Annotated in this window: 90 protein-coding genes and 3 tRNA genes (2 of these 93 cut by a window edge); 49 read left to right on the top strand and 44 right to left on the bottom strand. The window is 73.3% G+C overall.

What is annotated here, in order from left to right; all coding sequences use genetic code 11:
* Window positions 1–676, bottom strand: the 5' portion of a protein-coding gene (locus IE108_RS12860) for a FadR/GntR family transcriptional regulator (protein ID WP_064727747.1). The gene continues 32 nt to the left of window position 1, outside the view; the window shows 676 of its 708 coding nt (coding positions 1–676); its start codon is at window positions 674–676; its stop codon lies off the left edge, out of view.
* A gap of 200 nt (window positions 677–876) precedes the next feature.
* Here IE108_RS12860 and IE108_RS12855 point away from each other — a divergent pair, with 200 nt between their 5' ends.
* Genes IE108_RS12855 through IE108_RS12845 form a run of 3 tightly spaced genes read left to right on the top strand, consistent with a single transcriptional unit; the run spans window position 877 to window position 5,171 of the window.
* Window positions 877–2,313: an SLC13 family permease gene (locus IE108_RS12855; RefSeq protein WP_064727748.1), complete on the top strand. Its 1,437-nt coding sequence runs from the start codon at window positions 877–879 to the stop codon at window positions 2,311–2,313.
* A 49-nt stretch (window positions 2,314–2,362) separates the two neighbouring features.
* Window positions 2,363–3,808: an acyl-CoA synthetase gene (locus IE108_RS12850; RefSeq protein ID WP_064727749.1), complete on the top strand. Its 1,446-nt coding sequence runs from the start codon at window positions 2,363–2,365 to the stop codon at window positions 3,806–3,808.
* Window positions 3,801–5,171: a carboxyl transferase domain-containing protein gene (locus IE108_RS12845; RefSeq protein ID WP_064727750.1), complete on the top strand. Its 1,371-nt coding sequence runs from the start codon at window positions 3,801–3,803 to the stop codon at window positions 5,169–5,171. The genes IE108_RS12850 and IE108_RS12845 overlap by 8 nt, the downstream gene beginning before the upstream one ends.
* 229 nt (window positions 5,172–5,400) lie before the next feature.
* Here IE108_RS12845 and IE108_RS12840 read toward each other — a convergent pair whose 3' ends face one another.
* Window positions 5,401–9,036, bottom strand: coding sequence for a S8 family serine peptidase (locus IE108_RS12840; RefSeq protein ID WP_064727751.1), 3,636 nt, complete (start codon window positions 9,034–9,036; stop codon window positions 5,401–5,403).
* Between the two features lie 589 nt (window positions 9,037–9,625).
* Between IE108_RS12840 and IE108_RS12835 the strand changes: the two genes are divergently transcribed.
* The 3 genes from IE108_RS12835 (at window position 9,626) to IE108_RS12825 (ending at window position 12,998) form a co-directional block, all read left to right on the top strand.
* Window positions 9,626–10,675, top strand: a complete 1,050-nt coding sequence (locus IE108_RS12835) for a rod shape-determining protein (RefSeq protein WP_064727752.1) — start codon at window positions 9,626–9,628, stop codon at window positions 10,673–10,675.
* Between the two features lie 43 nt (window positions 10,676–10,718).
* Window positions 10,719–12,164: a GAF domain-containing sensor histidine kinase gene (locus IE108_RS12830; protein ID WP_064727753.1), complete on the top strand. Its 1,446-nt coding sequence runs from the start codon at window positions 10,719–10,721 to the stop codon at window positions 12,162–12,164.
* A gap of 186 nt (window positions 12,165–12,350) precedes the next feature.
* Window positions 12,351–12,998: an ANTAR domain-containing protein gene (locus IE108_RS12825; protein WP_064727754.1), complete on the top strand. Its 648-nt coding sequence runs from the start codon at window positions 12,351–12,353 to the stop codon at window positions 12,996–12,998.
* A 123-nt stretch (window positions 12,999–13,121) separates the two neighbouring features.
* On the opposite strand, the gene IE108_RS12820 is transcribed toward IE108_RS12825, so the two are convergent.
* Window positions 13,122–15,542 (bottom strand): ricin-type beta-trefoil lectin domain protein, encoded by a 2,421-nt coding sequence (locus IE108_RS12820; RefSeq protein ID WP_107420138.1) that lies wholly within the window; start codon window positions 15,540–15,542, stop codon window positions 13,122–13,124.
* Between the two features lie 382 nt (window positions 15,543–15,924).
* Here IE108_RS12820 and IE108_RS12815 point away from each other — a divergent pair, with 382 nt between their 5' ends.
* Window positions 15,925–18,771: a lectin gene (locus IE108_RS12815; protein ID WP_064727755.1), complete on the top strand. Its 2,847-nt coding sequence runs from the start codon at window positions 15,925–15,927 to the stop codon at window positions 18,769–18,771.
* Between the two features lie 23 nt (window positions 18,772–18,794).
* On the top strand, window positions 18,795–20,576 hold the full coding sequence (locus IE108_RS12810) for a ThuA domain-containing protein (protein ID WP_064727756.1): 1,782 nt from the start codon (window positions 18,795–18,797) through the stop codon (window positions 20,574–20,576).
* A gap of 105 nt (window positions 20,577–20,681) precedes the next feature.
* Here IE108_RS12810 and IE108_RS12805 read toward each other — a convergent pair.
* The 3 genes from IE108_RS12805 to IE108_RS12795 all read right to left on the bottom strand — a co-directional run bounded on the left by IE108_RS12805 (window position 20,682) and on the right by IE108_RS12795 (window position 21,094).
* A tRNA-Ile gene (locus IE108_RS12805) sits at window positions 20,682–20,755 on the bottom strand.
* A gap of 188 nt (window positions 20,756–20,943) precedes the next feature.
* A tRNA-Asn gene (locus IE108_RS12800) sits at window positions 20,944–21,016 on the bottom strand.
* A gap of 5 nt (window positions 21,017–21,021) precedes the next feature.
* Window positions 21,022–21,094 (bottom strand) — tRNA-Asn (locus IE108_RS12795).
* Between the two features lie 141 nt (window positions 21,095–21,235).
* On the opposite strand from IE108_RS12795, the gene IE108_RS12790 reads away from it, so the two are divergent.
* From IE108_RS12790 to IE108_RS12765, 6 genes are all read left to right on the top strand, one after another.
* Entirely contained in the window at window positions 21,236–21,550 is a 315-nt protein-coding gene (locus IE108_RS12790; RefSeq protein WP_079163499.1) for a YtxH domain-containing protein, read from the top strand.
* 56 nt (window positions 21,551–21,606) lie between these two features.
* Entirely contained in the window at window positions 21,607–23,061 is a 1,455-nt protein-coding gene (locus IE108_RS12785; protein ID WP_064727757.1) for a xylulokinase, read from the top strand.
* 137 nt (window positions 23,062–23,198) lie between these two features.
* A complete protein-coding gene (locus IE108_RS12780) occupies window positions 23,199–24,932 on the top strand; it encodes an ABC transporter ATP-binding protein (protein ID WP_064727758.1) in 1,734 nt (577 codons plus the stop codon).
* Window positions 24,932–26,860 carry an ABC transporter ATP-binding protein gene (locus IE108_RS12775; protein ID WP_064727759.1) on the top strand — a complete coding sequence of 643 codons (1,929 nt, stop codon included), beginning with the start codon at window positions 24,932–24,934 and terminating at the stop codon, window positions 26,858–26,860. The genes IE108_RS12780 and IE108_RS12775 overlap by 1 nt, the downstream gene beginning before the upstream one ends.
* A gap of 126 nt (window positions 26,861–26,986) precedes the next feature.
* Window positions 26,987–28,492, top strand: a complete 1,506-nt coding sequence (locus tag IE108_RS12770; RefSeq protein WP_064727760.1) for an APC family permease — start codon at window positions 26,987–26,989, stop codon at window positions 28,490–28,492.
* 1 nt (window position 28,493) lies between these two features.
* Complete coding sequence (locus tag IE108_RS12765; protein ID WP_064727761.1) at window positions 28,494–28,910, top strand: universal stress protein; 417 nt, start codon at window positions 28,494–28,496, stop codon at window positions 28,908–28,910.
* Window positions 28,911–28,929: 19 nt separating this feature from the next.
* On the opposite strand, the gene IE108_RS12760 is transcribed toward IE108_RS12765, so the two are convergent.
* The 5 genes from IE108_RS12760 to IE108_RS12740 form a co-directional block, all read right to left on the bottom strand.
* On the bottom strand, window positions 28,930–30,189 hold the full coding sequence (locus IE108_RS12760) for an RNA polymerase sigma factor (protein ID WP_064731738.1): 1,260 nt from the start codon (window positions 30,187–30,189) through the stop codon (window positions 28,930–28,932).
* A gap of 122 nt (window positions 30,190–30,311) precedes the next feature.
* The gene (dnaG, locus tag IE108_RS12755) at window positions 30,312–32,240 is read right to left on the bottom strand and encodes a DNA primase (RefSeq protein WP_064727762.1); all 1,929 of its coding nucleotides are present in this window, start codon (window positions 32,238–32,240) and stop codon (window positions 30,312–30,314) included.
* A gap of 29 nt (window positions 32,241–32,269) precedes the next feature.
* The gene (locus IE108_RS12750) at window positions 32,270–33,535 is read right to left on the bottom strand and encodes an NAD(P)/FAD-dependent oxidoreductase (RefSeq protein WP_064727763.1); all 1,266 of its coding nucleotides are present in this window, start codon (window positions 33,533–33,535) and stop codon (window positions 32,270–32,272) included.
* A 145-nt stretch (window positions 33,536–33,680) separates the two neighbouring features.
* Window positions 33,681–34,955, bottom strand: coding sequence for a deoxyguanosinetriphosphate triphosphohydrolase (locus IE108_RS12745; RefSeq protein WP_064727764.1), 1,275 nt, complete (start codon window positions 34,953–34,955; stop codon window positions 33,681–33,683).
* Between the two features lie 98 nt (window positions 34,956–35,053).
* Complete coding sequence (locus IE108_RS12740) at window positions 35,054–35,836, bottom strand: sirohydrochlorin chelatase (protein ID WP_064727765.1); 783 nt, start codon at window positions 35,834–35,836, stop codon at window positions 35,054–35,056.
* 164 nt (window positions 35,837–36,000) lie between these two features.
* Between IE108_RS12740 and IE108_RS12735 the strand changes: the two genes are divergently transcribed.
* Complete coding sequence (locus tag IE108_RS12735) at window positions 36,001–36,687, top strand: SanA/YdcF family protein (protein ID WP_064727766.1); 687 nt, start codon at window positions 36,001–36,003, stop codon at window positions 36,685–36,687.
* A 127-nt stretch (window positions 36,688–36,814) separates the two neighbouring features.
* Window positions 36,815–38,902, top strand: coding sequence for a molybdopterin oxidoreductase family protein (locus tag IE108_RS12730; protein ID WP_064727767.1), 2,088 nt, complete (start codon window positions 36,815–36,817; stop codon window positions 38,900–38,902).
* A gap of 22 nt (window positions 38,903–38,924) precedes the next feature.
* Here the strand turns inward: IE108_RS12730 and IE108_RS12725 are convergent, their stop codons facing one another.
* Window positions 38,925–39,344: a gamma-glutamylcyclotransferase family protein gene (locus tag IE108_RS12725; protein WP_064727768.1), complete on the bottom strand. Its 420-nt coding sequence runs from the start codon at window positions 39,342–39,344 to the stop codon at window positions 38,925–38,927.
* A 154-nt stretch (window positions 39,345–39,498) separates the two neighbouring features.
* Here IE108_RS12725 and IE108_RS12720 point away from each other — a divergent pair, with 154 nt between their 5' ends.
* The gene (locus IE108_RS12720) at window positions 39,499–41,142 is read left to right on the top strand and encodes a M4 family metallopeptidase (RefSeq protein WP_064727769.1); all 1,644 of its coding nucleotides are present in this window, start codon (window positions 39,499–39,501) and stop codon (window positions 41,140–41,142) included.
* 68 nt (window positions 41,143–41,210) lie between these two features.
* On the opposite strand, the gene IE108_RS12715 is transcribed toward IE108_RS12720, so the two are convergent.
* The gene (locus IE108_RS12715) at window positions 41,211–41,798 is read right to left on the bottom strand and encodes an NADPH-dependent FMN reductase (RefSeq protein WP_064727770.1); all 588 of its coding nucleotides are present in this window, start codon (window positions 41,796–41,798) and stop codon (window positions 41,211–41,213) included.
* Between the two features lie 293 nt (window positions 41,799–42,091).
* Here IE108_RS12715 and IE108_RS12710 point away from each other — a divergent pair, with 293 nt between their 5' ends.
* Both IE108_RS12710 and IE108_RS12705 read left to right on the top strand, forming a co-directional pair.
* Window positions 42,092–42,625, top strand: a complete 534-nt coding sequence (locus IE108_RS12710) for a GVDTG sorting domain-containing protein (protein WP_064727771.1) — start codon at window positions 42,092–42,094, stop codon at window positions 42,623–42,625.
* A gap of 121 nt (window positions 42,626–42,746) precedes the next feature.
* Window positions 42,747–43,376, top strand: coding sequence for a class F sortase (locus IE108_RS12705; protein WP_064727772.1), 630 nt, complete (start codon window positions 42,747–42,749; stop codon window positions 43,374–43,376).
* Here the strand turns inward: IE108_RS12705 and IE108_RS12700 are convergent.
* Entirely contained in the window at window positions 43,314–43,706 is a 393-nt protein-coding gene (locus tag IE108_RS12700; RefSeq protein WP_064727773.1) for a winged helix-turn-helix transcriptional regulator, read from the bottom strand. The two genes, IE108_RS12705 and IE108_RS12700, sit on opposite strands and share 63 nt — an antisense overlap.
* 163 nt (window positions 43,707–43,869) lie before the next feature.
* Window positions 43,870–44,652, bottom strand: a complete 783-nt coding sequence (locus IE108_RS12695; protein ID WP_064727774.1) for a sulfite exporter TauE/SafE family protein — start codon at window positions 44,650–44,652, stop codon at window positions 43,870–43,872.
* Between the two features lie 197 nt (window positions 44,653–44,849).
* Here IE108_RS12695 and IE108_RS12690 point away from each other — a divergent pair, with 197 nt between their 5' ends.
* The 6 genes from IE108_RS12690 (at window position 44,850) to IE108_RS12665 (ending at window position 51,846) form a co-directional block, all read left to right on the top strand.
* Window positions 44,850–46,082 carry an NAD(P)/FAD-dependent oxidoreductase gene (locus IE108_RS12690; RefSeq protein WP_064727775.1) on the top strand — a complete coding sequence of 411 codons (1,233 nt, stop codon included), beginning with the start codon at window positions 44,850–44,852 and terminating at the stop codon, window positions 46,080–46,082.
* The gene (gene nirB, locus IE108_RS12685) at window positions 46,082–48,694 is read left to right on the top strand and encodes a nitrite reductase large subunit NirB (protein WP_064727776.1); all 2,613 of its coding nucleotides are present in this window, start codon (window positions 46,082–46,084) and stop codon (window positions 48,692–48,694) included. Before IE108_RS12690 ends, nirB begins: the two co-directional genes overlap by 1 nt.
* Window positions 48,691–49,041 carry a nitrite reductase small subunit NirD gene (nirD, locus tag IE108_RS12680; protein ID WP_064727777.1) on the top strand — a complete coding sequence of 117 codons (351 nt, stop codon included), beginning with the start codon at window positions 48,691–48,693 and terminating at the stop codon, window positions 49,039–49,041. The genes nirB and nirD overlap by 4 nt, the downstream gene beginning before the upstream one ends.
* A gap of 72 nt (window positions 49,042–49,113) precedes the next feature.
* Window positions 49,114–49,698, top strand: coding sequence for a TetR/AcrR family transcriptional regulator (locus IE108_RS12675; protein WP_064727778.1), 585 nt, complete (start codon window positions 49,114–49,116; stop codon window positions 49,696–49,698).
* A 98-nt stretch (window positions 49,699–49,796) separates the two neighbouring features.
* Window positions 49,797–50,564, top strand: a complete 768-nt coding sequence (locus IE108_RS12670) for an SDR family NAD(P)-dependent oxidoreductase (RefSeq protein WP_064727779.1) — start codon at window positions 49,797–49,799, stop codon at window positions 50,562–50,564.
* A 127-nt stretch (window positions 50,565–50,691) separates the two neighbouring features.
* Window positions 50,692–51,846 (top strand): alkaline phosphatase PhoX, encoded by a 1,155-nt coding sequence (locus tag IE108_RS12665; RefSeq protein WP_064727780.1) that lies wholly within the window; start codon window positions 50,692–50,694, stop codon window positions 51,844–51,846.
* Window positions 51,847–51,868: 22 nt separating this feature from the next.
* Here IE108_RS12665 and IE108_RS12660 read toward each other — a convergent pair whose 3' ends face one another.
* Complete coding sequence (locus tag IE108_RS12660; protein WP_064727781.1) at window positions 51,869–52,801, bottom strand: oxidoreductase; 933 nt, start codon at window positions 52,799–52,801, stop codon at window positions 51,869–51,871.
* 182 nt (window positions 52,802–52,983) lie between these two features.
* Between IE108_RS12660 and IE108_RS12655 the strand changes: the two genes are divergently transcribed.
* Window positions 52,984–53,433, top strand: a complete 450-nt coding sequence (locus IE108_RS12655) for an excalibur calcium-binding domain-containing protein (RefSeq protein ID WP_064727782.1) — start codon at window positions 52,984–52,986, stop codon at window positions 53,431–53,433.
* Window positions 53,434–53,461: 28 nt separating this feature from the next.
* Here IE108_RS12655 and IE108_RS12650 read toward each other — a convergent pair whose 3' ends face one another.
* Entirely contained in the window at window positions 53,462–54,664 is a 1,203-nt protein-coding gene (locus IE108_RS12650) for an acyltransferase family protein (RefSeq protein WP_064727783.1), read from the bottom strand.
* 240 nt (window positions 54,665–54,904) lie between these two features.
* Window positions 54,905–57,634 carry a pyruvate, phosphate dikinase gene (gene ppdK, locus IE108_RS12645; RefSeq protein ID WP_064727784.1) on the bottom strand — a complete coding sequence of 910 codons (2,730 nt, stop codon included), beginning with the start codon at window positions 57,632–57,634 and terminating at the stop codon, window positions 54,905–54,907.
* A gap of 480 nt (window positions 57,635–58,114) precedes the next feature.
* Between ppdK and IE108_RS12640 the strand changes: the two genes are divergently transcribed.
* On the top strand, window positions 58,115–60,001 hold the full coding sequence (locus IE108_RS12640) for an alkaline phosphatase family protein (RefSeq protein ID WP_373296964.1): 1,887 nt from the start codon (window positions 58,115–58,117) through the stop codon (window positions 59,999–60,001).
* Here IE108_RS12640 and dusB read toward each other — a convergent pair whose 3' ends face one another.
* Window positions 60,002–61,168 (bottom strand): tRNA dihydrouridine synthase DusB, encoded by a 1,167-nt coding sequence (gene dusB / locus IE108_RS12635; protein ID WP_064727785.1) that lies wholly within the window; start codon window positions 61,166–61,168, stop codon window positions 60,002–60,004.
* A 107-nt stretch (window positions 61,169–61,275) separates the two neighbouring features.
* On the opposite strand from dusB, the gene IE108_RS12630 reads away from it, so the two are divergent.
* Complete coding sequence (locus IE108_RS12630) at window positions 61,276–62,721, top strand: MFS transporter (protein WP_064731739.1); 1,446 nt, start codon at window positions 61,276–61,278, stop codon at window positions 62,719–62,721.
* Window positions 62,722–62,890: 169 nt separating this feature from the next.
* On the opposite strand, the gene IE108_RS12625 is transcribed toward IE108_RS12630, so the two are convergent.
* Both IE108_RS12625 and IE108_RS12620 read right to left on the bottom strand, forming a co-directional pair.
* Window positions 62,891–67,225, bottom strand: coding sequence for a cation-translocating P-type ATPase (locus IE108_RS12625; protein WP_064727786.1), 4,335 nt, complete (start codon window positions 67,223–67,225; stop codon window positions 62,891–62,893).
* A gap of 9 nt (window positions 67,226–67,234) precedes the next feature.
* Window positions 67,235–68,245 (bottom strand): histone H1-like repetitive region-containing protein, encoded by a 1,011-nt coding sequence (locus tag IE108_RS12620; RefSeq protein WP_079163500.1) that lies wholly within the window; start codon window positions 68,243–68,245, stop codon window positions 67,235–67,237.
* A gap of 208 nt (window positions 68,246–68,453) precedes the next feature.
* On the opposite strand from IE108_RS12620, the gene IE108_RS12615 reads away from it, so the two are divergent.
* Complete coding sequence (locus tag IE108_RS12615; protein WP_064727787.1) at window positions 68,454–69,533, top strand: chitinase; 1,080 nt, start codon at window positions 68,454–68,456, stop codon at window positions 69,531–69,533.
* A gap of 151 nt (window positions 69,534–69,684) precedes the next feature.
* Here the strand turns inward: IE108_RS12615 and IE108_RS12610 are convergent, their stop codons facing one another.
* Window positions 69,685–71,067 carry a glycine--tRNA ligase gene (locus tag IE108_RS12610; RefSeq protein ID WP_064727788.1) on the bottom strand — a complete coding sequence of 461 codons (1,383 nt, stop codon included), beginning with the start codon at window positions 71,065–71,067 and terminating at the stop codon, window positions 69,685–69,687.
* A 226-nt stretch (window positions 71,068–71,293) separates the two neighbouring features.
* Here IE108_RS12610 and IE108_RS12605 point away from each other — a divergent pair, with 226 nt between their 5' ends.
* The 4 genes from IE108_RS12605 to IE108_RS12590 are packed head-to-tail and all read left to right on the top strand — an operon-like array spanning window position 71,294 to window position 74,453.
* Window positions 71,294–72,274, top strand: a complete 981-nt coding sequence (locus IE108_RS12605) for a zinc ABC transporter substrate-binding protein (protein WP_064727789.1) — start codon at window positions 71,294–71,296, stop codon at window positions 72,272–72,274.
* A 26-nt stretch (window positions 72,275–72,300) separates the two neighbouring features.
* Window positions 72,301–73,071 (top strand): metal ABC transporter ATP-binding protein, encoded by a 771-nt coding sequence (locus tag IE108_RS12600; protein ID WP_064727790.1) that lies wholly within the window; start codon window positions 72,301–72,303, stop codon window positions 73,069–73,071.
* Entirely contained in the window at window positions 73,071–73,973 is a 903-nt protein-coding gene (locus IE108_RS12595; RefSeq protein ID WP_064727791.1) for a metal ABC transporter permease, read from the top strand. Before IE108_RS12600 ends, IE108_RS12595 begins: the two co-directional genes overlap by 1 nt.
* A 60-nt stretch (window positions 73,974–74,033) precedes the next feature.
* A complete protein-coding gene (locus tag IE108_RS12590) occupies window positions 74,034–74,453 on the top strand; it encodes a Fur family transcriptional regulator (protein WP_064727792.1) in 420 nt (139 codons plus the stop codon).
* 74 nt (window positions 74,454–74,527) lie between these two features.
* Here the strand turns inward: IE108_RS12590 and IE108_RS12585 are convergent, their stop codons facing one another.
* Complete coding sequence (locus IE108_RS12585) at window positions 74,528–75,364, bottom strand: isoprenyl transferase (protein ID WP_064727793.1); 837 nt, start codon at window positions 75,362–75,364, stop codon at window positions 74,528–74,530.
* A 63-nt stretch (window positions 75,365–75,427) separates the two neighbouring features.
* Complete coding sequence (recO, locus tag IE108_RS12580) at window positions 75,428–76,177, bottom strand: DNA repair protein RecO (protein WP_064731742.1); 750 nt, start codon at window positions 76,175–76,177, stop codon at window positions 75,428–75,430.
* 238 nt (window positions 76,178–76,415) lie between these two features.
* Here recO and IE108_RS12575 point away from each other — a divergent pair, with 238 nt between their 5' ends.
* Both IE108_RS12575 and IE108_RS12570 read left to right on the top strand, forming a co-directional pair.
* A complete protein-coding gene (locus tag IE108_RS12575; RefSeq protein WP_064727794.1) occupies window positions 76,416–77,138 on the top strand; it encodes an alpha/beta hydrolase family protein in 723 nt (240 codons plus the stop codon).
* Between the two features lie 118 nt (window positions 77,139–77,256).
* Window positions 77,257–78,750, top strand: a complete 1,494-nt coding sequence (locus tag IE108_RS12570; RefSeq protein WP_064731743.1) for an alpha/beta hydrolase — start codon at window positions 77,257–77,259, stop codon at window positions 78,748–78,750.
* Between the two features lie 27 nt (window positions 78,751–78,777).
* On the opposite strand, the gene IE108_RS12565 is transcribed toward IE108_RS12570, so the two are convergent.
* The 6 genes from IE108_RS12565 to IE108_RS12540 form a co-directional block, all read right to left on the bottom strand.
* Window positions 78,778–79,893, bottom strand: a complete 1,116-nt coding sequence (locus IE108_RS12565; RefSeq protein WP_064727795.1) for a hypothetical protein — start codon at window positions 79,891–79,893, stop codon at window positions 78,778–78,780.
* Window positions 79,894–79,967: 74 nt separating this feature from the next.
* On the bottom strand, window positions 79,968–80,948 hold the full coding sequence (locus IE108_RS12560) for an SCO2521 family protein (protein WP_064727796.1): 981 nt from the start codon (window positions 80,946–80,948) through the stop codon (window positions 79,968–79,970).
* Window position 80,949: 1 nt separating this feature from the next.
* Window positions 80,950–81,915 carry an SCO2522 family protein gene (locus IE108_RS12555; RefSeq protein ID WP_064727797.1) on the bottom strand — a complete coding sequence of 322 codons (966 nt, stop codon included), beginning with the start codon at window positions 81,913–81,915 and terminating at the stop codon, window positions 80,950–80,952.
* Window positions 81,912–82,829: an SCO2523 family variant P-loop protein gene (locus IE108_RS12550; protein WP_064727798.1), complete on the bottom strand. Its 918-nt coding sequence runs from the start codon at window positions 82,827–82,829 to the stop codon at window positions 81,912–81,914. Before IE108_RS12550 ends, IE108_RS12555 begins: the two co-directional genes overlap by 4 nt.
* Window positions 82,830–82,831: 2 nt before the next feature.
* Window positions 82,832–84,676 (bottom strand): SCO2524 family protein, encoded by a 1,845-nt coding sequence (locus IE108_RS12545; RefSeq protein ID WP_064727799.1) that lies wholly within the window; start codon window positions 84,674–84,676, stop codon window positions 82,832–82,834.
* Between the two features lie 54 nt (window positions 84,677–84,730).
* Window positions 84,731–85,486 (bottom strand): SCO2525 family SAM-dependent methyltransferase, encoded by a 756-nt coding sequence (locus IE108_RS12540; protein WP_226483718.1) that lies wholly within the window; start codon window positions 85,484–85,486, stop codon window positions 84,731–84,733.
* Between the two features lie 270 nt (window positions 85,487–85,756).
* On the opposite strand from IE108_RS12540, the gene IE108_RS12535 reads away from it, so the two are divergent.
* Window positions 85,757–86,299, top strand: coding sequence for a GNAT family N-acetyltransferase (locus IE108_RS12535; RefSeq protein WP_064727801.1), 543 nt, complete (start codon window positions 85,757–85,759; stop codon window positions 86,297–86,299).
* Between the two features lie 15 nt (window positions 86,300–86,314).
* On the opposite strand, the gene IE108_RS12530 is transcribed toward IE108_RS12535, so the two are convergent.
* Together IE108_RS12530 and leuA are read right to left on the bottom strand one after the other, a co-directional pair.
* The gene (locus tag IE108_RS12530; RefSeq protein WP_064727802.1) at window positions 86,315–87,010 is read right to left on the bottom strand and encodes a TerB family tellurite resistance protein; all 696 of its coding nucleotides are present in this window, start codon (window positions 87,008–87,010) and stop codon (window positions 86,315–86,317) included.
* Between the two features lie 184 nt (window positions 87,011–87,194).
* A complete protein-coding gene (gene leuA, locus IE108_RS12525; protein ID WP_064727803.1) occupies window positions 87,195–88,916 on the bottom strand; it encodes a 2-isopropylmalate synthase in 1,722 nt (573 codons plus the stop codon).
* Between the two features lie 334 nt (window positions 88,917–89,250).
* Here leuA and IE108_RS12520 point away from each other — a divergent pair, with 334 nt between their 5' ends.
* From IE108_RS12520 to IE108_RS12490, 7 genes are all read left to right on the top strand, one after another.
* A complete protein-coding gene (locus tag IE108_RS12520) occupies window positions 89,251–90,321 on the top strand; it encodes a M4 family metallopeptidase (protein WP_064727804.1) in 1,071 nt (356 codons plus the stop codon).
* A gap of 21 nt (window positions 90,322–90,342) precedes the next feature.
* The gene (locus tag IE108_RS12515) at window positions 90,343–90,609 is read left to right on the top strand and encodes a protealysin inhibitor emfourin (RefSeq protein ID WP_064727805.1); all 267 of its coding nucleotides are present in this window, start codon (window positions 90,343–90,345) and stop codon (window positions 90,607–90,609) included.
* Between the two features lie 63 nt (window positions 90,610–90,672).
* Window positions 90,673–91,992 (top strand): GH1 family beta-glucosidase, encoded by a 1,320-nt coding sequence (locus IE108_RS12510; protein WP_064727806.1) that lies wholly within the window; start codon window positions 90,673–90,675, stop codon window positions 91,990–91,992.
* A 105-nt stretch (window positions 91,993–92,097) separates the two neighbouring features.
* Window positions 92,098–93,177, top strand: coding sequence for a PhoH family protein (locus IE108_RS12505; RefSeq protein ID WP_079163501.1), 1,080 nt, complete (start codon window positions 92,098–92,100; stop codon window positions 93,175–93,177).
* A gap of 12 nt (window positions 93,178–93,189) precedes the next feature.
* Window positions 93,190–93,687 carry an rRNA maturation RNase YbeY gene (gene ybeY, locus IE108_RS12500; RefSeq protein WP_064727808.1) on the top strand — a complete coding sequence of 166 codons (498 nt, stop codon included), beginning with the start codon at window positions 93,190–93,192 and terminating at the stop codon, window positions 93,685–93,687.
* Window positions 93,684–94,988 carry a hemolysin family protein gene (locus IE108_RS12495; RefSeq protein WP_064727809.1) on the top strand — a complete coding sequence of 435 codons (1,305 nt, stop codon included), beginning with the start codon at window positions 93,684–93,686 and terminating at the stop codon, window positions 94,986–94,988. Before ybeY ends, IE108_RS12495 begins: the two co-directional genes overlap by 4 nt.
* Window positions 94,985–95,344: an MmcQ/YjbR family DNA-binding protein gene (locus IE108_RS12490; protein WP_064727810.1), complete on the top strand. Its 360-nt coding sequence runs from the start codon at window positions 94,985–94,987 to the stop codon at window positions 95,342–95,344. Before IE108_RS12495 ends, IE108_RS12490 begins: the two co-directional genes overlap by 4 nt.
* Here the strand turns inward: IE108_RS12490 and IE108_RS12485 are convergent.
* The gene (locus IE108_RS12485; protein ID WP_064727811.1) at window positions 95,306–96,757 is read right to left on the bottom strand and encodes an MFS transporter; all 1,452 of its coding nucleotides are present in this window, start codon (window positions 96,755–96,757) and stop codon (window positions 95,306–95,308) included. The two genes, IE108_RS12490 and IE108_RS12485, sit on opposite strands and share 39 nt — an antisense overlap.
* A gap of 94 nt (window positions 96,758–96,851) precedes the next feature.
* On the opposite strand from IE108_RS12485, the gene IE108_RS12480 reads away from it, so the two are divergent.
* From IE108_RS12480 to era, 3 genes are all read left to right on the top strand, one after another.
* Window positions 96,852–97,784 carry a helix-turn-helix transcriptional regulator gene (locus IE108_RS12480; RefSeq protein ID WP_064727812.1) on the top strand — a complete coding sequence of 311 codons (933 nt, stop codon included), beginning with the start codon at window positions 96,852–96,854 and terminating at the stop codon, window positions 97,782–97,784.
* Between the two features lie 22 nt (window positions 97,785–97,806).
* Window positions 97,807–98,160 carry a cytidine deaminase-like protein gene (locus IE108_RS12475; RefSeq protein WP_064727813.1) on the top strand — a complete coding sequence of 118 codons (354 nt, stop codon included), beginning with the start codon at window positions 97,807–97,809 and terminating at the stop codon, window positions 98,158–98,160.
* Between the two features lie 61 nt (window positions 98,161–98,221).
* On the top strand, window positions 98,222–99,175 hold the full coding sequence (era, locus tag IE108_RS12470; protein ID WP_064727814.1) for a GTPase Era: 954 nt from the start codon (window positions 98,222–98,224) through the stop codon (window positions 99,173–99,175).
* 16 nt (window positions 99,176–99,191) lie between these two features.
* On the opposite strand, the gene IE108_RS12465 is transcribed toward era, so the two are convergent.
* Together IE108_RS12465 and IE108_RS12460 are read right to left on the bottom strand one after the other, a co-directional pair.
* A complete protein-coding gene (locus tag IE108_RS12465; RefSeq protein WP_064731744.1) occupies window positions 99,192–100,325 on the bottom strand; it encodes a carbohydrate kinase family protein in 1,134 nt (377 codons plus the stop codon).
* 146 nt (window positions 100,326–100,471) lie between these two features.
* Entirely contained in the window at window positions 100,472–101,767 is a 1,296-nt protein-coding gene (locus IE108_RS12460) for a glucarate dehydratase family protein (protein WP_189397645.1), read from the bottom strand.
* A gap of 317 nt (window positions 101,768–102,084) precedes the next feature.
* On the opposite strand from IE108_RS12460, the gene IE108_RS12455 reads away from it, so the two are divergent.
* On the top strand, window positions 102,085–103,431 hold the full coding sequence (locus IE108_RS12455) for an MFS transporter (protein WP_064727816.1): 1,347 nt from the start codon (window positions 102,085–102,087) through the stop codon (window positions 103,429–103,431).
* Window position 103,432: 1 nt separating this feature from the next.
* On the opposite strand, the gene IE108_RS12450 is transcribed toward IE108_RS12455, so the two are convergent.
* The 9 genes from IE108_RS12450 to hrcA all read right to left on the bottom strand — a co-directional run bounded on the left by IE108_RS12450 (window position 103,433) and on the right by hrcA (window position 113,917).
* Window positions 103,433–104,431 (bottom strand): adenosine deaminase, encoded by a 999-nt coding sequence (locus tag IE108_RS12450; protein WP_064727817.1) that lies wholly within the window; start codon window positions 104,429–104,431, stop codon window positions 103,433–103,435.
* Window positions 104,432–104,451: 20 nt separating this feature from the next.
* Window positions 104,452–105,357, bottom strand: coding sequence for a ribonuclease Z (locus IE108_RS12445; protein ID WP_064727818.1), 906 nt, complete (start codon window positions 105,355–105,357; stop codon window positions 104,452–104,454).
* A 5-nt stretch (window positions 105,358–105,362) separates the two neighbouring features.
* On the bottom strand, window positions 105,363–105,716 hold the full coding sequence (locus IE108_RS12440; protein WP_064727819.1) for a histidine triad nucleotide-binding protein: 354 nt from the start codon (window positions 105,714–105,716) through the stop codon (window positions 105,363–105,365).
* A 74-nt stretch (window positions 105,717–105,790) separates the two neighbouring features.
* A complete protein-coding gene (locus tag IE108_RS12435) occupies window positions 105,791–109,006 on the bottom strand; it encodes a S41 family peptidase (RefSeq protein WP_064727820.1) in 3,216 nt (1,071 codons plus the stop codon).
* 72 nt (window positions 109,007–109,078) lie between these two features.
* Window positions 109,079–109,591 carry a hypothetical protein gene (locus IE108_RS12430; RefSeq protein WP_107420142.1) on the bottom strand — a complete coding sequence of 171 codons (513 nt, stop codon included), beginning with the start codon at window positions 109,589–109,591 and terminating at the stop codon, window positions 109,079–109,081.
* Between the two features lie 80 nt (window positions 109,592–109,671).
* Window positions 109,672–110,421: a 16S rRNA (uracil(1498)-N(3))-methyltransferase gene (locus tag IE108_RS12425; RefSeq protein WP_064727822.1), complete on the bottom strand. Its 750-nt coding sequence runs from the start codon at window positions 110,419–110,421 to the stop codon at window positions 109,672–109,674.
* Window positions 110,418–111,503 (bottom strand): nitronate monooxygenase, encoded by a 1,086-nt coding sequence (locus IE108_RS12420; RefSeq protein WP_064727823.1) that lies wholly within the window; start codon window positions 111,501–111,503, stop codon window positions 110,418–110,420. The genes IE108_RS12425 and IE108_RS12420 overlap by 4 nt, the downstream gene beginning before the upstream one ends.
* Before the next feature lie 260 nt (window positions 111,504–111,763).
* Window positions 111,764–112,900, bottom strand: coding sequence for a molecular chaperone DnaJ (dnaJ, locus tag IE108_RS12415; RefSeq protein WP_064727824.1), 1,137 nt, complete (start codon window positions 112,898–112,900; stop codon window positions 111,764–111,766).
* Window positions 112,901–113,917: a heat-inducible transcriptional repressor HrcA gene (gene hrcA, locus IE108_RS12410; RefSeq protein ID WP_064727825.1), complete on the bottom strand. Its 1,017-nt coding sequence runs from the start codon at window positions 113,915–113,917 to the stop codon at window positions 112,901–112,903.
* A 170-nt stretch (window positions 113,918–114,087) separates the two neighbouring features.
* Here hrcA and IE108_RS12405 point away from each other — a divergent pair, with 170 nt between their 5' ends.
* A complete protein-coding gene (locus IE108_RS12405; RefSeq protein ID WP_064731745.1) occupies window positions 114,088–114,822 on the top strand; it encodes an MBL fold metallo-hydrolase in 735 nt (244 codons plus the stop codon).
* Between the two features lie 34 nt (window positions 114,823–114,856).
* Window positions 114,857–115,343, top strand: the 5' portion of a protein-coding gene (locus IE108_RS12400; protein WP_064727826.1) for a DUF3097 domain-containing protein. It continues 314 nt past the right edge of the window; only the first 487 of its 801 coding nucleotides appear in the window; its start codon is at window positions 114,857–114,859; its stop codon lies beyond the right edge, outside the window.

Below are 115,343 nucleotides of genomic sequence, written 5' to 3'. Positions count from 1 at the left end.
GGCGGACCTTGGCCACGGTGCGCACGTGGCGACGCATCGCGGTGGCCGCCTGCCGGGGTTCACCGGCGGTGATCGCGTCGAGGATGGCGCGGTGCTGGGCCAGGGAACGGCCGGGCCGGCCGGGCTGGCGCAGGGACTCGGTGCGGCTCTCGGCGATCTGGTCGGCGATGGAGCGCATGAACTCCGCGAGCAGACTGCTGTGGGCCGCCGCCGTCACCGCCCCGTGGAACAGCCGGTCCCCCTCGATGCCGTGACCGTCCCGCTCGATCTCCTCGGCCATCACGTCCAGCGCGGCCCGCATCGCCGAGAGGTCGTCCTCCGTGCGCCGTTCCGCGGCGAGTTCGGCGAGCTTCGTCTCCAGCGCCTCGCGGGCCTCCAGTACGTCCGGCAGGCGCCGCCGGCGCTCGACCATCCGCTCGACGGGCTCGACGTCGAGGCTGTCGCGGACCAGATACGTCCCGCCGCCGTGCCGCGCCTCCACCAGGCCCTGGACCTCCAGAACCACGATGGCCTGCTTCACGGAGGCCCGGCTCACGCCGAGGCGCTGGGCGAGGTCGCGTTCGGGCGGGAGGCGGTCGCCGGCCCGCAGGCCGCCCTCGGTGACGTACTGGCGCAGCCGCTCCAGCACCTGCTCGTAGAGGCGCTGTCTGGTCATGGGGCGCAGGGCGTCGGTCACGGATCCCCCTCTCGACGGGAGCCTAGCACCGGGGCTCCGGTGGCCGAGTGGCTGAGCCAATTCCTGCGCGACCCCTTGACGACGGTCCGGGCGGGGCCCACGCTGACCTGCCAACCGCACCCTTCCAAGCCCAGTGGTTCAGCCACTCGACCAGTCAGCCCCATCAGGTCTCCAGCAGGACAGCACCCGGGAGCCCCCGCATGTCCCCCGAACTCGTCTCGATCCTCGTCCTGGTCGTGGTGTTCGTCATCGCCACCACCCGCTCCGTCAACATGGGCGCGCTCGCCTTCGCCGCCGCCTTCGGGGTGGGCACGCTCGTCGCCGACCTCGACGCGGACGGCATCTTCGCCGGCTTCCCCGGCGACCTGTTCGTCGTTCTCGTCGGCGTCACCTACCTGTTCGCCATCGCCCGCGCCAACGGCACCACGGACTGGCTGGTGCACGCGGCCGTCCGGCTGGTCCGGGGGCGGGTCGCGCTGATCCCCTGGGTGATGTTCGCGCTCACCGGGGCGCTCACGGCGATCGGGGCGGTGAGTCCGGCCGCGGTGGCCATCGTCGCGCCGATCGCGCTGAGTTTCGCCACCCGCTACTCGATCAGCCCGCTGCTCATGGGCACGATGGTGGTGCACGGCGCGCAGGCCGGCGGCTTCTCGCCGATCAGCATCTACGGCTCGATCGTCAACGGCATCGTCGAGCGCGAGCACCTGCCGGGCAGCGAGGTCGGCCTCTTCCTCGCCTCGCTGATCGCCAACCTCCTCATCGCAGCCGTGCTGTTCACGGTCCTCGGCGGGCGGAAGCTGTGGGCGCGGGGCTCGGTACCGGTGCACGGCGAGGACTCCGCGGGCCGCGACGGTGACGCGGAGGGGGACGGGACCCCGAGCAACGGGACCGCGAACGCCGGGACCGGCCCGGCCGGCACGGACACCGAGGGCGCCGGCACCACCGGCACCACCCCCGCCGCCGGGGCCGCCGGCACCGCCCCCACCGCCGTCGCCACGCGCCCCGACCGCGACGCCGGCTCCGTCGGCGGCGCCACCCGCCTCACCCCGGCCCGGACCGCCACGCTCGTCGCCCTGGTCGCCCTCGTCGTGGCCGTCCTCGGCTTCGACCTGGACGCCGGTCTGACCGCGGTCAGCCTCGCGGTGGTACTGAGCACCGCCTGGCCGGACGACAGCCGCCGCGCGGTCGGCGAGATCGCCTGGTCCACGGTCCTGCTGATCTGCGGCGTCCTCACCTACGTCGGCGTGCTGGAGGAGATGGGCACCATCACCTGGGCCGGTGAGGGCGTCGGCGGCATCGGCGTACCGCTGCTGGCCGCGCTGCTGCTCTGCTACATCGGCGCGGTCGTGTCGGCCTTCGCCTCCTCCGTGGGCATCATGGGCGCCCTCATCCCGCTGGCGGTGCCCTTCCTGGCGCAGGGCGAGATCGGCGCGGCCGGCATGGTGGCGGCCCTCGCGGTGTCCGCGACGGTCGTGGACGTCAGCCCCTTCTCGACCAACGGCGCGCTGGTGCTGGCCGCGGCGCCGGACGTCGACCGGGAGCGCTTCTTCCGGCAGTTGATGGTGTACGGCGGGATCGTGGTGGCCGCGGTGCCCGCGCTGGCGTGGCTCGTACTGGTCGTGCCCGGCTTCGGGTAGGCCCCTTCGAAGACCGGCAATCGTGAGCAACAGCTAAGGAGTACGACGCGTGTCCTCTCTCTTCCCGGCCCTCTCCCCCGCCCCGGCCGACCGGCCCGCCCTGCGGTTCGGCGAGCGCTCACTGACGTACGCGGAACTCGCCGCCGCCGCGGGCGCCGCGGCCGGACGGATCGGCACCGCCCGCCGGGTGGCCGTGTGGGCGACACCGGCGATGGAGACCGCGGTCGCCGTGGTGGCGGCGCTGCTGGCCGGGGTCCCCGCCGTACCGCTCAACCCGAGGTCGGGCGACGGGGAACTGGCGCACATCCTCTCCGACAGCGGGCCGACGCTCGTCCTCGCGCCCCCGGACGCCGAACTCCCCCCGGCCCTGGCCGCCCTGGAGCGCGTCGACGTCGACGTGCGCGCGGCCGGCCCCGTGCCCGAGGACCGCGCCGCGGAGGGCGACCCCGCGCTCGTCGTCTACACCTCCGGGACCACCGGCCCGCCCAAGGGCGCCGTCATCCCCCGGCGCGCGCTCGCGTCGACCCTGGACGCGCTGGCCGACGCGTGGCGGTGGACCGGCGACGACGTGCTGGTGCACGGGCTGCCGCTGTTCCACGTGCACGGACTCGTGCTCGGCGTCCTCGGCCCGCTGCGGCGCGGCGGGAGCGTCCGGCACCTGGGCAGGTTCTCCCCCGAGGGCGTGGCCCGGGAGCTGAACGACGGCGCGACCATGCTCTTCGGGGTGCCGACGATGTACCACCGCATCGCCGAGGCGCTGCCCGGCGACCCGGAGCTGGCGAAGGCCCTCGCCGGGGCCCGGCTGCTGGTCTCGGGGTCGGCCGCGCTGCCCGTGCACGACCACGAGCGCATCGCCGCCGCGACCGGCCGGCGGGTGATCGAGCGGTACGGCATGACGGAGACGCTGATGAACACGAGCGTGCGGGCGGACGGCGAGCCGCGCGCCGGCACGGTGGGCGTGCCGCTGCCCGGCGTGGAGCTGCGGCTGGTGGAGGAGGACGGCACGCCGGTCGGGGAGCGGGACGGGGAGAGCGTGGGCGAGATCCAGGTGCGCGGCCCGAACCTGTTCACCGAGTACCTGAACCGCCCCGACGCCACCGCCGCCGCCTTCACCCCCGACGGCTTCTTCCGCACCGGCGACATGGCGGTGCGCGACCCCGACGGCTACGTCCGCATCGTCGGCCGCAAGGCCACCGACCTGATCAAGAGCGGCGGCTACAAGATCGGGGCCGGTGAGATCGAGAACGCGCTCCTCGAACACCCGCAGGTGCGGGAGGCGGCGGTGACCGGCGAGCCCGACCCGGACCTCGGGGAGCGGATCGTGGCGTGGATCGTGCCCGCGGACCCCGGGGCGCCGCCCACCCTGGAGGCGCTGGCCGGTCACGTGGCCGCCCGGCTGGCCCCGCACAAGCGGCCCCGCGCGGTCCGGTACCTCGACGCGCTGCCCCGCAACGACATGGGGAAGATCATGAAGCGGGCGCTGAACCGTGACTGACCGCCCGTCCGCACGGGAGTTCCTGGCCCTCGTCACCGACGACTTCACCGAACTCCCCCGTCCCGCGGGCCAGTCGCCGCCGGACGGCCCCCTGGGCTGGCCCGGCTACGACGCCGCCCGCGCCCGCGCCGCCGAGCGCACCGGGGAGGAGGAGTCGGTGGTCTGCGGCACCGGGCGGGTGGCCGGCGTGCGGGCCGTGCTCCTCGCGTTCGAGTTCGGGTTCCTCGGCGGATCGCTGGGCCGGCGCACCGGTGACCGGCTGGAGGCCGCGTACGCCCACGCCCGTGAGCACCGGCTGCCGGTGGTGCCGCTGGTCGCCACCGGCGGCAGCCGGATGCAGGAGGGGATGCTCGCGCTGACCCAGCTCCAGCGGGTGGCACGGGAGTCGGCGCTCACCCGGGAGGCGGGGCTGGCGCAGGTCGCCGTGGTGCGGGACCCGGCGACCGGCGGCGGCTGGGCGACCCTCGGGGCGGGCGCCGACGTGGTCCTCGCGCTGCCCGGCGCCCAGGTCGGCTTCGCCGGTTCGCGGGTCCGGCCGCCGGACGCCGATCCGGCGGCGTACACGGCCGAGGCGCAGGTGGCGGCGGGCAGCGCGGACGCGGTCGTGCCGGCCGGCGAGCTGCGCTCCACGCTGGGCCGGTGGCTGCGGCTGCTGACGGCCGGCTGGGACGGACCGGCGCCGGTGCCCGGGCCGCTGGGCGCACGGGACCTTCCGGTGAGCGGCTGGGACGCGGTCCGGCGGGCCCGCGCCCCCGGACGCCCGCGCGCCGGGGCCTACCTGGACGCCTACTTCACCCACCGCGCCGCCCTCTCGGGCGACCGGTGCGGCGGCACCGACCCGGACGGCATGCTGTGCGGCTTCGGCGAACACGCGGGGCGCACCGTCGCGTACGCCGCCCAGACGGGGGCGGCCACCAGGCCCGCCGGGTACCGCACCGCCACCCGGCTGATCCGGCTCGCCGGGCGGCTCGGCATCCCGGTGCTGACCCTGGTGGACACGCCGGGCGCGGCCAACGACGCGGAGGCCGAACGGGAGGGGGCGGGACCGGCGATCGCCGAGCTGTTCGGGGCGGTGGCCGCGGCGCGCACGCCGGTGACCACGCTGGTGATCGGGGAGGGCGGTTCGGGCGGGGCGCTGGCACTCGCGGCGCCCGGCCGCACCTGGGCCACGCCGGACAGCTACTTCTCGGTCATCGCGCCGGAACTCGCGGCGGCGATCCTGAAGCGCGGCCCCGGGGAGGTGGAGGCCACGGCGGACCAACTGCGCCTGCGTCCGCAGGACTTGGCCGAGCTGGGACTGACCCGAACAGGCGATCAGTTGTTCCCTGGAACAGGTGATCGTCGCTCTGAAGAGCGCATGTGACTGCAGGGACCAACGATACTTACGGTGTGCAAGCGACGGGCTGCAGACCGTAGTTGACGCACATGTCCCAAGTAGGTCCCACACTGCACAGCGCAAGGAGCCACACGATCATGAACCTTCTCACCGACATCCTCGCCGGTCTCGTCCACTTCGTCGGCTGGCTGGTCTGACGGTCCGAGAAACCGACGGCGCCGCCTCCCCGTCCCAGGGAGGCGGCGCCGTCCGCGTGTCAGCGCACGGTCACGGCCCGCACGATCTCCTGCGTGACCGAGCCGCCCCGGTCGTCGCGCGCCGAGGCCCGCAGGGAGAGGTGGCCGGCACCGCGCGGCACGTCCAGCGTGCCGTGCCAGGAGGCACCGCCGCCGCCCTGCAGCCGCACCTGCCGCCAGGACTTTCCGCCGTCGTACGAGGCCTCCAGACGCCCGCCGCCGATGCGGCCGGTGTCCGCGGCACCCGCCACGTACCGCGCGCCGAGCCCGATCCTCAGCTTCCTGCCGCCGCGCACCTCGCCCGCGAGGTCGGTGCCGACGTCGAAGGAGAGGTTGATCAGGGGGAGGCGGGTCCACCGGTCGTCCGGCGTGGCGGCCGAGCGGAAGGTCCACTCCGCGTGCCCCTCGGTGGCGAGCGGCCAGCGCCCGGCGTCGAGCGCGGTGTCGGTGACGAGCCGGTAGGTGCGCTCGTCGGCCGGCGCCTCCTCCACGTAGGCAGCCGAACTCGGGCTCTGGTCGACCAGTTCGCCGTCCAGGTACACCGACGTGGTCTGCGTCATCCCGCTCTCCTCGTTCCACACGTCGCCGAAGCCGGTGTGGTCGGGACCGGAGTCGCCCCAGCCGGGCGCGTTGAACTGGAGCCGGTCGCCCGCGCGTTCCTGCCCCCAGCCGAGCCCGGTGCCGAGGTAGGGGTGCCAGACCGGCTTGAACCAGTTCAGCCCGGTGCGGTCGCCGCCCCGGTACCGCACCAGCCCGCCGCGCTCTTCCAGCGCCTCCCCGGCGCTGGTCACGGACTCGTGCCACAGCTGGCCCGGCCCGGTGGACACGTACTCGGTGCGCTCGGCCGGGTAGGCGATCCGCTCCCGGAAGCCGAGCCCGACCGGGAAGGTGCCGGTGATCGAGTACCGGAACTCGCCGCCGCTCGCGGCCTCGGCGCCGTGGTACCGGGTCCGCAGCTCGGCGAGGTCGTGCCGGCCGGGCCGGTAGGTGAGGTCCCGGTCGGGCACGGCGCCGGGGTGCCCCTCGGACAGGTCGTAGACGTAGGGCGTGTCGGGGGTGCCGGTCATGTCGACCCGTCCGGCCTTCCGCAGCCGCCGGGCGTCGTCCGCGTCGACCGTGGCGATCTGGAGCGGCCGGTCGGCGTTGTCGTCCGTGCCCCACCAGGCCGTCAGCCGGCCGGGCGCGTCGTCGGTGACGAACAGCGCCTTCACGCCCGCGTCCTCGGCCGCCTGCGCGAGCGCGGCCGGTTCGGTGCCTTCGGTGAGCCGCGCGAGGACCGCCTTGCCCCGTACGCCCGCCGGGAACGGCCCCTCCCCCACGTCCACCAGCGGCAGCCGGCCGCGCCCGTCGGTCAGGGTGCCGCCGGCCTGCACGACGGCCTCGCCGATCCCCTCGACCGCCAATTGCGGCTTGCCGAGCCGCCACACGGTCCGGTACTCGAAGCCGCCCTCGGCGACCTTCCGGGTCGGCGCCGCGAAGACGCTGTCGTACTTCAGCGGCACCTGGACCGCGCCGAACAGGTCGGCGCCGCCCGCGCTGCGGTCGTACTCCATGAGCAACTGCCGTGTCTCGGTCGCCTTGGACACGTCCGCGCGCAGCTCCCGCAGCTTCGTCCCGTCCAGGGTGACCTCGCGGTCCCGGTCCAGGACGACCTCCGGCGCGGCGAGGAAGCCGAGCCCGAGCGAGTCGGCGCCGCCGCTGCCGCGGACGTCGAGGAACGAGGTCAGGCTGTACGTCCCCGGCGCGAGGCGCAGCTCGAGGGTGCCCGAGTCGCCGACGTGCGCGGGAACGGGGTCGACGCCCCCGGCGAGGCGCTGGACGACCAGGTCGGCCGGGGCCGCGGCACCGGAACGGTCCTTGACGCGGACGGTCAGCGTGTACCGCTCGTCCTCCTTGACCAGCCCGAACGCCGTGTGCGCGACGGGCTCCCCGTTCGCGCCCGACGCCACGATCCGCCCGCTCGTCGTCCCGGGCGGGGCCTTGGACACGTCGCCGGTGACGGTGGTGGCGGCGGTGCCGTGCGCGGGCACGGTGAGGGCGGTGTCGGCGAGCGTGACGACACCGGCGGGGGCGCCCCGCGCCGCCAGCCGCAACTCGACCGCCGTGGCGGAGGAGTTGGTGTAGGTGACGGTACGGGTGACGGGCTGGTCGCCGTCGTGGGGCCAGGCGTGGAAGCCGAGGTCGGTGCTGCCAGTTGCGGTCACCTCCGCCGCGATCGCGTCCGGCACGCTCACCCGGCCCGCGCCCAGCTGGTACGCGGAGGCGTCGAGCCCCTTCGACGTGGACATCAGCGCGTCCTTGAGCCGCGCGCCGCTCCAGTCGGGGTGCCGCTCGGCGAGCAGGGCGGCCACGCCGGAGACGTGCGGTGTCGCCATCGACGTACCGTCCATGGCGGTGTAGTCGCCGCTGCCCTCGGTGAGCCGGGACCGGGCGGCGAGGATGCCCACGCCCGGCGCGGACAGGTCGGGCTTGAGCGCCTGGTCGCCGTATCGGGGCCCGGCGCTGGTGAACCAGGCCGCCTGGTCGGCGGAGTCGACGGCACCGACGGTCAGCGCGGCGTCGGCGGCGCCGGGCGAGCCGATGGAGGACGGGGCGCCGGTGTTGCCGGCCGCGACGACGAACAGGGCGCCCGTCTCGCGGGAGAGGGTGTTGACGGCCTCGGCCATCGGGTCGGTGCCGTCGCTGGGCTCGGTGGAGCCGAGGCTCATGGAGACGACGTCGGCGTCCACGTCCCGGGCGGCCCACTCCATCCCGGCGATGATCTCCGACTCGCTGCCCGACCCGGAGTCGTTCAGGACCTTGCCGACCGCGAGCGACGCGCCCGGCGCCACCCCCTTCTCCCGGCCGTCGGAGGCCGCGCCGCTGCCGCCGACGGTGGAGGCGACGTGGGTGCCGTGCCCGTTGCGGTCGGCGACCTCCTCGCCCGCGATGAAGCTGCGGCTCTCGGCTATGCGGCCGGCCAGGTCGGGATGGCCCGCGTCCACGCCGCTGTCCAGCACGGCGACGGTGACGCCCTTTCCGGTCAGCCCGGCCTGCCACGCCTCGGGGGTGCCGATCTGCGCGTTGGACTCGGCCATGGCCGCGGTGACCCGCCCGTCGAGCCACACCTTCCCAATGCCGGCGCCACGGGTGAACTCCCGCCAGAAATCACGGCCCTTGACGGCCTCGACCGCCGCCCCGCGCACGCTGGGCAGCTTCCGGGTCCGCTCGGTCCCCCGCGGGGTGGCCGACCGCGCGCCCTTGGCGTGGGTCACGATCAGCGGCAGCGCGCCGGTCTCCGTGTCGGCGAGGCCCTGCTCCAGCAACTCCTCCACGTCGAAGAGCCGCTCGTCGAGGCGCCCGGCGCGCAGGTACGGCAGTGCCTCGTCGGGCACGACGGTGGTCCGGCCGTTCGACCGGCGGGTGTGCACGGCGCCGGCGGCGCCCTCGGGCCGCTCGACCGTGACGGTCCGCCGCCCGCCGCCCAGCTCGGTGACGGTCACCCGGTCCCCGGTGACGAGGGTGACGGTGCGGGCCGCCGCGGCTCGGGCGGCCGCCGGGGGGTGCGCCGGCTCCGGGGGCGGGTCCTGTGCCGCCGCGGTGCCGGCCGGCAGCAGTGCGATCACGAGCGCCGCCGCCGTCAGGGCCGTCCCGCGTCCGGCTGGTCCTCTGCTCATCCACGCCTCACTTCGCGTCGTCGTAGAGTGCTGTGAAGAGTGCTCCGAGCAGTCTCAGGGTGCTTGTGTTGCGGGGGAGTTGACCGACCGTGGCGGGTTGGCGCCCTGGCGGCTTTCCGCCAGGCGGGCCACCGCCCGCGGGGGCGGTCCGCCGCCGCGTCGAGACCGGCCCGGCTGGGCCCTCCGCCGGTACGAGCACCCCGTAACACGGGTGTGGCCACCGCCGGTCGACCGGCGGGCCGAGGAAGAGATCGGGCCGTGCGGAGCCGGGCGACCCATCCGCGCGAGATGGTCGCCCGAGCCGGCCGGCCGGTTCCCCGCCGCGCTCCGGGAGGGCCGCGGGACCGGGCCCGACGGATGTCGACACGGTCGGCCGCCGGCTCGGCGGGCCGTCGCGGCCGTCCGGCTGCATCTCCGGCCCCGCTCGGCGGGGCCGGACAGCCGAACGGGGCGGGACCGCCGAAGACCCCCCGTTCGGCGGCCCCCCGCCCGGCCCCCTTCAACAGGCGCACTCCCCCGCTCCCGCGCACGATGCCAGCAAGGCCGCCCACCGGGCGGCCGTACGGTCGCGCTCTCGGGAGGATCCGCCATGACCGCCAGTACCGCCAGTCTGGAGCAGCTGCGCCGCTGCCATTTCGCCGTCGACCTGGGCGCGGCACGGACCCGCGTGTACGTGAAGGGTGCCGGACTCGTCGTCGACCAGCCGTCCGCGGCCGCGGTCAACACCCGCACCGGCGCGCTCATCGCGGTCGGGGAGTTCGCGGAGAAGATGACCGGCCGCACGCCCGGCTACATCCGGGTCGTACGGCCCGTCTCGGGCGGCACGGTCGTCGACATCGAGATGGCCCAGCGCATGCTCCGGCACCTGCTCGGCGACAAGATCCGCCGCGCCCTGCGCCGCAAGCCCCGGCTGCGCGCGGCGGCCTGCACCCCGCACGACGCGGATCCGCTGGCGCAGCGGGCGGCGATCGAGACGCTGGTCGGCCTGGGCGCGCGCCGCGTGGAGCTGGTCGACACGCTGATCGCCGCGGCGGTCGGCTGCGGACTGCCCGTGGAGCAGCCCGAGGCGACCATGATCATGGTCTGCGGGGCGCACGCCACCCAGGTCGCGGTCCTCTCCCTGGGCTCGATCGTGACCGCCGCCCGCATCCCGGTCGGCGGCGAGGCCGTGGACCACGCGATCGTGCAGCTCCTGCGCCACCAGCACGAGCTGGTGCTGCCCAGCCAGTCGGTACGGCCGCTGCAGCTGACCCTGTCCGGCAACGGGCTGACCCCGCAGGGACCCGCGTCCACCGAGATCCACGGGCGGGACGTGGCGACCGGCCTCGCGCGCTCGGTACGGGTCGACACCGCGTCGGTGCGCAACGCCATCCAGACGCCGCTGACCGCCGTGCTCGACGGGATCGGCCGGGTGCTGCGGGACTGCCCGCCCGATCTTGTGGCCGACCTCGCCGACCGCGGGATCATGATGGTCGGCGGCAGCGCGCTGCTGCCCGGCTTCGACCAGATGCTCCGTCAGGCCACCGGCATGCCGGTGCACATCGCGGAACGGCCCGACGTCTGCGCGGTCCAGGGCCTCGGCAGCATGCTGGAGGGCCGGGTGGAGCCGATCTCGCTCCAGCCGACCGCGTCCGACTGACCCGCCGCCGAGGCGGCCTGGCACCCCGAGGAAGCCGGACGGAATGACCGCCCAGCCCGCGCCCCGCCTCACCCGCCTCCTCGAAGCCGTCCTGGAGGTCGGCACCGGTCTCGACCTGCGCGGTACCCTCCAGCACCTCGTGGACGGCGCCGCCGAACTGACCGGCGCCGACCGCGCCTCCCTCGTGGTCCTCGACCCCGGCCGGGACGGCCTGGCCGAGATCCGCACCCCGGGCCCGGACCCCGCCGACGCGACGGCGCCCCGGCTGCGGGTGCCGATCGACGTGCGCGACGAGGCGTTCGGCGAGCTGCGGCTGGCGGGACGGCCCGGGGACGAACCGTTCACGGCGGAGGACGAGCAACTGCTGCGGGTGCTGGCGACGCAGGCCGGCATCTCGATCGGCAACGCCCGCCTGTACGAGACGGCGCGGCAGCGCGAGCGCTGGATCGAGGGCGCGGCGGCCGTCACCACCGCGCTGCTCACCGAGGAGGGCGCCGGCGACGCGCTGACGACGGTCGCCGAACGGGCCCGGCTGCTCGCGGACGCCTCCGCGGGCGTCATCCTCCACCCCACCGCCGAGGGCGGCATGGAGATCGTGACCGCCTCCACGCCGGACGACCCGGGCGGCATCGTCGGCGCCACCATCGCGCCGGGCAGCCCGGTCCTGGAGCAGCTGCTCGGCGGGGAGCCGGTCTTCCTCACCGACTCGGCGACCGATCCGCGGATGACGACGCGCGTGCGGCACCGGTTCGGGCCGAGCATGATGCTGCCGCTCCAGGCGAACGGCCGCCTGATCGGCACCCTCGCCCTGCCGCGCAGGCGGGGGGAACGCCAGTACACGGACCTGGAGCGGCTGCTCGCCACCCAGTTCGCCTCGCAGGCCGCGCTCGCCCTCGTCCTGGCCGACGCCCGGCGCGGGCGGGAGCGGCTCGCGGTGTACGAGGACCGCGACCGCATCGCGCGGGACCTGCACGACCTGGTGGTGCAGCGGCTGTTCGCGACCGGGATGATGCTGGAGTCGACGCAGCGCCGCGAGGGCGCGCGGGACGTGCGCGGCATCCTGGCGCGGGCGGCGGACGAACTGCGGTCCACGGTGCAGGAGGTCCGCACGGCGATCTTCGCGCTCCAGCAGCCGCCGGCCGATCCGCCGACGGGGCTGCGCGGCCTGGTCCTGCGCGAGACCGCGTCCGCCGCCGCCCGGCTGGGCTTCGCTCCGTCGACCCGGTTCCGGGGCGCGGTCGACACCCGCGTCCCGGACCGGGTGGCCGGACCACTGCTCACCGTCCTGCGCCGCGCCCTGGCCGAGGCGACGGCCCGCGCCTCCGTCTCCCGCGTCGAGGTCACCGTCGACGCCGGCGCCGGGGCCGCGGACGGGGGCCGGGACGGCGTACGGCTGACGGTCTTCGACGACGGGGAGGGCGGGCAGGACACCCAGGACGCGAACACCGGGGCGGACGGCACGACGGTGACCTGGTGGTCGGCGCTGTGACCGCGCGCGAGGCGTGCGCCGGGGCACGGACCGGCACTGCCTTTACCCGCCCGTGGGCCGCCCACTCCCCGGGGCCGGGTGTAGTCCGGCGTACGGCGGGCAGGCGCCACGACGAAGGGGACGGAGCGACGTTGAGTACGTCCGCGGGGGCCGGTGGGGACCGGCAGGGACGGACAGGGCGGTGACATGACCCGGGCGGTACCTCCACGTCTGGCGGGGCACCCCGCCTTCCTGGCGATCGACGGCACGGTGGCCGGGGGACGGGCGCTGCTCGTCGCGCGCGGGCAACTGGTCCACGGGTGCACGGAGATCCTGGCCGAGGCGCTGGCCGCGCTGGCCGGCGTCGAGCGCGTCGATCTGGACATGGGCGACGTGGAGTTCATGGACCCGGGGGGCCTGCGCTTCCTCGACCTGCTGGGCGGATACAGCCACCGGGAGACCGTGCCGGTGACGACGGCGAACTGGCGGGGCCAGCCGGTGCGGGTCCTGGAGCTGGCCGGTCTGGACACGGCCGATCCCCTGCGCACCACCGCCCCGCGGCTGTCCGAGCCCGGCGCCGAGCGGTTGCACGTCCTGGAGGAGGAGGTGGAGCAGCTGCGCCGGGCGATCGCCTCCCGGCCGGTCATCGACCAGGCGCGGGGCGTGCTGATGGCGCTGCACTCCTGCACCTCGGACGAGGCGTGGGAGATCCTGCGCGAGGCGTCCCAGCTGTCCAACACCAAGCTCCGCGACGTCGCGGCCGCCGTCACCGCGGGCACGGAGACCGACGGCCCGCCGCCACCGCGGGAGGTCCGGTCGGCGCTGCGCGCGGCACTGGCCCGGCTCGGGCACTGACCGGGGCCCGCCACCGGTCGGGGCACGCGCCGCGCGGCCGGAGTCGGGAGGACGACGACGCGCGCGGCCACGGAGGGACGTGGCCGCGCGCGCCGGCTCACGGCGTGGAACGCCGCCCGGCCCCTACGGGAGGAACCACTTCTGGTTGGTGCCGGTGTGGCAGGTCCACAGGTGGACCGGGGTGCCGTCGTTCCAGGTGCCGCCCGAGGCGTCCAGGCACTTGGCGGACTGCGGGTTGCGGACCGTGCCGTCCGACTGCGGCGCCCACTTCTGCGAGCCGGTGCCGTTGCACGTCCACAGCTGGATCCTGGTGCCGTCGGCGGTGCCGCCGTTGGACACGTCCAGGCACTTGCCCAGCGCCCGCAGCGTGCCGTCGTCCGCGCGCGTCCACTGCTGCGCGCCGGTGCCGTTGCAGGTCCAGAGCTGGACCTTCGTGCCGTCCGCCGTCATGGAGTTGTCGACGTCCAGGCACTTGCCGCCCACGCCCTTCACCTCGCCCGGCCCGGGGGTTCCCCCGCCGGGCAGCCGGTTGAGCGTGTACCACGCCTCGGTGCTCCACAGGGTCTCGCCGCCGGCCGAGCTGAAGGGGCGGGGCGAACGGACGTGGACCACCCGGTCCGCCTTGAGGCCGGGGATCGCGAGGGTGACCGTCCTGCCGTCGCCGGAGAGGGTGGCGGACTGCGCGGTCAGGGTCTCCTCGTCGATCTTCGGGCCGCCGTAGTCGGCGGTCGGCGCGTACCGCCACTGCTTGATCCTGTAGTGCTGGGCGAGGTCCCGGGCCGTGTCGGCCGAGAGCGGCTGCGTGTACTCAAGCGCGAAGCCGCCGGGTACCGCGCGCATGGCGCGGATGTCGAAGGCGTCGGTGCCGTTCGGCGCCAGCTTCTGCAGGCCGTGGCTGAGCTTGCCCTCCTGGCCCCAGTTGCCGCCGGCCCCGAGCCCGCCGGCGTACAGCGCGCCGTCCGGCCCGATGCTGATCCGGGTCACGCCGGCCTCCAGCCCCTGGGTGAGCCGGAAGACGGCGCCCTGGTACTCGCCGCCGACCTTCTCCAGGAAGCCGCGCTGCACGCCGCCGTAGGTCACGTCCCCGAAGAGCATCTGCCCGGCGAACGGTCCCTCGGTCAACTGCAGCGGTGTGCTCGGCGAGTTGGCGATCTCGTTCTGCGGCAGCCAGAGCACCGGCCGGGTCACGGGCTGCGCGTCGAAGGGCCCGTCGGGGTTGGTGTAGTGGTTGAAGAACCGGCCCTGCTTGATGTGCACCAGCTTCGAGGAGGGGAGCCAGCCGCCCTGGTTGTCGGTGACGAAGATGCCGCCCTCGGGTCCCCACCCGATGCCGTTCGGCGTGCGCAGTCCGCCGGCGACGTAGGAGACCTCGCCGGTCTGCCTGTTCACCTTGATGGTGGTGCCGCGGTTCTGCGCCGGCTGCGGATCCGTGGTCGCGCCGCCGTAGTTGATGGAGACCGACAGGTTCAGGTAGAAGAACCCGTCCTTGTACAGCAGCCCGAAGGCGAACTCGTGGAAGTTGCCGCCGAAGGGCCAGGTCGCGACCCGCCGGTACTGGTCGGTGACCTCGTCGCCGTCGGTGTCGTTCAGCTCCGTCAGTTCGTGCTTCTGGGAGACGTAGAGCTTGCCGTCGACGTGCTTGATGCCCATGGGCTCCTTGAGCCCCGAGGCGATCTTCTTGACCGTCACCTCGTCCGGGCCGGTGTCCCCGGTGACGTTGTCCAGCAGGTAGACCTCGCCGGTGGTGTTGTTGCTGCCGCCCCAGGTGGTGACGGCCAGGCGCCCGTCGGGCAGCCAGTCCATGGCCGAGACCTGCGGTTCGAAGCCCGGCGGCCGGAGGTCGGTGAGCGTGTAGTCGGGGTGCACCCCGGTCAGCGGCAGGCCGTCGCCGGGCGAGTCGGCACCGGTCTCGCATTCCTTGCGGCCCGGGGCCGTCACCCGTACGACGTCGGCGTCCGTGCTGAGGGCGGTGTTCGGTACGACGGCGAAGGCGGCGGCGCCGGGCGGTCTCCAGGCCAGTGTCAGCTGCTCGCCGCCGCCCCGCTCGAAGTGCTCGACGCGCAGCGCGTGGGGCCCCGCCGTCAGCTCGACGGTGGCGTCCTTGGACTCCGGCCCGTGCAGTCCGCCGTGGTCGATGACGAGTCTGTCGTCGATCCAGAGACGTGAGCCGTCGTCGCTGGTGAGGCGGAGGGTGTAGCTGCCGGCGCCGGGGGCGTGCAGATTGCCGAGGACGTGGGTGACGAAGTTGCTCTCCAGCCCGAAGTCGGCGGGCGCCGACCAGTCGATCACCGGCATGAGCTTGTCGACGTTGGGGGTCTGGCCCGGCTTCAGCGTGCAGATGTCGTTGAGCGGCACCTGCGTGTCGAAGGTCCGCAGCGTGACCCCCGGTTCCTGCGGGGGGAGGGCCTCGGCCGCGGCGGCCTCGGCGGGGGCGGGTGGGTCCGCGGGGGCCGGCGTCGCCGTCAGGCCGATGGCCAATAAGGAGCCGATGAGCGTTCCGGCCAGGCGTCTGCCCGGTCGGCGGGGATACAGCCGTGGATACACGTGACCTCCTGACGACCCCTCAAGGCAGGGGCTCGCTCGGGCAAGTGAGGGATCCACCGCTGGCGGGGCGCGCCGTCACCCCGGTCACGGAGGGCGCTGACGGGCGGAGAGTGCACCAGGTCCGTACCGCAGCGTCGGACACAGTAGAGACTTCACCCGCACCCGTCCACGCTTTGTCCCGGCCAAAGAAAAAGTAGCGAGAACTTCCGCCGACCGGCTTCCGGGCCCCACAGAAGACCGCTAGCTTCCTTGAAATGAACCGGTCATGTCTCACGGACCGGCTCGGCTCCCCCACGGCGTGACGGCGCACGCCTGTCGGCACGACCGGCAGCCCGACGAGGCTGCCGCCTACTCCTCTCACCCCGGGAGAACTTCCGTGCGCATGAGAACGCTCAGACACAAGCGCGTCCGATTGCTCCTGACCGCGCTGGCGTGCACCGTCGGCTGCCTTCTCCCGGTGTCGTCGGCCACCGCCGCGCCCGCCCCCCGCGACGAGCCCGCCCCGGCGGCCGCCGATCCCGTGTTCCAGCAGGTCACGCTGGCCAAGGGCGTGGCCGAAACGGGCGAACCGATGACGCTGGCCGTGCTGCCCGACCGCTCCGTGCTGCACACGTCCCGCGACGGGACGCTGCGGCTGACGAACGCGGCGGGCACCACGTCCGTCGCCGGAAAGCTCGACGTCTACAGCCACGACGAGGAGGGCCTCCAGGGCGTCGCCGTGGACCCCGGCTTCACCGCCAACCGGCACGTCTTCCTCTACTACGCGCCGAAGCTCGGCACCCCGGCCGGAGACGCCCCGGGCGACGGCACGGCGGCCGACTTCGCCCCGTTCGACGGGGTCAACCGCCTGTCCAGGTTCGTCCTCAAGACGGATGGCACCTTGGACCTCGGCAGCGAGAAGAAGATCCTCGACGTGCCGGCCTCGCGCGGCACCTGCTGCCACGTGGGCGGCGACATCGACTTCGACGCGGCCGGCAACCTCTACCTCTCGACGGGCGACGACACCAACCCGTTCGCCTCGGACAGCTACACCCCCATCGACGAGCGCGCCTCCCGCAACCCCGCGTACGACGCCCAGCGCTCCGCGGGCAACACCAACGACCTGCGCGGCAAGGTCCTCAGGATCAAGGTCGGCGCCGACGGCTCCTACACGGTCCCGTCCGGCAACCTCTTCCCCGCCGGCACCGCGAAGACCCGCCCCGAGATCTACGCGATGGGCTTCCGCAACCCGTTCCGGATGAGCGTCGACAAGGCCACGGGCATCGTCTACCTCGGCGACTACGGCCCCGACGCCGGCAGCGCCAGCCCCACCCGCGGCCCCGCCGGCCAGGTGGAGTTCAACCGGATCACCAAGGCGGGCAACTACGGCTGGCCGTATTGCACCGGTAAGAACGACGCCTACGTGGACTACGACTTCGCCACCGGCTCCTCCGGCGCCCGGTTCGACTGCGCCGCTCCCCGGAACACCTCACCGCGCAACACCGGCCTCACCGAGCTGCCCCCCGCCCAGCCCGCCTGGATCCCCTACGACGGCGGCTCGGTACCCGAGTTCGGGGGCGGCTCGGAATCCCCGATGGGCGGCCCGGTCTACCGCTACGACGCCGCCTCCACCTCGCAGGTGAAGTTCCCGCAGGAGTACGACGGCCACTACTTCGCCGGCGAGTTCGGCCGCCGCTGGATCAAGCGCGTCGCGGCCGACGGCTCCGGCACCGTGCAGTCCATCAACGCCTTCCCCTGGAGCGGCACCCAGGTGATGGACATGGCGTTCGGCCCGGACGGCGCCCTGTACGTCCTCGACTACGGCACCGGCTACTTCAGCGGCGACCAGAACTCGGCCCTCTACCGCATCGAGCACGTCACCGACGGCCTGGCACCGACCGCGCAGGCGAAGGCGAACGTCACCTCCGGCGGCGCGCCGCTGACCGTCTCCTTCGACTCGGGCGGCAGCGCGGACCCGGAGGGCGGAGCGCTCACCCACGCCTGGACCTTCGGCGACGGCACCGGCTCCACCGCCGCCAACCCCTCGCACACCTACACGGCGAACGGCCAGTACACGGCCACGCTGAAGGTGACCGACCCCACCGGCAAGTCCGCCACCGCCTCGGTGCAGGTCACGGTCGGCAACACGGCCCCCACCGTGCGGCTCGAACTGCCCCTCGACGGCCGCGTCCACGACTTCGGGGACGCGATCCCCTTCAGGGTGTCGGTCTCCGACCCCGAGGACGGCACCGTCGACTGCTCCAAGGTCAAGGTCACCTTCGTGATCGGGCACGACAGCCACGGCCACCCGCAGACCTCGACCACCGGATGCACCGGCACCCTGCAGACCCTCGCCGACGGAGAGCACGACCCCAACGCGAACATCTTCGGCGTCGTCGACGCCGAGTACACCGACAAGGGCGCGAACGGCCAGCCCGCGCTGACCACCCACGACCAGCACATCACCCAGCCCTCGCACCGGCAGGGCGAGCACTACGGCGCCTCGTCCGGCGTCCAGGTGGTCACCCACGCCCAGGCGCACGGCGGCAGGACCGTCGGCTACATCGAGAACGGCGACTGGATCTCCTTCACGCCCTACGCGCTCGACAACGTGACCCGGTTCACCGCCCGGGTCTCCTCGGCGGGAGCGGGCGGCACGATCGAGGTGCGGGCCGGCTCCGCCACCGGCACCCTGCTCGGCACGGCGACCGTCCCCGTCACCGGCGACTGGGAGACCTTCCAGGACGTCACCGCCCCGGTCAGCGGCGGGCCGGCCGCGTCCACCGCGCTGTACCTCGTCTTCAAGGGCGGCGCCGGTTCCCTCTTCGACGTCGACGAGTTCTCCTTCACCACGTCCGGCCCCGCGTCGGGAGCGGGACCGGTGAAGGGCGTGGGCGGCAAGTGCCTCGACGTGGACGGCGGCGGCACCGCGGACGGCACGAAGATCCAGCTGTGGACCTGCAACGGCACCGCCGCGCAGCAGTGGACGCGCTCCGCGGACGGCGCTCTGCGGGCCCTGGGCAAGTGCCTGGACGTCTCGGCCGGCGGCACCGCCGACGGCACCAGGATCCAGCTGTGGACCTGCAACGGCACCGGCTCGCAGAAGTGGGCGCCGCAGTCGGACGGCACGGTCCGCAACCCGCAGTCCGCCAAGTGCCTGGACGCCTCGGGCGGCACCTGGAACGACGGCACCCCCGTCCACCTCTGGACCTGCCACACCGGAACCAACCAGAAGTGGACCCTTCCGTAACCGTGGAAAGGAGGCGACCCCCCATGCGTACCCCTCTCAAAGCGCTCCTCGGCCTCGTCGCCGGCGCCACGCTCGCGCTGGCCCCGCAGGCCGCGGCACAGCCCGCCCCGGGACAGTCCGCACCCGACCGGCCCGCACCGGTGACCACGTCCGTCACCGCCCCGCCCCGCACGGCGGCCGACCCCGCCTACAAGATCCTCGTCTTCTCCAAGACCGCCGGCTTCCGGCACTCCTCGATCGACGACGGCCTCGCCGCCCTGCGCGACCTGGGCACGGCCCACAACTTCACCGTCGACGCGACCGAGGACGCCGGCGCCTTCACCTCCGGCAACCTCGGCCAGTACCGCGCCGTCGTCTTCCTGTCGACGACCGGCGACGTCCTCGACGGCACCCAGCAGACCGCCTTCGAGCAGTACATCCAGGGCGGCGGCGGCTACGTCGGCATCCACGCCGCCGCCGACACCGAGTACGACTGGCCCTTCTACGACGGTCTGGCCGGGGCCCTCTTCCACTCCCACCCCGCCGTCCAGTCCGCCACCGTCAGGGTGGAGGACCGCGCGCACGACGCCACCGCCCACCTCGGCCGCACCTGGCAGCGCACCGACGAGTGGTACAACTACCGCACCAACCCCCGCACCACCGCCCACGTCCTCGCCTCGCTCGACGAGTCCAGCTACTCGGGCGGCAACATGGCGGGCGACCACCCGATCTCCTGGTGCAAGGACTACCGGGGCGGCCGCGCCTTCTACACCGGCGGCGGCCACACCGACGAGTCGTTCGCCGACCCCGCCTTCAACCGCCACCTCCTCGGCGGAATCCGCTGGGCGGCCGGCCTGACCGACGCCGACTGCAGGCCCGAGACCGGCTACACACCGCTCTTCGACGGCTCGTCCACCACCGGCTGGCGGCAGGCCGGTCCCGGCGGGTTCACCCTGGCCGACTCCACCCTCACCTCGGAGGGCGGCATGGGCATGCTCTGGTACTCCGCCCAGGAGTTCACGGGCGACTACTCCCTCAAGCTCGACTGGAGGGCGGCCGGGGACGACAACTCGGGCGTCTTCCTCGGCTTCCCCGCCTCCGACGACCCGTGGACCGCGGTGAACAACGGCTACGAGATCCAGATCGACGCGACGGACTCCCCCGACCGCACCACCGGGTCCGTCTACGGCTTCCGGTCCGCCGACATCGCCGCCCGGGACGCGGCGCTCAACCCTCCGGGAGAGTGGAACACCTACGAACTGCGCGTCACCGGGGAACGGCTGGAGATCTTCCTCAACGGCCGGAAGATCAACGACTTCACCAACACCGACCCGGCCCGCAGCCTGCGCCAGGGCCACATCGGCCTCCAGAACCACGGGGCCGGCGACGAGGTGTCCTTCCGCAACATCCGTATCAAGCGCGACGGCGGACAACAGCCCGGCCCCCGCACCGGGGAGGTGAAGGGCGTGGGCGGCAAATGCCTGGACGTCGACAACTCCATGACGGCGGACGGCACGAAGATCCAGCTCTGGACCTGCAACGGCACCGGCGCGCAGCGATGGACGCGCGCGGACGACGGCACGGTGACCGCGCTGGGCAAGTGCCTGGACGTCTCGGGCGGCGGCACCGCGGACGGCACGAAGATCCAGCTGTGGACGTGCAACGGCTCCGGAGCCCAGAAGTGGGCGCCGCAGTCGGACGGCACGGTCCGCAACCCGCAGTCCGGCAAGTGCCTGGACGCCTCGGGCGGCACCTGGAACGACGGCACCCCGGTCCACCTGTGGACCTGCCACACCGGGGCCAACCAGAAATGGGTCCTTCTCTGACCTGAGTGACCCGGACCCGGAAGGACTGAAGCGGTGGTAGGTGAGGGCCGGGACTTCCCGGCCCTCACGCGCAGGTGAGAACGTTCCTGCGCCCAGGCGCTCGAGTGGGGCGGGTGGGACTCGAACCCACGGCCGACGGATTATGAGTCCGCTGCTCTAACCGGCTGAGCTACCGCCCCAAAGCGGCGTGTCGCGTACACGTGTGCGCGCCGTCTGCCGCAGCATAGCCGCTCATACGATCTCCTGCCTCGGACGGTCGGCTGCCGCGACGCCTTCTCGACCTTGAGGACTCCGCAGCGTGCCGCCCGGTTCCCGGGCTTGGCGGGAGACATGAAAAAGGACCCCGGAGGGGTCCTCGTTCACGGTGCTCCCCCGACTGGACTCGAACCAGTAACCTGCCGGTTAACAGCCGGCTGCTCTGCCAATTGAGCTACGGAGGACCGAGCTCCTCGGACTGGACTCGAACCAGTAACCTGCCGGTTAACAGCCGGCTGCTCTGCCAATTGAGCTACCGAGGAAAGTCTCGAACCGCATCGAACGCGTCGGCCTGGGTATTCGCCAGGGGGCGCGCGCTCGCTGCGACACATACATTAGCGCAAGCAGGGGGGTGCTCCGCCAATCGGTACTCTCCGGCACCTCGGAGCCAGCGAAGAAGAAGGGTGGCCACCATGCGTTACCGGCTCACGTTCGTCGTCGGACTAGCGGCGGGATACGTGCTCGGCACGAAGGCCGGGCGGGAACGGTACGAGCAGTTGCGGAAGTCCGCACGGCAGGTCGCGCAGAACCCGGCGGTGCGCAACACCGCCGAGTCGGCGGCCCAGCAGGGCAGGCACTTCGCGGACAAGGCGTACCACGTGGTCAGCGACAAGGTGGGTGACCGGATGCCCGACTCGGTGGCCCAGCGGGTCCGCTCGCTGCGGGAACGCGGCACGAACGGCACCGGCCCGGACGACTGGGGCACGAGCAACACCTGAGCCGCGAAGCCCCCACCGGGTACGGCCACGTCTCCCGGTGCGGCAGAATTTCGGGCATGGGGATAGTCGCCGGGTTGGACAGTTCGCCCGATTTCACTCGTATCGTCGTCTGCGATTCGGACACGGGTGCCGTGCTGCGCCAGGGCTACGCGCCGCACCCGCTGGACAGCCCCGAGGGCGGCGGCCGGCCCGCAGACGTCGATCCGCAGGCCTGGCTGTTGTCCCTCGGGGAGGCGGCCGGCGGCGGCCTGCTGGAAGGCGTGCAGGCCATCGGCGTGTCGGCGCAGGCCAACTCCGTGGTGCCGCTGGACGCCCAGGGCAACACCGTGCGCCCGGCCATGGTGGGCGGCGACAAGCGCGCCCAGGTGGCGGCGGCCGACCTCATCGACGGGCTCGGCGGCCGTGAGGCCTGGGCGCAGGCCGTGGGCGCCGTCCCGCAGGCCGCGCACCCGGTGACGAAGCTGCGCTGGCTGGCGCGGAGCGAGCCCGACGCCGCCGCCCGCACCGCGGTCCTGTTGCAGGCCCACGACTGGCTGGTGTGGCAGCTGCTCGGGAGGCCGGTCCGGCGGACCACCGACCGGGGCGGCGCCTCGGGCACCGGCTACTGGTCGGCGGCGACCGGCGCCTACCGTCCCGACCTGGTCGAGCTGGCCCTCGGCCACCAGGTGATGCTGCCGGAGGTGATCGGCCCCGCCGAGGCCGCCGGTACGACACCCGAGGGGCTGCTGATCTCCGCCGGTACCGGCGAGACCCAGGCCGCCGCCTTCGGGCTCGGCATCGGCCTGGGCGACGCGGTGGTGTCGCTGGGCGCGTCCGGCTCCGTGATGGCCGTGCACACCGAGCCGCTCGTCGACCAGTCCGGCATGATCACCGCCCTCGCGGACGCGACCGGCATGCACCTTCCGGTCGTCACCACGCTGAACGCCGTACGCACCCTGCGCGGCGCCGCCGAGCTGCTCGGCGTACCGGACCTGGAGAGCCTGTCCGAGCTGGCGATGAAGTCGACGCCCGGCGCGCACGGGCTGGTGCTGCTCCCCTATCTGGAGGGTGAGCGGACGCCGAACCTGCCGCACACCGCCGGCACCCTCGCCGGCCTCAGGCGCGAGTCGATGCGGCCGGAGCACCTGGCGCGGGCCGCGTTCGAGGGGATGCTGTGCGGGCTCGGGGACGCCCTGGACGTGCTGCGCGGCCGGGGCGTGGACGTGCGCCGGGTCTTCCTGCTGGGCGCGGCGGCCGAGCTGCCGGCCGTGCAGGCGGCGGCGCCCGCGCTGTTCGGCACGCAGGTCGTCGTGCCGCAGCCGGCGGACTACGCGGCGATCGGCTCGGCCCGGCAGGCGGCCTGGGCGCTGGGCGTGTCGCAGGGCACGCTGGACCCGCGGACCCCGCCCGTCTGGCAGGGCGCGGTGGCCCAGGTGCTGGAGCCGGGCGAAGAGCTGGCGGTGGGGCAGGCCGTGCGGCAGCAGTTCGTCTCCGTGCGCGAGCAGACCCACCCGGGCGCGCTGCGGACCTGACGCGGGCCGCGGTCGCGCCCTTGGGCCGGAATTTGCCGCGCTCTTGGGTTAATCGGTTGAGGTAACGAGGGTGGAGTGCCCGACGATAGGGGCCAGGGGCAACCACTCGCCCCGTCGCCGACTCCGAGAGACCCAGCGTGCTCATACGACTCCTGCGGACCTATCTCAGGCCCTACAAGAAACCCATCGCCCTGCTGGTGGCGCTGCAGTTCCTGCAGACCTGCGCGTCGCTGTACCTGCCGACCCTGAACGCGGACATCATCGACAACGGTGTCGTGAAGGGTGACTCCGGTTACATCCTGGGCTACGGCGCCGTGATGATCGGCATCTCCCTGGCCCAGGTGGTGTGCAACATCGGCGCCGTCTACTACGGCGCGCGCACGGCCTCCGCCCTCGGACGGGACGTGCGCGGTGCCGTCTTCGACCGGGTGCAGTCCTTCTCGGCGCGCGAGCTGGGCGGCTTCGGCGCGCCCTCGCTGATCACCCGGACCACCAACGACGTGCAGCAGGTCCAGATGCTGGCCCTGATGACGTTCACGCTGATGGTCTCGGCGCCCATCATGTGCGTGGGCGGCATCGTGATGGCGCTCGGTCTGGACGTGCCGCTGTCCGGGGTGCTGGTCGGCGTCGTGCCGGTGCTCGCGGTCTCGGTCACGCTGATCGTGCGGAAGCTGCGCCCGCTGTTCCGGGCGATGCAGGTGCGGCTGGACACGGTGAACCGGGTACTGCGGGAGCAGATCACCGGGAACCGCGTCATCCGCGCCTTCGTACGGGACGACTACGAGCAGGAGCGCTTCCGCAAGGCCAACACCGAGCTCACCGAGGTGGCGCTGGGCACCGGCAACCTGCTCGCGCTGATGTTCCCCGTGGTGATGACGGTGGTGAACCTGTCGTCGATCGCCGTGGTGTGGTTCGGCGCCCACCGCATCGACAGCGGCGGGATGCAGATCGGCGACCTGACCGCGTTCCTCGCCTATCTGATGCAGATCGTCATGTCCGTGATGATGGCCACCTTCATGTTCATGATGGTGCCGCGCGCGGAGGTGTGCGCCGAGCGCATCCAGGAGGTCCTGGACACCGAGAGCAGCGTGGTGCCGCCCCTCGCGCCGGTCACCGAGCTGCGCCGGCACGGGCACCTGGAGATCCGCGGGGCGGGCTTCCGCTATCCGGGGGCCGAGGAGCCGGTGCTCAGGCACATCGAACTGACCGCGCGGCCGGGCGAGACGACCGCCGTCATCGGCTCGACCGGCAGCGGCAAGTCGACCCTGCTCGGGCTGGTCCCGCGGCTGTTCGACGCCACCGACGGGGCGGTGCTGGTCGACGGGGTGGACGTGCGGGACGTCGACCCGAAGGTGCTGGCCCGGATCGTGGGGCTGGTGCCGCAGAAGCCCTACCTCTTCGCGGGCACCGTGGCGACCAACCTGCGCTACGGCAATCCGGACGCCACCGACGAGGAGCTGTGGCACGCCCTGGAGGTGGCGCAGGCGAAGGACTTCGTCGCCGCGCTGGAGGGCGGTCTCGACGCGCCGGTCGCGCAGGGCGGCACCAACGTGTCGGGCGGCCAGCGGCAGCGGCTCGCCATCGCCCGGACGCTGGTCCAGCGCCCGGAGATCTACCTCTTCGACGACTCCTTCTCCGCGCTCGACTACGCGACCGACGCGGCGCTGCGGGCCGAGCTGGGGCGGGAGACGGCCGAGGCGACCGTGGTGATCGTCGCCCAGCGGGTGGCGACCATCCGGGACGCCGACCGGATCGTGGTGCTGGACGAGGGCCGGGTGGTCGGCGTGGGCCGGCACCACGAGCTGATGGCGGACAACGAGACCTACCGGGAGATCGTGCTCTCCCAGCTGACGGAAGCGGAGGCTGCCTGATGGCCGGGCCTGCGGGTCGCATGATGGCCGGGGGCGGCCCCGACCAGCGTTCGATGGACTTCAAGGGGTCGGGCAAACGGCTCGTCGCCCGGTTCCGGCAGGAGCGGACGACCCTGTTCACCCTGGTGGGCTGCATCGTCGTCAGCGTCGGCCTGAGCGTGGTCGGGCCGAAGATCCTCGGCCGGGCCACCGACCTGGTCTTCGCGGGGATCGTCGGGCGGGACATGCCGTCCGGGGCCACGAAGGAGCAGGTCCTGGAGGGGATGCGGGAGCGCGGTGACGGCCGGACGGCGGACATGCTCCGCGGCACCGACTTCACCCCGGGCCAGGGCATCGACTTCGACGCGGTGGGCCGGGTGCTGCTGCTGGCGCTGGCCGTGTTCGCGGTGGCCGGGCTGCTGATGGCGGTCGCCACCCGGCTGGTGAACCGGGCGGTCAACCGCACCATGTTCCGGCTGCGCGAGGACGTGCAGACGAAGCTGTCGCGGCTGCCGCTGTCGTACTTCGACAAGCGGCAGCGCGGTGAGGTGCTCAGCCGCGCCACCAACGACATCGACAACATCGGGCAGACGCTCCAGCAGTCGATGGGCCAGCTGATCAACTCGCTGCTCACGATCATCGGCGTGCTGGCGATGATGTTCTACGTCTCCTGGATCCTCGCGCTGGTCGCGCTGGTGACCGTGCCGCTGTCGTTCGTGGTGGCCACCCGGGTGGGCAAGCGGTCGCAGCCGCAGTTCGTACGGCAGTGGCGCACGACGGGGCAGCTGAACGCGCACATCGAGGAGATGTACACCGGGCACGCGCTCGTCAAGGTGTTCGGGCGGCAGGAGGAGTCGGCGAAGCAGTTCGCCGAGCAGAACGACGAGCTGTACGAGGCCGGGTTCAGGGCGCAGTTCAACAGCGGCATCATGCAGCCGCTGATGATGTTCGTCTCCAACCTCAACTACGTGCTGGTCGCGGTGGTGGGCGGTCTGCGGGTGGCCTCGGGTTCGCTGTCCATCGGCGACGTGCAGGCCTTCATCCAGTACTCCCGGCAGTTCTCCATGCCGCTGACGCAGGTCGCCTCGATGGCGAACCTGGTGCAGTCCGGCGTGGCGTCGGCGGAGCGGGTCTTCGAACTGCTGGACGCCGAGGAGCAGTCGGCCGACCCGCTCCCGGGCTCCCGGCCCGAGGACCTGCGCGGGCGGGTGGCGCTGGAGCAGGTGTCCTTCCGGTACGACCCGGAGAAGCCGCTGATCGAGGACCTGTCGCTGACGGTGGAGCCGGGGCACACGGTCGCCATCGTCGGACCGACGGGGGCCGGCAAGACGACCCTGGTCAACCTGCTGATGCGGTTCTACGAGGTGTCCGGCGGGCGGATCACGCTGGACGGCGCGGACATCGCGAGGATGTCCCGGGACGAGCTGCGGGCCGCGATCGGCATGGTGCTCCAGGACACCTGGCTGTTCGGCGGCACCATCGCCGAGAACATCGCGTACGGGGCGTCGCGGAAGGTCACGCGCGGGGAGATCGAGGAGGCGGCGCGGGCCGCGCACGCCGACCGGTTCGTGCGGACCCTGCCCGACGGCTACGACACGGTGATCGACGACGAGGGCACGGGGGTGAGCGCCGGAGAGAAGCAGCTCATCACGATCGCGCGGGCGTTCCTGTCCGACCCGGTGATCCTGGTCCTCGACGAGGCGACGTCGTCCGTGGACACCCGTACCGAGGTGCTGATCCAGAAGGGGATGGCCAAGCTGGCGCACGGGCGGACCTCGTTCGTGATCGCGCACCGGCTGTCGACGATCCGGGACGCGGACACGATCCTGGTGATGGAGAACGGCGCGATCGTGGAGCAGGGCGCGCACACGGAGCTGCTGGCGGCGGACGGTGCGTACGCCCGGCTGTACCGGGCGCAGTTCGCGCAGGCGGTGGCCGAGGTGGAGTAGCGCGCCCGCCCCGCCGGTGCTCCGACGGCGTCGTCCGGATGAGATCTGCCCGCAACCACCTCATATTGGTAGAGGGCAGGACAATCCCCTTGTCCGGCCGACGCCCGCACACCGGAGCGAGGGGCCATGGCCACCACCACCGAGGGAACCGAGGGAGAGGCCGGAGGACCGCCCGGCCTGAAGGCCAACGCGATCGGCTTCGTCGACGCGCTGGTCATCGGACTCAACGCGACGTCGCCGGCGTATTCGCTGGCGGCGGTCATCGGTCCGGTCGTGGCGCTGGTCGGGATCTACGCGCCGGGCGTGATGTTCGCGTCCTTCGTGCCGATGCTGCTGATCGCCTCCGCGTTCTACTACCTCAACAAGGTCGACCAGGACTGCGGGACGACGTTCTCCTGGGTCACCCGGGCCATGGGACCGTGGTCCGGGTGGCTCGGCGGGTGGGCCATCGCCATGACCGGCGTACTGGTCGTCGGCTCGCTCGCGGACGTCGCCGTCACCTTCGGCCTGCTCACCGTGGGGCTCGACAGCTGGGCCGAGAACGAGGTCGTGCGGCAGCTGCTCACCGTGCTGCTGATCCTGGTGATGACCGGGGTCTGCGTGATCGGCACGGAACTGTCGGCCCGGGTGCAGAACGTGCTGATCCTGGCGCAGGTGGCCTGTCTGCTGGCCTTCGCGGTGGTCGCGCTGTACCGGGTCTACGCCGGCACGGGCACCCTCGACTCGGTCAGACCCGCGGCCGACTGGATGAACCCCTTCGGCTCCGGAGGCGCGTCCCTGACCGCCGCGCTGCTCCTCGGGGTGTTCATCTACTGGGGCTGGGAGTCGGCGGTCAACCTCACCGAGGAGATCCGGGACTCCGCGTCCGCACCCGGCCGGGCGGCCGTCTGGTCGACGATCGTGCTCCTGGTGACGTACGTGGCGGTCGGCTTCGCGGTGGTGGCGTACGCCGGGCCGCTGTTCCTGTCCGAGAACGCGGGCGAGGAGGAGTTCGTCTTCGCCCTGCTGGCCGGCGAGGCCATGGGGGGCTGGGACTGGGTGGTGCTGCTCGCGGTGTCCACGTCCGCGCTGGCCTCCACCCAGACGACGATCATCCCGGCCTCGCGCACGGCGCTGTCGATGGCCCGCCGCCGGGCGCTGCCCGCCTCCTTCGGCCGCATCCACCCCCGCTACCGCACGCCCGACGTGTCCACCTGGTGGGTGGCCGGCATCGCCATCGTCTGGTATCTCGTGGTCCGGCAGATCAGCGAGAACGCGCTGTTCGACTCGCTGACCGCGCTGTCGCTGCTGATCGCGTTCTACTACGCCCTGACGGGCATCGCGTGCGCGGTGTACTACCGGCGCCGCCTCACCGAGAGCCTGCGCAACCTGCTGCTGATCGGGGTGGGTCCGCTGGTCGGGGCGGGGCTGCTGATCTGGCTGCTGGTGGAGTCCGTGATCGACATGGCGGACCCGGCCAACTCCTACAGCGGGGTGTCCTGGCTGGGGCTCGGTCCCCCGCTGGTCATCGGCATCGGCATCGCCCTGGTCGGGGTGGTCGTGATGCTCGTGTGGCGGTTCGTGTCACCGGCGTTCTGGTCGGAGCGGCCCGGTGTGGCGGGGCCGGAGCCCCTGAAGAACGAGGAGAGCTGAGATGTCGGTGGTCCTCGGGTACGACGAGTCCGCGGGCGCCGTCCGCGCGCTGCGGGTCGCGGTGGAGGTGTCGGCCGCGTTCGGCGAGCCCCTGGTGCTCGTCTACGGCGCCGCGGCGCCCGGGTCGATGGGCGAGGAGTACGGCTCCCACCACGAGGCGCTGGTGGAGACGGGGCGGACGGCGCTGCGGCACGCGGTGGAGGCGGCCGACGAGGCGGGGGTGCCCAGCACGGTCGAGATCATCGACGAGAAACCCGCGCAGGCCCTGATCACCGCGGCCGCCCGGCACGGGGCGCGGGTGATCGTGGTGGGCAGCTGGGGCGAGAGCCCGATGCGCGGGGCGCTGCTGGGCTCCACCCCGCACAAGCTGCTGCACCTCTCGCCGTTCCCGGTGCTGTGCGTGCCGACCGAGGAGTGACGTCCGCCCGGCGGCCGGGTCAGTCCAGGTAGCCGCGCAGCTGGTCGGCGTAGGCGTGGTCGCGGAGCTTGTTGAGGGTCTTGGACTCGATCTGGCGTATCCGCTCCCGGGTGACGCCGAAGATGCGGCCTATCTCCTCCAGGGTGCGGGGGCGGCCGTCGTCCAGGCCGTAGCGGAGCTGGACGACCTTGCGCTCGCGCTCGCCGAGGGTGGAGAGCACGGCCTCCAGGTGCTGGCGCAGCAGCAGGAAGGCGGCGGACTCGACGGGGCTGGCGGCGTCGCCGTCCTCGATCAGGTCGCCGAGGGCCACGTCGTCCTCCTCGCCGACGGGGGCGTGCAGCGAGACCGGCTCCTGGGCGAGGCGCAGCACCTCGCCGACCCGCTCGGGGGCGAGGTCGAGGTGGTCGGCGACCTCCTGCGGGGTGGGCTCGTAGCCGCGTTCCTGGAGCATCCGGCGCTGGACGCGGACGACCCGGTTGATCAGTTCGACGACGTGGACGGGGACGCGGATGGTGCGGGCCTGGTCGGCCAGGGCGCGGGACATGGCCTGGCGGATCCACCAGGTGGCGTAGGTGGAGAACTTGTAGCCGCGGGCGTAGTCGAACTTCTCCACCGCGCGGATCAGCCCGAGGTTGCCCTCCTGGACCAGGTCGAGCATGGTCAGTCCGCGTCCGACGTAGCGCTTCGCCACCGACACCACGAGCCGCAGGTTCGCCTCGATCAGACGGCGCTTGGCGACCCGGCCGAGGACGACGAGCCGGTCCAGGTCGAGGGCGAGGCCGCTGTCCAGGTCGGGGGTGAGCCGCAGCTTCTCCTCGGCGAACAGCCCGGCCTCCACGCGCCGCGCCAGGTCGACCTCCTCGGCCGCGCTGAGCAGCGGGATCCGCCCGATCTCGCGCAGGTACTGCCGGAAGAGGTCGGAGGAGGGCCCGCCGGACTCCGTACGGGTGGGCGGCGGCGGCTCGGCGGACTCGGCGGGCTCCACGGCGTCGCCGCCCCCGCCCGGCTCCTCCGGCTCGGCCACGTCCGCGGGTTCCGCCGGGTCGTCCGGCCGGTCCGCGGCGCGGTGCCGCACGTCCGCCGCGACGATCCCGCCGCGCGCGTCCCGCTCCGCGCCGTCGGTACCGGTGTGGGTCTGGGTGAGGGTCTGGGTCTGCACGGGGGCGACCTCCAGGATGGACGCGGCCGGCGGGGGCCGGCGGCGGTACTTCGGGGCGCGGAGCCGGCCCCGTACGCCCTGCGACGGAACCGCGGGAACCGGCGACCCGCCGCAACGGATCAGCCGCACTCCGAGGACTCGGGCACCGCCCCCAGTGTGGGGTACGACACATCACCGCCACGAGGGGCGTGCGGTGACTTTTTGCGTCCGGGGCGTGACCGGGCGATTACCCGGGGTCGGCTCTAGAGGGCCGCGGCGCCGTGGACGCGGAGGTTCTGGTCGTACTGCTGGAGGATCCACAGCTCGTTCTGGACCGCGGCCAGTTCGGCCGGGTCGCCGTGGCCGGAGAGGCGGGTGAGGCGGCCGGTGATGTCGCGGATGCGGCGTTCTACGGCGCGGCGGCGGACCGTGACCAGCTGGGCGCCGGCGTAGACGTCGTCGACGCCCTTCACGCCGCGGTGCAGCATGATCGCCTCGACCGCGAGTTCGGTGACCATGGCGCGGACGGTGTCGTCGGGGGCCGCCTCGCGCACCCGGACCAGGTAGTCCTGCGGGTCCTGGACGCCGAACTCGGCGCCGCCCGCCGCCAGGATCGCCTCGCGTACGGCGGCGTAGGGCGGGGCGGTGAACTCGTCGACGCCGTACGCGTCGAAGGCCGGGGAGACCAGTTCCGGGCGTTGGAGGGCGAGTTTGAGGAGTTCGCGTTCGGTGGCGAAGACGGGGTTGCGGAGGTTGAGGGCCGGGCCGCGGGGGCCGGGGCGGGTGGCGGCGCCCTGGTGCTGGGAGACGCCGCCGTGCTGGTGCCGGTCGGGGGCGGGGGCGCCGCGGCCGCCCCGGTCGCGGGCCCAGCGGGCCAGCTGGGCGATGCGCTTGACGACGAACTGGGTGTCGAGGATGCCGAGCATGCCGGCGAGCTGCACGGCGACCTCGTGCTGGGCGCCGCTGTTCTTGATGCGGGCGACCACGGGGGCGGCCTCGTCCAGTGCGGCGGCGCGGCCGGCCGGGGTGTCCAGGTCGTAGCGGGAGACGATCTGGCGCAGCGCGAACTCGAAGAGCGGGGTGCGCGGCTCGACGAGGTCCGCCACCGCGTCGTCGCCCTTGGCGAGGCGCAGGTCGCAGGGGTCCATGCCGTCGGGGGCGATGGCGATGTAGGTCTCGGCGGCGAACTTCTGGTCGTCCTCGAAGGCGCGCAGGGCCGCCTTCTGGCCGGCCGCGTCGCCGTCGAAGGTGAAGATGACGCGGGCCGAGCCGTTGTCCATGAGGAGGCGGCGGAGGATCTTGATGTGGTCGCCGCCGAAGGCCGTGCCGCAGGTCGCGATGGCGGTGGTCACGCCGGCCAGGTGGCAGGCCATGACGTCGGTGTAACCCTCGACGACGACCGCGCGGGAGGCCTTCGCGATGTCCTTCTTCGCCAGGTCGATGCCGTAGAGGACCTGGGACTTCTTGTAGATCGCGGTCTCGGGGGTGTTCAGGTACTTCGGCCCGTTGTCCGCCTCGTAGAGCTTGCGGGCGCCGAAGCCGACGACGTCGCCGCCGATGTCGCGGATGGGCCACATCAGCCGGCCGCGGAACCGGTCGATGGGTCCGCGCCGGCCCTCCTGGGCGATGCCGGAGAGGACCAGCTCCTTGTCGCTGAAGCCCTTGCCCCGCAGGTAGCGGGTGAGGTGGTCCCAGCCCTGGGGGCTGTAGCCGACGCCGAAGTGCTGGGCGGCCGCCTGGTCGAAGCCGCGGTCGGCGAGGAAGGCGCGGCCGGTGTCCGCCTCGGGGCTGGTGGCCAGCTGCTCCGCGTACCACTGCGCGGCGATCTTGTGGGCCTCGACCAGGCGGATGCGCTCGCCGCGCTGGTGGCTGGGGTTGTACCCGCCCTCCTCGTAGCGCAGGGTGATCCCGGCCTGGCCCGCCAGGCGCTCGACCGCCTCGGAGAAGGTGAGGTGGTCGATCTTCATCACGAACGTGATGGTGTCGCCGCCCTCCTGGCAGCCGAAGCAGTGGAAGAACCCCTTGCTCGGACTGACCTGGAAGGACGGGGACTTCTCGTCGTGGAAGGGGCACAGGCCCTTCAGATTGCCGCCGCCCGCGTTGCGCAGCTGGAGGTACTCCGAGACGACGGCGTCGATCGGGACCGCGTCCCGTACCGCCTTCACGTCCTCGTCGTTGATCCGTCCTGCCACGCGTGAAGTCTACGGGGACGGTACGACAGCTATGCGATGAGGCTTTCCAGGGATACGTGCGGGTTCGCCAGGGCCTCCGTATCCACCGGGGTCTTCGAGCGGATCAGCCGCTGGATCGGCTCCGTGACGTCCCACACGTTCACGTTCATGCCGGCCAGGACGCGGCCCTCCTTCACCCAGAACGCGAGGAACTCGCGCTTGGCCGCGTCCCCGCGGATCACCACCTCGTCGTACGACCCCGCGGGCGCCCAGCCGGAGTACTCCATCCCCAGGTCGTACTGGTCGGTGAAGAAGTAGGGGACGCGGTCGTGGGCCGTGCCCCTGCCGAGCATCGCGCGGGCCGCGGCGGGGCCGCCGTTCAGCGCGTTGGCCCAGTGCTCGACGCGCAGCCGGGTGTCGAAGAGCGCGTGGTGGAAGGAGGCCACGTCGCCGGCCGCGTGGATGTCGGGGTCGGAGGTGCGCAGGTGCTCGTCGACCACGATGCCGCCGCCGTGCGCGCGGTCGGCGATCTCCAGTCCGGCCGCCTGCGCGAGCGCGGTGCGCGGGGCGGCGCCGATCGCGGCGAGCACGTCGTGCGCCGGGTGTTCCTCGCCGTCGTCGGTGCGGGCCGCCAGGACCATGCCGTCCTGGCCGACGATCTCCGTCAGCTCCACGCCGAAGCGGAAGCGCACGCCGTGCGACTCGTGCAGCTCGGCGAAGACGGCGCCCAGCTCGGGGCCGAGGACGCCGTGCAGCGGGGTCGGGCCGGGCTCGACCACCGTCACCTCCGCCCCGTACTCGCGGGCCGCGGCCGCGACCTCCAGGCCGATCCAGCCCGCCCCGGCGATCACGAGGTGGCCGTTGTCCCGGCCGAGGGAGGCGAGGACGCCCTTGAGGCGCTCGGCGTGGGCGAGGCGGCGCAGGTGGTGGACGCCCGCGAGGCCGGTGCCGGGGACGTCGAGGCGGCGGGGCTCGGCGCCGGTGGCGATGAGCAGCTTGTCGTACCTGACGTGGGTGCCGTCGTCGCCGTAGTGGACGGTCTTGGCCTCGCGGTCGATCGCGACGACCGTCTGGCCGAGGTGCAGCTCGACGTCGTGCGCCGCGTACCAGCCGGGCTCGTGGACGAAGACGCTGTCGCGCTCCTCCTTGCCTAGGAGGTAGCCCTTGGACAGCGGGGGGCGCTCGTAGGGGTGGTCGCGCTCGTCGCAGATGAGGATGACCCGGCCGGTGAAGCCCTCCGTGCGGAGCGTCTCGGCCGCCTTCGCGCCCGCCAGGCCGCCTCCGACGATGACGAATGTCTGATCCGCGTCGACCACTTGTTTGCCTCCTCGTCAGGGTGCCGCCACATGCGAGCGTCCCGCACGCGGCGTGGTGCGGGAAGGGGGAGCGGCCCGATCAGGCCACGCGGGGTCCGGTTGCCGGAGCCGCGCGGCCTGTCGGGTCACACCCGTCCCACCAGTCTCATGGATGCCCCGTCAGCCGGGCGTGAAGCGAGCGGGCCGAGGCGTCGGTGAGGGAGGCGATCTGGTCGACGATCACCCGTTTGCGGGCCCGGTCGTCGGCGGCGGCGTCGAACAGGGCCCGGAACTGCGGGTCGAGGCCGTCGGGGGCGCGGGCGGTCAGCGCCTCGGCCAGTTCCGCGACGACGATCCGCTGGTCGGCGCGGAGCCGCTCCTGCTCGCTGCGCTGCATCACGTACCGCACGGCGACCGCCTTGAGGACGGCGCACTCCAGCTGGGTCTCCCTCGGGACGACCAGCTCGGCGGTGTACCGGGTGAGCCGGCCGCCGCCGTACGCGGCCCGGGTCGCGGTCTCCGCGGCCAGGCAGAACCGGCCGATGAGCTGGCTGGTGGCGTCCTTGAGCCGGGCCTGGGCGCCGGCCGTGCCGTCGTAGCCGTGCGGCCACCAGTCCTGGGCGAGCAGCCGGTCGAGGGCGGCGGCGAGTTCGGCGTGGTCGGTGCCGGCGGGGACGTAGCGGCCGACGGCGGCGTCGAAGACGGCCTCGCGCTCGGGGTCGGCGAGCAGGCAGTTCGGGTCGATGTGGCCGGCGTGCAGGCCGTCCTCGACGTCGTGCACGGAGTACGCCACGTCGTCGGCCCAGTCCATGACCTGGGCCTCGAAGCAGATGCGGGCGCCGGGGGCGTCCTTGCGCAGCCATTCGAAGACGGGCCGGTCGTCGTCGTAGACGCCGAACTTCCGCGAGGCCGGGTCGGTGGGGTGGGAGCCCCGGGGCCAGGGGTACTTGGTGGCGGCGTCGAGGGTGGCGCGGGTCAGGTTGAGGCCGACGGGGCCGTCGTCGGTGAAGCGCTTGGGCTCGATGCGGGTGAGGAGCCGGAGGGACTGGGCGTTGCCCTCGAAGCCGCCGCAGTCCTCGGCGAAGGTGTTGAGCGCGAGTTCGCCGTTGTGCCCGAAGGGCGGGTGGCCGAGGTCGTGGGAGAGGCAGGCGGCCTCCACGAGGTCGGGGTCGCAGCCGAGGGCGGCGCCGAGTTCGCGGCCGACCTGGGCGCACTCCAGGGAGTGGGTGAGGCGGGTGCGGGGGCTGGCGTCCCACATGGGGGTGCCCTCGCCCGGGGTGACGACCTGGGTCTTGCCGGCGAGGCGGCGCAGCGCGGCGGAGTGGAGGATGCGGGCGCGGTCGCGTTGGAAGGCGGTGCGGCCGGGGCGTTTGTCCGGCTCGGGGGCCCAGCGGGCGACTGACGTCGGGTCGTAGGGGGGTGCGGTGACTGTGCCTTCCATGTGATGAACAGTAAGCGGTGGGGGCGGGTGCGTCTGCCGGGTTCCGTGGTCGGGCGGCTGCAGGGAGGCTGTGGCTGGTCGCGCAGTTCCCCGCGCCCCTAGGGGGTGGTGGTTTCCCGGCGAGTAGAGGCGCCGCCTGTGATCGGAATCACCGCCTCGTCGTAGCGGTGGAGCAGCAGGCGGGCCATCGCCGGGTGGGTGCCCAGGGGGGCCGACGCGATCCACGGGGCCGCCGCCGCGGTCTGGGTCGCGAAGCGGCCCGGGGCCGTGAAGCAGGCGGCGACGGCCACCCGGCGGTGGCCGCGGGCCGTCAGGGTGCGGACGGCCTCCGGGACCGTGGGGGACGCCGCCGAGGCGTAGGCGGGGAGGACCGGGACGCCCAGGCGGGCGGCGAGGAGGGACGCCGTGCGGGTCGTGTCCGTGCGGGAGTCGGGGTCGCGCGAGCCCGCGCAGGCGAGGACGGCGGCGGCGTCCCGCGGGGGGCGCGAGGGCCAGCCGGCCTCCAGCAGGCGGGCGTGCAGGGCGTCCACGAGCAGGGGGTGCGGGCCGAGCGGGGCGGCGACGCGGGCGCGGGCCGGGGACGCCGCGGCCGTGCCGGGGATGTCGTGCTTGACGTGGTGTCCGTTGCCGATCAGGAGCGGCACCAGGACCGCCGGGCCGTCGCCGAGCGCGGCCAGGGTGTCGGACAGCAGGGGCGCGTTCAGCTCGATGTGGCCGAGGTGCACCGGCAGACCGGGGCGCAGCGCGCGGACGCGGTCCAGGAGGGCGGTCACGGTGCTCAGGGCGCGCGGGTCGCGGCTGCCGTGGGCGACGGCCACCAGGGCGGGTGGGCCGCCGGTGGTCCGCGTGCTCGAGCTGCCCGTCACTGTCATCACCGTCATGCGCCGATCGTGGCCGGGTGACGTTGCCTTCCCGTTGCGTGGGCGTCACGGCCATTTTCCGTCGGTTCACAGGACACCGCCCACCGGGTGTGAGCCGCCGGCGAACCGGGCGGCCCCTCCGGACGTCCCAGAGGGCAGGAACCGACCGGGGAGGGGACCGTCCGATGCGCCGCCCGAGACTTCGCAGACCACGCCTGCCGCGCACCCGCACGGGACGGCGGCGGCTGATCCAGGCGGTGGCGGCGGCGTGCGTGCTGGCGCTGCTGCCGGCGACGTGGATGCACCTGGTCACCGGCGACCGGCTGCGCGCGACGGCCGACGTGCCCCGCACCGGGGTCGCCGTCGTCTTCGGCGCCGGGCTGTGGGAGGGCGAGCCGTCGCCGTACCTGGCGCACCGGCTGGACGCGGCGGCCGGGCTGTACCGCGAGGGGCGGATCGAGGTGGTGCTCGTCACCGGGGACAACAGCCGCGAGGAGTACGACGAACCGGACGCGATGCGCGCGTACCTGGTGCGGCACGGGGTGCCCGACGGGCGCATCGTCAGCGACTACGCGGGCTTCGACACCTGGGACTCCTGCGTCCGCGCGAAGAGGATCTTCGGCGTGGACCGGGCCGTGCTGATCAGCCAGGGCTTCCACATCCGGCGCGCGGTCGCCCTGTGCGAGGAGGCGGGGGTGGTGTCGTACGGCGTCGGGGTGGACGAGCGGCACGACGCGACCTGGTACTACGGGGGCGCCCGGGAGGTGCTGGCGGCGGGCAAGGCGGCGCTGGACGCGTTCTTCGAACCGGACCCCCGCTTCCTCGGGCCCGAGGAGCCGGGGGTGGCGCGGGCCCTGGCCGACGCTGGATGAGCCTCCCGGCCCCGGCGCGGGCCGCCTCCCCCTCACCGCGGCCCGGGGGCGGCGGGGAGGTCGCCGTCCCGGCGGTGTAACAGCCGGCCGCCCGGCCGCGTAACACGGAAGCCGCAGGCTGGACGGCATGCAGAACACCGTCACGCCCACACACTGCCCGTACTGCGCCCTGCAGTGCGGGATGAATCTGACGCCCGCCGCCGACGGGACGGTCGAGGTGGGCGAGCGCGCGGACTTCCCGGTGAACCGGGGCGCGCTGTGCGGCAAGGGGCGTACGGCGCCGCAGGTGCTCGCGTCGGGGGCGCGGCTGACCTCGCCGCTGGTGCGTTCCGACGGCGGTGAGCTGGTGCCGGCCGGCTGGGACGAGGCGCTGGACCGGATCGCCGGAGGCCTGGCCCGCACGCGGGCGGAGCGCGGCGCGGACGCGGTGGGGGTGTTCGGCGGGGGCGGGCTGACCAACGAGAAGGCGTACGCGCTGGGCAAGTTCGCGCGGGTGGTGCTGGGCACCTCGCAGATCGACTACAACGGCCGGTTCTGCATGTCGTCGGCCGCGGCGGCGGGAACGAAGGCGTTCGGGCTCGACCGCGGGCTGCCGTTCCCGCTGGAGGACATCCCGAGGACCGGGTGCGTGATCCTCGTGGGGTCGAACCCGGCCGAGACGATGCCGCCGTCCCTGCGGTACTTCACCGAGCTGCGGGAGAACGGCGGCACCCTGATCGTCGTCGACCCGCGCCGCACGAGGACCGCCGAGCAGGCCGACCTGCACCTGGCGCCCAGGCCCGGCACCGACCTGGCGCTGGCGCTGGGCATGCTGCACCTGGTCGTCGCCGAGGGGCGGGTGGACGAGCGGTACGTCGAGGAGCGCACGGCCGGCTGGGAGGAGGCGCGGGCGGCGGCGATGGCGCACTGGCCGGAGTACGTGGAGCGGATCACGGGGGTGTCGGTCCCGGAACTGCGGGAGGCGGTGCGGCTGTTCTGCGCGCCGGAGGCGGCGATGGTGCTGACCGCGCGGGGGCCGGAGCAGCAGGCCAAGGGCACCGACACGGTGGGCGCGTGGATCAACCTGTGCCTGGCGACGGGGCGGGCCGGGCGGCCGCTGTCGGGGTACGGCTGCCTGACCGGGCAGGGCAACGGGCAGGGCGGGCGCGAACACGGCCAGAAGGCGGACCAGTTGCCGGGCTACCGCAGGCTGACGGACCCGGCGGCACGGCTCCACGTGGCCGGGGTGTGGGGCGTGGACCCGGACTCGCTGCCGGGGCCTGGGCGCAGCGCGTACGAGCTGCTGGACGCGCTGGGGACGGACGTCCGGGCGCTGCTGCTGATGGGCTCCAACCCCGTGGTGTCGGCGCCCCGCGCGGCCCACGTCGAGGAGCGGATCCGGTCGCTGGACTTCCTGGCGGTGTGCGACGTCGTGCTCTCCGAGACGGCGGCGCTGGCGGACGTGGTGCTGCCGGTGACGCAGTGGGCGGAGGAGACGGGGACGACGACGAACCTGGAGGGGCGGGTGCTCCTGCGGCGGCGGGCGGTCACCCCGCCGGACGGGGTCCGCGGCGACCTGGAGGTGCTGCACGGCCTGGCGGACCGGCTGGGGGTGGAGAAGGGGTTCCCGACCGAGCCGGAGGAGGTCTTCGAGGAGCTGCGCCGGGCCAGCGCGGGCGGTCCGGCGGACTACTCGGGGATCGACTACCGCCGCCTCGGGGAGGGGAACGGCGTGTTCTGGCCGTGCCCGGCGCCCGGGTCGGAAGGGCCGCCGCATCCGGGCACCCCGCGCCTGTTCCTGGACCGCTTCGCCACCGGCGACGGCCGGGCCCGGTTCGCGGCCGTCGCGCACCGGCCGAGCGCCGAGGAGCCCGACGAGGCGTATCCGGTGCTGCTGACCACGGGGCGGGTCCTGGCGCAGTACCAGTCCGGGGCGCAGACCCGGCGGGTGGCCGAGCTGAACGCCGCCGCGCCCGGCCCGTTCGTGGAGCTGCACCCCCGGCTGGCGGCGCGGCTCGGAGCGGCCGAGGGGGATCCGCTGGCGGTGGTGTCCCGGCGGGGGCGGGCGGTGGCGCCGGCCCGGATCACGACCGGCATCCGTCCGGACACCGTGTTCATGCCCTTCCACTGGCCGGGCGAGGGCCGCGCCAACACGCTGACCAACCCGGCGCTCGACCCGACGTCGCGGATGCCCGAGTTCAAGGTGTGCGCGGTGCGGGTGGAGGTGGCGCGGTAGGCGACGGCGGGGGCCGCCGCCGTCATCGCACGGGCCAGTTCCCGTCCGCGACCGGTCTGCCGGTGGACCGCAGCCGGGCCGCGACCGCGGGGGCGGCGACGTACACCCAGGCCCGCAGGGTCGTCCCGTCGGCGTCCCGTACGACGGTTCTGGCCACGCGGTCGTAGAGGTTGCGCGGGTCGCCCGGCACGTACTCCTCCAGCCGGTCCAGTTCGGCGAGCAGCGCCTCGTACTCCTCGGGCAGCGCGGTGACCACCTCCCCGCGCACGGTGCCCCCGGGCGCCTCCACGGCGTAGGGGTAGCCGGGCCCCGGGTAGAGCAACGCTCCGCGCAGGAGTGCGGGTTCCTCGGCGCGGGTGCGGCCGCGCAGGAAGAGGCCGTGATTCACGCCGCCCGGGCGCAGGGTGCCGTAGACGAAGAACGGCAGTCGCGTGGTGTCCACGACAGGTCATCCTCTCGCCCCATGCCCCTCATGATCTTCACCGGTGGGCTATGGACATGACATGTCGGGGGTCCATTAAATCTGAGTCAACACCCCCGCCTCCCCACGCCCCGCACCCCCACGCGCCCCGAAGCGCTCCTCCCCAAGGAGTCCGATGAGCCGAATACGGCACGTCCGAGGTTCCCGCCCCGCCACGGCCGGCATCGCCGCCGCCACCGCCGTCCTGCTCGGCACCTTCCTCGCGCCCGCCTCCCACGCGGCCGGCGCCCCCACCCGCGACGACGCCGTCGGGCACGCGGCGGCCGTCCTCGCCGACCGGGCCGGCGCCCTCGGCCTGACCGCGGCGCAGGACACCGAGGTCCGCGACGTCGTCGTCGACGCCGACGGCACCCAGCACGTCCGCTACGACCGCACCTACCGCGAACTGCCCGTCCTGGGCGGCGACTTCGTGCTCCACCTCGCCCCCGACGGCGCGTTCCGCGGCGCGGACCGCGCGACCGGGGCCCAGGTCTCCCTGCCGACCGTCACCCCGAAGCTGTCGGCCCCCGAGGCCGCCGACCTGGCCGCGAACGCGCTGCGGGCCGTCCGTCCGGGCGAGCTGCTGAAGAGGCTCACCGCCAAACCGGAGCTGGTGGTCGACGCCCTGCACGGGGCCCCGAAGCTGGCCTGGCGGACGAACGCGGCGGCGCTGGACCCCGGTGGCAACCCGGTCGCCCGCACCGTGCTGACCGACGCCGGCACCGGCGCCCGCATCGACGCCTGGGACACCGTCGAGACGGCCGCGGGCGACGGCGAGTCGCTGTACGGCGGCAGGGTGCCGCTGGAGACGACGTCCTCGGGGTCGTCGTACCAGCTCAAGGACCCGACGCGCGGCTCCACCTACACCGGTGACGCGGAGAACCGGACCGACCTGTGCCTCCTCGGCATCTGCCTGGTCCGGGCCCCCTCGACGCCGTTCACCGACGCCGACAACCACTGGGGCACGGGGAGCGGCGGCGACCGCGCCTCGGCCGCCGTGGACGCGCAGTACGGCACCGACGCCACGTGGGACTACTACGAGGACGAGCACGGGCGCAGCGGCATCGCGGGCGACGGCAAGGGGTCGTACAACCGGGTGCACTACGGCAACGAGTACAACAACGCCTTCTGGGACGACAGCTGCTTCTGCATGACGTACGGCGACGGTGACGGGAGCACCTTCGGGCCGCTGGTCTCGCTGGACGTCGCCGGGCACGAGATGTCCCACGGCGTGACCTCGTCGACGGCTGCGCTGGCCTACTCGGGCGAGTCCGGCGGCCTCAACGAGGCGACCTCCGACATCTTCGGCACCCTGGTGGAGTGGCACGCGGGCAACTCCACCGACCCCGGGGACTACCTGATCGGCGAGAAGGTGGTCCGGGGCGGGTTCGGCCGGGACGCCCTGCGCTACATGGACGAGCCCAGCAGGGACGGCAGTTCGGCCGACTGCTGGAGCACGGCGGTGGGCGACCTGGACGTCCACTACTCCTCCGGCGTCGCCAACCACTTCGCCTACCTGCTGGCCGAGGGCAGCGGCGCGCGGACCGTGGGCGGGGTGCGCTACTCCTCCCCCACCTGCGACGGCTCCTCCGTCTCCGGGATCGGCCGGGACAAGCTCGGGGACGTCTGGTACCGGGCGCTGACGGTGTACATGACCTCGTCCACGGACTACGCGGGCGCCCGCACCGCCACCCTGCGCGCGGCCGGTGACCTGTACGGCACCGACAGCGCCGAGTACGCCGCGGTCGGCGCGGCGTGGAGCGCGGTGGGCGTGGGCTGAGCACGGCGCGCACACGGTGTGGGCCGCCCCGGGTTCCGTCGCGGGACCCGGGGCGGCGCCGCGCGTTCTCAGATGTCGTCGTAGGGCCGCTTCTCCTTCGCCTCGCGCAGGGCGCGTCCCCACCACACGAGCTGGTCGAGCATCGTCTTGGCGGCGGCGTCCGGCCCCGCCGGGTCCCGGAGCCTGCCCTCGTCGTCGAAGGACGCGCCCGCGTTGTGGAAGGAGACGGTGTCGCGGACGGTGACGGCGTGCAGTTCGGCGAAGACCTGGCGCAGGTGCTCCGCGGCGCGCAGGCCGCCGGACAGGCCGCCGTACGAGACGAGGCCGACCGGCTTGGCCCGCCACTCGGTGAAGTGCCAGTCGACGACGTTCTTCAGGCCCGCCGGGAAGGAGTGGTTGTACTCGGGCGTGAGGACCACGAAGGCGTCGGCGCCCGCGAGCTTCGGAGTGATGCCGGCCAGCGCGGCCTTCGCCTCCGGGGTGGGGGCGAACGTGGTGGGCAGGTCGGCCGCGGCCACGTCGACGACCTCCGGCACCAGGTCGTCGTGGGCCCGGAGGTGGCCCAGGAGCCAGTCGGCGACCACGGGGCCGAAGCGGCCGTGGCGGTTGCTGCCGACGAGGAGGGTCACCCGCAGCGGGGCGGTCGTCGTGTTCATACGGGCCAGCCTGGTACCTCGACCAAACTTGAGGTCAAGCACCGCTGTCGGCGGGCCCGTTCGGCGGCACCCCTCACCCGTTCACACGCGGCTCCCGCGCCCTTCCGGATCTTTTCCCCCGCTCGCCCGGCACTCCCCCGTGACCTGCTGAAACGGAGTCACGCGCGGTGCCGACCGGCGGGCCGGTGACACCCGTTCATCCCAATCCCGGCCGCACGCTCGGGGAGCGGGGCGCCGCCGCTGGCACTTTCCTCGGTAGGGCAGGGGCCACCGAAGAGCTCAAAGGAGCACCGATGCGACGTACCGCCCGCCTGCTGACCGGTACCGCGCTCGCCGTCGCGGCCGTCGGCCTCGCCTGCCCGGCGACCGCGTACGACGGGGAGGCCGCGGCGACCGGCGGGCTGGAGGTGTACCCGACCTCGGTCGTGCCGGGCGAGCGGGCCATGGTGACCACGGCGTCGTGCGGCGAGGGCGGTTCGGCGGCCGGTGACGCCGGCGCGGTCGGCGCCGGCACGTTCCCGCTGGCGCCGGGGACGGGCGACGGGGAGGCGGCCGGCCACTTCGAGGTGCCGCCGAGCGCGCAGCCCGGCACCTACGAGATCGTCGCGACCTGCGGGGACGACGAGCGGCGGGTGACGGGTGACCTGGTGGTCACGCTGACCCCGGCCGACGAGCAGGTGTACCCCAGAGGAAGCGTCAAGACGGGGGTCGGCGGCGCTCTTGGCCCCGACCCCGTGCAGACCGCGGCCGGCGTGGCGGCTCTCGCCGTCGCCGCCGCGGGCGGTACCTGGCTCCTGCATCGCCGGGCGAGAGGCGACGGGATCTGACGGGCACCCTCCGCTGCCCGTCCGCCGGTACCGCACTTCCCCGCCCCCTCCGGGTCCGACGCCCCTCGCGGCCCGGAGGGGGCCGGGGCCACCCCGAGGGCCCGTCTGGAGAGGGGATGTCATGCGCAGGGTCGGCAATACCGCGATAGCCGCGGTCACCGCGGTCGCGCTCTGCTCCGGGGCATGGCTGCTGGCCGGCGGCACCGGGAGCGAGGCCCCGCCGCAGCCGTCGGCCGCGCAGGCCGCCTCCGGCACCGGGCACGGCGCCCAGGAGCCGCCCGCCGCGCCGGCGCTGCCGCCCTCCCCGCCGGACCGGATCCGCATCCCGGCGATCGAGGTGGACGCGCCCATGACGGGGCTGGGGCTGACGCCCTCGGGCAGCCTGGACGTGCCGCCCGCCGAGAAGAAGAACCTCGCCGGCTGGTACGAGGCCGGCACCACCCCGGGCGAGACCGGCACCGCGATCGTCGCCGGGCACGTCGACAACGCCGAGGGTCCCGCCGTCTTCTACCGGCTCGGCGCCCTGAAGAAGGGCGCCGCCATCGAGGTCGACCGGCGGGACGGGGGCGTCGCGCTCTTCACGGTGGACGCGGTGGAGGTCTACGCCGCCGACGACTTCCCCGACGCGAAGGTGTACGGCGCCGCGCACCGGCCCGAGCTGCGGGTCATCACCTGCGGCGGCGGCTACTCACGCAGTACCGGCTACCAGGGGAACGTCGTCGTCTTCGCGCACCTGACCGGCGGCCGGTGAGCCGTCGTCCAGGACGTGGTCCCTGCCCCACCTGCCGAGCGGCGCCAGCGCCTCGTTGAGGGCGACGCCCCGCGCGGTGAGCGAGTACTCGACCCGCGGCGGCACCTCCGGGTACTCCTCGCGGTGCACGATGCCGTCGGCCTCCAGCTCCCGCAGCTGGGCGGCGAGGACCTTCTCCGTGACGCCGGGCAGCTCCCGGCGCAGGGCGCCGAAGCGGCGGACGCGCTCGCCGAGCGCCCAGAGGATCAGCACCTTCCACTTCCCGCCGACCACGTCCATCGCCGCGTCGACGCCGCACACGTACGCCCCCGGCCGCCGTGCCGTGCCCATCCCCGTCACCCCGTTCGTCCACCGACCCGCGTGCTTCCCCCGGGGGCAACCCACGTACTTGAGCGGGCCCGTCTCCCGGAAGAGGCTTGTCCCCATGACCGACAACCCGACCGCTGACGCTATTCCCCCCACCGATCAGCCGGCCTGATCCAAACGACAGGCCTCAGGCCACCCACTGCTCGTACGCCAGATTCGCCACCAGCGCGAACACCACCGTCAGCAGCACGACCCGCACGAAGCCGCTGCCCTTCTTCAGCGCCGTGTGGGCGCCGAACATGCCGCCCGCCAGGTTGAAGACAGCCATCAGCGCGGCCAGCTGCCACAGGACCGCCCCCTGCCAGGCGAACGTGGCGAGGGCGCCCGCGTTGGTGCAGCAGTTGACGATCTTGGCGGTGGCCGAGGCGGTGACCAGGTCCAGGTGGAGCAGGGCGGTGAGGGCCAGGACCAGGAACGTGCCGGTGCCGGGGCCGACCAGGCCGTCGTAGAAGCCGATGCCGACGCCCGCGAGGCCGATCGCGGCGAGGATCTGGCGGCGGGTGGCCGGGCCGGTCGCGGGTGCCGTACCGAAGGCCGGGCGGAAGATCACGAAGGCGGCGACGGCGAGCAGCACCACCATGATGACCGGCTTCAGCACCTCGGTGCTCATCCCGGCCGCGAAGAAGGCCCCGCCGGACGAGCCCGCGAGCGCCGCCAGGCCGATCCGGACGGCGGTGCGGACGTCCACCGGGGCCTTGCGGGCGTACGTCACCGCCGCGCCCGTGGTGCCGACGATGGCGACCGCCTTGTTGGTGCCCAGCGCGTGCGCGGCGGGGGTGCCGGCGGGCAGGCCGAGCAGCAGGGCCGGCAGGAGCAGGAGGCCGCCGCCGCCGACCACCGCGTCGATCCAGCCGGCCGCGAGGGCGGCGAGGCAGAGCAGGACGAGCGTGGTCAGCGATATGTCGGGCATGATCGCGACCCTAGGGACGAGATGGATGTGCCGTCCATCAAGATGAGGGTCTTCTGAGGTTACCGGCCGGTCGCCGTGGGCCCCGCCCGTACCGTCCGCGCCCTCACACCCACCCCCCGCACCCGCTGAGGGCAGCGTTCCCCCCGGGAAACAGACGTGATGCCACCGGGTAACACCGGCACCGCACGCTCGGTGCCATGACCTCGAATACGCGTGTGGTGGTGATCGGCGCCGGACTCGCGGGCGTTGCGCTCGCCCGGCGGCTCGGTGAGCTGGGTACGCCCGCGCTGCTGGTCGGCGACGAGGAGCACCGGCCGTACAACCGGGTGCTGCTCGCCGAGGTCCTGGCCGGACGGTACGGCCCCGAGACGGTCACCCTGCCCGCGCCCGCGGACCTGCTGCGCGGCCGGGTCACCGGCATCGACCGGGCCGGGCGGACCGTGCGGTGCGCCGACGGGTCGGTGATCGCGTACGACACGCTGGTCCTGGCCACCGGTTCCAACGCCGTGCTGCCGCCGCTGCGCGGCCTGTTCACCCCGGACCGCGCGCTGCCCGAGGGCGTGCACGCGTTCCGGACGATGGACGACTGCCTGGGCCTGTCGAAGGCGGTCCGGGCGGGGGTGCGGGCGGTCGTCGTCGGGGGCGGGCTGCTCGGGGTCTCCGCCGCCCGCGCGCTGGCCGTGCGCGGCGCCCAGGTCGTCCTCGCCCAGCAGGCGCAGCGGCTCATGGAACGCCAGCTCGACCCGGCGGCCTCCGCGCTCGTGCGGCGGCACCTGGCGGGCCTCGGCGTCGAGGTGCACACCGAGTGCCGGGTGCGGGACGTGCGCTGCGCCGGCGGCGCGGTGCGGTCCGTGGAGCTGGCCGACGGGTACGTCCTCGGCGCCGACCTGGTCGTCCTCGCCTGCGGGGTCCGGCCCCGCACCGGCCTCGCGCGGGAGGCGGGCCTCGACGTCGGCGAGGGCGTCCTCGTCGACGACGAACTGCGCACCTGCGACCCGCACATCCGCGCCGTCGGCGACTGCGCGGAGCACGCGGGACGCGTCTACGGGCTGGCCGCGCCCGCGCTGGAGCAGGCCGGCGCCCTGGCCGAGCTGCTGGCCGGCGGCACCGCCCGCTACACCGGCACCCGCTCCCTGACCCGGCTCACCCTCGCGGGGACCGGCGGCCCCCTCGGGCCGGACAGCCCCTTCGACCTGGCCGCGTTCGGCGAGACCGACCCCCTCCCCGGCGACGACGTCGTGCAGCTCGCCGACGCCACCCGGGGCACCTACCGCAAGGTCGTCGTCCGCGACGACCGGCTGGTCGGCGGGGTCCTGGTCGGCGAACTCGGCACCGTCGGCGCGCTCGCCCGCGCCTGGGAGGGAGCGGAGCCGCTCCCCTCCGACGGCGGCCCCCTGCTCCACCTGCTCACCCACGACGGAGGCTCCTGATGACCGCCACCCCGGCGCACCCCCCGACGATCGTGCTCGTCGGCCACGGCATGGTCGGCCAGCGCTTCCTCGAAGCCCTCGCCGAGCGCGGGCTGACCGGCACGCACCGCGTGGTCGTGCTGTGCGAGGAGCCGCGCCCCGCCTACGACCGCGTCCAGCTCACCTCGTACTTCTCGGGCAGGACCCCCGAGGACCTGTCGGTGACCGACCTCGCCTTCATCGAGGAGCACGGCATCGAGCTGCGCGTCGGTGATCCGGCCAAGAACGTCGACCGGGCCGCCCGCACGGTGACCGCCCGCTCCGGGCTCGTCGTCGGCTACGACGTCCTGGTCCTGGCGACGGGCTCCTACCCGTTCGTGCCGCCGGTGCCCGGCAAGGACGCCGAGGGCTGCTTCGTCTACCGGACGATCGAGGACCTGCTCGCCATCGAGGAGTACGCGAAGTCCGCGACGACCGGTGCGGTGGTGGGCGGCGGACTGCTCGGCCTGGAGGCGGCCGGCGCGCTCAAGGGACTCGGACTCACCTCGCACATCGTGGAGTTCGCGCCCCGCCTGATGCCGGTCCAGGTCGACGACGGCGGCGGCGCGGCTCTGCTGCGCACGATCGAGGGCATGGGCCTGTCCGTGCACACGGGGGTCGGCACGCAGGAGATCCTGACGGGCGCGGACGGCGCCGTCACCGGGATGCGGCTGTCCGACGGTTCCGAACTCGCCACCGACCTGGTGGTGTTCAGCGCCGGTGTCCGTCCCCGCGACCAACTGGCCCGCGACTGCGGACTGACCGTCGGCGAGCGCGGCGGCATCAGCGTCGACGAGCGGTGCCGCACGGTCACCGACGAGCGCGTGTTCGCGATCGGCGAGTGCGCGCTGGCGGCCGACGGGCGGGTGTACGGGCTGGTGGCGCCGGGCTACGAGCAGGCCGAGACGGCGGCCGCGACGATCGCCGCCCAGGAGGCCTCCTTCACGGGCGCCGACCTGTCCACCAAGCTGAAGCTGCTCGGCGTGGACGTGGCGTCCTTCGGCGACGCGCACGGCACCGCCGAGGACTGCCTGGACGTCGTCTACTCCGACTCCCGCGCGGGGCTGTACAAGAAGCTCGTCGTCGGCCGCGACGGCACGCTCCTCGGCGGCATCCTGGTCGGCGACGCCGAGGCGTACGGCACCCTGCGCGCCTTCACCGGCTCGGTCCCGCCGGTCTCCCCCGAGTCGCTGGTGCTGCCCGCCGGTGCCGGTGCCCCCGCCCAGCTGGGTCCGTCCGCGCTCCCCGACGACGCGGTGATCTGCTCCTGCCACAACGTCACCAAGGGCAGCATCCGCGGCGCGGTCACCGACCACGCGTGCACGACCGTGCCCGAGGTGAAGAAGTGCACCAAGGCGGGTACGGGCTGCGGCTCCTGCGTCAAGGTGCTCGGCCAACTGGTCACCGCCCAGCTGGAGGCGAGCGGCGTCGAGGTCGACAAGGGCCTGTGCGGCTGCTTCGCGCAGACCCGCGAGGAGCTGTACGAGATCGTCCTCGCCCTGCGGGTCACCTCCTTCCGGGAGCTGCTCGACGGGCACGGCCGCGAGGGCGCGCGGGGCGGCGACGGCTGCGAGGTCTGCAAACCGGCGGTCGGCTCGATCATCGCCTCCCTGGCCCCGGCGATCGGGGCGAGCGGCTACGTCCTGGAGGGCGAGCAGGCCGCGCTCCAGGACACCAACGACCACTTCCTGGCCAACCTCCAGAAGAACGGCTCGTACTCCGTCGTCCCGCGCATCCCGGGCGGCGAGATCGCCCCGGAGAAGCTGATCGTCATCGGCGAGATCGCCCGCGACTTCGGGCTCTACACGAAGATCACCGGCGGCCAGCGCATCGACATGTTCGGCGCCCGCGTCGAGCAGCTGCCGGTGATCTGGGCGCGGCTGGTGGACGCCGGCTTCGAGTCCGGGCACGCGTACGGGAAGTCGCTGCGCACCGTGAAGTCCTGCGTGGGGCAGACCTGGTGCCGCTACGGCGTCCAGGACTCGGTGCGGATGGCGATCGACCTGGAGCTGCGCTACCGGGGCCTGCGCTCCCCGCACAAGCTGAAGTCGGCGGTCTCCGGGTGCGCCCGCGAGTGCGCCGAGGCCCAGTCGAAGGACTTCGGCGTGATCGCCACCTCCAACGGCTGGAACCTCTACGTCGGCGGCAACGGCGGCGCCACCCCGCGCCACGCGGACCTCCTGGCGCAGGACCTGTCCGACGCCGAACTGGTCCGGCTGATCGACCGGTTCCTGATGTTCTACATCCGCACCGCCGACAAACTGGAGCGCACCTCCACCTGGCTGGAGCGCCTCCCCGGCGGCCTGGACCACGTACGGGACGTCGTCGTGCACGACTCGCTCGGCATCTGCGACGAACTGGAGTCCCTGATGCGGGCCCACGTGTCCCACTACCGCGACGAGTGGGCCGAGACCGTCAACGACCCCGAGAAGCTGGCCCGGTTCGTGTCCTTCGTGAACGCGCCGGACACCCCGGACCCGGTCGTGGGCTTCGTCCCCGAGCGCGACCAGATGAAGCCCGACCTGCCGCTGCTGAGCATCGGCGTGCGGCGCCCCTCGGAAGAAGACCTCCTGGAAGGAAGCACCCGGCGATGACCCTGGCACCCGAGACGACCGGCCTGAAGGTCCGGCTGCGGCTGACGGACGGCTGGTTCACCGCCTGCGGCCTCCACGCCCTGCTCCCGGGCCGGGGCGTGGCGGCCCTGCTGCCCGACGGCGGCCAGGTGGCCCTCTTCCGCGACCGGGAGGGCGGGCTGTACGCCATCGACAACAGGGACCCGTTCACCGGTGCCGCGGTCCTCTCCCGCGGCCTGACCGGCACCCACCTGGGCCGACCGTTCGTCGCCTCCCCGCTGCTCAAGCAGCGCTTCGACCTGGCCACCGGCCGGTGCCTGGACGACGACGGCGTACGGGTGGCGGTGTACGAGGTCGAGGCGGCCTGATCCCCTCGGGTCCGGTCTCTCCGAACAGACCTTTCTTGACTGGGCGTTCCAGAAAGACCTAGGCTGCGACGCGTGGCCAGGACCAAGGAGTTCGATCCGGACGCCGCGCTGTGGGCAGCCCTGGAGCTGTTCTGGGAGCGCGGCTACGAGGGCACGTCGATGTCGGACCTCGTCGAGCGCCTCGGCGTGGGACGCGCCAGCATCTACGCGACCTTCGGCAACAAGCGCGAGCTGTACCTGAAGGCGCTGGCGCGCTACGAGGAGGGGCTGCTGCCGGACCTGCTGGCGGACCTGTCCGCGCCGGGCGCCGCCCTGCCCGGCGTCCGGGCCCTGGTGCGGCGCTACGCCGCCGAGACGACCGCCGGGGAACTGCGCCTGCGCGGCTGTTTCGTGACCAACACCGCCGCGGAGCTGGCCCCGCACGACCCGGTCGCGGCCCGGCGGGTCGAGCGCAACTGGGACCAGCTGGAGACGGTGCTGCACACGGCGCTGGCCCGGGCCGGCGCCCAGGGCGAACTGCCCGCCGGCCGGGATCCGCGCGCCCTCGCCCGCATGCTCATGGTGCTGCTGCAGGGCATGCGGGTGGTGGGGAAGGCCTCGGCGGACCCCGCCAGGATCCGCGACGCGGCGGAACAGGCACTCGCACTGCTCGACTGAGAAGCCGCGACGCCCCCTTCACCGCGAAGGGAAGCGTCGCGCCGCGCTCCTCCACGCCCTCATACTGAACCGAACGGTCAAGAAAAAAGGGGAGATTCATGACCACCCAGCGCTTCACCGGCAGGACCGCCCTCGTCACCGGCGCGGGCTCCGGCATCGGCCGGGCCGTCGCCCTCGCCCTCGCCGCCGAGGGCGCGAACGTCGTCGTCGCCGGACGCCGGCGCGAACCGCTCGCCGAGACCGCGGCCCTGATCGAGGAGGCGGGCGGCAAGGCGCTGGCCCTCACCGCCGACATCTCCCGCGCCGACGACGTACGGGCCGCCGTGGACGAGGCCGTCGCGCACTTCGGCTCGCTCGACGTGGCCGTCAACAACGCGGGCGTCTTCCGCGGCGGGACCCCGGTGGCCGACCTCGCCGAGGCGGACTGGCACGAGCAGCTCGGCACCAACGTCACCGGTGTCTTCCTCGCCCTCGCGGCCGAGGTCCGCCAGATGCGCACCCAGCCGCACGGCGGCGCGATCGTGAACCTCGCCTCCACCTTCGGCCTGCACAAGCGCACTCCGGGCGCCACCGCCTACGCCGCCACGAAGGCCGCCGTCTCGGTGCTGACCCGGGGCGCCGCAATCGACCACATCGCCGACGGCGTCCGCATCAACGCCGTCAGCCCGGGCGCCACGGCGACCTCCATGTCCCTGCTCCCCGGGGAGAGCGAGGCGGAGCGGGCCGAGCGCATGCGGGGCGAGACGCCGCTCGGCCGCGTCTCGTCGGTGGCCGAGGTCGCCGCGGCGGTGCTGTACCTGGCCTCCGACGACGCCTCGTCGGTGGTGGGCACTGATCTGGTGGTGGACGGCGGGCAGACCGCCTGAGGCGCCCACGTGCCGCCCGCACGTCACGAGTTGTCCATGGCCCGTCAATCAGGCCGCCCTAGGGTCCGTGACCGCACGCTCCCGCCGCCGCCCGGCGGCGGGAGGGCCATGACACCCGGAGGCAGCAGTGGATCGTCGTACCCTCCTGCGCACGGCCGTCGTCGGCGGCTCGGCCGTCCTCGGCGGAACCCTGTGGCGCGGTGCCGCGTACGCCGCCCCCGCACAACCCGGCAGCGGACCCTACGGGGCGCTCGGCTCGCCCGACGCCAACGGCCTGCGCCTGCCGGCCGGCTTCACGAGCCGGGTGATCGCCCGCTCCGGCCAGAAGGTCGCGGGCACGTCGTACACCTGGCACAGCGCTCCGGACGGCGGCGCCTGCTACGCGGACGGCTCCGGCTGGATCTACGTCTCCAACTCGGAGGTCAACCCCTCCGGCGGCGCGAGCGCGGTGCGGTTCTCGTCCGCGGGGGCCGTCACCTCCGCGTACCGCGTGCTCTCCGGCACCCGGCAGAACTGCGCGGGCGGCCGGACCCCGTGGAACACCTGGCTGTCCTGCGAGGAGGTGGACCGCGGCTACGTCTACGAGACCGACCCGTGGGGCGTGAAGGCGGCGGTCCGCCGGGACGCCATGGGCCGCTTCAAGCACGAGGCCGCGGCCGCCGACCCGGTCCGCCGGGTCGTGTACCTGACCGAGGACGTCACCGACGGCTGCTTCTACCGCTTCCGCCCGACCACCTGGGGCGACCTCTCCGCCGGCACCCTGGAGGTGCTGGTCGCGGGCTCGGCCACCAGCGGGCCGGTGACCTGGGCCCGCGTCCCCGACCCCTCCGGTGCCACCGCCACCCGCGGCCAGGTCTCCGGCGCCAAGCGGTTCAACGGCGGCGAGGGCTGCTACTACGCGGACGACACCTGCTGGTTCACCACCAAGGGCGACAACCGCGTCTGGCAGTACAACGCGTCCGCCGGGACCATCGAACTCGCCTACGACGACTCCCTCGTGACCTCGGGCACGGCCCCGCTGACCGGCGTCGACAACGTCACCGGAAGCTCCTCGGGCGACCTGTTCGTCGCGGAGGACGGCGGCAACATGGAGATCTGCGTGATCACGCCGAACGACGTCATCGCCCCGTTCCTGCGCATCGACGGGCAGTCGGGATCGGAGATCACCGGCCCGGCGTTCTCGCCCGACGGCACCCGGCTCTACTTCTCCAGCCAGCGCGGCACGAGCGGAAGTTCGTCCGGCGGGATCACCTACGAGGTGCGCGGCCCGTTCCGCGCCTGAGCCGGACGGAGGGCCGCCGCGCTCAGGTCCTCAGCGCCTCGTAGGTGACCCCCGTCAGCCGCTCGGAGGCGGCCCACAGCCGCTCCCCCATCGCGTCGTCGAGGGTCCAGGGCGCCCGCCGGGACGGGGCGGGCGCCCCGCGCCACATCGCGAAGGACGGGCCGGTGAAGGAGTCCGAGGGGACGCCGGGCGCGGTCGCCGCGTACAGCACGGGCAGCGCGCCCGCCTCGGCGGGCTGGGCGACGACCCGGCTGGCCAGCCCCATGAGCCCGGTGGCCAGCCGGCGCCCCTCGGCGCGCGGTCCGGCGGTCATGAGGCCGGTGCGCGCGTACCCGGGGTGGGCGGCGACCGCGCGCACGTCCCAGGCGTCGTCGCGGGCCGCGAGCCGGCGCGCCAGCTCGTGGGTGAAGAGCAGGTTGGCCGATTTCGAGCGGCCGTAGGCGGTCCAGCGCCCGTACCGCCGGACGCTGTTGAGGTCGCGCGGATCGACCTTGCCCAGCGCGTGCAGGAAGCTGGAGACGGTCACGACCCGGGCGCCGGGCGTGGCGAGCAGGGTGGGCAGCAGCAGCCCGGTGAGCGCGAAGTGCCCGAGGTGGTTGACGCCGAACTGGGTCTCGAAGCCGTCCGCCGTCGTGCCGTGCGGCAGCGCCATCACCCCGGCGTTGTTGACGAGCAGGTCCAGCCGCTCGTACGGCAGCCCGTACGCGAACTCGCGGATGCCGGCCAGGTCGCCGAGGTCGAGCCGGCCCGGCTCCACCGCCGCCCCGGGCACCTCCTCGACCAGGCGCTCCACCGCCGCGCTCCCCCGCGCCTCGCTGCGGCAGGCGAGCACCACGTGCGCCCCCTTGCGCGCCAGCTCCCGGGCGATCACGTAGCCGAGGCCGCCGTTGGCGCCGGTGACGACGGCGACCCGCCCGTCCAGAGCGGGGATGTCACCCGTGTTCCAGCCGGTCATCCGCGGCTCCTTCCCTGGTCCGGACCCGTCTCACGGTACGCGCCCCACCGCCCTGAGCGGAGAGCTACCGTCCGGTCACGTCACGTTCGCGTCACGAGTCCTTCATATCGCCACCACATCTCCGGTACCTCAATAGCTTCGTCACCTCATATCCGCTCATCCACACCAATCCGGGACTCTCGATGAAGCTGCTCCGCAAGCCCGCCGCCGTGGCGGTCGCCGCGCTGGCCCTGGCCGCCCTGCCGTCCGCCGCCCTGGCGCACGACGGCTCGCACCCGTTCAAGAACTGCACCGAGGCGTACGAGGCCGGGTACTCGAACATCGAGAAGGGCGACCCGCACTACGGCGCGCACCTCGACCGCGACGACGACGGCGTCGGCTGCGACAAGCCGCCCGCCGACTTCGTGCCCGCCGAGGACTCGGGCGAGGAGGCCGCCGACGACGCGGCAGACACCGGCAGTGGGAAGGACACGGGCGGCGACAAGGCCGCCGGACAGCAGGGCACGGACCTGGCCGAGACCGGCGGCGACGACAGCACGCCGTACATCGCCGCGGGCGGCGCGATCGTCGTCCTGGCCGGCGGCGGCCTGCTGCTGGCCGTCGGCAAGCGCCGCGGCGGCGGGGCCGCCTGACCCGCGGACCGGAGCCGGGCCCCGCCGGTCAGCGGCGGGGCTCCGGTGTCTTGAGACTGAAGGCGGCACTGCTCAGCCAGCGCCGCGCGGCCCGGGCCACCGGGCGCTCCACGAACCGCTGCACGACGTACGACAGGGCGACCAGGGCGACGACGGTGGCGCCGACCACGACCCACGGGTCGGCCCGGTCTCCGAAGCGGTGCAGGAGGTTCACGCCGATGGCGTCGTGCAGCAGGTACAGCGGGAAGGTCAGCGTGCCCGCGACGGTCAGCCCGCGCCAGCGGATCCACCGGGTCCAGCCGAGCGCGACGGCGGCGATCAGCAGGAAGAAGACCGTGATGACCAGGACCAGCCAGCCGCGCCACGGCGACCAGGAGTCCCAGTTCAGGCGGCCCCCGTCGGGCGTCAGCAGGTAGTGCAGCGCCACCAGCCACGACATGGCGACGATGCCCCAGAGCAGCGGCGTCGGCCGGTAGCGGTACATCAGGTAGAAGGCCATGCCGGCGATGAAGTACGGCGCGGAGGGCGGGTTGACCAGCAGGGTCAGCAGCCGGATGTCGGCGCTGGGGGCCAGCACGGCGGCGACCGTCCACAGCCCGCAGTAGATCACCACGCGCTGGTAGGTCAGGCCCTTCCACACCACGACCGCGAAGGTGAGGTAGAAGCACATCTCCGGCCAGAGCGTCCAGTAGACCGAGTCCAGGTGCTCCACCCCGAGCGGCGTCTGGAGCATCGTCAGGTTCGCGAACAGCACGCGCGGCGACGGGTGCCCGAAGGGGTTGTCGGCGAAGAAGATCACGCACGCGGTGATCGCGACGGCCGCCCAGTACATCGGGTAGAGCCGGGTGACGCGGGAGATGAAGAAGTCACGCGGGGTGCGGCCCCACGCGCTCATGCAGATGACGAAGCCGCTGATCAGGAAGAACAGCTCGACGCCGAGCCGCCCGAAGGCGAAGTAGCCGTGCGCCACCGGGAACACGTCCTGCACGGGGCGGTCCCAGATGGTCTGCATCGTGGACGGCGCCTGGCCGACGAAGTGGAAGAAGACCACGGCCAGGGCGGCCAGGAACCGCAGTCCGTCCAGCGCCGCGAGCCGGTCCCTGCGGACGGGGGGACCCGCCTCGGGCACTCTCGCCCCGGCGGCGGCCCGGGGTGCCGGCACACCGGAAGCGGTCTCGCCGCCGCGCGTGGCGGTCGTGCCGGCCGGTTCCCTGTGATCCGTCGAGGTCATCCAACCACCGTTCCGGTGTGGGCCGCTGTCCGCTGCCGGGGATCTCAAACTTCGCTGACAGCGTGCTGCTGCTCACCTCACAGGGATTCACACCATGGAACGCGTCACAAACACCGGGTGAACGCGGAGAGGCGGCACCCCCGCACAGGGTGCCGCCTTCTCCCGTGGGCCGGAGCCGCCGCCGATCGGTGAGGGTGGTCGGGTGACAGACGGCGGCTCCGGGGTCTTCGTCCGGGTCGGCTACCGGTGGTCGCTGCCCTTCGAGCGCGACGCCGCGCGGCCTGCCTCCAGGCGGGCGACCGGGATCCGGAACGGGGAGCAGGAGACGTAGTCCAGACCCACCTCGTGGAAGAAGTGGACCGACTCCGGGTCGCCGCCGTGCTCGCCGCAGACGCCGAGCTTCAGGTCGGGGCGGGTGGCGCGGCCGGCCTTCGCGGCGGCGGCGACCAGGGAGCCGACGCCGTCCTTGTCGATGGTCTCGAACGGGGAGACGCCGAAGATGCCCTTCTCCAGGTAGGCCGTGAAGAAGCTGGCCTCGACGTCGTCGCGGCTGAAGCCCCACACGGTCTGGGTCAGGTCGTTGGTGCCGAACGAGAAGAACTGGGCGGCCTCGGCGATCTGACCGGCGGTCAGCGCGGCGCGCGGCAGCTCGATCATCGTGCCGATGGACAGCTTGAGCTTCGTGCCGGTGGCCGCCTCGACCTCGGCGATGACCTGGTCGGCCTCGTCGCGGACGATCTCCAGCTCCTGGACGGTGCCGACCAGCGGGATCATGATCTCGGCGCGCGGGTCGCCCTTGGCCGCCTTGCGCTCGGCCGCGGCCTCGGCGATGGCGCGGACCTGCATGGTGAACAGGCCGGGGATGACCAGGCCGAGGCGCACACCGCGCAGGCCCAGCATCGGGTTCTGCTCGTGCAGGCGGTGCACGGCCTGGAGGAGGCGCAGTTCGTTCTCGTGCGGCTCCTGGCGGGACTCCGCGAGGGCGACGCGCACCGACAGTTCGGTGATGTCGGGCAGGAACTCGTGCAGCGGCGGGTCGAGCAGGCGGACGGTGACCGGGAGGCCGTCCATCGACTCGAAGAGCTGGACGAAGTCCTGCTTCTGGAGCGGGAGCAGCTCCTTCAGGGACTCCTCGCGCACCGCCTCCGTGTCGGCCAGGATCAACCGCTCCACCAGCTCGCGCCGGTCACCGAGGAACATGTGCTCGGTGCGGCACAGGCCGATGCCCTGGGCGCCGAAGCGGCGGGCCCGCAGCGCGTCCTCGGCGTTGTCGGCGTTGGCCCGCACCCGCAGCCGGCGCTTGCGGTCGGCGAAGGCCATGATCCGGTGCACGGCCTCGACCAGCTCGTCGGCGTCCTCGGCGCCCGCGTGCATGCGGCCCTCGAAGTACTCGACGACCGGGGAGGGCACGACCGGGACCTCGCCCAGGTAGACCTTGCCGGAGGAGCCGTCGATGGAGATGACGTCGCCCTCCTCGACGACGTGCCCGCCCGGCACGGTCATCCGGCGGCGCTTGGTGTCGACCTCCAGCTCCTCGGCGCCGCAGACACAGGTCTTGCCCATGCCGCGCGCGACCACGGCCGCGTGGGAGGTCTTACCGCCGCGGGAGGTCAGGATGCCCTCGGCGGCGATCATGCCGTCCAGGTCGTCGGGGTTGGTCTCGCGGCGCACCAGGATGACCTTCTCGCCCGACCGCGACCACTTGACGGCGGTGTAGGAGTCGAAGACCGCCTTGCCGACCGCCGCGCCCGGCGAGGCGGCGATGCCCCGGCCGACCTTCTCGACCTTGGCCTCGTCGTCGAAGCGGGGGAACATCAGCTGCGCGAGCTGGGCGCCGTTGACGCGCTGCAGGGCCTCCGCCTCGTCGATGAGGCCCTGGTCGACGAGCTGGGTGGCGATGCGGAAGGCCGCGCCCGCCGTGCGCTTGCCGACGCGGGTCTGGAGCATCCAGAGCCGGCCGCGCTCGATGGTGAACTCGATGTCGCAGAGGTCCAGGTAGTGGTTCTCCAGCGTCTCCATGATCCGCATCAGCTCGTCGTACGACTTCTTGTCGATCGACTCCAGCTCGGCGAGGGCGACGGTGTTGCGGATGCCGGCGACGACGTCCTCGCCCTGGGCGTTCTGGAGGTAGTCGCCGTAGACGCCCTGGTGTCCGGAGGCGGGGTCGCGGGTGAAGGCGACGCCGGTGCCGGAGTCCGGGCCGAGGTTGCCGAAGACCATGGAGCAGACGTTGACCGCGGTGCCGAGGTCGTGCGGGATGCGCTCCTGGCGGCGGTAGAGCTTGGCGCGCTCGCCGTTCCAGGAGTCGAAGACGGCCTTGATGGCGAGGTCCATCTGCTCGCGCGGGTCCTGCGGGAAGTCCCGGCCGGCCTCGGTCTTGACGATCTTCTTGAACTTGGTGACGAGCTTCTTGAGGTCGGCGGCCTCCAGCTCGGTGTCGACCGCGACCTTCTTGGCCGCCTTCGCCGACTCCAGCGCCTCCTCGAAGAGGTCGCCGTCGACGCCGAGGACGGTCTTGCCGAACATCTGGATCAGGCGGCGGTAGGAGTCCCAGGCGAAGCGGTCGTCGCCGGCCTGCTTGGCCAGGCCCTGCACCGACTTGTCGGAGAGGCCGATGTTGAGGACCGTGTCCATCATGCCGGGCATGGAGAACTTGGCTCCGGAGCGGACCGAGACGAGGAGGGGGTCGTCGGTCTGTCCGAGCTTCTTGCCCATCCTGGTCTCGAGGGCGTCGAGGTGCGCACTCACCTCGTCACGCAGTGCCGCCGGCTCGTCGCCGCTGTCGAGGTAGGTCTTGCAGGCCTCGGTGGTGATCGTGAAGCCCGGAGGGACCGGAAGACCCAGGTTGGTCATCTCGGCGAGGTTCGCGCCCTTGCCGCCGAGGAGGTCCTTGAGGTCCTTGTTGCCCTCGGTGAAGTCGTAAACGAACTTGGGTGCGTTCGTTACCTGAGGTGCTTTGTTTTCCGACACGGGTCTCGACTCCTCGAGGACGCGGTGGCTGCCCTGACGGCGAGGAATGTACCCAGATCAAAGGCTCCTGGGTACGTCCACGTGTGCGTCATGCGCCTGTAACCACCCGTCCGCCAGCGGATCGAAAGTCAAGGCTTGGCAAGCGACCGAGAGCTTGTGTTTTCACTTCTTGAACGAATGAACCCGCCAGGGTCCAGCATCTCGCTCACATGAGCGGCAATCTCCACGTCTGAGTTCGATCGATGAACGATCAAGGTGTGGCACTGAGTGCCACACCTTGGAGAAGTGGAGTCGCCCAAGATCCGCTCATCTGAGCGCGCCCCTTATCAGAGGTGGCGAGAATCACGCTGCCACAGCCCGCCGTTTTTCACCATGCGGACGGGTGAACGGACCGCTCGCCGCGTCCGTACGTCACTGCGGCGGGTCCGGCCCCCTCGCCGGGCCCGCCGTTCACCGGGATTCGTACGGAAGGACCTCCGGGTGCCCGTCTTCACGCGCTTTCGTCAGCCACCGACCCCGGCCGATGAGCCGCACGAGGAGGACACGCCGGACGAGGCGCCCGAGGGGCGAGAACCGGACGAACCCCACGAGCCCGACGTGGTCGAGCCCGAGGACCCCGGGGAGGCCGTCGAGGCCGCCCCGGCCGCCGAACCCGCCGCCCGCACCGCCGGCCCGTCCGACGCGCCCCGCCCGGCCCGCCGCGCGACCTGGCGGACCTGGCGCACCCGTCACCCCCGCGCCGCCCTCGTCCTGCGCCGCACGACGACCGTCCTCGCCGCCGTGCTGGTGCTCGGGGCGCTGCTGCTGCCCAACACCCTCGTCGCCCTGGAGCCCAACCGGTTCGCGCGGATCCCGGCGGAGGCCGTCATCGCGGCGGTGCTGCTGCTCTGCCTGCCGCGCGCCGCACGCCGGGTGGCGGCGGCGCTCTTCGGCCTCGGCCTGGGCGTGCTGACCGTGCTGAACCTGCTCGACATGGGCTTCACCGAGTACCTGGGGCGGGGCTTCAACGTCGTCCTGGACTGGGGGCTGCTCGACGACGCCCAGGCGTACGTGGCGGACTCGATGGGCGGCGCGGCGGCGGCCTGGGCGGCCGTGGGCGCCGTGGTGCTGGTCGTGCTGGTGCTGGTGGTGATGGCCCTGGCTGCGGTACGGCTCGGCGAACTGCTCGCCGCGCACCGTGAGCGGGCGGCCAGGGGCGCGTTGACGGCGGCCACCGTGTGGATGACCTGCGTCGCGCTCGGCGTGCAGACCTTCGGCGTGCCGGTCGCCACCCGGAGCGCCTCGGGCGCGCTGGAGGCGCAGGCGCACCGGGTGGTGGACACGCTGCGCGACGAGGCGGCGTTCGCGAAGGAGGCGAAGGCGGACCGGTTCGGGGCGACCCCCGGCGCGCAGCTGGTGCCGGACCTGCGCGGCAAGGACATGGTCTTCACGTTCATCGAGAGCTACGGCCGCAGCGCCATCGAGGACCCGGTGACGGCGCCGGGCGTCGGCCGGACCCTGGACGCGGGCACGAAGGCGCTGGCCGCGAAGGGCTTCCGGGCGAAGAGCGGCTGGCTGACGTCGGCGACGTACGGCGGCAGCAGCTGGCTCGGCCACTCCACGTTCCTGTCGGGGCTGTGGGTGGACAACCAGCAGCGGTACCGCACCGTCACCGCCGGCGACCACCTCACCCTCACCAAGGCGTTCCGCGAGACCGGGGAGTGGGACACGGTGGGGGTGATGCCGGGCGTGCAGAAGGCGTGGCCGGAGGCGGAGTGGCACGGCCTCGACAAGGTCTACGACGCCTTCGACCTGGGCTACCGGGGGCCGAAGTTCAGCTGGTCCACCATGCCGGACCAGTACGCGCTGGAGGCGTTCCAGCGCCTGGAGCACGGCAGGAAGCGGGACCGGCCGCTGATGGCGGAGGTGATCCTCACCTCCAGCCACCAGCCGTGGGCCCCCCTGCCGAGGATGGTCGGCTGGGACGAGGTCGGCGACGGGTCGGTCTACGACGGCATCGAGGCGTCCGGGGTGGAGGCGTCCGACATCATCGCGGACTCCACCCGCTCCAAGGAGGAGTACGGCAAGTCGGTCGCGTACTCGGTGACCAGCCTGACCCAGTGGCTGGAGCGCTACGGCACCGACGACACGGTCCTGGTCTTCCTCGGCGACCACCAGCCGCTCGCGCGGGTCAGCGGGGACGGCGCGAGCCGGGACGTCCCGGTGTCGGTGGTCGCCAAGGACCCGAAGGTGCTCGACGCGATCGACGACTGGAACTGGACCGAGGGGCTGAAGCCCGCCGAGGACGCTCCGGTGTGGCGGATGAGTTCCTTCCGCGACCGCTTCCTGACGGCGTACGGCTCCACGCCGCACCCGACCGGGGAGTGATCAGCCGCCGGAGGTGTCCAGCTCCGCGTCCTCGCCGACGCCCGCGCAGTCGTACGGGTCCTTCAGCCAGCCGTCGGGCAGGACCACCCGGTTGTTGCCGGAGGTGCGGCCGCGCGGGCCGTCGGCGCCGGCCGGCCAGGGCTGGTCGAGGTCCAGCTCGTCCAGCCCGGCACGCAGTGCCTCCAGGGAGGAGGTGATCGCGAGCCGCTTGCGCATCTCGGAGCCGACCGCGAAGCCCTTGAGGTACCAGGCGACGTGCTTGCGGAAGTCGATGACGCCGCGCGCCTCGTCGCCGATCCACTCCCCCAGCAGCGTGGCGTGCCGGACCATGACGTCGGCCACCTCGCGCAGGGCGGGCCGGGCGAAGGAGCCGGTGCGGCCCTCGAAGGCGGCGACCAGGTCGGCGAAGAGCCACGGCCGCCCCAGGCAGCCGCGGCCGACGACCACGCCGTCGCAGCCGGTCTCGCGCACCATCCGCAGCGCGTCCTCGGCGCACCAGATGTCGCCGTTGCCGAGCACCGGGATCTCCGGGACGTGCTCCTTGAGGCGCGCGATGGCGTCCCAGTCGGCGGTGCCGCCGTAGTGCTGGGCGGTGGTGCGGCCGTGCAGGGCGATGGCGCTCACGCCCTCCTCGACGGCGATGCGGCCGGCGTCGAGGAAGGTGAGGTGGTCGTCGTCGATGCCCTTGCGCATCTTCATGGTGACGGGCAGGTCGCCGGCGCCGGTGACGGCCTCGCGGACGATGGCGCGCAGCAGGTTGCGCTTGTACGGGAGGGCCGAGCCGCCGCCCTTGCGGGTCACCTTGGGCACGGGGCACCCGAAGTTCAGGTCGATGTGGTCGGCGAGGCCCTCCTCCGCGATCATGCGGACGGCCTTGCCGACGGTCACCGGGTCCACGCCGTACAGCTGGATCGAGCGCGGGGTCTCGGTCGCGTCGAAGTGGATCAGCTGCATGGTCTTCTCATTGCGCTCGACCAGCGCCCGGGTCGTGATCATCTCGCTCACGAACAGGCCCTTGCCGCCGCTGAACTCCCTGCACAGGGTGCGGAAGGGCGCGTTGGTGATGCCGGCCATCGGGGCCAGCACGACGGGCGGCGCGACGGTGTGCGGGCCGACCCGCAGCGGCGGGGCGGTGGCTGCGGGGGCGGGCGTGGTGAGCGTGGACATTCCTCCATTGTCACGTACGCGGGGCGGTGCTCGACGGGCCCCGGGCCGGAGATCATGTATTGGTCATTAGTTAGCCGCACTATCGAAACGGGCGTACGATGGCGGTCATGCCGGAGCTCACCCACCGCCGACGCATGCTCGTGCTCGCCATCTGCTGCATGAGCCTGCTGATCGTGAGCATCGACAACACGATCCTCAACGTCGCCCTCCCCGCCGTGCAGCGCGATCTGCACGCGAGCACCTCCGGGCTCCAGTGGGCGGTCGACGCGTACACGCTCGTGCTGGCCGCGCTGCTGATGCTGGCCGGGTCCACCGCCGACCGGATCGGGCGCAAACGGGTCTTCATGACCGGCCTGGTGGTCTTCACGCTGGGCTCGCTGCTGTGCTCCCTGGCGCCCGACCTGTCCTCGCTGGTCGTCTTCCGGATGGTCCAGGCGGTGGGCGGTTCGATGCTCAATCCGGTCGCCATGTCGATCATCACCAACACCTTCACCGACCCCCGCGAGCGCGCCCGTGCGATCGGGGTGTGGGGCGCGGTGGTCGGCATCTCCATGGCCGCCGGGCCGCTGGTGGGCGGGGTGCTGGTCGAGTCGGTCGGCTGGCGCTCGATCTTCTGGGTCAACCTCCCGGTGGGCCTCACGGCGCTGCTGCTCACCCTGCGCTTCGTCCCCGAGTCCCGGGCGCCGAGGGCCCGCCGGCCCGACCCGCTGGGCCAGCTGCTGGTGATCGTGCTGTTCGGCTCGCTGACGTACGCGATCATCGAGGCGCCGAACGCGGGGTTCACGGCGGTGCTGCCGTTCGCGGTCCTCGCGTGCGTGGCGCTGGCCGGCCTGCTCCTGCACGAGCCGCGGCGCGCGGAACCGCTGATCGAGCTGCGCTTCTTCCGGTCGGCTCCGTTCAGCGGTGCCACGGTCATAGCCGTCAGCGCGTTCGCGGCGCTGGGCGGCTTCCTGTTCCTGTCCACGCTGTACCTCCAGAACGTGCGCGGGCTGAGCGCGCTGGAGGCCGGGCTGTGGATGCTGCCGATGGCCGTCCCGACCTTCCTGTGCGCCCCGCTGTCCGGACGGCTGGTCGGCAGCCGGGGGCCGCGGCTGCCGCTGCTGGTCGCGGGCGGGGCGCTGACCGCGAGCGGCGTGCTGTTCGCGGCGTTCGAGGCGGAGACCTCCGACGTCACCCTGTTCCTCGGCTACGTCCTGTTCGGCGTCGGCTTCGGCTTCGTGAACGCGCCGATCACCAACACGGCCGTCTCCGGCATGCCCCGCGCCCAGGCCGGGGTGGCCGCCGCCGTCGCCTCCACCAGCCGCCAGCTGGGCCAGACGCTGGGCGTCGCGGTGGTCGGCGCGGTCCTGGCGACGGGCGTGGGCGCCTCCTCGTACCGGGACACCTTCGTCTCCGCCGCCCGCCCCGGCTGGTGGATCCTGGCCGCCTGCGGCCTCGCGGTCCTCGTCCTGGGCGCGATCACCAGCGGCCCCTGGGCCCGCCGCACCGCCGAACGCACGGCCGAGCGCCTGGAGTCGACGGAGGAACGGGAGACGGCACGCGCCGGGGCATGACCCCGACCCCGGCCTCCCGCGCCCCAAAGCGGCGCGGGGAACTGCGCGACCAACCCCCACGGCCACCCCTCACCCCCGGCCCACCACCCGCCCCCAAAGGGGCGCGGGGAACTGCGCGACCAGCCCCCACCGACCCGCAGACGACCACGCACCCGCCCACGTCCCCGCCTCAGCGCAGCGGCTTCGGTAGCCGTTCCGCCAGCATCGGCCAGTACTTGAGGACCGCCTCCTCCACCTCCGGCAGCGCCCGCTGGCCCGCCAGGGCCAGGACGATCGCCGCCGTGACGCCCGTCCAGGCCACCGGGCCCAGCGGGGTGCAGCCGAAGAGGCGGCTGACGCCCGGGGTCTGCACCAGGACGACCAGCGCGGCGGCCGAGCCCAGGGACGTGACCTGGACCAGGCGGCTGTCGCGGCGGTCGGCGAGGGTCTGGGCGAGCTGGGTGCCGACCACGGCGCACAGGGCCATCGTCGTCGAGCGGCGATCCGTGCCCGGTGTGAAGCGGCCGAACAGCCAGGCCGCCGTGGCCCCGAGCGCCGTGGTCAGCGCCCGGTGCCGGATCTGCCGCAGCAGGGGCTCGCCCAGGACCGCCGCGCCCAGCGGCGCGCCCGCGTCGGCGGCCTCCTGTTCGGGGTCCCCCGTGCGCGTCACCGCGACCGCCATCGCCGGGAACAGGTCGGTGAAGAGGTTCACCAGCAGCATCTGGCGGGTCGACAGCGGCGAGGAGCCGCTCAGCACCGTGCCGAGGATGCCGAAGCCGACCTCGCCCGCGTTGCCGCCGATCAGGATGGCGATGGCGTCGGCGACGCTGTGCCACAGCGCCCGGCCCTCCCGGACCGCCTCCACCAGCACCAGCAGGTCGTCGCCGGTCACCACCAGGTCGGCGGCGTTGCGGGCGGCGGCCGAGCCGCGGGCGCTGATGCCGACGCCGATGTCGGCGGCGCGGATGGCGGCCGCGTCGTTGGCGCCGTCGCCGACCATGCCGACGACCCGCCCGGCGTCCCGCAGCGACTCGACGACCTGGAGCTTCTGCTCCGGCGCCACCCGGGCCACCACGTCGGCGTCGCGCAGCATCCGGGAGCGCGCGGTGCGGTCGGCGGCGGCGAGTTCGTCACCGGTGACCACCACCGCGTCCTCGGGCCAGCCCAGGTCGACGGCGATGGCGTGGGCGGTCTGCGGATGGTCGCCGGTCAGCACCACGGGCCGTACGCCCGCCTCGCGCAGCCCGCGCACCAGTGCCGGTGAGGTCTCGCGGGGCACGTCGGCCAGCGCGAGCAGCCCGGTGAACTCCAGCTTCGCCGGCTGCTGTTCGAGGACCTCGGCGGGCTTCTCGCCCCGGCGCAGGGGCCGGGAGGCGACCGCGATGATGCGCAGCCCGTCGCGGGCCAGGGCCTGCGCCACGTCCTGGGCGTGCGAGGGGAGGTCGGCGCAGGCCGGCAGGACCGTCTCCGGGGCGCCCTTGACCACCAGCGTCGCGGGCCCGCCCGCCGCGTCCCGGCCGACGGCGGCGGCGTAGCCGCGGGAGGTCTCGAAGGGCAGGCCCTCCAGCTGCGTCCAGCCCGGGTCGGCGCCGGCCGCGTCCAGGACGGCCTCGTCGGTGGCGTGGGTGGGCCGGGCCCCGTCGCCGTTCAGCCGGGGAACGGCGCGCGCGGCGGTCCTGACGGCGTCGGCCGCCGCCGGGTCGCCCGCCCTGCGGACCGTGCCGTCGGCGCCCGCGACGCGGGACAGCCGCAGCCTGTTCTCGGTGAGCGTGCCGGTCTTGTCGAAGCAGACGGTGTCCATCCGGCCCAGCGCCTCCAGCGTGCGCGGGGTGCGCACGAGGACCCCGCGCCGGCTCAGCCTGCGGGCCGCGGCCAGCTGTGCCACGGTCGCCACCAGCGGCAGCCCCTCGGGTACGGCGGCCACCGCGACCGACACCCCGCCCGCGACGGCCTGCCGCACCGGCGCCCCGCGCAGCAGCGACAGTCCGGTGACCGCGGCCCCGCCCGCCAGGGTGAGCGGCAGCGCCTTGCGGGTCAGCTCCTGGAGCCTGGCCTGCACCCCGGCGGCCGCGGGGGTGCGGGCCGCGAGCGCCACCGCCCGCGCCGACTCCGTGTGGTCGCCGGTGTCGACGACGACCGCCCGGGCGCGGCCGGCCACCACGGTCGTGCCCTCGAAGACCATGCAGTACCGCTCGGCCACCGGGGCCTTGGGCGCCGGGTCGACGCTCTTGTCCACCGGCAGCGACTCACCGGTCAGCGCGGACTCGTCCACCTCCAGACCGTCCTCCCACAGCAGCCGGGCGTCGGCCGGGACGACGTCGTCCGTCTTCAGCTCGATCACGTGCCCCGGGTGGAGCCGCGAGGCGTCCACGATGCGCGGGAGGCCCGCCCGGCCGGACTCCTCGAAGATCCGCGCCTTCTGCGTCTGCTCGGCCAGCAACCCGGACAGCGCCCGCTCGGCGCGCAGCCGCTGGAAGCCGCCGACCAGCGCGTTCAGGTCGAGCGCCCCGACCACCAGCAGGGCGTCCACGACCGACCCGAGGATCGCGGAGGCCGCCGAGCCGACCGCGAGCACCGGGGTGAGCGGATCGTCCAGCTCCCCGCGGACCGCGCGGGCCAGCTCCCACGACCAGAACGCCGGGGCCAGCACCGGCACCCGCCCCGCCCGGTCGGCGACCGCGCGCAGCCGGGCCGCGGCCTGCTCGGCGACGGTCGCGGCGGGCTCGCCCTCCCGGTCCAGACGGTCCCGTACGGCGTCCAGGTCCAGCGCGTGCCACGCCACCCGCGCCCGGGGATGCGGGGCGCGGGCCATCGCCACGCCGACCGCCGCACGCGTCCCGGACAGCAGGGCCGCCGCCGCGCTCGCGTCGACCGGCGCGTGCCGCAGCCCGGACAGGGCGATGAAGCCCGGCCTGCCGCGGCGCCGGCCGCGCGCCTCGCCGACGGCCACCAGCAGCCCGGACAGCGCGGCCCCGGACCTGGCCAGCGTCTGCGAACGCCGCCCGACGGCACGGGCCGCGGGCACCGCCCGCAGCAGCCGCCACACGTCGGCGAGTCCCTGCGGGGCGATCACGTCGGCGCCCCACGCCACCGGGGAGTCCGCGTCGGCCAGGGCGACCGCCACGTCCCCGGCGAGCAGCCCGGCCAGGACCGAGGCGTCGTCCTCGGGCCGGGGCCGTACGACCGTGACGACGCCGCCCTCGGAGCGGAGGCCGGCGACCACGTCCGCGAGCGGGCGACGCGCGTCGACGACCTGGTCGGCGAGGCCGGTGAAGTCGGCCAGGGCCGGATCCTGGACCATCACCACGCGGAGGCCGGCGCGCCGGGCCGCGTCCAGGACGTCCTCGGTCCACGGGTCGGCGCCGTCGTCCGGCACCCGCAGCGCGCTCGGGTGCAGCACGACCGTGCGGGCCATCTCCAGCTGCCGCAGCCGGCCGGGGTCGCGCACCAGCACACCGGTGCGGGACAGGGCGGCGCTCAGTACGGCGTGGAAGGCGGCGGGTCCGTAGCGCGCGGCCTTGGGCGAGCCGGCCAGGATCGCCTCGGCGGCCTCGGCGACGTCGTGCTTGACCAGCAGCGTCGCCGCGGCGCCGGCCACGCTGCCGGCGGAGGCGTGGGCGGCGTAGTCCTGGGCCGGGGACGTGCGCGGATCCGGGCGCAGCGCGGGGGCCGCGGGCAGGCTGCCCCGGCCGGGGGCGCAGAGCTGGTCGTGCACGACCTCGAAGGCCGCGGTCCGCGCCACCGCCTCGGTCAACTGGCAGGCGCGCAGCGCCCCGTCGAGCGCGAGCGAGGTGGGGCTCTGCCCGGCGCCGTGCACGGCCGCGTTGGCGGCGGCCAGCGTCACGTCCATCCGGTGGTCGCCCATCCGCTCGCGCAGCCAGGCCCGGAAGGCGGGGTTCTCGCGCAGCAGCGTCGCGACCGCCGTGATCAGGCGGGGCGAGGGGGGCAGCCGCAGCCGGGAGGCGGTCACGGCGGCGGCGATGCCGAGGAGGTCGGCGCCGAGGGCGGTGGCGGCGACGCGCACCGAGGCCGGGTCGCCGGGGTGGGCCAGTTCGTCCACCTGGTCGCCGACGGCGAGTCCGTGCCGGTGGGCGACATCGGTGGCGTGGTCCACGACGGAGTCGGTCAGCTCCTCCTCGGTCGCGGTCACCACCAGTCTGGCCAGGCCGGTGTCCCAGTAGGCGACCAGCACGTCGGGGTGTTCGGCCACCGCGGCGGCGACCCGTCGCGCGACCTTCTCGGTGCCGCCCGCCAGGCGCGCCTCGTCCGACCCGGCCGCGCTGAGCGCGAGGTGGGCGCGGGACCCGGCCCGCCACTCCCGGGCGCCGCCGGGCAGGGCCGCGCGGGCGACCCGTGCCGCGCGGGCCGCGAAGTCGGCGCCCCGAACGCCGGCCCGCGCGGTGCCCGCGACCGCGCCGGCCGCCGCGCCCACGGCGGGCGCGGTGCCGCGTGCCAGCAGCCGGGGTCCGGCCAGTACGAATCCGGTGACCGCGTCCTGGGACCGCGTCAGAAGTGCGCCGACCATGGCCGGGGCTCAGGCCGTCGTGCGGGTGCGCGAGGCGGACGCCGTCCGGCGGCTCCCGGCCGAGGCCGAGCCGGAGGGACGGCTGGACGCCGCCTTCTTTCCCGACCGGCCCCTGCTCCGTGCGGGTGAGGCGGTCTTCTTCGCGGGGGCCTTCTTCGCGGGGGCCTTCCTGGCGGTGGCCTTGTTCGCTGTGCTCTTCTTGGCGGCGGTCTTCGCGGTGCTCTTCTTGGCCGCGGACTTCTGCGCGGCGGTCTTCTGCGCGGCGGTCTTCTGCGCGGCGGTCTTCCTGGCGGGCGCGGACTTGGCGGCGGTCCTGCTCGCGGCCGCCTTCTTCGCGGTCGCCTTGTTGGCCGCTGCCTTGTTGGCCGTCGTCCTCTTCGCGGTCGTCTTCTTCGCGGTCGTCTTCTTCGCGGTCGCCCTGTTGGCCGTCGTCTTCTTGGCCGTCGCCTTCTTGGCCGCACCGCCCCTCGCGGCGGCCGACTTGGCGGTGGCCTTCTTCGCCGTGGCCTTGTTGGCGGTGGCCTTCTTCGCGGTGCTCGTCCTGGCGGCGGTCTTCTGCGCGGCCGTCTTCTGCGCGGCCGTCTTCTTCGCCGCACCCGTGCTCGACGAGGCCGACTTGGACGCCGCCGGCTTCGAGGCGGCGGACCCGGCGGTGCCCGACCGGGCGCTGCCCGTCCCCGCGGCGCCGCCCGACCGGGCGCCGCCGGTGCGGCGCGACGCCGCCCCGTTCCCGTTGCCGTTGCCGTTGCCGTTGCCGTTCCGGCGTCGCCGCGACTGCGTCAGCCAGGCCACCGCCGCCCCGGTGACCGCCACCGGCCACTCCACCAGTCCGGCGACCCCCAGCACCCCCGCCCCCGTGTAGACGAGCACGCGCCGCCCGCGCGGCGACACCGCGCCGATCCGGTCCAGGGCGCCCTCGGCGGCCCTGCCGACCGTCGTCGCGCCCGGCACCTTGCGTGCCGCGGAAGCGGCCGCGTGCAGCGGCCGCGGGAGTGTCTGCGCCGACTTCTGCTCAGCCATGACTGTTCGTCCTCGCCCTGTCCGTGCGGTGGGAAACCCTGAAACCTCACCTTCCGCACAACTCGCGGTTCCCGCACCTCGGCGTCACCCCTACGGCGTCACCGCCACGACGCCGCTCCTTCTTGGTCCAGACCTCTTGACGAAAGGTCTGGACCACACCACTGTCATGCCTACGACACCTCACCGCACCCCCACCGGGAGGCCCGGCATGGTCCGCCGCACGATCCGCCTGCTGGCCGCCGCACTGGCTGCCACCGTCCTGACCCCGCTCGGGGTCGCCACCGCGTCCGCCGCCCCCTCGGCGCGCCCCGCCCCCACCGCTGCCGCCGCCGACACCTGCGCCGTGAAGTCCAAGCCCGCGGGCAAGGTCCTCCAGGGCTACTGGGAGAACTGGGACGGCGCCGCCAACGGCGTGCACCCGCCCTTCGGCTGGACGCCCATCACCGACGCGCGCATCGGCGCCCACGGCTACAACGTGCTCAACGCCGCCTTCCCGGTCATCCGCTCCGACGGAACGGCCCTCTGGGAGGACGGAATGGACACCGGCGTGAAGGTGGCGACGCCCGCCGAGATGTGCGCGGCGAAGGCGTCCGGGCAGACGATCCTGCTCTCGATCGGCGGGGCGACGGCCGGCATCGACCTCAACTCCACGGCCGTCGCGGACCGTTTCGTCGACACGATCGTGCCGATCCTCAAGAAGTACAACTTCGACGGCATCGACATCGACATCGAGACCGGCCTGACCGGCAGCGGCAGCATCGGCCAACTCTCCACGTCCCAGGCGAACCTGATCCGCATCATCGACGGCGTGCTGGCCCGCATGCCCGCGAACTTCGGCCTCACCATGGCCCCGGAGACCGCCTACGTCACCGGCGGCAGCGTCACCTACGGCTCCATCTGGGGCGCGTACCTGCCCGTCGTCAAGAAGTACGCGGACAACGGCCGCCTGTGGTGGCTGAACATGCAGTACTACAACGGCAGCATGTACGGCTGCTCCGGCGACTCGTACTCGGCCGGCACGGTCCAGGGCTTCACCGCGCAGACCGACTGCCTGAACAAGGGCCTGGTCATCCAGGGCACGACGATCCGGGTGCCCTACGACAAGCAGGTCCCGGGGCTGCCCGCACAGCCCGGCGCGGGCGGCGGCCACATGGCACCGTCCCTGGTGGCCCAGGCCTGGAACCAGTACAACGGCTCGCTCAAGGGCCTGATGACCTGGTCGCTCAACTGGGACGGCTCGAAGAACTGGACCTTCGGCGACAACGTGAAGTCGCTGCAGGGCCGCTGAGTCGGGAAGGGCGAGCCGGGAAGCCCGAACCGGGACCCCAGGCCCCCGAAACCGAAACGCCCACCCCCCTCCCGACCGAGTCGGGTGGTGGGTGGGCATAGGCCGGGGGTCCAGGGGGCAGAGCCCCCTGGTAGGGCAACACCGACCGGCGTCAGCAGCCGACGAGCCTCGAAGCGAGGTACCCCTCGATCTGGTCCAGCGACACGCGCTCCTGCTTCATCGTGTCCCGCTCGCGGACCGTCACCGCGTTGTCGTCCAGCGTGTCGAAGTCGACGGTGACGCAGAACGGCGTACCGATCTCGTCCTGGCGCCGGTAGCGGCGGCCGATCGCGCCGGCGTCGTCGAACTCGATGTTCCAGTGCTGCCGCAGCGCCTGCGCCAGCCCCTTCGCCTTGGGCGACAGCTCCGGGTTGCGCGAGAGCGGCAGCACGGCGACCTTCACCGGGGACAGCCGCGGGTCGAGCCGCAGCACGGTGCGCTTCTCCAGCTTGCCCTTGGCGTTGGGCGCCTCGTCCTCGACGTACGCGTCGAGCAGGAAGGCCAGCATGGCCCGGCCGACACCGGCCGCCGGCTCGATGACGTACGGCGTCCAGCGCTCGCCGGCCTCCTGGTCGAAGTAGGAGAGGTCCTGGCCGGAGGCCTTGGAGTGCGAGGAGAGGTCGTAGTCGGTGCGGTTGGCGACACCCTCCAGCTCGCCCCACTCACTGCCGCCGAAGGAGAACCGGTACTCGATGTCGGCGGTGCGCTTGGAGTAGTGCGAGAGCTTCTCCGCGGGGTGCTCGTACCACCGCATGTTCTCCTCGCGCAGGCCGAGACCGGTGTACCAGTTCCAGCGCTGCTCCATCCAGTACTCCTGCCACTTCTCGTCCTCGCCCGGCTTGACGAAGAACTCCATCTCCATCTGCTCGAACTCGCGGGTGCGGAAGATGAAGTTGCCGGGCGTGATCTCGTTGCGGAAGGACTTGCCCATCTGGGCGATGCCGAACGGCGGCTTCCGGCGCGAGGTGGTCTGCACCTGGGCGAAGTTGGTGAAGATGCCCTGCGCGGTCTCGGGGCGCAGGTAGGCGACGGAGCCGCTGTCCTGGGTCGGGCCGAGGTGGGTGGAGAGCAGGCCGGAGAACTGCTTGGGCTCGGTGAAGGTGCCCTTGTTGCCGCAGTTGGGGCAGTTGAGGTCGGCGAGGCCGTTCTCGGGGGCGTGGCCCTTCTTCTCCTCGTACGCCTCCTCCAGGTGGTCCGCGCGGAACCGCTTGTGGCAGGAGGTGCACTCGGTCAGCGGGTCCGTGAAGGTGGCGACGTGACCGGAGGCCACCCAGACCTCGGGGGCCAGGATCACGGAGGAGTCGAGACCGACGACGTCCTCGCGCGAGGTGACCATGTAGCGCCACCACTGGCGCTTGAGGTTCTCCTTGAGCTCGACACCGAGCGGACCGTAGTCCCAGGCGGCGCGCTGACCGCCGTAGATCTCACTGCAGGGGAATACGAAGCCACGGCGCTTGCTCAGGCTGACGATGGTGTCGATCTTGTCGGCGGCCACGGTGCTCTCTTCATTACGACGACGGTGACTGACTGGTGCGGCGCGAAGCGCCTCGATGAGGGGTGGTGGTCGGGAGACGGGCGGGCGAAGCGAGATGCTTCCAGAGAATGCTTCAGGTTACCGGCGTGGACTGCCCCTCAACCAAATCGGGGCCCCACCGGATCCGCAGCCATCCGATCCGACCGTTTGTTGACAACCGTTTCCATATTTGTTGAAAATGAATCCCATGAACGTACGACGACGCCACATATCCGGCATAGCAGTCGCCGCGGCCGCCGCACTCGGCCTCGGCACCCTCTCCGCCTGCTCCAGCGACAGCTCGGCGGCGGGCAACACGGACAAGCTCGACGTCGTCGCGTCGTTCTACCCCATGCAGTACCTCGCCGAGGAGATCGGCGGCGACCATGTGAACGTCACCACTCTCACCGAGCCCGGCCAGGAGCCGCACGACCTGGAGCTGAGCGCCAGGCAGACCGCGCAGATGGGCGAGGCGGACGCGGTGCTCTACCTGAAGTCCCTCCAGCCCACCGTGGACGAGGCCGTCGCCCAGTCCGACGTGAAGACCAAGATCGACGCGGCCGGGCTGACCGAGCTGGAGGACCACGGCAGCGTCGAGCACGACCACGGCGCCGAGGGGCACTCCGGCGAGGAGCACGCCGAGGAGGGCCACTCCGAGGAGGGGGACGCCCTCGACCCGCACGTCTGGCTGGACCCGGTGAAGTACGCCGAGATCGCCGAGGGCGTCGCCGAGTCCTTCGAGAAGGCCGACCCGGACCACGCGGACGCCTACCGCGCCAACGCCGACGCCCTGGCCAAGAAGCTGGGCGACCTGGACACCGCCTTCAAGGACGGCCTGGCGGACACCGGCAGCAAGGTCTTCTTCACCAACCACGCCGCCTTCGGCTACCTCGCCGAGCGCTACGGCCTCACCCAGGAGGCCATCAACGGCCTCGACCCGGAGAGCGAGCCCAGCCCCGCCCGGATCAAGGAGCTGCAGGAGGAGGCCAGGGCCGACGGCGTCACCACCGTCTTCTACGAGACCCTGGTGTCCGACAAGACCGCCAGGACCCTCGCCAAGGACGCGGGCCTGAAGACCGACGTCCTGGACCCGCTGGAAGGCATCACGGACAAGTCGAAGGGCGACGACTACGTCGGCGTCATGGAGGCCAACCTCAAGGCGCTCCAGGCCGCCCTCGGCGCCAAGTGAGCGGACCGATCGTTACGGAGGGCATCGTGAGCGACGAGCCAGTCATTTCCCTGCGCGGCGTCCGCGCCGAGCTGGGCTCACGCCCCGTCCTGCGCGGCATCGACCTCACCGTGGGACGCGGTGAGGTCGTGGCGCTGCTGGGCGCCAACGGCTCGGGCAAGTCCACGGCCGTGCGCACGCTCATCGGCCAGGTGCCGGTGACGGCCGGGGCCGTCGAGCTGTTCGGCACCCCGCGCCGCCGCTTCCGCGACTGGGCGCGCGTGGGCTACGTCCCGCAGCGCACCACGGCCGCGGGCGGCGTCCCCGCCACGGTCACCGAGGTGGTCTCCTCCGGCCGGCTCTCGCGCGCCCGCCTGGGCATCCTGCGCAAGGCCGACCACGAGGCCGTACGCCGGGCCCTGGACCTGGTCGGCATGGCCGACCGCGCCAAGGACTCCGTGAACGCCCTCTCCGGCGGCCAGCACCAGCGGGTGCTGATCGCCCGCGCCCTGGCCGCCGAGCCCGAGCTGCTGATCATGGACGAGCCGATGGCGGGCGTCGACCTGGCCAGCCAGGAGGTGCTGGCCACCACCCTGCGCGCCCAGGTGGCCGCCGGCACCACCGTCCTGCTCGTCCTGCACGAGCTGGGCCCGCTGGAGCCCCTGATCGACCGCGCCGTGGTGCTCCGCGACGGCTGCGTGCTGCACGACGGTCCGCCGCCCGAGGCGGTCGGCCAGCACGCGCTGCCGGGCCACGACCACGTCCACCCGCACGCGCCGGCGGGCGCCGAACCGATCCGCACGGGACTGCTGAGCTGATGGAAATCCTGAACTACGCCTTCATGCAGCGGGCGCTCCTGGCGGCCGTCCTGGTCGGCGTCACCGCCCCCGCCATCGGCATCTACCTGGTCCAGCGCCGCCAGGCCCTGATGGGCGACGGCATCGGCCATGTCGCGATGACCGGCGTCGGCCTCGGCTTCCTGCTCTCCTGGTCGCCGGTGTGGATGGCGACCCTGGTCTCCGTCCTGGGCGCCGTGCTCATGGAGCTGATCCGCTGGTACGGCAAGACCCGCGGCGACGTCGCCCTCGCGATGCTCTTCTACGGCGGCATGGCCGGCGGCGTGATGTTCATCAACCTCGCGCCGGGCGGCTCCAACGCCAACCTCACCTCGTACCTCTTCGGCTCCCTGTCCACGGTCTCCGAGTCCGACGTGACGGCGATCTGCCTGCTGGCCGCGTTCGTGGTCCTGGTCACCCTCGGCCTGCGCCGCCAGCTCTTCGCGGTCAGCCAGGACGAGGAGTTCGCCCGGGTCACCGGCCTGCCGGTGCGCGCGCTGAACCTGCTGACGGCGGTCACCGCGGCCGTCACGGTGACCGTCGCGATGCGCGTCGTCGGGCTGCTGCTGGTGTCCGCGCTGATGGTGGTCCCGGTGGCCGCCGCACAGCAGCTCACCCGCTCCTTCGCCGCCACCTTCGCGGTGTCCGTCGCCATCGGCGTCGCCGTGACGCTCAGCGGCACGGTCACGTCGTACTACCAGGACGTGCCGCCGGGCGCGACGATCGTGCTGCTGACCATCGGCGCGTTCGTCCTGATGACCGTCCTGGCCGCGCCGCTGGCCCGGCGACGCGCGCGGGCGGCGTCCGCGGCGGGGCCGGCCGCCGATCCGGCGGAGTGCAGGGTTCCGGCCACTCGGGGGGCCGCCGACGACGCCGGTGTCTGACTGCCGCCGGGCCGGGCTGGCACAATGGCCCGGCAAGCCGCAGACGTGAGGAGGAATCCGGTGACCACCGCTGGACCGCCCGTGAAGGGCCGCGCCACCCGGCAGCGGGCCGCCGTGTCGGCGGCGCTGCAGGAGGTCGAGGAGTTCCGCAGCGCGCAGGAGCTCCACGACATGCTCAAGCACAAGGGCGACTCGGTCGGGCTCACCACCGTCTACCGCACCCTGCAGTCCCTCGCCGACGCCGGTGAGGTGGACGTGCTGCGCACCGCCGACGGCGAGTCCGTCTACCGCCGCTGCTCCACCGACGACCACCACCACCACCTGGTCTGCCGCACCTGCGGCAAGGCCGTCGAGGTCGAGGGCCCCGCGGTGGAGAAGTGGGCCGAGGCCATCGCCGCCGAGCACGGCTACGTCAACGTCGCCCACACCGTGGAGATCTTCGGCACCTGCGCCGACTGCGCGGCCGCCTCCCGGGGCTGAGCCGCCGGGTCCGGGGCCCGGCCCCGGACCCCTCTTGCGGGCCCGACGGCCTCGTCTCGAAACGCCGGACGGGCTCAGTTGCCTCCGCTGCGGCCCTCCATGGCCAGCAGCTCCTCGTTCGGGATGGCGCCGCCGAAGCGGCGGTCGCGGGAGGCGAACTCCAGGCAGGCCCGCCACAGGTCGCGCCGGTCGAAGTCCGGCCAGAGCACGTCCTGGAACACCATCTCGGCGTACGCGCTCTGCCAGAGCAGGTAGTTGGACGTGCGCTGCTCGCCGCTGGGCCGCAGGAACAGGTCCACGTCCGGCATGTCCGGGTAGTACAGGTACTTCGCGAGGGTCTTCTCGTTGACCTTCGACGGGTCGAGCCTCCCGGCCCGCACGTCCTCGGCGAGGGCCTGCGCGGCGTCCGCGATCTCGGCGCGGCCGCCGTAGTTCATGCAGAAGTACAGCGTCAGCCGGTCGTTGTCCTTGGTCTGCTCCTGGGCGACCTGGAGCTCCTTGGCCACGGACTTCCACAGCTTCGGCATCCGCCCCACCCAGCGCACGCGGATCCCCAGCTCGTCGAGCTGGTCGCGGGTCTTGCGGATGAAGTCCCGGTTGAAGTTCATCAGGAAGCGCACCTCGTCCGGCGACCGCTTCCAGTTCTCCGTGGAGAAGGCGTACAGGGAGATGTTCTTCACGCCCATCTCGATCGCACCCTGGAGCACGTCGAGCACCCGCTCGGCGCCGACCTTGTGCCCCTCGGTGCGCGGCAGGCCGCGCTCCTTGGCCCAGCGCCCGTTGCCGTCCATGACGATCGCCACATGCTCGGGGACCAGCTCGCCGAGGCCCGGGGGCCGTGCGCCGGACGGGTGCGGTTCCGGCGTCCTGTACTCCCGGCGCTGCCGCCCCAGGATCCCGCGTACCGCCATGTGTCTCTCGTCTCCTCGTAACGTGGTCTTACCGTGGTGCCGCCCCGGACTGCTCAGGGGCGCTCAGGACTTCTCTACGTACCGCAGCGAGCGCAGGCCCCGCTCCAGGTGCCAGTGCAGGTAGGCGGAGACCAGGCCGCTGCCCTCCCGGACGTACCGCGGCTCGCACGCGTCCGCGGTGCCCCAGTCTCCCGTGAGCAGCGCCCCGAGCAGTTCCAGGGCCTGGGGCGAGGGTACGACGCTGCCGGGCACCCGGCAGTCGCCGCAGACGGAGCCGCCCGAGCCGACCGAGAAGAACCGGTTCGGACCGGGCAGGCCGCACTTCGCGCAGTCCCCGAAGGTCGGCGCGTACCCGTTGACGGCCAGCGAGCGCAGGAGGAACGCGTCGAGCACCAGGTTCGGGGCGTGCTCGCCGCGGGCGAGGGTGCGCAGCGCGCCGACGAGCAGCAGGTACTGCTGCACGGCCGGCTCGCCCTCGTGGTCGGTGAACCGCTCGGCCGTCTCCAGCATGGCCGTGCCGGCGGTGTAGCGGGCGTAGTCGGTGACGATCCCGCCGCCGTACGGCGCGATGGTCTCGCTCTGCGTGCACAGCGGCAGCCCGCGCCCGACCAGCTCGCTGTTCCGGGCGAAGAACTGCACGTCCACGTGGGAGAACGGCTCCAGGCGGGCGCCGAACTTCGACTTGGTCCGCCGCACCCCGCGGGCCACGGCGCGTACGCGTCCGTGACCGCGCGTGAGCAGGGTGATGATCCGGTCCGCCTCACCCAGCTTCTGGGTGCGCAGCACGATGCCGTCGTCGCGGAACAGACTCATGCCGCCCATTCTCGCGCATGCCCCGGGGCGGCTCACCCCGCCTCGGGGCATCGGTGTGCGCCGCGGAAAACCCGTTGGCGGCCCGGTGGCATCCACTGCTAGCTTCTCGGTGGCCGTGCGACAGGACGAGGAGGTGGTACCCGTGGACGTTTCGACGTGGGTGCTCTCCTTCGGGGTCACGGTCGGGCGATAGGTCGTCCGGGAGCGCCGTTCAAGCGCACTCCCGAAAGGCACGACCATGCGTTTCACTTCCGAACGACGCCTCGACGACGGGGTCGTCGCCCGCGAGTTCACCCTCGGCGAGATCCCCGGCACCCTGTGGACGCCCGAGTCCGACGGCCAGGTCCCGCTGGTGCTGATGGCCCACAACAACGGCATGTCCAAGGCGGAGCCCCGGCTGGTGGCCCGCGCCGTGCACACCGCGGCGGCCGGCTACGCGGTGGCCTCCGTGGACGCCGCCGGGTGCGGTGACCGGCCCCGCTCCGCGGCCGACGAGCGGGCCCGCGCCGAGCTCCGCCGGGCGCTGCGGGACGGCGAGCCCGCCGACGAGGCCTTCGAGGCCCTCGTCGGCCCGCTGGTCGAGAACGCGGCCCCGGAGTGGCTCACCACCCTGGACGCCCTCCTGGAGCTGCCCGGCATCGGCGGCCCGGTCGGGTACTCGGGGTGGATGGCCCTCGGCATCCGCCTGGCGGCGGCCGACCAGCGGATCGCGGCGGCCGGCTTCTTCGCGGGCGGCTTCGTGCCCCGCGCCCAGCGGGAGCAGGCCCCGCGGGTCCGGGTGCCGCTGCTGCTCCTGCTGCAGTGGGACGACGAGGGCAACCCGCGCCGGCGCGCCCTCGACCTCTTCGACGCCTTCGGCAGCGAGGAGAAGACGCTGCACGCCAACATGGGCGGCCACACCGGCACCCCGTGGTTAGAGGTGGAGGACGGCGACCGGTTCTTCGGCCGGCACCTGAGGTGAGTCCGGGTACTGCCCGGGCGTCCCTCGCCCGGGCAGTACCCACCCTGGGGCAATCCCCCCTGCGCATAGGGATGTTGGCCGGATGGGAGCGCGCCGCGGGCTCCGCGAGGCTCTCCGCATGACACTGCGCAAGCGAACCGTCCGCAACGCCGCCGTCGTCGGCGTCTCCACCGCACTCCTCGGCATCACCGCGCCGGTCACCGCCTCCGCCGGGGCCGGGGTCCCGGCCGGGAGCCTCGCCTGGACGGAGTGCGAAGGTGCCGCCGACCCCCGTCAGCAGTGCGCCACGCTCCAGGTGCCCATGGACTACGCCGATCCCGGCGGCCCCCGTATCGGCATCGCCGTCTCGCGCATCCGGAGCGGGAACCCGGACGCCCGGCGCGGGACCCTGCTGCTCATCCCCGGCGGACCGGGCGGCTCCAGCCTGAACGACCCGTCCGGTAAGGGGCAGAAGCTGCCGCGGAGCGTCCGGGACGCCTACGACCTCGTCGGCTTCGCGCCGCGCGGGGTCGCCCCCTCCTCCTCCGTCGACTGCGGGCTGGAGACCGCCGACCTCGCCACCTCCAGACTCCGGCCCTGGCCCGCCCCCGACGGCTCGATCGACGGGAACCTCGACACCGCCCGGCGCGTCGCCGACGCCTGCGTCCGCGACGGCGGTGCGCTGATCCGGCACATCAGCACCGCCAACGAGGCCCGCGACATCGACCGCCTGCGGGCCGCGCTGGGCGAGCGCAGGCTCTCGGCGTGGGGGGTGTCGTACGGGACGTACGTCGGCGCGGTGTACGCGCAGCTCTTCCCGCACCGCACCGACCGCGTCGTGCTGGACAGCAACGACGACCCCGACCCCACCCGCGTCGCCCGCGCCTGGCTCGCCGGGCACGAGCAGGGCGTGGAGGACACCTTCCCGCACTTCGCGGCCTGGGCCTCGGCGCCGGGCAACCCGGACCGGGTGGCGGACCGGGCCGCCGACGTACGGCCGCTGTTCCTGCGGCTGGCCGCCCGGCTGGACCGCGCGCCGATCCCCTGGCCCGGGGCCAACCCCCAGGAGCTGAACGGCAACGTGCTGCGCCAGACGATGCTGGACAGCCTCTACCGGCCCGGCAGTTACCCCACGCTGGCCAGGCTGATGCGGGCGGCGCTGGAGGGCACCGTGCCCCCGGCGCCCCAGGGCCCGCCGGAGGCGGTGCTGCAGAACGTGACCGCCGTGGGCGTCGGGGCGCTCTGCAACGACGTGGCCTGGCCCACGTCACCCGCCGTGTACCGCAAGGACGTCGCCGAGAGCCGCGCCAAGTACCCGCTCACCGCCGGCATGCCCCGCAACGCGATGGTGTGCGCCGCCTGGCCGTACCCACCGCGCGAGGCGCCGGTGCGGATCACCGGCCGGGGGCCGTCCAACGTCCTGCTCGTCCAGAACGAACGGGACGTCGCCACCCCGCTCGCCGGCGCGCTGAGGATGCGCGAGGCGCTCGGCCGGCGCGCGGTGATGGTCACCGTGGACTCCACCGGCCACGACGCCTACCTCGCCAACGGCAACGCCTGCGGCGACCGGACCGTCTCCCGCTTCCTCGCGACCGGCGACCGGCCCGCGACCGACGTCTACTGCCGGGACTAGACGCCCGGCGTCACCGGGCCCGGCCGGTCAGGCCCGGTCGACCATCCAGTTGCCGTCCTCCTCGTCGTCGACGCGCACCTCCAGTTCGCGCAGGCCCATGCCCGCGTCCCAGAGTTCGCGGAAGCGCTTCAGGCGGTCCCGTACGTAGTCCTGGCGGGCGGTCAGGCGGGTGCGCACGTTGACGTCGCGCAGGTCCTGTTCGATCTCGAACGACACCTCCTCGTCGTAGAGGATGAAGTCGTTGGTGGTGCCGCGCTGGAGGTGCGGGGGCAGTTCCGGCAGGACCGCCACGCGTACGTCGATGCGCCGCAGTTCCTGCTCCTCGCACAGCCGCAGCAGCCGGTCGTCGAGTTCCCTGGCGCTCTCCAGCAGGAACAGGCGGCGCACCGAGACGCCCTGTTCGTCGATCGCCTCCTGCTGGGCGTCGAGGTAGCGGCCGGCCGGCTCGCTGCTCCAGAACTCCCGGTCGACGGAGGTGCTGGTGGCGCAGATGGACTGCTCGGCGGCCCGGGTGAGGGTGAGCATCCAGTCGTGGTTCTCGCCCGGGCACTCGGCGCTCAGGTTGGTGAGGTCCGCCATGTGGCCGACCACCCGGGACATCTCCAGGTGGACGAAGGTGTGCAGGATCGAGGGGCTCGGCAGCAGGACGTCGGCGAAGCCCTTGGCCAGGTCGGGCACGCTGTCGATGCGGACCGGGTCCAGCGGTGTCGCGGACTCGCCGGACCGGTGGTCGCCGTGGCTGACGTGCGTCTCGACGAGCTGTTTGACGTCTTCGGTGTGCCGGGTCAGACCGGACTTGAGTTCGTCGTCGTACTGGTTGAGCCCGTCCCGCAGCGCGGCGGTGTTCTCGGCGAGGGCGCTCTCCACCCGGCGGGTGTGCTCCTCCAGCCGCTCGTGCCCCGGGCGTGGCGCGAGGCCGAGGAGGTACTGGACGAGGAGGGCCGCGCCGGCGCAGAGGACGGCGGCCGCGAACACCCGCAGGGTGCCGTCGTCCGGGCTCAGCAGCGCGGTGACGCTCCAGAAGAGGGCGCCGACCACGAGCGCCACCAGCAGCATGCGCGCCCATGGGGACTCCCCTCTCGGGTCGGCCGGGCCCGGGGTGCGGGGCTTGTCGTCGGGTCGGGGTGTCTGTGCCGTGCTCATCTCGCTTCTCCCCCCGTTGGGATGCGCGGGTCGGATCGGGGTGCGGGGATGTGCGTGGGAGGCGCTGGGCCCGCTCAGGGGGCCGGCTCCACCTCCCGGTGGGGTGCGGGGATGGCGTGCAGGGTGAGCTGGTCGCGGATGCGCTGCACCAGGGCCTGCCACTGCCGGGTGAAGCCGGGGCGCTCTTCCAGCGGGTCCCACAGCGGGGCCAGTTCGCGGGTCACCCGGGCTCCCGGCATCCACAGGTGCAGCAGGTGGTCCACGGCGGGGCGCAGCGCCCTGACGACGGCCCCGGTGTCCTCGGCGCCGGACGCGCCGAGCCGGATGCCGTCGAGCATGCGGACGACGGTGGTGAGCAGCCAGTCGTGCAGGGCGAGGTCGTCGCAGAGGGCGGCGAGGCCGGCGCCGTCGGTGTCCTCGGGGATCCGCAGGCGTACGGTGCGCAGCTCGTCCTCGGCGAGGGTGAACCGTTCGAGCGAGGGGCCCTCGCCCGGTTCGGCGGGCAGGGCGACCCAGCGCAGCCTGGTGGGCCGGGAGCGGAAGGGCGGGCGCTGGTCGAGCAGCGGGTGGCGCAGCAGCCGGGTGAGCAGACCGTCGGCGACCAGGCCGACGTCGAGGTCGCCGTGGCGTCCGCCGCCGAGCACGCCCTCGGCCACCGCGTCCCGCGGGAGCCGGCCGAGCGGTTCGACCACGCCGGGCCGCACCAGGTACTCGCCCCAGGGGCGCCGCTGGTCGGGGCCGGCGGCGGGGAGGCGGCAGTGCGCTGAGGTCTGGAGGACCCGCCCCTCGGTGAGCGCGGCGTGCGCGGTGACGGTGCCCACCGCGCGGATCCGGGCGCCGTTGGCGCTGGGCAGCGGGCAGTCGACGCCGGTGAGGGTGTCGGGGGAACGCGCGTAGAGGCCCGGGCGCTCGGAGAGGAGGACCCGTTCGTCGGCGCGCAGGCCGAGGAGCTGGGCGGCGGAGCGGATGTCGAGGGCCTGCCGGGCGGGCAGCAGGCAGGTGCGGATCTCGCCGCAGGCGAGGACGGCGGGCGGGGTGCTCTGCCGCGGCGCCATCTCAGGGCCCCGCGTAGAAGACGTAGGAGACGCGGTCGGCGACCGAGTCCGGGACGGCCGTGCGCTCCTTCCCGGATCGCTCGGCGACCTGCGCCAGCGCCCCCGGGTCGACCTCGATCTGGTCGAGGACGACGCGCACCGCGTGCTCGACGGGGAGGAAGCGGTTGGGCACGATCGAGCAGGTCCGGTAGGCGGAGAAGGGGTCGGCGCGCGGGTTGAGCCGGACCAGGGAGGGCAGGTCGTCCCAGTCGTCGGGGAAGCCGGTGCCGGTGTGCTGCTGCGGGACGAGGACGGCCTCGCCGGCGTCGCGGAGCAGTCCGAGGCGGGCCAGCTGCCACACGGCGGCGAGGAAGGGGCAGGACCAGGTGCGGTGCCCGTCGGCGTCGTCGTTCCAGAGTTCGGTGTCGAGGAAGACGGAGTGGCGGCGGGCGGCGGTCTCCCGGGGCGGCTGCCAGGGGGCGGCCCGCTTCATCGCCTGCGGTGCGCGGGCGACGGGGGCGCGTTCGCCGTTGGCGAGCCAGCCGGTGCGCGCGGTCGGCGGGCGCCCGCCGTGGCTGCCGGGGACGGGCGACTCGACGATGCGGCCGGCCACGGCCTCCGCGACGGGCGTCTTGCCGGTGACGGCGCAGCCGGACTCGCGGGCGAGGTAGTCGACGGTGAGCCCGGCCCGCTCGGCCTCCGCGAGGAGCATGGGGACGACCTCGGCCGGGGTGGCGAACCGGGTGAAGTAGTCGTCGACGAGGAAGCAGGTGCTGATCCGGGCGCGCCTGCCGCCGGCCCGGGCGACGGCGGCGGCCCGTGCCGCCTCCGCCCAGGGCCGCACCTCCTCGAAGTGCCGGCGCAGCCGTCCGGGGCCGGCCTCGAAGTCCTCCATGTAGAGGTGGCCCAGTTCCAGGGAGAGATGGGCCAGCGGCACCGACTGGGTGCGCGGCTCGGCGGCGGTCTCGCGGAACACGGCGTCGCTCACGGCCGCCCCCAGTGCGTGTCGTCCGTCAGGCGCCGGGCGATCTCCTCCAGCGCTTCCAGGGTCTCCTTGTTCGCTATCTGGGTGGAGAGCACGTCCTCCTCGGTGATCAGCTGCTCGCGCCACTGGAGTATGGGCTCCAGCGGTACGACGCCGAGGACGACGCTGTCGCCGATGCGGTGCTCGGCGGCGAGCCGGCGCAGCGCCTCGTCGCAGGCCTGCATCCAGGCCGCCTGGGCGGGTGAGCCCTGGGACCACAGCGGGGACTCGGGGTCGGGCACCGCGGCGCGCACGAAGCGGACGGCGGCGCGCAGGGTGTCCTCGTCGTGACCGCGGTCGACGCCGCCGCCGATGATGCCGTGCTCGGCGTGGACGAGTCCGGAGGCGGCGATCACGTGCTGGCGGGTCCAGCGGTGGAAGACCAGCCAGCGGAAGGGGACGTTGCGCATCCGCGGGTGGGCGGTGGCGGCGAGCACCATGTCGACGGCGTAGCTGCGGCCGGCGCTGAGGTCGACGACGGTGACGTCGAACTCGCCGTTGAGCTTGAGCAGCAGGTCGATGCAGCGCTCCAGCGCCTCCTCGCCGGTGGCGAACTCGCCGCCGCCCGCGTCGCCGGGGAACAGCACCAGGCGGCCTGACTGGTTGGGCCGGGCGCGCAGCAGGGGGTGCTCGGTCTGCCGCCAGACGTCGATGCGGGCCGGTTCGGCCGTCTCGCCCTCCAGGTAGGAGTGGAGGCCGTGCTCCGCGGTGCCGCGCATGGCGCCGGGCACGTCGAAGACGGCGGCGGCGGTGGGCGATCCGAAGTCGAAGTCGACGTAGGCCACGTGGTCGCCGGTGAGGGCGCGCTGGTAGGCGAGGTTGGCGCTGGTGACCGAGCGACCCGTGCCCCCTTTGTCGGAGGCGGCGAAGACGAGCACGCTCACACCTCCTGGGCGGCGGCGCCCCGGGCCTGGGCCAGGGTGTCGAGTTCCTGGAGCACGGGCAGGGCCAGGGCGAAGGCGGTGGCGGGCCGTTCGTCGACCAGGCTGCGGGCGTGGTCGAGGCGGCTCTCGATGCTCCGCATGGCGCGGGCCCTGCTTCCGTCGGCGGCGGCGGACGCCTCCAGCTGCTCCTTGCCGAACAGGTGGGTGGCCTCGCTGAGCAGTTCGCGGGCCAGCTCGGCCAGTTCGGGGCTGCGGATGGGCTGCTGCTCGTACAGGATGCGGGCGGCGACGAGGCATTCGGTGACGCGCTCGGTGATGCTCCAGGACATCCGCAGCCCGGCCTCGTGGGCCTCGGGGAAGACGGCCTGGACGTTGTCCCAGAGGCCGGCGCCCTCGTCCTCGTCGATGCGGCGGGACCACAGGTGCTCGAAGGCCTGCTCGGCCAGGCGCAGCAGCCGGTCCTGGGCGCCGATGTTCCGGGAGAGTTCGGCGAGCTGGATGATCCGCTTGAGGAGCTGTGCGGAGAAGTCCGTCATCCGCCACAGCAGTTGGCCGCCGGAGCGCTCGGATCCGGCGAGCGGCATGGTGACGCCGGGCGTGTGCAGCAGGATGGTGGGGTCGTTCCTGGTCATTCTGCTGGTGACCCTGCCGCGGTCGGCGAGGCGCTCCATGATGGCGACGGTGCGGGTGAGGTCGTCGTCGGTCGCCTTCCGGCGGACCAGGTCGTGGACGACGATGGCCGCGACGGTCAGGGAGAAGTACTCGGACTCCAGGCGCAGTCCGGTGGTCTGCCAGGGCAGGTCCTCCAGGGGCCAGCGCTCGCTGCCGAACCGCGCGATCGCGGACCAGTACTGCTGGCTCAGTTCCCAGCGCAGGCGCAGCATCTCGGCGAGCTTCTGCTGGTCCTCGTCGAGCAGGCCGAGGGTGAGGGTGCGCTCGGAGAAGAGGTCCTGGATGCCGTCGAGGGCGGTGACGGTGAAGTACACGTAGGGCAGCCGGTCGGCGATGCCGTCGGGCTGGCCGGGTACGGGCAGGCTCAGGTCGGTGATCTTGGGCGCGTCCTTGACGATGCCCCAGGCCCAGCCGCACTCGAAGAGCTGGCTCTCGTCGCGGATGCCCTCGTCGACCTGGATGCCCCTGGAGATGCTCTCGATGATGGTGGCGCGCAGCGGGCGTAACCGCCTGGAGAACTGCTGGAGGACGAGGCGGTCGGACTGCCCGCCCTGTCCGATGACCTCGATCAGCCGGCTGCCCTGCTCGGACTCGGCGTCGAAGACGTTGACGGTGAAGGAGCGCAGCAGGCTGACCATCGCGGAGGTCAGCCGGGTGTTGGTGGCGTCCCGCAGCTCGGCGATGGCCCTGCGCACCTCGGGGCGGGTGGTGGTGCCCTCGTAGATCTTGAGGAAGCCGAGGGTGGCGAGGCAGAGCGTGACCGACATGGAGTAGGAGTCGACCACGCCGAGCTGGTGCTGCTCGTGGGTGATCTGGCCGCCGGGCTCCGCGGGCCGGAAGTAGTGGCCGCCGGAGAAGGTGGGGCTGTCGTCGGTGCCCGTGTGGGTGCGCATGAACTGGGTCAGCGCGGTGATCAGGTTGGGCGGGATCTCCAGGCGGCTGCCGACGCGGTCGAGGGCGCGCAGGACGTCACGCTCGGTGGTGTCGGGCTGGTCGAGGCGGAAGGCGGGGACCTCGGTGGCCGGGTAGAGGATGCACAGCAGGCGTTCGGCGTCGGCGACGCTGCTCAGCCCGTCGGTGTCCCCCCGGACGAGCTTCCCGTCGTCGAACGAGTGACGGGCCATGGCCTGCCAGATGTCCAGCAGGTGCTGGCGTGGCTTGATCTGCATCCCCGCACCCCTCGTACAGATCTCGTTGCCCTGTGTTGAGCATGGTCCCCGTTCCTACGGGGTGGCAATCTCCGAATCGCGCCGTCCCAGGGCGAGGAGCATTCCCTCGTGTCCGGGCCGCACCATGTGGTGCAGATCGTGGATCTCCAGCTCCCGGGTGAACGGGGCCAGGCTCTCCCGGACCCGGTCCTCGTTGACCCGGTAGGCCGGGTAGTCGTGGGCGCCGACGCGGTAGCCCACGGACTCCTTCATGAAGGCGGCGGCGAACGGGGCCCCGTCACCGAGCGCGTTCATGAAGCAGCGCACGCCGCGCCGGAACTCCTCCGGGCACTCGGACATCGAGTCGGCGACGAAGAACATGGTCCCGAGGCCCCAGCGGCGGTGGCCGTGCTCCAGGTCGAACAGGTTGCCGCGCTCCACCCGGACGATCTCGCCGGCCAGCTCCCTGGGCTCCACGGCGCGGTAGGCGGGGGCCTCGCACAGCTCGTTCCAGAACGGGTCCCAGGCGGTGTCGTACCCGCCCGGGGAGACCTGCTTCTCCAGGTACTCGACGTTCGGGTGCGCGTACTCCAGCAGCAGGACCTTGTCGCACCAGGGCAGCATGGAGAGCGCGGGGTAGAGGTTGGCGCCGGCGCCGACGTCGATGCCGCGGACCGGGTGCGGGGTGTCGGCGAAGCAGCGGGTGAAGTGGTCGCGCATCAGCCGGACGATGAGGAGGTCGACCTCCAGCGGCGTCCGGTAGTTGTCGTCGACGTACGCCTCCGGATCGAACTTCGACCACGGTGCGTCGGCGTTGCGATCCATAGTCATCCTGCCGCGTTCCATTCGATTCCGGACAAACCCCAGTGTTGTGCACGGTAGGGCACCGGGACACAGCGAGACAGCAGGGAACTCGCCACTCCGCATCCGCCGGGCGCACGTCGGGCGCATGGTCGCACGCCCGAACTCGCCCTTGCACGGCCGAAGTTGGAGGCTCACTCTAGCCAGAAGTAGTCACCGGCCGCCACACGAAGCGCCATTCCTTCGAGTGGGCCTCCGGTGGCGAGGAGTTGACGTCCGCACGTGCTGACTGGGGGCTGCATGACCGCCGAACCGCTGGAACGTTCCCTCGACCGCCACGACCTGCTCCCGGGGGCCGCCGACGGCCCGGACGGCCCACCACTGGACCTGCGCACCGCCCGGGAGTCCGATCTGCCCGAACTGCGGCGGCTCGACGAGGAGGTCTTCCAGGAGTTCGCCTATCCCGGCTTCCTGTTGCGCCAGCTCTTCGACATGTACGAGGAGCACTTCCTGGTGCTCGACGACGGCACGGGCCGGCTGCGCGGCTACGTGCTGGCCGCCACCCGGGCACTCGGCACGGACAGCTGGATACTCGGCCTGGGCGTGACCCCGGACCGGCGCAGGCACGGCCTGGGTACGGAGCTGATGACGGAGGTCCTGACCCGGTTGCGCCGGGACGGCATCGACGTCGTGCGGCTGACCGTGGAGCCCGCCAACCTGGCGGCGATCTTCCTCTACCGCTCCCTGGGCTTCCGCCCGGAGGAGCCCGACGGAGGCCTGCGCCAGGACTACTTCGGGCCCGGCATGCACCGGCAGATCATGCGGCTGGACCTCACCGGCTAGCGCGCGGCCGCCCGCTCAGGAAGGCGTGCCCGCCGATTCCAGGAGGCGGGTGACGTCGTCGGAGCAGAGGGTCAGGGCCGCGCCGACCGTCGCGAGGGCGTCGCGTTCGGCGGGGGTGTAGGGGCCGTCGGCGAGGGCGATGCGGGCGCCCTGGAGCAGGATCGACTCGCGTCCGACGGCGGCGAGGTGCGGGGCCAGCGGGTCCAGCGCCTCGTGCAGTTCGATCGCGAGGCCCGGCACGCAGGGTTCGCCGTGCACCCGGCCGGTGTCCGCCTCCAGGGCCTCGACCAGAGCGTTCAACTGGTCCTCGGTGCAGTCCTCGAAGCCGGCCGCGCGCACCGCGACGGCCGCCGCCTCCAGCGAGGGGCGCGCACAGGCGCCGCCCGCGGCGAGGACGGCGAGGGCGACGGTGTGGACGGCGTCGCGGAGCATCGCCGAGAAGCGGGTGGTGGTGGGGTGGTCGAGGACCTCGGTGCCGTAGTGGCGGCGGCAGGCCGCGCACTCGACGGTGGGCGCGGACTCGCCCCGCGGCAGCAGGGGCACGCCGAGCAGGGTGAAGCGGCGCCGTCCGGCGAGCCGCTGGTAGTTGCGGTCGCCGCCGCAGCCGGGGCAGAAGAACTCGCCGTCGCCGACCGGCGTCCACGCGGTGCGGGTGCCCAGGATGCGTGGCAGCCCGGCAGCTCGGCCGTTTCGTCCCCGTCCAGGCAGCACGTCGCACCTCCGTAACGGCGCGACAGCATCGTCGCGCTGGCGTGATGTTAGCCACATCACCGACGCGGAGTCAGTACCCGGGACGAGACCTTTCCGTGACCTCCACAGATATATGGCCGGTATATGACGGGGCCCCGCCCGCCGTCGCGCGGCGAGCGGGGCCCCGAACCACCGATTCGGCTGGTCAGCGAGTTGCGCGGTTGACGGCGGAGACGACGGCCTTCAGCGAGGCGCGCGTGGTGTTCGCGTCGATTCCGATGCCCCACAGCACCTTGTCGCCGATGGCGCACTCGATGTACGAGGCGGCCTGCGCGGAGGCGCCCTCGCTCATCGTGTGTTCCTGGTAGTCCAGCAGCCGTACGTCGACGCCGACGCCCTGCAGCGCGTGGAAGAACGCCGAGATCGGTCCGTTGCCGGTGCCGACCAGGGTGGTCTCGGCGCCGTCGACGGTCGCCTCGACGGTGAGGGTGTCGACGCCGTCCCGGTCGGTCGTGGTCTGCCCGTTGGCGACCTGGATGCGGCCCCAGGGGTTGTCCGGGTTGGGCAGGTACTCGTCCTGGAAGACCTCCCAGATCGCCTTGGGCGTGATCTCGCCGCCCTCGGCGTCCGTCTTGGCCTGGATGGTCTTGGAGAACTCGATCTGCATCCGGCGGGGCAGGTCCAGGCTGTGGTCGTTCTTCAGGACGTAGGCGATGCCGCCCTTGCCGGACTGCGAGTTGACGCGGATGACCGCCTCGTAGGAGCGGCCGACGTCCTTCGGGTCGATGGGCAGGTACGGGACGGCCCACTCGATGTCGTCGACGGTGACGCCCTTCGCGGCGGCGTCGGCCTCCATCGCGTCGAAGCCCTTCTTGATGGCGTCCTGGTGGGAGCCGGAGAAGGACGTGTAGACCAGGTCGCCCGCGTAGGGGTGGCGCGGGTGGACCTCCATCTGGTTGCAGTACTCCCACGTGCGGCGGATCTCGTCGATGTCGGAGAAGTCGATCTGCGGGTCGACGCCCTGGGAGAAGAGGTTCATGCCCAGGGTGACCAGGTCGACGTTGCCGGTGCGCTCGCCCTGTCCGAACAGGCAGCCCTCGACGCGGTCGGCGCCGGCCATCAGGGCCAGCTCGGCCGCCGCGACCGCCGTACCGCGGTCGTTGTGCGGGTGGACGGACAGCACCACGTGCTCGCGGCGGGAGAGGTTGCGGTGCATCCACTCGAAGCGGTCCGCGTGCGTGGAGGGCGTCGAACGCTCCACGGTGGCGGGCAGGTTGAGGATGATCTCGCGGCCGGGACCGGGCTGGTAGGTGTCCATCACCGCCTCGCAGACCTCCAGGGCGAAGTCCAGCTCGGTGTCGGTGAAGATCTCCGGCGAGTACTGGTAGCCGAACTCCGTCTCGGGGCCCAGCAGTTTGTCGGCGTACTCCATGACCAGCCGGGTGCCGTCCACGGCGATCTGCTTGATGTCGTCGCGGGAGCCGCGGAAGACGACGCGGCGGAAGACCGGCGCGGTCGCGTTGTACAGGTGGACGGTGGCCCGCCTGGCGCCCTTCAGGGACTCCACCGTGCGCTCGATCAGGTCCTCGCGGGCCTGGGTCAGTACGGAGATCGTGACGTCGTCCGGGATGGCGTCCGGGTCCTCGATGATGGAGCGCACGAAGTCGAAGTCGGTCTGGCCGGAGGCCGGGAAGCCGACCTCGATCTCCTTGTAGCCCATCTTGACCAGCAGGTCGAACATCGCGCGCTTGCGGGCGGGCGACATGGGGTCGATCAGCGCCTGGTTGCCGTCGCGCAGGTCGGTGGAGAGCCAGCGGGGGGCGGCGGTGATCCGCCGGTCCGGCCAGGTGCGGTCGGGGATGTCGACCTGCTCGTAGCCGCGGTACTTGACTGTCGGCATGGGGCTGGGCTGCTGGCGGTTGGCCATGATGGCGTGGGCTCCTCGTGAGTTCCGCGGTGTCCGCGTGGTCCGGAAGGACGGCCGACGGCACCACCAAGCTCCGCGGGGAGGGAGTCGGCCTCCTACAGGCCCTCGCCGCGGCAGCTAAGGAGAAGCAGCCCGAAACGCATGATGCCCAGCACCATAGCCGAGTCACGCCGGTCACGCGGGTCCGTATCAGTATGCGGGACCGTGGAGGGAACCGGGACAAAAAGTGCCGTATACCACTTCTCGCCGGTCGCGGGGTCTCCTTGGTCCCGCTTTTCACCAATCGTGGTTGCGGGTGGTGACACCGTCGTCACGCAGTGCGAAGGTGCCGGACATGACGACCCACGGGGGCTTCGAGCCCGTCTTCTGCACCATCGTGCCGCCCCACGTCCTCGACCGGCTGGCGCAGCACGCCGACCCGGTGCTGGCCGGGCCCGCCCGCCGCACCCTCCAGCGCGACGCGTTCGAGCGCACCCACCGGCGGCTGACCACGGTCATCGGCGCCGCCACGGTCGCCCCGCGGGCCGGCGCCGAGGCCGGGAAGCCGCACCGGACCGTCTACGACGCCCGGCACGGCACCGAACTGCCCGGCAGGAAGGTGCGCACCGAGGGCGAGGAGCCCGGCCGGGACGCCACCGTGAACCGCGCCTACGCGGGCCTGGGCGCCACCTTCGAGCACTTCCTGGAGGTGTACCGGCGCGACTCGGTCGACGGCGCCGGGCTGCCGCTGGACGCCACCGTGCACTACGACCGCGAGTACAACAACGCGTTCTGGAACGGCGAGCAGATGGTCTTCGGCGACGGGGACGGGGAGATCTTCCTCGACTTCACCGTCGCCCTGGACGTGATCGGCCACGAGCTGACCCACGGCGTCACCCAGCACACCGCCAACCTGACCTACTACGGCCAGCCGGGCGCGCTGAACGAGTCGGTGTCCGACGTCTTCGGCTCCCTCGTCAAGCAGTACTCGCTCGGCCAGACCGCCGCCGAGGCCGACTGGCTGATCGGCGCCGGGCTGCTGGCCCCGCGCGTGACGGGCGTGGCGCTGCGCTCCATGAAGGCGCCGGGCACGGCGTACGACGACGACGTGCTCGGCAAGGACCCGCAGCCCGCGACGATGGACGACTTCGTGCGCACCGGCCGCGACAACGGCGGCGTGCACATCAACTCGGGCATCCCCAACCACGCCTTCCACCTGCTGGCCACCGCGCTCGGCGGGCACGCCTGGGAGCGGGCCGGGCAGATCTGGTACGACGTGCTGACCGGCGGCGAGCTGGCGCAGGACGCGCTGTTCGCGGACTTCGCGGCGCTCACCCTGAAGGCGGCCCGGGAGCGCTACGGCGACGGGGAGGAGCTGGAGGCGGTGGGCAAGGCCTGGGAGCGGGTCGGGGTGCGCACGCCGTAGTTCCGTACTAGACACGGTTCCATGCGGATTCAGGTGAGGCGCACAGGAGGCTTCGCGGGCATCGAACGCCACGCGGAGGTCGACACGGCGGAGCGCCCCGACGCGGGCGAGTGGCAGGCGCTGGCCGAGCGGGCCTGCGCCGACGGCCGGGACACGCCTCCGGTCGGCGTACCGGACGGGTTCAGCTACCAGATCACCGTGGACGGGAGGACGGTGTACGCCGCCGACCCCCGGCTGACGGACGAGCAGCGCAGGCTGATCTCCCGGGTGCTGAAGGAGGGCGCGTAGCCGCAACGGCCCTGTGGTGCACGGACGTTGACTTCCCTCGCGGGCGGTGCGGATGATCCGCGCATGGCGACGAACCCGGTACCGCGGTTCCCGGACGGCTTCCTGTGGGGCGTGTCGACCTCGGCGCACCAGATCGAGGGCGCGGCCCACCTGCGCGAGCGCTCGGTGTGGGACGACTTCACGGACCTGCCGGGGCGGGTGAAGGACGGTTCGACGGCCGCGGTGGCCTGCGACCACTACCACCGCCACCGCGAGGACGTGGCGCTGCTGGCGGACCTCGGCGTGGACGCGTACCGCTTCTCGGTCTCCTGGCCCCGGGTGAACTCCCCCGGCGGCCTCGGCTTCTACGACCGCCTGGTGGACGACCTGTGCGCGGCGGGCGTGCGGCCGGTGCCGACGCTCTTCCACTGGGACCTGCCGGCCGGCCTGGACTGGCTGGAGCGGGACACGGCGTCCCGGTTCGCCGAGTACGTGTCCGTCGTCGCGGCGCGGCTCGGCGACCGGGTGGGCAAGTGGATCACCCTCAACGAGCCTGCCGAGCACACCCTGCTCGGCCACGCCCTCGGCACCCACGCCCCCGGCCGCGAGCTGCTCTTCGACGCGCTGCCGGTCGCCCACCACCAGCTCCTCGCACACGGTCTGGCGGTGCGGGCGCTGCGCGCGGCGGGCGCCACCGACGTCGGCATCGCCAACTCGCACGGCCCCACCTGGCCCGCCTCCGAGGACCCGGCCGACCGGGAGGCGGCGGAGCTGTACGACGTCCTGCTGAACCGGATGTTCAGCGACCCGCTGCTGACCGGGCGGTACCCGGAGGGGATCGGCGAGCTGATGCCCGGGGACGTGGCGGCGGACCTGGAGGCCGTCGCGGAGCCGCTGGACTTCTACGGGGTGAACTACTACGCGCCGGCCCGGGTCGGCGCCCCGCTGGAGTCCGGGAGCGCGGCCGGCGGGGTGGCCCTCCCGGCCGGGCTGCCCTTCTCCCTGCGCCCGGTCGAGGGGCGGCCGCTGACCGACTTCGGCTGGCCGGTCGTCCCGGAGGGGCTGACGGAACTGCTCACCGGCCTGCGCGAGCGCTACGGCGACCGGCTCCCGCCCGTGGTCGTCACCGAGAACGGCTGCTCCTACGAGGGCCTGGACGACCGGGACCGCATCGCCTACCTGGACGGGCACGTCCGTGCGCTGCACCGGGCCGCCGAGGCGGGCGTGGACGTGCGCGGCTACTTCGTCTGGTCGCTGCTGGACAACTTCGAGTGGGCCGAGGGGTACGCCCGCCGGTTCGGACTGGTCCATGTGGACTTCACGACGCTGGCGCGCACGCCCAAGGCGTCGTACGGGTGGTTCCGGGACCTGGTCGCGCGCCAGCACGGGGCCGCGGTCGGATAAACCCCTCGGTGCTGTCGGCGGGGAGTCGTACGCTGGAGGCAGCAGACACACCCGTCACGCGGCACACGCCGCAGAGGAGGACGAGCAGGCCTAGAGCGCCGGCCCATGACTCAGACACCCTCAGCCCACACCCCCGCGCAGGGGCAGGCGAGAGCACAGATCAGCGTCCCCGCCCAGCACCCCATGGTGACCGTCCTGGGCTCCGGAGACTCCCTCCTGCGCGTGATCGAGAAGGCCTTCCCGGCGGCCGACATCCATGTCCGGGGCAATGAGATCAGCGCCGTGGGCGACACCCACGAGGTGGCTCTCATTCAGCGTGTTTTCGACGAGATGATGCTGGTGCTCCGCACGGGGCAGCCGATGACGGAGGACGCAGTGGAACGCTCGATCGCCATGCTCAAGGCGAGCGAGAACGGGGAGAGCGACGGCCAGGAGACCCCGGCCGAGGTGCTCACGCAGAACATCCTGTCCTCGCGCGGCCGCACCATCCGCCCCAAGACGCTGAACCAGAAGCGGTACGTCGACGCGATCGACAAGCACACCATCGTCTTCGGCATCGGCCCGGCGGGCACCGGCAAGACCTACCTGGCGATGGCGAAGGCCGTGCAGGCCCTCCAGTCCAAGCAGGTCAACCGGATCATCCTGACCCGCCCGGCGGTCGAGGCCGGCGAGCGGCTCGGCTTCCTGCCGGGCACGCTCTACGAGAAGATCGACCCGTATCTGCGCCCGCTGTACGACGCGCTGCACGACATGCTCGACCCCGACTCGATCCCGCGCCTGATGGCGGCCGGGACGATCGAGGTCGCCCCGCTGGCGTACATGCGCGGCCGCACGCTGAACGACGCGTTCATCATCCTGGACGAGGCCCAGAACACGAGCCCCGAGCAGATGAAGATGTTCCTCACCCGCCTCGGCTTCGAGTCGAAGATCGTGATCACGGGTGACGTGACGCAGGTCGACCTGCCCGGCGGCACCAAGTCGGGTCTGCGGCAGGTCCAGGAGATCCTGGACGGCGTCGAGGACGTGCACTTCTCCCGGCTCACGTCGCAGGACGTGGTCCGGCACAAGCTGGTGGGCCGTATCGTCGACGCCTACGAGTTGTACGACAGCAGGAACGGCACCGAGAACGGCGCCCACAAGGGCGGCCGCGCTCCGAGCAACGGTGCCAAGGCCAAGGGGAAGTAGACCAGCACGACCATGTCGATCGACGTCAACAACGAGTCCGGAACCGAGGTCGACGAGCAGGCGATCCTCGACATCGCCCGCTACGCGCTCGCACGGATGCGCATCCACCCGCTCTCCGAGCTGTCGGTGATCGTCGTGGACGCCGGCGCCATGGAGCAGCTGCACATCCAGTGGATGGACCTGCCCGGTCCCACCGACGTGATGTCCTTCCCGATGGACGAGCTGCGGCCGCCCGCCAAGGACGAGGACGAGCCGCCGCAGGGGCTGCTGGGTGACATCGTGCTCTGCCCGGAGGTCGCCGAGAAACAGGGCACCGACGCGCCGACGCAGCACTCCATGGACGAGGAGCTCCAGCTCCTGACCGTCCACGGGGTGCTGCACCTGCTGGGGTACGACCACGAGGAGCCGGACGAGAAGGCCGAGATGTTCGGTCTCCAGGCCGCCATCGTGGACGGCTGGCGCGCGGAGCGGGGCCTGACCGGCCCGTCTCCGGCCCCGACCGTCTCATGAGCCTCCCCCTGGTCGCGGGCGCCGTCGCCCTGGTCGTGGTCGCCTGGCTCGCCGCCTGCGCGGAGGCGGGCCTCGCCCGGGTCTCCAGCTTCCGCGCCGAGGAGGCGGTACGGTCCGGGCGGCGCGGCGGGGAGAAGCTCGCCAAGGTCGCCGGGGATCCGACGCGCTATCTCAACGTGGCGCTGCTGGTCCGGGTCGCCTGCGAGATGGCGGCCGCCGCGCTGGTGGCGTACGCGTGCCTCAAGGAGTTCGCCAACACCACCGAGGCCCTGCTCATCGCCATCGCGGTGATGGTGCTCGTCTCCTACGTCGCCGTCGGGGTCTCGCCGCGCACCATCGGCCGCCAGCACCCGCTGAACACGGCGACGGCGGCGGCGTACGTGCTGGTGCCGCTGGCCCGGATCATGGGCCCGATCCCGTCGCTGCTGATCCTCATCGGCAACGCGCTCACCCCCGGCAAGGGCTTCCGCCGCGGGCCGTTCGCCTCCGAGGCGGAGCTGCGCGCGCTGGTCGACTACGCCGAGAAGGAGTCGCTGATCGAGGCCGAGGAGCGCCGCATGGTGCACTCGGTGTTCGAGCTGGGCGACACCCTGGTCCGCGAGGTCATGGTGCCGCGCACCGACCTCGTGGTCATCGAGCGCTACAAGACCATCCGGCAGGCGCTCACCCTCGCCCTGCGCTCGGGTTTCTCCCGGATCCCGGTCACCGGGGACAGCGAGGACGACATCGTCGGCATCGTGTACCTGAAGGACCTGGTCCGGCGCACGCACATCAGCCGGGAGGCGGAGAGCGACCTGGTCTCCACCGCGATGCGCCCGGCGGCCTTCGTGCCCGACACCAAGAACGCCGGCGACCTGCTGCGCGAGATGCAGAAGGAGCGCAGCCACGTCGCCGTCGTCATCGACGAGTACGGCGGCACGGCCGGCATCGTCACCATCGAGGACATCCTGGAGGAGATCGTCGGCGAGATCACCGACGAGTACGACCGGGAGCTGCCGCCGGTCGAGGAGCTGGGCCAGGACCGCTACCGGGTCACCGCGCGCCTCGACATCGGCGACCTGGGCGAGCTGTACGGGCTGGACGCCTTCGACGACGAGGACGTGGAGACCGTGGGCGGTCTGCTGGCCAAGGCGCTGGGCCGGGTGCCGATCGCCGGTGCCTCCTCGATCGTGGAGCTGCCCGACGGCCGCGAGCTGCGGCTGACCGCGGAGGCCGCGGCGGGCCGCCGGAACAAGATCGTGACCGTGCTGGCGGAGCCGGTGGCCGCGGCCCGGGCCCCGGAGGAGGCGGTGCCGGAGTGAGCCCCGAGGACCTGCGCGACCTCTGCCTGGCCTTCAACGCCTCGGTGGAGGACTTCCCCTTCAACCCGGAGACCTCGGTCTTCAAGGTGCTGGGGAAGATGTTCGCGCTGTCCTCGCTGGACGGGCGCCCGCTCACGGTCAACCTCAAGTGCGACCCGGACGACGCGATCCGGCTACGCGGCGAGTACCCGGGGCTGGTGGTCCCCGGCTGGCACATGAACAAGCGGCACTGGAACACGGTGACCGCCGACGGCGGGCTCCCGGACCGCGTCGTCCGGGAGCTGGTCGAGGACTCGTACGACCTCGTGGTCGCCGGTCTACCGCGCGCCGACCGCCTCCGCCTCGACCGCCCCTGAGCCGGAGGTCCGGCGGGTCCGGAGCCCGGCCGCGACCAGCACCGCCGCCGCCAGCACGATCGCCGCGTCCAGCAGCAGCACCGCGTGCACGCCGGACCGCAGGTCCGCCGAGGTGGTGGCCAGGACGCCCAGCAGCGGGATGCCGACGGTGATGCCCACCTGCTGCGTGGAGGTGACCAGGCCGGTCGCCAGGCCCTGCTCCTCGTCGGGGACGCCCGAGGTGACGGTCAGGCCGTAGGAGATGATCGCGCCCAGGTGGCACATGCTGGCCAGGGACACGGCGGCGGTGGCGAGGACCACCGACCAGGAGCCCTCCCCCAGTGCCAGCAGGGGCAGCCCCAGCAGGCCCTGCCCGGCGAGCGAGCCGGCCAGGGTGCGCCGGGCGCCGAAGCGGTTGATGACGCGCGGGGCGTACGAGCCGGCCACCACCGACAGGACGCCCTGCACCCCGAAGACAAGGCCGGTCTCGAAGGCGGTCAGCCCCAGGACCTCCTGGAGGTACAGGGTGAGGACGAAGATCACCGTCGACATCATCGAGAAGGTGACCAGCCCGCCCAGGTTGCCCCACGCCACCGTGCGGCGGCGCAGCATCGGCAGCGAGACGAGGGGTGCCGCGCTGCGGGACTCGACGGCCACGAAGGCGGCCAGGAGCAGCAGCCCCGCGACGAGGGTGACGAGGACGTCGGGGCGGCCGAAGCCGTGCTCGGCGGCCGTGGACAGGGAGTAGATCAGGGACAGCAGTCCGCCGGTGACGGTGACCGCGCCGGGGACGTCCAGGCGGGGGCGGTCCGGGGTGCGGGACTCGGGGAGCAGGCCGGGGGCGAGCGGCAGCACGATCAGGGCGAAGACGGCGAGCAGTCCCATCGTGGAGCGCCAGCTCAGCAGGTCGGTCAGCACGCCCCCGGCCACCATGCCGACGGTGAAGCCGAGCGAGAGCAGGGTGCCGGAGATGCCGAGGGCGCGTGCGCGCGCGGGCCCCTCCGGGAAGGTGGTCGTCAGCAGGGACATGCCGGTGGGGACGATGGCCGCCGCGCCGAGCCCCTGGAGGGCGCGTCCGGCGAGGAAGGAGGCGGGGTCCCAGGCGAAGGTCGCCAGCAGCGAGGCGGCGCCGAAGAGCGCGAGGCCGGCGAGGAAGAGCCGGCGGCGGCCGTACAGGTCGCCGACGCGGCCGAAGAGCAGCAGGAACCCGCCGGACGGCAGCGCGAACGCGGTGACGGCCCACTGGAGGGCGGAGGGGCTCATGCCGAGGTCCGCGCCGAGGACGGGCAGGGCCACGTTCAGGACGGAGAAGTCGAGCGCGACCATGAACTGGGCCGCGCAGAGCACGAAGAGGACGAGCCGGTCGCGGGACGAGAGCCGGGCGGCCGCGGCTCGCTGGGCCGCGGGAGTCGTCGGGGTGGTGTCGATCGCCATGGCAAGCAGCCTGCGGGCACCGGAATAGGCGTGGGGAGCGGCCAGTTGTCCTGGTGGTGGCACCACCAGCTTGGCCACGGGGGGAGAGTGGGGAATGCCGGACGTGATCGCGCGGCCCGAGGCGGGGTCGGGCCGGGGCAGGCGCCGCGGTGAGCTGCGGGAGTTCCTGATGAGCCGGCGGGCCCGGGTCTCCCCGGCCGAGGCGGGCCTGCCGGACGGCGGGGCGCGGCGCCGGACGCCGGGGCTGCGCCGCGAGGAGGTGGCGGTGCTCGCCGGGGTGGGCGCCTCCTGGTACCAGTGGCTGGAACAGGGCCGGGACATCTCCGTCTCGCCACAGGTCCTGGACGCGGTCGGCAGGGTGCTGCGGCTCAGCAACGCCGAGCGACGCCATCTGTACGTGCTGGCCGGGCTGAACCCGCCCGCCGCCGAGGTGGAGCCGGCGAAGCGGGACATGTGCGAGGGGCTGCGCCGGCTGATCGACACGTGGATGCCGTACCCCGCGCACATCATGGACCGGTACTACAACTGCGTCATGTTCAACGACGCGGCGGGCGCGGTGCTGGGCATGCGGCCGGAGACCACGTGGAACTGCGTCGTCGACTTCTTCACCGACCCGCTCTACCGGGCCCGCTCCCGCAGCTGGCGGGAGAACGCGCGCACGGTCGTCGCCCAGTTCCGCGCCGCCTGCGCGGCCTCGCCGGACGACGAGGGGTTCCAGCAGGTGCTGGCCGAGCTGACGGCGGCCAGTGACGAGTTCGCGGCGCTGTGGGCGGAGCGGGACATCGAGGACGCCGGGCAGATCCGCAAGGAGCTGGAGCATCCGCTGGTCGGGCTGCTCAGCCTGGAGTCGACCGCGCTGAAGGTGCCCGCGCGGCCCGATCTGACGATCGTGCTGCACACGCCGCTGGACGAGGCGAACACCGCGGCCAAGCTGGAGTGGCTGGCCTCGCCGGAGGGCAGGCGCGGGGCGATGTACCCGGTGGCGGGGGGAGCGGACGGGGCGGCGGGGCCGCTCATGGCCGGATGACCGGGCTACGTATGCTCACCCCATGACCGAGACTCCCGCCCTCGACCCCGAGGACCGCAAGATCGTCACCCTGGCCCGCTCGGCCCGCGCCCGCAACGGTGTGCCCGAGGGGGCCGCCGTGCGCGACGAGACCGGGCGCACGTACGTCGCCGGCACGGTCGCCCTGGACTCCCTGAAGCTCAGCGCGCTGCGTACGGCGGTGGCGATGGCGGTGGCGTCCGGCGCGAAGTCGCTGGAGGCCGCGGCGGTGGTGACCGGGGCGGAGTCGGCGTCGGACGAGGACCGGGCGGCGGTGCGGGACCTCGGCGGTCCCGGGACGCCGGTGCTGGTGGCCTCGCCGGACGGGACGGTCCGCGCCACGGTGAGCGCGGGCTGAGTCCGGCCGGGTCGTCGGCCTTGGTACGGCGGGGCTCCGGGGATCAGGGACAATGGGCGCCATGAGCGTTCGTACCCAGTCATCCGAAGAACCGGCCGAGACTGTCCACCGGGCCGGCTTCGCCTGCTTCGTGGGCCGCCCCAACGCGGGCAAGTCCACTCTCACGAACGCTCTGGTCGGGCAGAAGGTGGCGATCACCTCCAACCGCCCGCAGACCACCCGGCACACCGTGCGGGGCATCGTGCACCGCGAGGACGCCCAGCTGATCCTGGTCGACACCCCCGGCCTGCACAAGCCGCGCACGCTGCTGGGCGAGCGGCTGAACGACGTGGTGCGCACGACGTGGGCCGAGGTGGACGTCATCGGTTTCTGCCTGCCCGCCAACGAGAAGCTGGGCCCCGGTGACCGCTTCATCGCCAAGGAGCTGGCGGGGATCCGCAAGACGCCGAAGGTCGCCATCGTCACGAAGACCGACCTGGTGGACGGCAAGACCCTGGCCGAGCAGCTGATCGCGATCGACCGGCTCGGCGAGGAACTGGGCATCACCTGGGCGGAGATCGTCCCGGTGTCGGCCACCGGGAACAAGCAGGTGGACCTGCTCGCGGACCTGCTGACGCCGCTGCTGCCCGAGGGCCCCGCGCTGTATCCCGAGGGTGACCTGACCGACGAGCCCGAGCAGGTCATGGTCGCCGAGCTGATCCGGGAGGCCGCGCTGGAGGGCGTACGGGACGAGCTGCCGCACTCCATCGCGGTGGTCGTGGAGGAGATGCTCCCGCGCGAGGACCGCCCGGCGGACAAGCCGCTGCTGGACATCCACGCCAACGTCTTCATCGAGCGCCCCAGCCAGAAGGGCATCATCATCGGCCCCAAGGGCAAGCGCCTCAAGGACGTCGGCATCAAGTCCCGCAAGCAGATCGAGGCCCTTCTCGGCACCCCGGTCTTCCTGGACCTGCACGTGAAGGTCGCCAAGGACTGGCAGCGCGACCCCAAGCAGCTGCGGCGGCTCGGCTTCTGAGCCGGTCGCCGGGCGGTCAGGACGGTGGGCGGAAGCCGATCGTCGGGACGGCCCGGCGCAGCGGCCAGGCGGCGGGCGGGCCGTCGGGGACCAGGTCCGCGAGGAACGCGTAGCGGCGCAGGGCCGCGGGGTCCTGGCCCTCGACGGACTGGACCTTGCGCCACCAGGTGGCGATCTCGCCCCAGCCGGGCGCCGACAGGGAGCCGCCGAACTCCTGGACGGAGAGCGCGGCGGTCAGGCCGGCGAAGGCGAGCCGGTCGGCCAGCGGCCAGCCGGCCAGGGTGCCGGTCACGAAGCCGGCCACGAAGACGTCCCCGGCGCCGGTCGGGTCCAGGGCCTCCACCTCGATGGCCGGGACCTCCGCGCTCTCACCGGTCCGCCGGTCCACCGCGTACGCGCCCTCCGCGCCGAGGGTGACCACGGCGAGCGGCACGTGCTCGGTCAGGGCGTGCGCCGCGGCGCGCGGGCAGGTGGCGCCGGTGTAGCGCATGGCCTCCTCCGCGTTCGGCAGGAAGGCCTCGCAGTGCGCGAGGTCGGGCAGCCCGGCCAGGTCCCACGCGCCGGTGTCGTCCCAGCCGACGTCGGCGAAGACGCGGGTGCCGCGGCCGGCGGCCTGGGCGATCCAGGGGGCGCTCACCCCGGGGGTGAGGGAGGCGACGGCGGCGCGGGCGCGCGGCGGGCAGTCGGGCGAGGGCTCCTCGGGCGGCGGCTCATGGCCGTGGGAGACCATCGTGCGCTCCCCCTCGTACGCCATCGAGACCGTCACCGGCGAGTGCCAGCCCGCGACGGTGCGCGAGGAGCCGAGGTCGATGCCCTCGCCCTGGGCGAGCGCGTCCCAGCAGTAGTCGCCGTAGTGGTCGTCGCCGAACGCGGCGGCGAGCGAGGTGCGCAGGCCGAGGCGGGCCAGCGCGGTCGCCATGTTGGCGATGCCGCCCGGGCTCGACCCCATGCCGCGCGCCCAGGACTCGGTGCCGCGCACCGGGGCGGAGTCGAGGCCGGTGAAGACGACGTCGAGGAAGACGGTGCCGGTCAGGTAGACGTCCCAGGGCGGGTCCTGCGGGCCACGCAGCGCGGCGAGCGGGTCGACCCTGGACCGGCGGTGCGATTCCTCGTCCTGGGCGTGGCGATGGGTTCTCGCGTCGGCCGGCATGGCGGGCATGGCGGGCACGTCGGACGCGGTGGACACGGTGGACGCTGTCACGGTGCGCTCCCTGGCATGGTGTGGATCTGGCCAGTGTGCACCACGGCACCGACATTCCCCCCGTGCCCGACCGCCGGTGGCGTCGGACGGCGCCGCTACCAGCGCGGTACGGAGGGCGTGACCCAGTCCGGGTGGGCCACCCGCATCGCGGCGGCGTCGTCGCGGTCGCGCAGGGCGCCGTCGTCGTCGAGCCAGCGCCGGTGCAGGAACGCGAGGCGGTCGCGGTCGAGTTCGACACCGAGGCCGGGGGCGTCGGAGACGGTGACCCGGCCGCCTTCGAAGGCGATCCGTTCGGTGAGCACGTCCTCGGACTGCCAGGGGTAGTGGGAGTCGCAGGCGTGGTGGAGGTCCGGGACGGTGGCCGCGACGTGCGTCATGGCGGCCAGGCTGATCCCGAGGTGGGTGTTGGAGTGCATGGAGACGCCGACGCCGAAGGTGCGGGAGACGGCGGCGAGCTGCTGGGTGGCGCGCAGCCCGCCCCAGTAGTGGTGGTCGGAGAGGACGACCTGGACGGCGCCCTTGGCGAACGCCTCCGGGATCTCGCCGAACGTCGTCACGCACATGTTGGTCGCGAGCGGCACCCCGGCCTTCGCGGCGACCTCGGCCATGGCCGGGGTGCCGAGCGCGGGGTCCTCCAGGTACTCCAGCACGTCCCCGAGTTCCGCGGCGACCCGCAGCGAGGTCTCCACGGACCAGGCGCCGTTGGGGTCCAGGCGCAGCGGGTGTCCGGGGAAGGCCTCGGCGAGCGCCCTGATCGCGGCGATCTCCTCGTCGGGCGGGAAGACGCCGCCCTTGAGCTTGAAGGAGGTGAAGCCGTACCGCTCGGTGAAGGCGCGGGCCTGGGCGACGACACCGGCCGGGTCGACCGCGGCGCCCCAGTCGTCCGGCTCTGCGGGGACGCCCTCGGGGTGGGCGGCCCACTTGTAGAAGAGGTAGGCGCTGTACTCGACGGAGTCGCGGACCTTGCCGCCCAGCAGCGCGTGCACGGGCAGGCCGAGCGCCTTGCCGAGGGCGTCGAGGCAGGCGACCTCGAAGCCGGAGACGACGGACAGGCGCAGCTTGTCGGCGGTCTGGACGCCGCGCAGCCCGCCGACGTCGACGCGGCCGGAGACCCGGGAGTCGTCGACGGCGACCTCGTCGGCGACGGTGAACAGGCCGTTCAGATCGCTGACCTGACGGCCCATCAGCTTTTTGGCGAAGGGCTGGGCCAGTTCCAGGTACTTGGCGTCGCCGTAGGTCTCGCCGACGCCGGTGACCCCGTCGGCGGTCTCGACCTCGATGATCAGGCGCGGGGTGTACGGCTGGTGCACGCCCTGCGTGTTGAGCAGCGGCGGGTCCGCCACGAGGATCGGCGTGAGGTGGACGGCCGTGATGGTGAGGTCGGCGGTCACGGGGCGACTCCTCGTCTGCGTATGTAAACGGCATCCACGTATGGAGATCGAGACTAGGGAGCGCGCCCCCGGGGCGTCAATGGCGCGACCGGACCGGAGGACGCCGGACGATACCGGTCTGACGCCTGGTCAGCCGGGGTGGCGACCGCTGCTACCCAGCCACGAAACCCCCAAACTTTAGTGTGACCCAGATCACACCCCCTCGGGTGTTTGCGGCGTTCCCGCTCTTGATACAAATTGCCCGCGCGCTCCCGTCGATCGACGGCCGTCGCCCCCCTCCTCTTCCCGAGTCCCTTTCGCATGCCCTGGGAACGCCCGTGCTCGCCCTCCGCACCACCCCCTGGCCCCTCGTCGCCGTTTTCACGGCCGGGTACCTTCCTCCGTATCTGCTCCCCACCACCGTCGGCAGACTCGACACCGGTCTTCCGCTGAGCGCCACGCAGGCGGGCGCCGTCGGCAGTGCGCTGCTGCTGAGTTCGGCGGGCGCGGGCTTCCTGCTCGCCTCCCGCGTGGAGCGGGCCGGTGCCCGCACCCTGGCCCGGTTCGGACTGGCCCTGGCCTTCCTGGGCTACGGCGCCGCCTCGCTCACCACCGCCGTCCCCGCCGTCGTCGCCGGCGCGGTCCTCGGCGGGTTCGGATCCGGTACGGCCACCACGGTCGCCGCCACCCGGATCGCCGCCGAACGGGACCCTCACCGCGCCTCCACGGCGGGCCTGCTGAGCGTGTCCGCGCTGGCCGGTGCCGTGTATCTGACGGTGCCCCACCTCGGCCGGTCGCACGGTCTGCCGCTGGCCGCCATAGCGCTGACCGCCCTCGCGGTGTGGCCGCTGACCGGCCGCCTCCCGGCCGGGACCGGTGGTACCTCGCCGGCCGCGCGGACCGCCTCGGGACCGCTCCCCCACCGCCGTTCGGGTCTCGTCCTGGCCGTCACCGTGCTGTGCTGGTCCCTCGCCCAGAACTCCCTGTGGGGCGTCAGCGGCAGGATCGGGCTGACCCAGGCGGGCCTCGGGGACGCCGCCCTCGGGCTGGTCTTCGCCGTCGCGCTGGGCGCGGGACTGATGGGCGTGCTGGCGGCCGGCGCGCTCGGGCCGCGGCTCGGCCGGGCCATGCCGGTCGGGGCGGGCACCGCGCTCATCGCCGGCTGCATCGTGGTGAGCGCGTCCGCGACCACGCCCACGGCGTTCGCGACCGGGGAGATCGCCTGGAACACGCTGTACCCGGTGGTGCTGTCGTACCTGATCGGTCTCGCCGCCTCGCTCGACGCGCGCGGCCGCTGGGCGGTGCTCGTCGGCTCGGCCTCGTCGCTGGGCACGGCGGCCGGGCCGCTGGCGGGCAGTGTGCTGTCGGCGCAGGCCGGCTACGCGGGCATGGGCCTCGTCCTGGCCGGCGGTCTGCTGCTGGTCGCGGTGCCGATGACGGCCGTCGCCCTGCACACCGGCGGGCGTCCGCTGCTGCCCGGCACGATCCGCCGCCGCGGCGGCACCCCGGCCGCGCTGGTCGCCGCCGCCACCGGCACGCCGAGCGGTGCGGTGCCCGAGGTCGGCGCCGCGGAGCAGCCGGTCGTGGAGATCGACGTGGACGCGCCGGCCCTGGCCGTCCGCGGCGCCTACGACACGGCCGGGCCCCGGCAGGCCGCGGCCGCACCGGGCCCCGGGCCGGGCTGAGTCAGGCGGCCGGGAAGGTGTACGCCGCCACCTCGGCCAGGTAGCGCGCCCGCAGCTCCTCGTCGTCCTCCAGGAAGGAGGCGAGGAAGGAGTTGCGGGCCAGCTCCCGCAGCCGCTCCTCGGTGAGGCCGAGGTCCCGGCGCACGGCGTCGAAGTTGTCGCCCGCGTAGCCGCCGAAGTAGGCCGGGTCGTCGGAGTTGACGGTGCACATGAGGCCCGCGTCGAGCATCGCCGGCAGCGGGTGGTCGGCCAGCGTGTCGACCGTGCGCAGCCGGACGTTGGACAGGGGGCACAGGGTGAGCGGGACGCGGTCGCGCACCAGCCGCTCGACCAGCGCCGGGTCCTCCACCGAGCGCAGTCCGTGGTCGACGCGCTCGACGCCCAGGACGTCCAGGGCCTCGGTGACGTACTCCGGCGGCCCCTCCTCCCCCGCGTGCGCGACCCGGCGCAGGCCGAGCGCCGCGGCCGCCTCGTACACCTCGCGGAACTTGGCGGGCGGGTGGCCGACCTCGGCGGAGTCCAGTCCGACGCCGGTGATGCGGTCCAGGTAGGGCTTCGCGGCGTCCAGCGTCGCGAGGGCCGACTCGGCGGACTCGTCCCGCAGGAAGCACATGATCAGCCGGGTGGAGACCCCGTGCCGCTCCCGGCTCCGGCCCAGCGCCCGCCACAGCCCCTCCACGACCGTGCCCATCTCCACGCCCCGCGCGAGGTGGGCCTGCGGGTCGAAGAAGATCTCCGCGTGCCGGACGCCCTGCGCGGCGGCGCGGGCGAGGTAGGCCTCGGCCAGGTCCTCGAAGTCCCGCTCGGTGCGCAGCACGGCCATCAGTTCGTAGTACAGGTTCAGGAAGGACTGGAGGTCCGCGAACCGGTACGCCTCGCGCAGCGCGTCCTCGTCGGCGTACGGCAGGGGCACGCTGTTGCGGGCGGCCAGCTCGAAGGCCAGCTCCGGCTCCAGGGTGCCTTCGATGTGGAGGTGCAGTTCAGCTTTGGGCAGGGGCATCAGAGCATCGTACGGCGGTTTCACCGACGTTTCGGAACCGGGATCCGGGTGAGGTCGCGGGCCACGGTCAGCTCGCCGTCGAACCCGGCGGCCCGCGCCTGCCGTTCGAACTCCTCCGGGTCTGAGTAGCGCTGGCTGAAGTGGGTGAGGACCAGGTGCCGTACGCCCGCGTCCCGGGCGACCCGCGCGGCCTGTCCTGCGGTGAGGTGGCCGTGGTCGGTGGCGAGCCCCTCGTCCTCGTCGAGGAAGGTGGACTCGATGACCAGCAGGTCGCAGCCCTCGGCGAGCGCGTGCACGCCCGCGCAGAGCCGGGTGTCCATGACGAACGCGAACCGCTGGCCGCGGCGGACCTCGCTGACCTCGTCGAGCCGGACGCCGTTCAGCGAGCCCTCCCGCTGGAGGCGGCCGACGTCCGGGCCGGCGATGCCGTGCGCGGCCAGGCGGCCGGGGAGCATGCGGCGGCCGTCGGGCTCGGTGAGGCGGTAGCCGTAGGACTCGACGGGGTGGGACAGCTTGTGGGCGTCCAGGGTGTAGGCGGGGGTGGTCGCCAGCGGCCCGTCCGCGTCCACCGGCGCCTCGGTGAGGGCGACCGTCTCGCGGTAGGCGGTGGCGTACCGCAGTCGCTCGAAGAAGCGGCGGCCGGAGCGCGGGTAGTGGGCGGTGATCTCGTGCGGGACCCGGTCGAGGTTGATGCGCTGGATGACGCCGGCCAGGCCCAGGCTGTGGTCGCCGTGGAAGTGGGTGACGCAGATCCGGTTCAGGTCGTGTGCGGCGACCCCGGCGCGGAGCATCTGGCGCTGCGTGCCCTCGCCGGGGTCGAACAGGATGCCCTCGCCGTCCCAGCGCAGCAGGTACCCGTTGTGGTTGCGGTGCCGGGTGGGGACCTGGCTGGCGGTGCCGAGGACGACCAGTTCGCGTGCGGACATCGTGCCTATCCGGGGGGCCATTCGAGGCCGCGGCCGCCGAGGACGTGGGCGTGCGCGTGCCACACGGTCTGGCCGGCCCCGGCGCCGGTGTTGAAGACGGTGCGGTAGCTGTCCAGCTTCTCCTGGCCGGCGACCTCCTGCGTCTCGCGCAGCACGTCCGCGGCGAGTTCCGGGGCACCGGCGGCGAGCGCGGCGGCGTCCCGGTAGTGCGCCTTGGGGATCACCAGGACGTGCGTGGGGGCCTGGGGGTTTATGTCGCGGAAGGCGACGGTGGTGTCCGTCTCCCGGACGATCGTCGCGGGGATCTGGCCTGCGACGATCTTGCAGAACAGGCAGTCGTCCTGGGGCTCGCCCGCCATGGGGCCTCCTCACGCCGGAAAGGGAGCACCGGGTCACCGGTGATCTTCTGCGGGCATCGTATCGACCGGGTGGGTCAGTCGGTCACCGGTGGCTCGGGCAGCACGGGCGGGGTCTTCGCCGGGGTCTCCTCCAGGGCGGCGAGCGCCAGCCCGATCGCCTCGTCCAGCTGCGGGTCGCGGCCCGCCGCGTGGTCCTGGGGGCGCTGCCAGACCTCGACGTCCGGGTCGACGCCGTGGTTCTCCACGCCCCAGCCGTAGCCCTCCAGCCAGAACGCGTACTTCGGCTGGGTGATCAGGGTGCCGTCGACAAGGCGGTAGCGGCTGTCGATGCCGATGACGCCGCCCCAGGTACGGGTGCCGACGACCGGGCCGATGCCGAGCGCCTTGATCGCGGCGTTGACGATGTCGCCGTCGGAGCCGGAGAACTCGTTGGCGACGGCGACGACGGGGCCGCGGGGGGCGTCCAGCGGGTAGCTGGAGGGGCGCATCCCGCGCGGCAGGTCCCAGCCGACGATGCGCCGGGCCAGCTTCTCCACGACGAGCTGGGAGGTGTGCCCGCCGCGGTTCTCGCGGACGTCGACGACCAGTCCCTCGCGGGCCACCTCCATCCGCAGGTCGCGGTGGATCTGCGCCCAGCCGGGGGCCTGCATGTCGGGGACGTGCAGGTAGCCGAGCCGGCCGCCGGTCCGCTCGTGGACGTAGGCGCGGCGGTCGGCGACCCAGGCGTGGTAGCGCAGCGGCTCCTCGTCGGCGAGGGGGACGACGACGGCGTACCGCAACTCCCCGCCGCCGGCCGGTGAGACGGTCAGCTCGACGGGCTTGCCGGCGGTGCCCACGAGCAGCGGGCCGGGGCCGGTGACCGGGTCAACGGGCCGTCCGGCGACCGCGACGATCGCGTCCCCCGCGCGCACCGCGACGCCGGGCGCGGCGAGCGGGGAGCGGGCGTCGGGGTCGGAGGTCTCCGAGGGCAGGACGCGGTCGACGCGCCAGGTGCCGTCCTCGTGCCGGGACAGGTCGGCGCCGAGCAGGCCCTGCCGGGCGCCGGAGCCGTGGCCGCCGCGCGGGGTGACGTAGGCGTGCGAGGTGCCCAGTTCGCCCTGCACCTCCCAGAGGAGGTCGACCAGGTCGTCGTGGGTGGCGAGGCGGTCGAGGACGGGGCGGTAGCGGTCGAGTACGCCGTCCCAGTCGACGCCGTTCATGTCGGCCCGCCAGAAGTGGTCGCGCATGATGCGGCCGGTCTCGTCGAACATCTGCCGCCACTCGGCGGCCGGTTCGACGGTCTGCCGCACCCGGCCCAGGTCGACGGCGATGTTGGTGTCGCTGTCCTCGTCGCCGGAGGCCCGCCGGTCGCTGGGGACGACCTTGAGCCGCCCGTCGGTCCACAGCAGCACCCGCTTGCCGTCGCCGCTGACCTCGAAGTGGTCGGCGTCGCCCGCGAGATGCTCGACGCGCTGCTGCGCGAGGTCGTACCGCTCCAGCTCGGTGTTCGGGTCGGCGGCGTCCGGGGTGGCCCGGGAGGCGCCGAGGACGCCGGTGAGCGGGTGGCGCAGCCACAGGACGCCGTCCTTGGCGGCGCGCAGCCCGGAGTAGCGGGCCGCCTCGACCGGGAAGGGCACGATGCGGTCGGCGAGGCCCTCGATGTCGATCCGGGTGGTCGGGGTGCCCTCGCTGTCGGGGGTCTCCTCCCGGTCCGGGGTCTCGAAGGGCCGGCCGTGGCGCTGAGGGCCGAAGGGCGAGGGGGTGGTCGCGGCGAGCGTGATCAGGTACGGCCGGGCGCCCTCGATGAAGGCGAGGTCGAAGACGTGCTCGTCGTAGACGGGGTCGAAGGAGCGGGTGGAGAGGAAGGCGAGGTGCTTGCCGTCCAGGGTGAAGGCGGGCGCGTAGTCCTTGAAGCGCAAGGGCGTCGCCTCGCTCACCGACAGGTCGGTGGTGTTGGCGAGCTTGAGCTGGCGCAGCGGGTCGGGGCCGGGGTGGGACCAGGCGAGCCAGGCGGAGTCGGGCGAGAAGACCAGCCCGGACGCGTCGCCGTCCTCGCTGCGGTCGACCTCGCGGACCTCGCCGCTCTCCCGCTCGACCAGCAGGATCCGCCCGTCGTGCGAGCCGACGGCGGCCCGGCTGCCGTCGGGGGCCATGGCCAGGTGCAGCACCCGGCCGAGCTGACCGGCGGCCAGGCGCCGGGCGGTGGCGCCGGGCGCGAGTCCGGTGGCGGGCGCGAACTCCAGGGCGTCGTCGCCCTCGGCGTCCGTCACCCACACCACCCACTCCTCGCCGTCGGCGCGGAAGGTGCGGGGCAGCCGGGTGCGGACCCCGGGCGTGGCCGCGAGCGCGCGGGCGGGTCCGGCGCGGTGGGTGACCCAGTGGACGCCGCCGCGTACGGCGACGGCGCTGCCGCGTGCCGTGTGGTCGGGGGAGGCCGCGCCGAACCAGCGGGCGGCGTTGAGCGGATACGGCTGGAGGTCGACGCGGGCGCCGCCGAGCCGGACGTCGAGCAGGCGCGGCTCGGCGCCGTCGAGATCGTCCAGCGTCCACAGCTCGCCGGCGCTGGAGTAGACGACGCGGGTGCCGTCGGTGGCCGCGTGCCGGGCGTAGAAGCCGTCGAGCGGTGTGTGGCGGCGCAGGTCGGAGCCGTCGGCGAGGGAGGAGTAGAGGGCGCCGGTGCCCTCGTGGTCGGAGAGGAAGGCGATCCGGTCGCCGACCCACAACGGGTACTCGATGTTGCCGTCGAGGCCGTCGTGCAGGCGGACGAACTCGCCGTCGCCCTCGCGGTCGATCCACAGCTTGCCCGCGGTGCCGCCGCGGTAGCGCTTCCACCAGGCGGCCTCGCGGCCCATCGGCGCGGACAGCAGCACGGTGTGGGGTCCGTCGGCGACGTCGCCGACCGGACCGTACGGCAGGGTGGCGGCGGGTCCGCCGTCGAGCGGGACGGCGCGCGCCCAGCTGCGGCGCAGGCTGGCCTGTCCGTAGGTGCTGAGGGCGAGGACGTCGCCGTCCTGGGTCCAGCCGCGCACCTGGGTCCGGACGCTGCCCCAGTGGGTGAGGCGCCGGGCGGGGCCGCCGTCGACGGGCGCGACGTGCACCTCGGGTGCGCCGTCCCGGGTGGAGGTCCAGGCGACGGTGGTGCCGTCGGGCGAGATGCGCGGGTGGTTCACCGGCACGTTGTCGGCGCTGACCCGCCAGGCCCGGCCGCCGTCGAGCGGGGCGAGCCACACGTCGTCCTCGGCGGTGAAGGCGACCAACTCGCCGTGCGGGTGCGGAAAGCGGAGGTAGGCAGGCGCTGCGGGCTGTGTCACCCCCTCACCCTATGCAGCGGCGCAGTCCGCCGACAGAGGTTTGGATCACTTGCCGGTCGCGGGCCCGGCGGGCTATTTGCCCTCCACCGGACGGCAGTGCGGGTCGTCCGGGCACCAGATGGTCCGGGTCACGGTCACGGTGGGCCCGGGCTGCCGCTGCGAGGGGCGGTCCGCGGGGGCGCTGGTGGCGTCGCAGTCGCCCAGCCCCTCGACCCGGAACCACTCCTTGCCGTCCACCTCGGTCTTGAGGTCGCCGCGCACACAGGCGCCGTTGACGACGCGGGTCACCTTGCCGTCGACGGTGATCTTCTTCCCGTCGTCGGTCTCCCCGTCGCAGTCGACGGAGGCGACGGTCTCCTCGCTCGGCGACGCGGTGGAGCCGTCGCCCTCGGTGTTCGCGGTGCAGGTGAGCCACCGCACGTCGGCCTTCTGCCGCTCCAGTTCACGTGTCATGGTCCGGTCGGTGGTGTACGCGACGGTCGCGGAACTGAGCCCGCCCGGTTCGCACGCGACGACACCTCCGACGGCGACGACCGTGCCGACGGCCACCGGAGCCACACGCCAAATCCGCCTCAATGCCCCCATGGAGGGCAGCTTCCCACCGGTGCGGGGCGGGCGGTAGGGGGCATACGGCCACGGTGGCGGCGGGCCGCCGGGACGCCGCGTCAGGACCAGCGGCCGGTGCGGGTCAGGAGGGCGGCGGTCGCGGCGGTGCCCGCGGTGGAGGTGCGCAGGACGCTGCGCCCCAGGCGGTAGGGCCGGGCGCCGGCCTCCGCGAAGAGGGCCAACTCCTCGGGCGAGACGCCGCCTTCGGGGCCGACGACCAGCACGATGTCGCCGGCGGCGGGGAGTTCGGCCGCGGCCAGCGGCTCGTCGCCGCTCTCGTGGAGTACGGCGGCGAAGTCGGCGGCGGCCACGAGCGCGGCGACCTGCTTGCTCGTCGCCGCGTCCGCGACGTCGGGGAAGCGGACCCGGCGGGACTGCTTGCCCGCCTCCCGGGCCGTCGCCCGCCACTTGCCGAGCGCCTTCAGGCCGCGCTCGCCCTTCCACTGCGTGATGCACCGGGACGCCGCCCAGGGCACGATCGCGTCGACGCCGACCTCGGTCATCGTCTCCACGGCCAGCTCGCCGCGGTCGCCCTTGGGCAGGGCCTGGACGACGGTGATCCGGGGCTGCTCGGGCGGTTCCTCCTGGACCGTCTCCAGGTCCATGACGACGAGGCGGTCCTTGCCCTCGGCGGCCTTCACCACGCCCTCGGCCCAGTGTCCGCGGCCGTCGGTGAGGACGACGTCCTCGCCGGCCCGCAGCCGCTTCACGGAGACGGCGTGCCGTCCCTCGGGCCCGTCGAGGACGTACTCCCCCGCCGTCAGGTCCGCCGGGCCGAGCGAGTCGACCACGAACACCGGTGCCGTCATCGGCCGGCTCCTCCCGCCGCATAGTGCGACAACGCTGTCCCGGCGGCGGCGAGTTCGGCCACCAGGACCTCCACCAGCTGCCCGGCGGGCAGCTCCCGGGCCATGCGGTGGCCCTGCCCGGCCCACAGCGCCATGCCCTGCGCGTCGCCGGCCTTCGCCGCGGCCTTGCGCAGGGGCGAGGTGAGGTGGTGCACGTCCGGGTAGGCGGCGGGGGCGTAGGGGCCGTGCTCGCGCAGGAAGCGGTTGACCAGGCCGCGGGCGGGGCGGCCGGAGAAGGCGCGGGTCAGTTCGGTGCGGACGAACAGGGGGTTGGTCAGCGCCTGCTTGTGCAGGTCGTGCGCGCCGGACTCGGGGGTGGCGAGGAAGGCCGTGCCCAGCTGGGCCGCGCTCGCGCCGGCCGCGAGGACCGCCGCGATCTGTCCGCCGCGCATGATGCCGCCGGCGGCGACGACGGGCAGGCTCACCGCCTCCCGTACCTGGGCGACCAGCGACAGCAGGCCGGTCCCCGAACCGCCGGTCTCCGGATTGTCCCGGTGGGTGCCCTGGTGGCCGCCGGCCTCGGCGCCCTGGGCGATCACGGCGTCGGCGCCGGAACGCTCCACGGCCCGGGCCTCCTCCGCGGTGGTCGCCGCGACCAGGGCGAAGGTGCCGACCCGGTGGAGGGAGTCGACGACCTCGGCGCTCGGCACGCCGAAGTGGAAGGAGACCACCGGCACCGGGTTGTCCAGCAGCACCGCGAGCTTGGTGTCGTAGCCGTCGTCCCGGCCGCTGTCGGGGTCGCCCAGCTCCGTCTCGTACCAGGCGGCCTCACCGGCCAGCTGGTGGGCGTACACGCCGACGGCCGCCGGGTCGGGCGTCTCGGGCTGCGGCATGAAGAGGTTGACGCCGAAGGGGCGCGCGGTCAGCCCGCGCAGCTCCTTGATCTCCTGGTACATCCCGTCCGCGGTCTTGTACCCGGCGGCCAGGAAGCCCAGCCCGCCCGCCTCGCAGACCGCGGCGGCGAGCCGCGGCACCGAGACGCCGCCCGCCATCGGCGCCTGCACGATCGGGTACGGGAAGAGATCGGTCAGTGCGGAGGACATGAGCGCATGTTGTCACGTCCTCCGAACAAGTCCGAATCCGGGCTTCCGTCGGCATACGCCAGGAGCATCCGCATCCCGCGCCCACCGACGGACGCCCGTCTCATCGGCCGTTGAACGCGTCCTTCAGCCGCGAGAACAGCCCCTGCTGCCCCGGCTGACCGTGTCTGCCCGGGGGCAACCCCCGGAACCCCCGGCAGCCATCCGCACCACGCCGACCCGGATCTCGCGCCAACCGACGCACAGCCTCGGGCCGCCCGCGGTCAGCGGCCGTTGAACGCGTCCTTCAGCCGCGAGAACAGCCCCTGCTGCCCCGGCTGGAACTGGCCCTGCGGGCGCTCCTCGCCGCGCAGGGCGGCCAGTTCGCGCAGGACGCGTTCCTGTTCGGGGTCGAGCTTGGTCGGGGTGGTGACCTCGACGTGGACGATGAGGTCGCCCCGGCCGCCGCCGCGCAGGTGGGTGACGCCCCGGCCGTGCAGCGGGACCGACTGGCCGGACTGGGTGCCCGGGCGGATGTCGATCTCCTCCATGCCGTCGAGCGTCTCCAGCGGCACCTTGGTGCCGAGGGCCGCCGCCGTCATCGGGATGGTGACCGTGCAGTGCAGGTCGTCGCCGCGGCGCTGGAAGGTGGAGTGCGGCAGCTCGTGGATCTCGACGTACAGGTCGCCGGCCGGGCCGCCGCCCGGGCCGACCTCGCCCTCGCCCGCGAGCTGGATGCGGGTGCCGTTGTCGACGCCCGCCGGGATCTTGACGGTGAGGGTGCGCCGGGAGCGGATGCGGCCGTCGCCCGCGCACTCGGGGCACGGGGTCGGGACCACGGTGCCGAAGCCCTGGCACTGCGGGCAGGGCCGCGAGGTCATGACCTGGCCCAGGAAGGACCGGGTGACCTGCGAGACCTCACCGCGGCCGCGGCACATGTCGCAGGTCTGCGCCGCGGTGCCGGGCGCCGCGCCCTCGCCGTTGCAGGTGTTGCAGACGACGGCCGTGTCGACCTGGATGTCCTTGGTCGTACCGAAGGCCGCCTCGTCCAGCTCGACCTCGATGCGGATCATCGCGTCCTGGCCCCGGCGGGTGCGCGAGCGCGGCCCGCGCTGCGACGCCGTGCCGAAGAACGCGTCCATGATGTCCGAGAAGTTCCCGAAGCCACCCGCGCCGAAGCCGCCCGCGCCGCCGCCGGCGGCCTGCGAGAGCGGGTCGCCGCCGAGGTCGTAGACCTGCTTCTTCTGCGGGTCCGACAGCACCTCGTAGGCGGCGTTGATCTCCTTGAACCGCTCCTGGGTCTTCGGATCGGGGTTGACGTCCGGGTGCAGCTCGCGGGCGAGCCTCCGGAACGCCTTCTTGATCTCGTCCTGGGACGCGTCGCGGCGCACGCCGAGTACGGCGTAGTAGTCCGTGGCCACCTAAGACTCCGCCAGGATCTGTCCGACGTACCGTGCCACTGCGCGTACCGCTCCCATCGTTCCCGGGTAGTCCATGCGGGTCGGTCCGACCACGCCGAGCTTGGCAACCGCCTCGCCGCCCGAACCGTAGCCCACCGACACGACGGACGTGGAGTTGAGTCCCTCATGGGCGTTCTCATGACCGATTCGCACGGTCACGCCCGGATCCTTGGCCTCGCCGAGCAGCTTGAGGAGCACGACCTGCTCCTCCAGTGCCTCCAGCACCGGCCGGATCACCAGGGGGAAGTCGTGCCCGAAGCGGGTCAGATTGGCGGTGCCGCCGATCATCAGCCGCTCCTCGTTCTCCTCGACCAGCGTCTCCAGGAGAGTGGAGAGCACGGTGGAGACCGTACCGCGATCCTCGGCCTCGAAGGCATCCGGCAAGTCCTCGACCAGACCCGGCACGTCGCTGAAACGACGGCCCGCGACCCGGCTGTTGAGCCGCGCGCGCAGATCCGCGAGCGAGGCCTCGCCGAACGGCGCCGGGCAGTCGACCATCCGCTGCTCGACCCGGCCGGTGTCCGTGATCAGCACCAGCATCAGGCGCGCGGGCGCGAGGGCCAGCAGCTCCACGTGCCGCACGGTCGAGCGGGTCAGCGAGGGGTACTGCACGACGGCGACCTGCCGGGTCAGCTGCGCGAGCAGCCGCACCGTGCGGGCCACCACGTCGTCGAGGTCGACGGCGCCCTCCAGGAAGTTCTGGATGGCCCGCCGCTCGGGCGCGGTCATGGGCTTGACGCCGGCCAGCTTGTCCACGAACAGCCGGTAGCCCTTGTCGGTCGGGATGCGCCCGGCGCTGGTGTGCGGCTGGGCGATGAACCCCTCGTCCTCCAGGGCCGCCATGTCATTGCGCACGGTGGCCGGCGAGACGCCGAGGTTGTGCCGCTCGGTGAGGGCCTTGGAACCGACCGGCTCCTCGGTGCCGACGTAGTCCTGGACGATGGCGCGCAGCACCTGGAGCCTGCGTTCACTGAGCATCCGCGCACACCTCCAGAAGTCGTCGCCCGCTGCCCTGCCGGTCCGTCCTGGCACTCACGGCGCGCGAGTGCCAGACTTCCCCGGCCCAGTGTACGGCCGTGGGGTACGCCCCGGGCAAGGCCGGTGCCGGTGGCCGTGCGCGGGACGGTCGTGGCGTTAGCGTCGTGGTCGTGACGGTGACTTGGGAAGACCTGGGATGGGAGCGGATGGCGGCCGGCGTGGGCCGGTGCCGGCTGCCGGGCTGGGACTGCACGGCGGGGCTGGTCCTCGGCGCGGACGCGGCGCTGGTGGTGGACGCGGGAGCCAGCCTGGGCGAGGGCGCCCGGTTGCGCGCGGCGGCGCAGCGGCTGGCCGGCGGCCGTGTGACGCATCTCGCGCTCACCCACCCGCACTTCGACCACGTCCTCGGCGCCGCGGCCTTCGCGGGCGCGCAGGTCTACGGCGCGGTCGGCACCGACGCGCTGTTCGCGCCGGGCGGACGGGGCCGGGAGGCGCTGCGCGCGGACGCGGTGGCGGAGGGGCTGGACGAGCGGGAGGCGGAGGAGGCGGTCGACGCCCTGGTCCGGGTCCCGCACGAGGTCTGCGGCGAGTGGACGCTCGACCTGGGCGGCGGCCGGCAGGTGCTGCTCGCGAACGTCGGCCCCGGGCACACCGGCCACGACCTCGCGGTCCTGGTGCCGGGCGACCCGGAGGTGGTGTTCTGCGGCGACCTGGTCGAGGAGTCCGGCGAGCCCCAGGCGGGCCCGGACGCCGTACCGTCGCGCTGGCCCGCCGCCCTGGACCGGCTGCTCGGCCTGGGCGGCCCGCGGGCGCGGTACGTCCCCGGTCACGGAGCGGTGGTGGACGCGGCCTTCGTCCGGGCCCAACGGGACGCGCTGGCCGCGCGATTCGGCGTGTCGCGCTGATCACCGTCGGCGTATTCCTCGTATCGTCGGCAGAATGCGCCAGTACTCCGCCGACCTGACCCCGCCGTGGAAGAAGTCGCAGCCCGTACCCGAGGTCCCCGCCGACCCCGGCCTGGTGGTCGAGGAGCCCGGCACCGGCTTCTGTGGCGCGGTGATCGGCTGCGAGGCGGGAACGGTGACCCTGGAGGACCGCTTCGGCAAGCACCGGGTGTTCCCGATGGAGCCGCGCGGCTTCCTGCTGGAGGGGCGCGTGGTGACGCTGGTGCGGCCCGCGTCCGGCCCGGTACGCCCCTCCCGTACGGCGTCCGGTTCGGTCGCCGTCCCCGGCGCCCGCGCGCGGGTGGCGCGCGCCGGGCGCATCTACGTCGAGGGGCGGCACGACGCCGAGCTGGTCGAGAAGGTGTGGGGCGACGACCTGCGCGTCGAGGGCGTCGTCGTGGAGTACCTGGGCGGCGTGGACGACCTGCCGTCGATCGTCGCGGACTTCGCCCCCGGGCCGGACGCGCGGCTCGGCGTCCTTG

This window comes from Streptomyces parvulus, from assembly GCF_014648855.1.
Lineage (GTDB): Bacteria > Actinomycetota > Actinomycetes > Streptomycetales > Streptomycetaceae > Streptomyces > Streptomyces parvulus.
The sequence above is the reverse complement of the archived record's forward strand: the minus strand, read 5'-3'. Positions and strand labels throughout refer to the sequence as shown.

Coding starts and splice junctions, on each gene's coding strand:
- IE108_RS12835 (WP_064727752.1), top strand. CDS start 9,626: ATGACCGCCAGTACCGCCAGTCTGGAGCAGCTGCGCCGCTGCCATTTC.
- IE108_RS12625 (WP_064727786.1), bottom strand. CDS start 67,225: ATGGTCGGCGCACTTCTGACGCGGTCCCAGGACGCGGTCACCGGATTC.
- IE108_RS12825 (WP_064727754.1), top strand. CDS start 12,351: ATGACCCGGGCGGTACCTCCACGTCTGGCGGGGCACCCCGCCTTCCTG.
- IE108_RS12615 (WP_064727787.1), top strand. CDS start 68,454: ATGGTCCGCCGCACGATCCGCCTGCTGGCCGCCGCACTGGCTGCCACC.
- IE108_RS12700 (WP_064727773.1), bottom strand. CDS start 43,706: ATGGGCACGGCACGGCGGCCGGGGGCGTACGTGTGCGGCGTCGACGCG.
- IE108_RS12605 (WP_064727789.1), top strand. CDS start 71,294: ATGAACGTACGACGACGCCACATATCCGGCATAGCAGTCGCCGCGGCC.
- IE108_RS12570 (WP_064731743.1), top strand. CDS start 77,257: ATGACACTGCGCAAGCGAACCGTCCGCAACGCCGCCGTCGTCGGCGTC.
- IE108_RS12545 (WP_064727799.1), bottom strand. CDS start 84,676: ATGCAGATCAAGCCACGCCAGCACCTGCTGGACATCTGGCAGGCCATG.
- IE108_RS12705 (WP_064727772.1), top strand. CDS start 42,747: ATGCGCAGGGTCGGCAATACCGCGATAGCCGCGGTCACCGCGGTCGCG.
- IE108_RS12445 (WP_064727818.1), bottom strand. CDS start 105,357: ATGTCCGCACGCGAACTGGTCGTCCTCGGCACCGCCAGCCAGGTCCCC.
- IE108_RS12830 (WP_064727753.1), top strand. CDS start 10,719: ATGACCGCCCAGCCCGCGCCCCGCCTCACCCGCCTCCTCGAAGCCGTC.
- IE108_RS12690 (WP_064727775.1), top strand. CDS start 44,850: ATGACCTCGAATACGCGTGTGGTGGTGATCGGCGCCGGACTCGCGGGC.
- IE108_RS12710 (WP_064727771.1), top strand. CDS start 42,092: ATGCGACGTACCGCCCGCCTGCTGACCGGTACCGCGCTCGCCGTCGCG.
- IE108_RS12565 (WP_064727795.1), bottom strand. CDS start 79,893: ATGAGCACGGCACAGACACCCCGACCCGACGACAAGCCCCGCACCCCG.
- IE108_RS12540 (WP_226483718.1), bottom strand. CDS start 85,486: ATGACTATGGATCGCAACGCCGACGCACCGTGGTCGAAGTTCGATCCG.
- IE108_RS12785 (WP_064727757.1), top strand. CDS start 21,607: ATGGGGATAGTCGCCGGGTTGGACAGTTCGCCCGATTTCACTCGTATC.
- nirD (WP_064727777.1), top strand. CDS start 48,691: ATGACCCTGGCACCCGAGACGACCGGCCTGAAGGTCCGGCTGCGGCTG.
- IE108_RS12765 (WP_064727761.1), top strand. CDS start 28,494: ATGTCGGTGGTCCTCGGGTACGACGAGTCCGCGGGCGCCGTCCGCGCG.
- IE108_RS12660 (WP_064727781.1), bottom strand. CDS start 52,801: ATGACCGGCTGGAACACGGGTGACATCCCCGCTCTGGACGGGCGGGTC.
- IE108_RS12735 (WP_064727766.1), top strand. CDS start 36,001: ATGCGCCGCCCGAGACTTCGCAGACCACGCCTGCCGCGCACCCGCACG.
- IE108_RS12715 (WP_064727770.1), bottom strand. CDS start 41,798: ATGAACACGACGACCGCCCCGCTGCGGGTGACCCTCCTCGTCGGCAGC.
- IE108_RS12585 (WP_064727793.1), bottom strand. CDS start 75,364: ATGGCGGTACGCGGGATCCTGGGGCGGCAGCGCCGGGAGTACAGGACG.
- IE108_RS12770 (WP_064727760.1), top strand. CDS start 26,987: ATGGCCACCACCACCGAGGGAACCGAGGGAGAGGCCGGAGGACCGCCC.
- IE108_RS12810 (WP_064727756.1), top strand. CDS start 18,795: ATGCGTACCCCTCTCAAAGCGCTCCTCGGCCTCGTCGCCGGCGCCACG.
- IE108_RS12855 (WP_064727748.1), top strand. CDS start 877: ATGTCCCCCGAACTCGTCTCGATCCTCGTCCTGGTCGTGGTGTTCGTC.
- IE108_RS12465 (WP_064731744.1), bottom strand. CDS start 100,325: ATGCCGGCCGACGCGAGAACCCATCGCCACGCCCAGGACGAGGAATCG.
- era (WP_064727814.1), top strand. CDS start 98,222: ATGAGCGTTCGTACCCAGTCATCCGAAGAACCGGCCGAGACTGTCCAC.
- IE108_RS12595 (WP_064727791.1), top strand. CDS start 73,071: ATGGAAATCCTGAACTACGCCTTCATGCAGCGGGCGCTCCTGGCGGCC.
- IE108_RS12840 (WP_064727751.1), bottom strand. CDS start 9,036: ATGAGCAGAGGACCAGCCGGACGCGGGACGGCCCTGACGGCGGCGGCG.
- ybeY (WP_064727808.1), top strand. CDS start 93,190: ATGTCGATCGACGTCAACAACGAGTCCGGAACCGAGGTCGACGAGCAG.
- IE108_RS12495 (WP_064727809.1), top strand. CDS start 93,684: ATGAGCCTCCCCCTGGTCGCGGGCGCCGTCGCCCTGGTCGTGGTCGCC.
- IE108_RS12420 (WP_064727823.1), bottom strand. CDS start 111,503: ATGTCCTCCGCACTGACCGATCTCTTCCCGTACCCGATCGTGCAGGCG.
- IE108_RS12535 (WP_064727801.1), top strand. CDS start 85,757: ATGACCGCCGAACCGCTGGAACGTTCCCTCGACCGCCACGACCTGCTC.
- IE108_RS12485 (WP_064727811.1), bottom strand. CDS start 96,757: ATGGCGATCGACACCACCCCGACGACTCCCGCGGCCCAGCGAGCCGCG.
- IE108_RS12745 (WP_064727764.1), bottom strand. CDS start 34,955: ATGGAAGGCACAGTCACCGCACCCCCCTACGACCCGACGTCAGTCGCC.
- IE108_RS12515 (WP_064727805.1), top strand. CDS start 90,343: ATGCGGATTCAGGTGAGGCGCACAGGAGGCTTCGCGGGCATCGAACGC.
- IE108_RS12650 (WP_064727783.1), bottom strand. CDS start 54,664: ATGACCTCGACGGATCACAGGGAACCGGCCGGCACGACCGCCACGCGC.
- IE108_RS12815 (WP_064727755.1), top strand. CDS start 15,925: ATGAGAACGCTCAGACACAAGCGCGTCCGATTGCTCCTGACCGCGCTG.
- IE108_RS12620 (WP_079163500.1), bottom strand. CDS start 68,245: ATGGCTGAGCAGAAGTCGGCGCAGACACTCCCGCGGCCGCTGCACGCG.
- IE108_RS12630 (WP_064731739.1), top strand. CDS start 61,276: ATGCCGGAGCTCACCCACCGCCGACGCATGCTCGTGCTCGCCATCTGC.
- IE108_RS12425 (WP_064727822.1), bottom strand. CDS start 110,421: ATGACGGCACCGGTGTTCGTGGTCGACTCGCTCGGCCCGGCGGACCTG.
- IE108_RS12520 (WP_064727804.1), top strand. CDS start 89,251: ATGACGACCCACGGGGGCTTCGAGCCCGTCTTCTGCACCATCGTGCCG.
- dusB (WP_064727785.1), bottom strand. CDS start 61,168: ATGTCCACGCTCACCACGCCCGCCCCCGCAGCCACCGCCCCGCCGCTG.
- IE108_RS12670 (WP_064727779.1), top strand. CDS start 49,797: ATGACCACCCAGCGCTTCACCGGCAGGACCGCCCTCGTCACCGGCGCG.
- IE108_RS12450 (WP_064727817.1), bottom strand. CDS start 104,431: ATGCCCCTGCCCAAAGCTGAACTGCACCTCCACATCGAAGGCACCCTG.
- nirB (WP_064727776.1), top strand. CDS start 46,082: ATGACCGCCACCCCGGCGCACCCCCCGACGATCGTGCTCGTCGGCCAC.
- IE108_RS12505 (WP_079163501.1), top strand. CDS start 92,098: ATGACTCAGACACCCTCAGCCCACACCCCCGCGCAGGGGCAGGCGAGA.
- IE108_RS12575 (WP_064727794.1), top strand. CDS start 76,416: ATGCGTTTCACTTCCGAACGACGCCTCGACGACGGGGTCGTCGCCCGC.
- IE108_RS12475 (WP_064727813.1), top strand. CDS start 97,807: ATGACCGAGACTCCCGCCCTCGACCCCGAGGACCGCAAGATCGTCACC.
- IE108_RS12510 (WP_064727806.1), top strand. CDS start 90,673: ATGGCGACGAACCCGGTACCGCGGTTCCCGGACGGCTTCCTGTGGGGC.
- IE108_RS12480 (WP_064727812.1), top strand. CDS start 96,852: ATGCCGGACGTGATCGCGCGGCCCGAGGCGGGGTCGGGCCGGGGCAGG.
- IE108_RS12740 (WP_064727765.1), bottom strand. CDS start 35,836: ATGACGGTGATGACAGTGACGGGCAGCTCGAGCACGCGGACCACCGGC.
- hrcA (WP_064727825.1), bottom strand. CDS start 113,917: ATGCTCAGTGAACGCAGGCTCCAGGTGCTGCGCGCCATCGTCCAGGAC.
- IE108_RS12440 (WP_064727819.1), bottom strand. CDS start 105,716: ATGGCGGGCGAGCCCCAGGACGACTGCCTGTTCTGCAAGATCGTCGCA.
- recO (WP_064731742.1), bottom strand. CDS start 76,177: ATGAGTCTGTTCCGCGACGACGGCATCGTGCTGCGCACCCAGAAGCTG.
- IE108_RS12695 (WP_064727774.1), bottom strand. CDS start 44,652: ATGCCCGACATATCGCTGACCACGCTCGTCCTGCTCTGCCTCGCCGCC.
- leuA (WP_064727803.1), bottom strand. CDS start 88,916: ATGGCCAACCGCCAGCAGCCCAGCCCCATGCCGACAGTCAAGTACCGC.
- IE108_RS12720 (WP_064727769.1), top strand. CDS start 39,499: ATGAGCCGAATACGGCACGTCCGAGGTTCCCGCCCCGCCACGGCCGGC.
- IE108_RS12775 (WP_064727759.1), top strand. CDS start 24,932: ATGGCCGGGCCTGCGGGTCGCATGATGGCCGGGGGCGGCCCCGACCAG.
- IE108_RS12655 (WP_064727782.1), top strand. CDS start 52,984: ATGAAGCTGCTCCGCAAGCCCGCCGCCGTGGCGGTCGCCGCGCTGGCC.
- IE108_RS12730 (WP_064727767.1), top strand. CDS start 36,815: ATGCAGAACACCGTCACGCCCACACACTGCCCGTACTGCGCCCTGCAG.
- IE108_RS12560 (WP_064727796.1), bottom strand. CDS start 80,948: ATGGCGCCGCGGCAGAGCACCCCGCCCGCCGTCCTCGCCTGCGGCGAG.
- IE108_RS12430 (WP_107420142.1), bottom strand. CDS start 109,591: ATGGGGGCATTGAGGCGGATTTGGCGTGTGGCTCCGGTGGCCGTCGGC.